Annotated in this window: 71 protein-coding genes, 1 tRNA gene and 2 pseudogenes; 25 read left to right on the top strand and 49 right to left on the bottom strand. The window is 68.0% G+C overall.

Annotation, left to right across the window (positions count from 1 at the left end; translation table 11 throughout):
- Positions 1-192: 192 nt before the first annotated feature.
- Together MFF54_RS11750 and MFF54_RS11745 are read right to left on the bottom strand one after the other, a co-directional pair.
- On the bottom strand, positions 193-1,092 hold the full coding sequence (locus MFF54_RS11750) for an SGNH/GDSL hydrolase family protein (RefSeq protein ID WP_238303013.1): 900 nt from the start codon (positions 1,090-1,092) through the stop codon (positions 193-195).
- A gap of 324 nt (positions 1,093-1,416) precedes the next feature.
- A complete protein-coding gene (locus tag MFF54_RS11745; protein ID WP_238303011.1) occupies positions 1,417-1,635 on the bottom strand; it encodes a hypothetical protein in 219 nt (72 codons plus the stop codon).
- Positions 1,636-3,085: 1,450 nt separating this feature from the next.
- On the opposite strand from MFF54_RS11745, the gene MFF54_RS11740 reads away from it, so the two are divergent.
- Both MFF54_RS11740 and MFF54_RS11735 read left to right on the top strand, forming a co-directional pair.
- Positions 3,086-3,463 (top strand): hypothetical protein, encoded by a 378-nt coding sequence (locus tag MFF54_RS11740; RefSeq protein ID WP_238303009.1) that lies wholly within the window; start codon positions 3,086-3,088, stop codon positions 3,461-3,463.
- Between the two features lie 40 nt (positions 3,464-3,503).
- On the top strand, positions 3,504-4,100 hold the full coding sequence (locus tag MFF54_RS11735) for a hypothetical protein (protein ID WP_238303007.1): 597 nt from the start codon (positions 3,504-3,506) through the stop codon (positions 4,098-4,100).
- 21 nt (positions 4,101-4,121) lie between these two features.
- Here the strand turns inward: MFF54_RS11735 and MFF54_RS11730 are convergent.
- Positions 4,122-4,475, bottom strand: a pseudogene (locus MFF54_RS11730) (MmcQ/YjbR family DNA-binding protein); the annotation flags it as partial.
- 58 nt (positions 4,476-4,533) lie between these two features.
- Complete coding sequence (locus tag MFF54_RS11725; RefSeq protein ID WP_238303005.1) at positions 4,534-5,190, bottom strand: SOS response-associated peptidase; 657 nt, start codon at positions 5,188-5,190, stop codon at positions 4,534-4,536.
- A 154-nt stretch (positions 5,191-5,344) separates the two neighbouring features.
- Between MFF54_RS11725 and MFF54_RS11720 the strand changes: the two genes are divergently transcribed.
- From MFF54_RS11720 to MFF54_RS11710, 3 genes are all read left to right on the top strand, one after another.
- Positions 5,345-5,590, top strand: coding sequence for a DUF6894 family protein (locus MFF54_RS11720; RefSeq protein ID WP_238303004.1), 246 nt, complete (start codon positions 5,345-5,347; stop codon positions 5,588-5,590).
- 63 nt (positions 5,591-5,653) lie between these two features.
- Complete coding sequence (locus MFF54_RS11715; protein ID WP_238303003.1) at positions 5,654-6,490, top strand: 2-keto-4-pentenoate hydratase; 837 nt, start codon at positions 5,654-5,656, stop codon at positions 6,488-6,490.
- 104 nt (positions 6,491-6,594) lie between these two features.
- Positions 6,595-6,831, top strand: a complete 237-nt coding sequence (locus MFF54_RS11710) for a hypothetical protein (protein ID WP_238303002.1) — start codon at positions 6,595-6,597, stop codon at positions 6,829-6,831.
- Between the two features lie 272 nt (positions 6,832-7,103).
- Here the strand turns inward: MFF54_RS11710 and MFF54_RS11705 are convergent, their stop codons facing one another.
- From MFF54_RS11705 to MFF54_RS11695, 3 genes are all read right to left on the bottom strand, one after another.
- Entirely contained in the window at positions 7,104-7,886 is a 783-nt protein-coding gene (locus MFF54_RS11705; protein WP_238303001.1) for a DJ-1/PfpI family protein, read from the bottom strand.
- Between the two features lie 11 nt (positions 7,887-7,897).
- Positions 7,898-9,016, bottom strand: a complete 1,119-nt coding sequence (locus MFF54_RS11700; protein WP_238303000.1) for an FAD-binding domain-containing protein — start codon at positions 9,014-9,016, stop codon at positions 7,898-7,900.
- A 156-nt stretch (positions 9,017-9,172) separates the two neighbouring features.
- Positions 9,173-9,625 (bottom strand): hypothetical protein, encoded by a 453-nt coding sequence (locus MFF54_RS11695; RefSeq protein WP_238302999.1) that lies wholly within the window; start codon positions 9,623-9,625, stop codon positions 9,173-9,175.
- Between the two features lie 270 nt (positions 9,626-9,895).
- Here MFF54_RS11695 and MFF54_RS11690 point away from each other — a divergent pair, with 270 nt between their 5' ends.
- Positions 9,896-10,528, top strand: coding sequence for a hypothetical protein (locus MFF54_RS11690; protein ID WP_238302998.1), 633 nt, complete (start codon positions 9,896-9,898; stop codon positions 10,526-10,528).
- Positions 10,529-10,639: 111 nt separating this feature from the next.
- Here MFF54_RS11690 and MFF54_RS11685 read toward each other — a convergent pair whose 3' ends face one another.
- Both MFF54_RS11685 and MFF54_RS11680 read right to left on the bottom strand, forming a co-directional pair.
- Entirely contained in the window at positions 10,640-11,257 is a 618-nt protein-coding gene (locus tag MFF54_RS11685; RefSeq protein ID WP_238302996.1) for an FUSC family protein, read from the bottom strand.
- Between the two features lie 419 nt (positions 11,258-11,676).
- On the bottom strand, positions 11,677-11,892 hold the full coding sequence (locus MFF54_RS11680; RefSeq protein WP_238302994.1) for a hypothetical protein: 216 nt from the start codon (positions 11,890-11,892) through the stop codon (positions 11,677-11,679).
- Positions 11,893-12,158: 266 nt separating this feature from the next.
- On the opposite strand from MFF54_RS11680, the gene MFF54_RS11675 reads away from it, so the two are divergent.
- Both MFF54_RS11675 and MFF54_RS11670 read left to right on the top strand, forming a co-directional pair.
- Complete coding sequence (locus MFF54_RS11675; protein WP_238302992.1) at positions 12,159-13,220, top strand: ion channel; 1,062 nt, start codon at positions 12,159-12,161, stop codon at positions 13,218-13,220.
- Positions 13,221-13,427: 207 nt separating this feature from the next.
- Positions 13,428-13,871, top strand: coding sequence for a hypothetical protein (locus MFF54_RS11670; protein ID WP_238302990.1), 444 nt, complete (start codon positions 13,428-13,430; stop codon positions 13,869-13,871).
- Positions 13,872-14,582: 711 nt separating this feature from the next.
- Here the strand turns inward: MFF54_RS11670 and MFF54_RS11665 are convergent.
- From MFF54_RS11665 to MFF54_RS11655, 3 genes are all read right to left on the bottom strand, one after another.
- Positions 14,583-14,933, bottom strand: a complete 351-nt coding sequence (locus MFF54_RS11665; protein ID WP_238302988.1) for a pentapeptide repeat-containing protein — start codon at positions 14,931-14,933, stop codon at positions 14,583-14,585.
- Between the two features lie 38 nt (positions 14,934-14,971).
- Positions 14,972-15,847 (bottom strand): Brp/Blh family beta-carotene 15,15'-dioxygenase, encoded by an 876-nt coding sequence (locus MFF54_RS11660; protein ID WP_238302987.1) that lies wholly within the window; start codon positions 15,845-15,847, stop codon positions 14,972-14,974.
- 95 nt (positions 15,848-15,942) lie between these two features.
- Complete coding sequence (locus tag MFF54_RS11655; RefSeq protein ID WP_238302985.1) at positions 15,943-16,695, bottom strand: bacteriorhodopsin; 753 nt, start codon at positions 16,693-16,695, stop codon at positions 15,943-15,945.
- A 434-nt stretch (positions 16,696-17,129) separates the two neighbouring features.
- Between MFF54_RS11655 and MFF54_RS11650 the strand changes: the two genes are divergently transcribed.
- Positions 17,130-17,447 (top strand): hypothetical protein, encoded by a 318-nt coding sequence (locus MFF54_RS11650; RefSeq protein ID WP_238302983.1) that lies wholly within the window; start codon positions 17,130-17,132, stop codon positions 17,445-17,447.
- 394 nt (positions 17,448-17,841) lie between these two features.
- Positions 17,842-18,597 (top strand): L,D-transpeptidase, encoded by a 756-nt coding sequence (locus MFF54_RS11645; protein WP_238302981.1) that lies wholly within the window; start codon positions 17,842-17,844, stop codon positions 18,595-18,597.
- A gap of 17 nt (positions 18,598-18,614) precedes the next feature.
- On the opposite strand, the gene MFF54_RS11640 is transcribed toward MFF54_RS11645, so the two are convergent.
- A complete protein-coding gene (locus tag MFF54_RS11640; RefSeq protein ID WP_238302979.1) occupies positions 18,615-18,986 on the bottom strand; it encodes an energy transducer TonB in 372 nt (123 codons plus the stop codon).
- A gap of 325 nt (positions 18,987-19,311) precedes the next feature.
- On the opposite strand from MFF54_RS11640, the gene MFF54_RS11635 reads away from it, so the two are divergent.
- Complete coding sequence (locus tag MFF54_RS11635; RefSeq protein ID WP_238302977.1) at positions 19,312-19,680, top strand: septal ring lytic transglycosylase RlpA family protein; 369 nt, start codon at positions 19,312-19,314, stop codon at positions 19,678-19,680.
- A gap of 228 nt (positions 19,681-19,908) precedes the next feature.
- Here the strand turns inward: MFF54_RS11635 and MFF54_RS11630 are convergent.
- The 5 genes and pseudogenes from MFF54_RS11630 to MFF54_RS11610 form a co-directional block, all read right to left on the bottom strand.
- Positions 19,909-20,261: pseudogene (locus tag MFF54_RS11630) on the bottom strand (metallophosphoesterase); the annotation flags it as partial.
- A gap of 134 nt (positions 20,262-20,395) precedes the next feature.
- Positions 20,396-21,355: a TIGR03885 family FMN-dependent LLM class oxidoreductase gene (locus MFF54_RS11625; RefSeq protein WP_238302975.1), complete on the bottom strand. Its 960-nt coding sequence runs from the start codon at positions 21,353-21,355 to the stop codon at positions 20,396-20,398.
- A 36-nt stretch (positions 21,356-21,391) separates the two neighbouring features.
- Positions 21,392-23,221, bottom strand: coding sequence for a glycoside hydrolase family 15 protein (locus MFF54_RS11620; protein ID WP_238302973.1), 1,830 nt, complete (start codon positions 23,219-23,221; stop codon positions 21,392-21,394).
- 69 nt (positions 23,222-23,290) lie between these two features.
- Entirely contained in the window at positions 23,291-24,181 is an 891-nt protein-coding gene (locus MFF54_RS11615; protein ID WP_238302971.1) for an SMP-30/gluconolactonase/LRE family protein, read from the bottom strand.
- 341 nt (positions 24,182-24,522) lie between these two features.
- The gene (locus MFF54_RS11610) at positions 24,523-27,309 is read right to left on the bottom strand and encodes a PAS domain S-box protein (protein ID WP_238302970.1); all 2,787 of its coding nucleotides are present in this window, start codon (positions 27,307-27,309) and stop codon (positions 24,523-24,525) included.
- A 703-nt stretch (positions 27,310-28,012) separates the two neighbouring features.
- On the opposite strand from MFF54_RS11610, the gene MFF54_RS11605 reads away from it, so the two are divergent.
- Positions 28,013-29,149, top strand: a complete 1,137-nt coding sequence (locus tag MFF54_RS11605; RefSeq protein WP_238302968.1) for an alpha/beta fold hydrolase — start codon at positions 28,013-28,015, stop codon at positions 29,147-29,149.
- 240 nt (positions 29,150-29,389) lie between these two features.
- Here the strand turns inward: MFF54_RS11605 and MFF54_RS11600 are convergent, their stop codons facing one another.
- The 9 genes from MFF54_RS11600 to MFF54_RS11560 all read right to left on the bottom strand — a co-directional run bounded on the left by MFF54_RS11600 (position 29,390) and on the right by MFF54_RS11560 (position 37,224).
- The gene (locus MFF54_RS11600; protein ID WP_238302966.1) at positions 29,390-29,635 is read right to left on the bottom strand and encodes a hypothetical protein; all 246 of its coding nucleotides are present in this window, start codon (positions 29,633-29,635) and stop codon (positions 29,390-29,392) included.
- Positions 29,636-30,145: 510 nt separating this feature from the next.
- Positions 30,146-30,222, bottom strand: a tRNA-Met gene (locus MFF54_RS11595).
- Between the two features lie 98 nt (positions 30,223-30,320).
- Positions 30,321-31,562: a tryptophan synthase subunit beta gene (gene trpB / locus MFF54_RS11590; RefSeq protein WP_238302964.1), complete on the bottom strand. Its 1,242-nt coding sequence runs from the start codon at positions 31,560-31,562 to the stop codon at positions 30,321-30,323.
- Positions 31,563-31,634: 72 nt separating this feature from the next.
- Positions 31,635-32,318: a phosphoribosylanthranilate isomerase gene (locus tag MFF54_RS11585; RefSeq protein ID WP_238302962.1), complete on the bottom strand. Its 684-nt coding sequence runs from the start codon at positions 32,316-32,318 to the stop codon at positions 31,635-31,637.
- A 19-nt stretch (positions 32,319-32,337) separates the two neighbouring features.
- On the bottom strand, positions 32,338-32,694 hold the full coding sequence (locus MFF54_RS11580; RefSeq protein ID WP_238302961.1) for a lipopolysaccharide assembly protein LapA domain-containing protein: 357 nt from the start codon (positions 32,692-32,694) through the stop codon (positions 32,338-32,340).
- 28 nt (positions 32,695-32,722) lie between these two features.
- Positions 32,723-33,034: an integration host factor subunit beta gene (locus MFF54_RS11575; RefSeq protein WP_066926124.1), complete on the bottom strand. Its 312-nt coding sequence runs from the start codon at positions 33,032-33,034 to the stop codon at positions 32,723-32,725.
- Between the two features lie 71 nt (positions 33,035-33,105).
- Positions 33,106-34,083 (bottom strand): signal peptide peptidase SppA, encoded by a 978-nt coding sequence (gene sppA / locus MFF54_RS11570; protein WP_238302959.1) that lies wholly within the window; start codon positions 34,081-34,083, stop codon positions 33,106-33,108.
- 413 nt (positions 34,084-34,496) lie between these two features.
- On the bottom strand, positions 34,497-36,209 hold the full coding sequence (rpsA, locus tag MFF54_RS11565) for a 30S ribosomal protein S1 (RefSeq protein ID WP_238302957.1): 1,713 nt from the start codon (positions 36,207-36,209) through the stop codon (positions 34,497-34,499).
- 301 nt (positions 36,210-36,510) lie between these two features.
- On the bottom strand, positions 36,511-37,224 hold the full coding sequence (locus MFF54_RS11560; RefSeq protein WP_238302955.1) for a DUF1013 domain-containing protein: 714 nt from the start codon (positions 37,222-37,224) through the stop codon (positions 36,511-36,513).
- Between the two features lie 352 nt (positions 37,225-37,576).
- Between MFF54_RS11560 and MFF54_RS11555 the strand changes: the two genes are divergently transcribed.
- Positions 37,577-38,365 (top strand): aldolase, encoded by a 789-nt coding sequence (locus tag MFF54_RS11555; RefSeq protein WP_370880125.1) that lies wholly within the window; start codon positions 37,577-37,579, stop codon positions 38,363-38,365.
- A gap of 20 nt (positions 38,366-38,385) precedes the next feature.
- Here the strand turns inward: MFF54_RS11555 and MFF54_RS11550 are convergent, their stop codons facing one another.
- Together MFF54_RS11550 and MFF54_RS11545 are read right to left on the bottom strand one after the other, a co-directional pair.
- Entirely contained in the window at positions 38,386-39,333 is a 948-nt protein-coding gene (locus MFF54_RS11550) for a ribose-phosphate pyrophosphokinase (protein WP_238302953.1), read from the bottom strand.
- Between the two features lie 200 nt (positions 39,334-39,533).
- Entirely contained in the window at positions 39,534-39,761 is a 228-nt protein-coding gene (locus MFF54_RS11545) for a DUF4170 domain-containing protein (RefSeq protein WP_238302952.1), read from the bottom strand.
- Positions 39,762-39,976: 215 nt separating this feature from the next.
- On the opposite strand from MFF54_RS11545, the gene MFF54_RS11540 reads away from it, so the two are divergent.
- Positions 39,977-40,726 carry a GNAT family N-acetyltransferase gene (locus tag MFF54_RS11540; protein WP_238302950.1) on the top strand — a complete coding sequence of 250 codons (750 nt, stop codon included), beginning with the start codon at positions 39,977-39,979 and terminating at the stop codon, positions 40,724-40,726.
- Between the two features lie 10 nt (positions 40,727-40,736).
- Here MFF54_RS11540 and MFF54_RS11535 read toward each other — a convergent pair whose 3' ends face one another.
- Complete coding sequence (locus MFF54_RS11535) at positions 40,737-40,925, bottom strand: hypothetical protein (protein ID WP_238302948.1); 189 nt, start codon at positions 40,923-40,925, stop codon at positions 40,737-40,739.
- A 44-nt stretch (positions 40,926-40,969) separates the two neighbouring features.
- Positions 40,970-42,685 (bottom strand): exodeoxyribonuclease VII large subunit, encoded by a 1,716-nt coding sequence (gene xseA / locus MFF54_RS11530; RefSeq protein WP_238302946.1) that lies wholly within the window; start codon positions 42,683-42,685, stop codon positions 40,970-40,972.
- Positions 42,686-42,845: 160 nt separating this feature from the next.
- Between xseA and MFF54_RS11525 the strand changes: the two genes are divergently transcribed.
- Positions 42,846-43,256 (top strand): hypothetical protein, encoded by a 411-nt coding sequence (locus tag MFF54_RS11525; protein ID WP_238302944.1) that lies wholly within the window; start codon positions 42,846-42,848, stop codon positions 43,254-43,256.
- A gap of 4 nt (positions 43,257-43,260) precedes the next feature.
- On the opposite strand, the gene MFF54_RS11520 is transcribed toward MFF54_RS11525, so the two are convergent.
- On the bottom strand, positions 43,261-43,710 hold the full coding sequence (locus MFF54_RS11520) for an Rrf2 family transcriptional regulator (RefSeq protein ID WP_238302942.1): 450 nt from the start codon (positions 43,708-43,710) through the stop codon (positions 43,261-43,263).
- 107 nt (positions 43,711-43,817) lie between these two features.
- Here MFF54_RS11520 and hmpA point away from each other — a divergent pair, with 107 nt between their 5' ends.
- Positions 43,818-45,047 carry an NO-inducible flavohemoprotein gene (gene hmpA / locus MFF54_RS11515; protein ID WP_238302940.1) on the top strand — a complete coding sequence of 410 codons (1,230 nt, stop codon included), beginning with the start codon at positions 43,818-43,820 and terminating at the stop codon, positions 45,045-45,047.
- A 159-nt stretch (positions 45,048-45,206) separates the two neighbouring features.
- On the opposite strand, the gene MFF54_RS11510 is transcribed toward hmpA, so the two are convergent.
- From MFF54_RS11510 to MFF54_RS11480, 7 genes are all read right to left on the bottom strand, one after another.
- Entirely contained in the window at positions 45,207-46,100 is an 894-nt protein-coding gene (locus tag MFF54_RS11510) for an alpha/beta fold hydrolase (RefSeq protein ID WP_238302939.1), read from the bottom strand.
- Complete coding sequence (locus tag MFF54_RS11505) at positions 46,101-47,129, bottom strand: SDR family oxidoreductase (protein ID WP_238302937.1); 1,029 nt, start codon at positions 47,127-47,129, stop codon at positions 46,101-46,103.
- Complete coding sequence (locus MFF54_RS11500; protein WP_238302935.1) at positions 47,126-47,635, bottom strand: ferritin-like domain-containing protein; 510 nt, start codon at positions 47,633-47,635, stop codon at positions 47,126-47,128. Before MFF54_RS11500 ends, MFF54_RS11505 begins: the two co-directional genes overlap by 4 nt.
- A gap of 111 nt (positions 47,636-47,746) precedes the next feature.
- Positions 47,747-48,670, bottom strand: a complete 924-nt coding sequence (locus MFF54_RS11495; protein WP_238302934.1) for an L-histidine N(alpha)-methyltransferase — start codon at positions 48,668-48,670, stop codon at positions 47,747-47,749.
- 3 nt (positions 48,671-48,673) lie between these two features.
- Positions 48,674-49,618, bottom strand: a complete 945-nt coding sequence (locus MFF54_RS11490) for a methyltransferase (RefSeq protein WP_238302932.1) — start codon at positions 49,616-49,618, stop codon at positions 48,674-48,676.
- Complete coding sequence (gene gntA / locus MFF54_RS11485) at positions 49,615-50,409, bottom strand: guanitoxin biosynthesis heme-dependent pre-guanitoxin N-hydroxylase GntA (protein ID WP_238303015.1); 795 nt, start codon at positions 50,407-50,409, stop codon at positions 49,615-49,617. Before gntA ends, MFF54_RS11490 begins: the two co-directional genes overlap by 4 nt.
- Before the next feature lie 391 nt (positions 50,410-50,800).
- Positions 50,801-52,333, bottom strand: a complete 1,533-nt coding sequence (locus tag MFF54_RS11480) for a HAMP domain-containing methyl-accepting chemotaxis protein (RefSeq protein WP_417568569.1) — start codon at positions 52,331-52,333, stop codon at positions 50,801-50,803.
- A gap of 887 nt (positions 52,334-53,220) precedes the next feature.
- On the opposite strand from MFF54_RS11480, the gene MFF54_RS11475 reads away from it, so the two are divergent.
- On the top strand, positions 53,221-53,658 hold the full coding sequence (locus tag MFF54_RS11475) for a hypothetical protein (protein ID WP_238302929.1): 438 nt from the start codon (positions 53,221-53,223) through the stop codon (positions 53,656-53,658).
- Between the two features lie 395 nt (positions 53,659-54,053).
- On the opposite strand, the gene proA is transcribed toward MFF54_RS11475, so the two are convergent.
- On the bottom strand, positions 54,054-60,032 hold the full coding sequence (gene proA / locus MFF54_RS11470; RefSeq protein WP_238302927.1) for an anti-phage protein ProA: 5,979 nt from the start codon (positions 60,030-60,032) through the stop codon (positions 54,054-54,056).
- On the bottom strand, positions 60,029-63,982 hold the full coding sequence (locus MFF54_RS11465; RefSeq protein WP_238302925.1) for a lysozyme inhibitor LprI family protein: 3,954 nt from the start codon (positions 63,980-63,982) through the stop codon (positions 60,029-60,031). Before MFF54_RS11465 ends, proA begins: the two co-directional genes overlap by 4 nt.
- A 626-nt stretch (positions 63,983-64,608) precedes the next feature.
- Between MFF54_RS11465 and MFF54_RS11460 the strand changes: the two genes are divergently transcribed.
- Positions 64,609-65,895: an RNA-guided endonuclease InsQ/TnpB family protein gene (locus MFF54_RS11460; protein WP_238302923.1), complete on the top strand. Its 1,287-nt coding sequence runs from the start codon at positions 64,609-64,611 to the stop codon at positions 65,893-65,895.
- Here MFF54_RS11460 and MFF54_RS11455 read toward each other — a convergent pair.
- The 3 genes from MFF54_RS11455 to MFF54_RS11445 all read right to left on the bottom strand — a co-directional run bounded on the left by MFF54_RS11455 (position 65,882) and on the right by MFF54_RS11445 (position 68,935).
- Entirely contained in the window at positions 65,882-66,457 is a 576-nt protein-coding gene (locus MFF54_RS11455) for an SH3 domain-containing protein (protein WP_238302921.1), read from the bottom strand. The two genes, MFF54_RS11460 and MFF54_RS11455, sit on opposite strands and share 14 nt — an antisense overlap.
- Before the next feature lie 329 nt (positions 66,458-66,786).
- Complete coding sequence (locus tag MFF54_RS11450) at positions 66,787-67,686, bottom strand: 3'-5' exonuclease (protein WP_238302919.1); 900 nt, start codon at positions 67,684-67,686, stop codon at positions 66,787-66,789.
- A gap of 358 nt (positions 67,687-68,044) precedes the next feature.
- On the bottom strand, positions 68,045-68,935 hold the full coding sequence (locus MFF54_RS11445; RefSeq protein ID WP_238302917.1) for a LysR family transcriptional regulator: 891 nt from the start codon (positions 68,933-68,935) through the stop codon (positions 68,045-68,047).
- Positions 68,936-69,040: 105 nt separating this feature from the next.
- On the opposite strand from MFF54_RS11445, the gene MFF54_RS11440 reads away from it, so the two are divergent.
- From MFF54_RS11440 to MFF54_RS11430, 3 genes are all read left to right on the top strand, one after another.
- Positions 69,041-69,922 (top strand): SDR family oxidoreductase, encoded by an 882-nt coding sequence (locus MFF54_RS11440; RefSeq protein WP_238302915.1) that lies wholly within the window; start codon positions 69,041-69,043, stop codon positions 69,920-69,922.
- A gap of 202 nt (positions 69,923-70,124) precedes the next feature.
- On the top strand, positions 70,125-71,249 hold the full coding sequence (locus MFF54_RS11435; protein ID WP_238302913.1) for an RNA-guided endonuclease InsQ/TnpB family protein: 1,125 nt from the start codon (positions 70,125-70,127) through the stop codon (positions 71,247-71,249).
- A gap of 767 nt (positions 71,250-72,016) precedes the next feature.
- Entirely contained in the window at positions 72,017-73,513 is a 1,497-nt protein-coding gene (locus MFF54_RS11430; protein WP_238302912.1) for a hypothetical protein, read from the top strand.
- A 30-nt stretch (positions 73,514-73,543) separates the two neighbouring features.
- Here MFF54_RS11430 and MFF54_RS11425 read toward each other — a convergent pair whose 3' ends face one another.
- The gene (locus MFF54_RS11425; protein ID WP_370880135.1) at positions 73,544-74,191 is read right to left on the bottom strand and encodes a DUF7002 family protein; all 648 of its coding nucleotides are present in this window, start codon (positions 74,189-74,191) and stop codon (positions 73,544-73,546) included.
- Between the two features lie 41 nt (positions 74,192-74,232).
- Complete coding sequence (locus MFF54_RS11420) at positions 74,233-75,843, bottom strand: adenylosuccinate synthetase (RefSeq protein WP_238302908.1); 1,611 nt, start codon at positions 75,841-75,843, stop codon at positions 74,233-74,235.
- A 212-nt stretch (positions 75,844-76,055) separates the two neighbouring features.
- Here MFF54_RS11420 and MFF54_RS11415 point away from each other — a divergent pair, with 212 nt between their 5' ends.
- Entirely contained in the window at positions 76,056-76,661 is a 606-nt protein-coding gene (locus MFF54_RS11415) for a hypothetical protein (RefSeq protein ID WP_238302905.1), read from the top strand.
- 12 nt (positions 76,662-76,673) lie between these two features.
- On the opposite strand, the gene MFF54_RS11410 is transcribed toward MFF54_RS11415, so the two are convergent.
- Genes MFF54_RS11410 through MFF54_RS11400 form a run of 3 tightly spaced genes read right to left on the bottom strand, consistent with a single transcriptional unit; the run spans position 76,674 to position 82,238 of the window.
- Positions 76,674-79,985, bottom strand: coding sequence for an error-prone DNA polymerase (locus tag MFF54_RS11410; protein ID WP_238302903.1), 3,312 nt, complete (start codon positions 79,983-79,985; stop codon positions 76,674-76,676).
- A 50-nt stretch (positions 79,986-80,035) separates the two neighbouring features.
- Positions 80,036-81,547 carry a DUF6504 family protein gene (locus tag MFF54_RS11405; protein ID WP_238302902.1) on the bottom strand — a complete coding sequence of 504 codons (1,512 nt, stop codon included), beginning with the start codon at positions 81,545-81,547 and terminating at the stop codon, positions 80,036-80,038.
- A complete protein-coding gene (locus MFF54_RS11400) occupies positions 81,462-82,238 on the bottom strand; it encodes an ImuA family protein (RefSeq protein ID WP_238302901.1) in 777 nt (258 codons plus the stop codon). The genes MFF54_RS11405 and MFF54_RS11400 overlap by 86 nt, the downstream gene beginning before the upstream one ends.
- A gap of 733 nt (positions 82,239-82,971) precedes the next feature.
- On the opposite strand from MFF54_RS11400, the gene MFF54_RS11395 reads away from it, so the two are divergent.
- From MFF54_RS11395 to MFF54_RS11385, 3 genes are all read left to right on the top strand, one after another.
- Positions 82,972-83,658 carry a DNA adenine methylase gene (locus tag MFF54_RS11395; RefSeq protein WP_238302899.1) on the top strand — a complete coding sequence of 229 codons (687 nt, stop codon included), beginning with the start codon at positions 82,972-82,974 and terminating at the stop codon, positions 83,656-83,658.
- A complete protein-coding gene (locus MFF54_RS11390) occupies positions 83,655-86,717 on the top strand; it encodes an N-6 DNA methylase (RefSeq protein ID WP_238302897.1) in 3,063 nt (1,020 codons plus the stop codon). Before MFF54_RS11395 ends, MFF54_RS11390 begins: the two co-directional genes overlap by 4 nt.
- A 137-nt stretch (positions 86,718-86,854) precedes the next feature.
- Positions 86,855-87,373 (top strand): hypothetical protein, encoded by a 519-nt coding sequence (locus MFF54_RS11385; protein WP_238302895.1) that lies wholly within the window; start codon positions 86,855-86,857, stop codon positions 87,371-87,373.
- The last annotated feature ends 83 nt before the right edge of the window (positions 87,374-87,456 follow it).

The raw sequence follows: 87,456 nt of genomic DNA, 5'->3' as shown, positions 1-87,456 counted from the left end.
TCAAACTGGCGGTGAAGGGTTAAAGCCCGAATCGTTGCCCCGCCGCAGTCTTTCCGCGGGAGATGCAGGTACAAAAAGCCCGCCGCGGCGAGGCCGGGCGGGCTGAGTCTCGGGAGGAAACGCCCGCCGAAGCGGGGCACACGAAGCGCTTAGCAGTTGGTATGCCAGAAGCCGAGTGCGCTTCGGCACCTGTCACCGGACCGTCATCAGCGCCGCCAACTCGGCGGCCACGCTGTCGTAGTCGCGCAGGTGCACGCCATCGGGCGGAGCAGCCTGCGTGGTCAAGCCGGGCTCGCCGTTGCGGAGGCCTGCGAACGGATCGAAGAATCGACAAGAGAACCGACGTCCGCGCTGCTCACAGAGGCTGCGCAAAGCCGCCGTGTAGGTGTCGACCGCAGCCGGATCGCGGATCGCTGCCGCCTCCGGGCCGAGTGGTGGCACGGCGGCGACCAGCACCCTGTCCGCGTGCGCGCAGAGCCAGTCGAGGATACGAACCGCAGCAGCCTCGAACCCGCTCCGGGTTGCCTCCGACAGCGGATCTGCCCGACGCAGGATGTCGTTGGTGCCGACGAACAGCACGGCGGTGCCGGCCCGAGCACCGAACACTAACGCGTCGAGCTGCGCTGCGTAGCCGCGGGCCGAGGTGCCACCGATCCCACCGTTGACCACGGGCATCCACCGGGCGAGGGCGGTTCCGACGATCTCCGCGTGTGAGTTGCCGGCCAGGAACACGAACCCGGACGTTGCCTCCGCCAGCGCGGCTCGGATCGCCGGCAGGCGCCGGTCGAGGTGCTCCCGGGCTAATCGTAGGTTTCGCTGCGCCTGATCTTCGGCGCTGACCGCCGTGGTGGCGGCACAGGCAGCGCTGGCAGCGCCCGCAAGAAAGCCTCGGCGCGTCCCCCGACGCGATAGAAGCCGAGCGCAGCGATCGCCGGAGCTGTTCATCTGCCTTCCCGAGTTGCCAAACGCAGGAATTGGGGGAGTGATGCGCAGGAAAGTGCGCGGCGTTGCCAAAAACGCATCATCCTGCTTGTGCGAAAAGGAAGGGGCGTCTACAAGCGCGGGCCCGGACAGAAAAAAGGCCACTCCCATACAGGAGCGGCCCGAAAGTCTAGGGAGGAAACGCCCAGAAAGGGCAGTCGTGCCCGCGACGCCATCGCGTGCTCGACGGGGATCAATGTATCCCGTGCAGCGCAGCAAACAAGGCCGCAAGGCTCTCGCGTCGCACAAATTCGCTCGCTCAAGAACGACTGCGTGTGCCTGCGCACATCAGCGTCGCCGCTCCCCGCCTGCCCCCGATCCCAGGCATGCCTTCAGCTGCCGGTAGATGGCACGGTAGCGATGGGCCGACGTTGCCGCCTGTGAGGCCCGCCGCTGTCCCTCAGCGGCGGGCCTTCTGCGTCGATCGACAGCCCATCAGCGGGCGGTGGCCTCGGCGACGATCCGCGCAGCGGCCGGAGCGGCGGGCACCAGGCGCGGCGTGGTGGTCAGCTCGGACGCCGGCCGTACGGCCGCCGTGGCGCGAGCCTGATCGCGGTAGAGCGTGGGCGTGAGGTCGATGCGCTCGTCGGCCATCGCGCCGCCCGCCATCGTGGCGGCACCGAGGGCGGCGAGGATGAAGGGGCGAAGGGTCATGGTGCTGATCTTTCTCGTTCGGCAGGGCCGACGCCCTGTGTCGAGAGATCATGTGCGCCGCACTGCACCATCATTCAAACAGATGCGGTCGATTGCACGTATCGATCTGGTCAATGATATGGTTCGACCTTCATCTCTGGGGTGTGGATTCTAAGCCGTAAAACAGCTCGACCACGGCGCGCGTGGCTACCGCAGGACCAGCGCTGCAGGGGGAAGAAGGACCGACTCGCGTGCGGCCAGCTCGGCGGACCGGCTTGCCGGTGCACCTGCTACGCTGGTTGTGGCTGTGGCCTAGGGGCCGAAGCGGAGCAGCACAAGCATAAAGGCGAAACTCCGATGCCATCTCTCGGCCGGCCGCAATCGGCCTGGCCACCACATGTTAATGCTTCATTTACTTAGAATTCGGTAAGAACTTTTAAGAACCCGTAAACCTGGTATGACTTGCCTTGGGTCGGAGCAAGTTATTCAGATGCAAAGCTTTTCCTTCCGATACGGGACCAAGCTCCGGATCGAGGTCGATACGTTCGGTGTGTACGTCGTAGCCGGCGGGCGAGAGTTTTTTTGGCAGGCTGGGCTCGGGCTGCGGAACTTGACCCTCTGCAGCGCACCAGATCGAGCGATGGTCGTGATCGGCGCCTGAAGCGGAGAGCGAGAGGGCGTGCATTCCGCGCGATCTCGCAGCCATGGACGACAAGCTCGCGATGACTGACGCAGCGTCCGAGATTCTGACCCTGGAGCCGGCCGCCATCGCGGAATACCAGCGAAGCGCTCGGCTCTTGGCGCGGTCCTGAACGCTCTTATCGGCGCAGGATCGGCCAGCCGGACGGCAGGCACGAAAGCCGAGGCTGACCTTTGCCTGCCCATCGAGACGGTGACGACTTTTTAGGATGGCCCCTCGCGGCCCGGTGCAGGTGAAGATCAGAGGCCGCTTGGATGAACCACTCGGCGATGCTGGTGGTCGCCGGCCCCTCAAGAGTGGGGGTGAGATGGTAGCGAGGGAGGGACCCGACGCCAACCGCCTGCAATCGAGCGAAATCAGACACTTACGGCTGCGCGATAGTTGCTGTTTGTACCACTATTTTGTACCGCTCAGCAACATCCGGCTTGACCAAATCACGTCAACCCTTACCGCGGCGGATCTAATCCTCTGTCTTCACAACGCTCTTCAATGGCGGCCTCCTGTACCGGAGGAAGGCGCAACGCCGAAGATGTCATAATAGGCGGGCCCGGCGCACCTGCATCCATGAGAGAACTGGCGGATGCCTCCGCCGATACGAGGTTATTGCTGAAAGCCGTTCTGAGCGGCTCCAGCACCCTCGTCGTCTCGGAGGGTGTTTGGGTGTCAGAGCGGCCGAGCGTATTCCACCTCCAAAATGCTGCTGCGATCAGAGGCGCTTCAATCGAAACCGGGCTCGATGCGCCATGTGCTGCGAGGTCCAGGGCCGTCAGCATGGACTCGATGAATCACTCATCGATGGATCTTCTGCAGGCGGTGCTCGATGCGGCGTTCGCAGGCGGCGCGCACCTCGCTTACACCGACGGCGCGCTTCGGCGCTTCACCGGTACGCACTGGGCTCCCCTGTCCGATGCAGAGCTTGGCGGCGTGGTCTTGCACCGCTTGTCGCTCGAAGCCAGCACAAACCGAGTCGGGCAGCGAAGCCGCACAATCATCCGCGAGGTGATCGAGCTTCTGAAAATGCATCGGGCGACTGGTGCTGATCGCTCTCGCCTCGACGAGCCGCGCCCCGTCATCAATGTCGCCAACGGCGAATTGTGGCGGTTACCGGGATTCAGCGCAGGCGGCGGAAGCTTTGCGTGGGCGAAGTGACGAGCAGTGGGGGACAGCGGGCTCAGCCTTTGTTCGCTCCATGCAGAAAAACGTTGCTGGCGACGAGCAACGCTTCCGGGCCCGCCTCGCACATGGGCTCGCCCACCACCGCGAGCAAATGAGCGGCTTGATCACTGAGCCTCGTGTGCAGAAGTGCTTCGCGCTCGTCGCGGTAGCGGGCCGGCTTGCACGGCGCTGGGGCGTCCTGCCGAAACGATGGGGGAGCCTCGTCGCAGCCGCCCAGGCGGTGGCTCGGGAAGCCTTGAGCGATGTGCCAATGCGACAGGACCCGCAAGCTGCGATCCGCGCCTATGTCGAGCAGCACCGCGCAAATCTCGTCGAGGTCGCCAGCCTATCCCACCGCCTAGGGCAAGCCGAATTTGAGTCCGCCTGCGGCTTCCTGAGACGCACGGGCGGCCGTCAGGAGTTGCTGATTCCGGCCGCACGTTTTCAGGCAGCCTTTCCCGATCACGAAGCGATGATGCGAGTGTTACGAGCCTCCGGTGCAGCGCAGACCGAGGCAGGACGCAAGCCGAAGCTGACGATCAAAACCCCAAGGGCGATCTGCGGTACGGGACGCGTCTACTGCATCCGCCTATCCGCGGAGCAAAGCGGAACTTCGACCGCGCCTGTGTGAGATCACCCGGCGACCCTGCTCCGGATCAAGCGCAAGCCCTTCGTAGCGGGCGACGAGGCTTGGCGGGGCGACCGTCCTCCACGCCGACAGCAAGGCATCGCGCAGCGTTTCCTCCTCCGCTGCATAGAGATCGAGGCTCGTCCAGCCGCGGCTGCCCCAGTTGCCCGGCACCGGCTCGAAGGCGTCTGGCTCTGCGTCGATCAACTCAGCCTGCACCTCGGGCGTCAGCTTGACCACGACGCGCTGCTCGTCCGTCCAGAGGGTTGCGTAGATTCGGCCGCCGACGCGGAAATCAGGGTGGCCCTGGTGCGCGCCCTCAACCGTCTCGGGCAGCATCAACGCCAGCGCGCGCACGTCTTCGGGGAGGCAGGGCATCGCCCCTGATAGCACGCACCTCGCGCTGCCGGACCGTCGGCTGCGCGGTCTGACGGCGTCAGCGAGCGGCCTCGTCCTTGCGCTCGCCGCGAGCAACCTCCTGCATCAGGTTGTCGGGCAGGGGGCGTTGTAGCCGCAGCGCCTCATCGGTCGGCGCCTCGAGCCATGTGGCGCACTCCTCAGGCGTCGTGAGCAGCACTGGCATCGCCTTCGGATGCACCGGCCCGACGACCCCGTTCGCCTCGGTGGTGAGAAACGAGAACAGGCGATGCTCCTCCTCGACCCGCTCGGGGTTCTCCGCCTTCGTGCCGCGTACGCCGGTCCAGGGGCGCCAGATGCCCGCGAAGGCGAACAGCGGCCGCGCCTCGCCGAGGGCGAACCACACCGGCGTCTTGCGCGGCCGGGTGTCGGCGTACTCGCTGAAGGCGGTCACCGGCACGAGGCAGCGGTGCTCAGGCTTGAGCCAGGGCCGCCAGTGCGGGCTCTTCACGTTGCGCACGTTGGTGACCGGGTGCTCGCCGAAGGCTTTCGGACCCGGGATGCCCCAGCGCATCAGTGTCAGCGGGCGCCCTTCAGCCTCCTGCCGCACAACCGGGGCGCGCTGGTCAGGGAAGATCGCGGGCAGCGCGGGCAGGTTGCCGGTCTCGTCGCGGGTGACCGCGAACCAACGACGGATCTCCTCGGGCGTCGCGGTCAGGCTGTAGAGATTGCACATCGCCGCTCAGTCCCCAGGCAGGTCGGTTGTTCAAACCTGGGTGTAACGCTCTGGCGCCGCAGCCCGCCGCTTGCAGTTTTCCACCGCCTGCCCCCAGATTGGAACGAAAGGCGAACTCGCGCCCTTGTCACTCGGCTCGGAGGATCGGCGTACCATGGCCCGCTACCGCTTCCACGCGACGAACGGTTTGGAGTGCGTGTTCGACGCGCGCGGCAAAGACATCCGCGTGCCGGAGCGGTTGGTGCGCCGGGCCGATGAGGTCGCCCAGGAGGTGATGCGCAGCCTCGATGATCGGGCGGACTGGTCGGATTGGCATGTCAGCGTGCACGATCTGAGCGGCCGGCGCGTTCTGGTGCAGCCGTTTGTGTCGGGTGCCGGAGACCACGCTCGCGTCGCGTGAGGCACGCCAGGGGGCTGCCCGAGGTTAGGTCATCGCCTGCGTGAGGCGTGGTAGGACGGCGGCATGAGCCTCGCCCCGCCCCAGACCATCGAACCCTTTGCCAGCGCCGCCGCGAACATCCTGGCGGCCTCGGATCAGCGGCAGCCTATTGCGCCGCTCACCGAGCAGAATGAGTCGTTCAGCCTCGGCGGCGCCTACCGAGTCACTGCCGAGATCCGACGCCTGCGCGAGGCGCGCGGCGAGCGGGTGGTCGGCCGCAAGATCGGCTTCACCAACACCACGATCTGGAACGCCTACAACGTCGCGGCGCCGATCTGGGGCTACGTCTACGACACGACCCTGCACCAGCTCGCGGACTTCGCCGGTCCGGCCTCGCTCGCGTCCTTCGTCGAGCCGCGCATCGAGCCCGAGATCGTGTTCGGGCTGGCCCGAGCCCCGGAGCTGGGCATGGACGAGCGGGCACTGCTCGCCTGCCTCGCTTGGGTCGCACCGGGCTTCGAGGTCGTGCAGTCGCTCTTCCCCGGCTGGCGCTTCCGCGCACCCGACACGGTCGCGGCGTTCGGCCTGCACGGCGCGCTCTTTCTCGGCGAGCCCGTAGCGGTGACGCGCGACAGCGAGGCCGTGTGGCTTGAGGCGCTGGGACGCTTCGAGATCCAGGTTCGGCGCGAGGGTGCCGTCGTCGAGACCGGGCGCGCCGCGAACGTGCTGCGCGGCGGTCCCCTGGCGGCGCTGCGGCACTTGGTCGAGGTGTTGGCCGGCGATCCGGCTAGCCCGGTGCTCGCCGTGGGCGAGGTCGTGACGACCGGCACCCTCACGGACGCCTACCCGATCCGGGTCGGGGAGACGTGGGATACCCGAATCGCCGGACTGCCGCTCACCGACATCCGTCTCGCGTTCTGACCCACCTGGGCGCCGCGGATCTAGGGCTAGGCGCTACTCGTCGGAGCACCGGTCTCGTCACGTAAAGGCTCCTTGGTGGAACCCCACCATCGAAGGAGCTGACCATGACCAGACTGCAGCAATATCGTATCCGCCGCGCCAGACAGCGCACGTCGCAGGAACGACTGGAAGCGGCTTTGGATGCTGTCATCCCGAGCCTGGAGCTCCCGCCTTCCGAGGCTTTCCAGGCAGTGCTCGCCTACGCCATCGACGGCCTCGTGGCGCAAGGCACGGTGTACCAGAAGCAGCAGGCGCTCCGGCTGGTGTCGGACGCACTCACCAAGCGAGGCATCATCGGGTGAGAAGCGTGCCCCGGACGCCGACCGGCGTCCGGGGCTGCATGGACGATTGGTGGGCTACCAAGACACGATGAGTCGCCCGAGCCGGTCGGCGATCCACCGGCACCGCCCCAGGCAGCCGGGGGCGATCCACCCCCTAAGCTGGCGACACCGCCCGTGAAAGTTGGTCGCTCGGACGCGCTGACGAAGGAGGGCGACGCGGGCGACAAGCTCGGCGACTTCACCTGACGCGACGGCACCACTGCTCGGCAGGACCGATCGCCCGGAGCAAGCGGCTAACGGGGGCGACTCGCCGTTGCTGCTGCTCGCGCCCCAGCGACAAGATCGCCAAGGATTGCAAGGGCCTCGCGGGTGATCGCCGGTCCCGCCATGGCTGGGCTGCCCGCCGCGAAGGGCGGCTGCAACGCGTACTCTGCGACGAGCTGGGCGGTTCGCGCATAATCGTCACCTCGCAGGCGGGCGGCGAGCGCGAGGGCGAAGTCGAGCCCGGCCGAGATGCCCGACGCGGTGACACGGTTGCGGTCGAACACCACACGCTCATCGACCGGGATCGCGCCGAGGAGGGGCAGCACGGTGTCGCGCACGCACCAGTGCGAGGTCGCGCGGTATCCATCGAGCAGTCCGGCGGCGCCGAGGATCAGCGAGCCGGTGCAGACGCTCGTGATCCAACGCGCCCGGCCCGCGCGGTCCCGCAGGAAGGCGAGCATAGCGGCGTCGCGCATCTGGGCAGGGGTGCCGTCGCCGCCGGGCACGAACAGCACATCGAGATCGGTAGGGCAGTCGGCAAAGCTCGTCGTGGCGAGCAGGCTGAGGCCGGTGTCGCTCGGCACGGGGCCGGGCGCCCGAGCGACGAGACGGAGGCTGCCGGGCGCGAGGCCCGCGAGCAAGCCTTGCGGGCCGACCACGTCGAGGGCCGTCATGCCCGGATAGAGCAGCATGGCGATGCGTACCGGCCGCGCTGTCGCTGTCAGAGTCGGCGCTTCGCGGGCTTGGGCATAACGAGGCAGAAGGCTCGCGGCCACCAGGGCGGCCGCACCGACCTCGCGACGGCTCACCATGACCGGTCTCCCTAGGCCGCGACGGCGTCGAGGATGCGCGGGATAGCCGTGCGCAGCTTGAAGAATCCGCGCGTCGCGCGCGGCCAGCTCGCCTCGTCCCAGCTTCGCCGCAGCCGCAGGATTCCGGCCGGCAGGGCCGCGGCGCTCGGCCCGACCGGCGCCCAGGCGCTGACCACCGGCAGGTCGCCCGACCAGCCGGCGTATGCCGGTCCGGCGGGGCAGGAGAAGTGCGCCCCCGCTCGGGCCAGGGCGTCCGCCATCGCCGCCGCATCGGCTGCCTGCACCGCGCCGCTCGCGCCCGGTGCAGGGGCGAGCAGGCCGCCGACCCGCCTCACGCAAGCGGGGTCGAGCGGCAGACTTTCCGGGTGCAGATCGTCGAGATGGAGCAGCAGGGCGACCGGGCGGGCGGGCACGGGATCGGCGGGCGCCAGCGGCACCGCGGGGGCGATCTCGGCCTCGCTCAGCGGCATGGCCCGCTCATCGAGTCCGGTCGGATCGAAGCGGCCGTCGGTGTAGCGCCGGATGTTCTCGGCCCGGGCGAGGTAGTGCTTGCCGCGCGTGTGCAGCCCGGCCACCCAGCGCCAGGACAGCGTGTTCGAGGCCGGGTCGCCGTCGAGCAGGTGGCGCAGGAAGAAGGCCGCACCGAGCGCCCAGGGCAGGTGCAGGGTGAAGATCCAGATCGAGGCGAACCACATCCGCGCGTGGTTGTGCAGCCAGCCGGTCTCGACGAGTTCGCGCGCCCAGTCGTCGAAGCCCTCGATGCCAGTCTGTCCCTCGACGGCTCGCTCGTAGGTGCGGCGCAACCCGGACGCGGCGGCGAGCTGCTGCTCGCCCTCGGCGACGAGGCGGAGGTAGTCGGACCAGATCGCCGGGTGGGTCTCGAGGTAGCCCTTGAAGTAGGCCCGCCAGAACATCTCCGATACGAACTTGTCCGCGCCCGCGCCGTGCGTGTCGCGGGCCGCGGCGACGACCTCCTGCTCCGTGATCAATCGGCGGCGCAGGTAGGGTGAGAGCGCCGAGGTCGTCGTTTCCGTATACGGACCGGGTGCGGTGTTGCGCTCCGCCGCGTAGCGTTGCCCGAGCCGGTCGATGACGGCGGCGAGGCGGGCGAGTCCGGCCTCTCGGGTCATGATGAAAGTACGATCCATGGCGCTCAGGTAGAGCGACACCGGCCCGCGCTCACGCCCTGCGACCCCGCGGCCGTCCGAAAGAGGCGCGGCGATGCACGGGCCAGAACGGCCTCTGACGCGACCGTAAGTCTGCGGGCTTGTAACGAAGCCTCGAAATCAGGATTTGGAAGACGGCTTCTTGAGGGGCTCGGCGGCTTTGATGCTGCCTGTCTCGGTGATGCGATCACGCGCGGCCTGCTCCAGACGTTTTTTGGAGACACCGAGCTCCTTTTGTGCGGCTGCAAGCTGTGCCTTGACGGCTTCACGCGCCGAAAAGGTCTGACGTAGCTCCTCACGAAGCGCGCCGAGCTTGCCCTCCGTGGTGGTCAGAAGCTCGGCATTGACTTGCTCCGCGCGCTGGATCCGCGCCTCTAAGCCGTCGCGTTCGCTGCGAGCGACACGCATCTGCTCGGTCAGACCGCGCGTCTCAGCGGACTTGCCGATGTACGCGCCCCATCCTGAGAGGGCACAGGCGCCCAGGATCAACGGCAGCACGGCGGCCCGACGCGGTCTCCAGGCCATAACGGCCCGGTGGTCCCAGCGTTGCCCCGTAAGCAGGGAATGCATCATCGCTCTCGCCTTCGCTGCTTCAGAGCCGGTCAGCTGGCCTCAACGGCTCGTGCCCCGCGCATCGAGTAAGAGGGTTATAGAGTTAACATCGACTTACGAGGGCTCGAACACGACCCACGTCTTCTGGCGAGCGCAACCGCGCTTGATCTATTGGCGGACGTCTTTTCGCCGGCGGTGAATGGCATGGGCCTTTCGCCCAGGTGACGCGTTTCTGCCATGCGGGGACCAAACTCGACCCCTAGGGGCGGCACCGGTTCATCGAGGGTCCGTATGCTCGTCAGAAGCCTTATAGCCGCTGCCCTGCTCGCGGCGCCCGCGGTCGCGCAGGACTACAATCGGGCGGACCTCGTTCGCGGCCTATGCCAGCCGAATGGCTGCGATGAGTTCAGGATCGTCGCCATCGAGCCGGTGCGCGCAGGTGCAGAGGGCAGTCTCAAGCGCCTGCGCGTCCAAACCTTCCATGCCAGCTACAGCGGTCGCGAGGCACGTGGCGAGGAGACCAGCTACGTCTACTGCTCGCCCACCAAGCCCGCCGTCGTGGCTCAGAAGGGTGAGCGGACGGTCGGCATCCTTCTGGCGCCTTTCGCCACCGAGGACAGCCGTGAGACCATGCGCGGCTTCACGACTTTCGGGGCGATCTACTTCGCAGGCTGCCACGGTTTGGAGGCCAGCCGCAGGGCGGCACGCGATCTGCGCGCCACGGCACAATCGCTCGGGTACCGCGTCGCGGCCACGCGCTCGCAGGTGGTGAATCTCAAGCGCGCCGAGGACCTCCTTGGACCTGCTGCGGCCGCCCCTGCGCCGGGCGCCACGAGCCCGGCGCAGAAGCCCCCGCCCAGCCCTTCCGAGAAGCGCGAAGTCGAGCCCGAACTGCTACCGCCCGGGGAACTGCCAGAGGGCTGAGTGGGAATCTCCGGCCGTCACGCTGCGGCCAAGTCTGTCGGTGACCACGCGGTTGCTCAGCGCCTCGGCCTCGCGACGCAGCACGGAATGGTTGGTCTGCCGTCCGACCGGTTAGACCTTGATACCCAGCCTCTTGTTGATCCGGGTGACCACCCACACGGTGCTGATGGCGGCGCAGACACCCCAACTGACCTCGAACACGCGCGAGGCTAGCATCTGCTGGGCGGTGCCCACGTGGGGTACCAAGAGGATGATCGTAGCCGTGATGGCCGAGAGGCGCGCCGCACTGGCGACACGCGCGAGCCAGCAGGCGACGATCGAGAGCAGCACGGCGCCCGCGTAGCTCGGAAGATTCTGCCCGACGGCAAGGTAGACGCAGAGCCCGATCACGCCACCGATGGCGGCCCCGACGAACTGATCGCGTGCCACCGAGCGTGCGGCAGCAAACTCGGTTTGTGCGACCGCCAGGGCCGTAATGGCGGCCCAGAAGCCCTCTCGCAATCCGAGAGCCTGCGTGGGCAGGTAGGCGACGATGGCGGCGATGGCGGACATCACACCATGCGCTGAACCGCGAGCAAGCCGGCGTCCGAAGGGCAGTTGCTTCTGCAAGCGGGCAAGCTGGTCCCTGAGACGTTCGATCCGTGAGCGGTTCCGTTCGAGGCGCTGCTGTTCCCCTGCCACCTCACGCTGAGAGGCGGCCTGCGTGTCGCTCGATGCATCCTGTTCCACCTGTGCTCCCGCAACGCTGCTCAAATGCCTGATGGGCGATAGAGCGGTGCCAGATCTCCGCCCACGATGCCCGAAACCTTGGGCGAGTAGATCGCTCCCTGGCTGGCGCTCGCTGGAGCGTGTGCTGTATCCGCGGGCCGTCAGCGCGCCCGCTATGACCGCGAAGGTAGCAGCCTCCCTGAGCTTGGCTGATCCGTATCGATCTGCGCCCTGCAAGCCCGGCCGTACTGGTTTGGCCGCCGCGCACCGAGCGGGTGCTGATACCGGCAGGTCTGGGTCAGCTGGACGTAGACCTCGTAGACGCAGGCGTGCTGCCCGAAGCGGTGCCGCAGGCGGTCGAGGTCGTAGTGGCCACGTCGTCCGCAGGGCGTACACTCGATGATGAGGCGACGCCCCCGGAGATCGCACAGACGCTCCATCTAGCGACCGCCGCCGTCATGGCGACCACGAACGTACCCGTATGAGATCAGCCGGTCACGGCGCAGCGAGCGCCGCTCGGCCTCGGCCAGATCCGTGAGCGCATCCTCGACGGCGCGCACGAGCGCGGCCCAGGCGTTGCCGCCGCTTGCAACCCGATACGCGTGAGCGATGCGCTCTGCCTCCGTCGGCTCAGTTTCGGTCGCACGGTCCAACATCCTCAGCCTCAGCGGATCGAACAAAACATGAACATGCTGCTCCGGCGGCTCGGGTCAACGCTGGGGATGGAGGCTGTGGAAACGGTGGATAACACGCATCGGCCACTTGGCGGCGCGCATCCAATGGCGGGCCTAGTTCATGTGGCAGACGAACGATTAGGGCCGGCTAAGGCCCCGGCTTAGCTGTTCGCGGAGAAGGTGACCTCACCTTGATGGCGCGCACACGGCGATCCCGAATGCGACCGCTGCGGTTTCGCCGGAGCGTGGTGCGCGACCTGCGCAATCGCATTCGCTTCGCGCTTGTCGGGCTGTTGATCCTGATCGGCCTGCACGTCGTCTCGATGGTCGCCTTCGAGCATCTCAGCCTCGGCGAGGCGATCTGGCTGACCTTCACCACCATCACCACGACCGGCTACGGCGACTTCTCGGCCAAGACGACGGCAGGGCGCGCCGCCACCATCGTGCTGATCTACCTCTCGGGCATCTTCCTGTTGACGCAGGCAGGCAGCGCCTTCTTCGAGTTCAGGATCCTGCGGCGCGAGCGCAAGCGGCGGGGCGAGTGGAGGTGGGATATGCGCGACCACATCGTCTTCGTGAACGCCCCCGCGGACGAGCCCGGCGACTACCTTCGGCGGCTCCTCGACCAGTTGCACCGCTCGCACGCCAACTACGCCAGCGTACCCTCCCTCATCCTGACGGAAGCCTTCCCTGACGGGCTGCCGCCGGATCTCGAGGACGACCCGCTCATCGTTCAGCTAAAGGGCCGCTTCGACGACCCCGCGGCGCTCGAGGCGGCAGGTGTCGATCAGGCTCGTGTGCTGGTCATCCTGGCCGAGCAGGAAGGCGACCGGCTCTCCGACAGCCGCACCTTCGACATCATCCACCGCCTACGGGAGCGCGGCATCACTGCCCGCATCGTCGCGGAATGCGTGGACGACCTCAACCGCGAGCGCCTGAAGCGTGCGGGCGCGTCCGCCATCGTGCGCCCACTGCGCGGCTACCCCGAGATGATTGTTCGCGCCATCGTCGCGCCCGGGACCGAATGGATCATCGAGCGGCTGTTCTCCAGTGAGGGCGACGAGTGCCTCCGCTTCGACGTGAAGGTGGATGGCCTGACGTGGTCCCGGATCGTGCTGGCCGTGCTCGAGGCGAACTTCGGAACCCCTGTCGGCTATGCGGATGCCCAGGGCCAGCCGCACAGCAATCCTCCGCCAGACACCACGATCTCGGCCGAGGCGCTCTTCATTCTCGTGGACGAGACACAGAAGCCGACTGCAGCGGCATTGCAAAAACTGCTTAGCGGTTTGGTAGCGCCGCACGCGGGATAGGCACCCCCTACTTGCAGACCAGACCTAGTACTCAAGCCCTGTTGCTGTGCCATCTGTTGCCCAGCGCAACGGTTTCCTTTTGACCCCGAACAGCCCTAGCCCATCGGACTGATCTGGGCATTCAAGGGTTGAATGCTACGTTTGCGCTATGGCCACTGACATCCTCGCGGCCTGTGCCGAGTGCACTGGCCTCCGGGATCAGCGAGGATGCGCGGAACCGGCCGCGAGTACCGGCGTGCGTCGAACGGGATGTTCAGGAGAGGTGAGACGTGGCCCTGCCCCCGGGGCTCGCGCGACGAGTCAAGCGGCTACTGCGGGTTGACGCCCGTAACGGCGCGCGGTCTGTGGGGCCACCCCGCGCTTGCCGCTGAGTATGAGAGCACCGTGACTCAGTTCCTGACGATCAAGGTCTACTGCACGAACATCGGCGATGCGGGCGTGCCCGACATACCTCATCCCAGCGAGGATTTGGACGGAGCCATACAGGCCACGGGTAGCCGCTTAGCGTACAACTTCAAGTCCAAAAAGGGCCCCAAGGGGAAGCCCACGCAGTCGATCCTCGTCAACGACAAGAACCGGATCTTGGCGCGATTCCGCATGACGCCGCAGGGGTTGGAGCGCGTAGAGATCGGAACGGAGTATGCCGACTAGTTGGTAAAACCCGACGCTTAATACAATCAGCGAGGGGATTGTTAATACCCTTCGCTAGCTTTCAAAAGGTTCTCTTTCCGGCTGTTTAGCGAACGACATTCTATAGCTGGAATGACTGAATATCAGCCAGCCCAATTTCGATCGGAGAGTGCTCAGAGAGAGCGTTCCAGCTTATCGGGCGTTTTGATCCAAACTCGCTGTGACCCGAACAGAAGGCTCAAGGCGGTCATTCTCAGTGCGAGCGTCCTGATCAAGCATCGCTTGGACGCTGTCTGAGTGTCTGGGCACTCCAAGCATCCGGGCCAGACCGTCTGCTACCCCTCGACGTACCGCGTCTTCTAGCTCGTGATCGTCTCCCCCGTTCACAACCGTAAAGCTCATACGAACGGCCCTGCGCATTCCTCACCCAGGTTAAACTCGCCAACTGTCGGCGGTTCCAATCTGGCTGGTGCCAATGGTTCGTGAATGAGCCGGTGGCATGATCACTCAGGGTAGATCCTTGCCGGCCCGCTACCGACCCATAGCAGGCCCTGCGAAGGTCCGCTTGCAGCCCACTTTGTCCGGCATAAGATATGACCGGGTGAAGTGGTTTAGTTTGACGCTTGGGTGATCGCTCGGTCGACGTTCACGCGGGCCGACCAATCCTTAGCGCTGTCCTGGCCCTTGCGTTCGATGAGCCGAGCTTCGGTCGGCGCCGCCGAGATTGGCGTCTCAAGCAGTGATGCCGAACATATTGGCACCGACGAGCTTCGCACCAAAGAGGTCGGCCCTGATGAACCAAGCCTGCTCCAGGTTTGCCCCAGTCAGGTCGGCCCCGCTCAGGTTGGTCTTGTCGAGCCGAGCGATACGCAAGTTCGCGCTCTTCAGGTTCAGGCCGGACAGGTCGACACCGGCGAGTGCCTCATCGGAGAGGTCGATGGGTTGGCCATCTGCCTTGGCAATCAGAACCTCGACAGCGGCCCCGGTCATCTCAGCCTTGATCATAGCAGCCGAGCCCATATCACCCCCGAGCAGCAAATCCTGTTCAGCAACGGCCGGGCCGGCAATGAAAGCAGTCAGCATGAAGATTCAAGGCAAGGCGCCGCATCAGTTGGCTCCCATCAAGTGCCGTGCAGGCCAGCGCCCGTGCGGTGTTCGTTGTGCCGGGTCGCGAGGCGGTCGAGAAGGACATGCGGCACCGTCAGAGCCGAGAGGCCCTGCAGGGTGAGCGTCAGGAGTGCGCCGGCTTTGTTGGGCGAGCCGGCGGCATAGAGCGGCCACAGGGCTGCACCGAGGAGCAGCGTCAGAGCAAAGACCGGCAGCGCAGCAACGACGGCCCGCCCCAACGTGTTGATGCCGGGAGCCCGAACCGGGTCGCGGATCAGGGCCCGCATATGGCGCGGGGCGTGGAGGCCGATGAAGTAGAGCGCGAAGGCCGTGAGCGGCGGCAAAAGCCGAAAGGCGGCCACTAAGATCAGGACCTCGGCCAGCACCTCCCACCGGCGCAGGTGCCCGAGGAGCCAGACGACCGCGAGGGCGAGCCAGAGCCAGGCCGCAACGGTCCACCACGCAGGGAGCAGCGGCATCGGCACCCGCGCCACGAGGGCGAACACCTCCGCCGTCTCTTCAGGTCGCAGCAATGCCGGCAAGGCGATCGGGGCTCCACCTCGCACGAGAAGCTCGAAGGGGCGGCCTGGGCCGGCATCCTCTTCGCCAAAATGGAGGATGGAGAGGGCGAGGAAGCCCACCAGGGTCGTCATGGGTGCGGCCTGCCAAGCCAGGAGCACCAGAGCCGAGAGCCCGAGATAGGGCACGGCGAACACCCCGAACCAGGCCCGCCCGTAGCGAGGACGCAACAGAGGCGCTGCCACCGCCCCGTCCAGAGCGCCGTGCGGTACACCCAGCACGATCACCGCCGCCAGGGCTGCGAGCCAGGACGCTTCGCGCGGCAGGGTCGCGGACGCGACGAGGGCGAGCGCTACGAGAGCGCCTGCCACGGGAAGGCGCTTCGCTCCCACCAAGACCGAACGTCGGCGGCTCGCCTCGCTTGATACCCCGAGGGTGGGACCGGATGCGCGAGCCGCCATCCCGGTCAGGCCGCCCGGCGCAGGGGTGCGGCTGGGGTGCGGCCCTCGGCCAGATCACGGTCGACCGCTCGCGTCGTCTCTCGGGTCGCCACGACGCCGTAGGCAACCTTGGCGGTCAGGTCCGAGAGCGCGACCACGCCCAGAGCCATCGCTGGTGACAGGATGCCAAGGCCGTCCTGGCCGACGAGCAGCACGACGGGATAGATGCACCAGACGACGGTGAGGAACACGGCGTTGCGCCGGAAGGCGGACTGCACGTCGGCGCGCTCGGCGGCGTTCTCCTCGCGCAACTGCACGAAGATCCCGTAGAACACGGCCAGGAACGCGCCGCAGGAGATGGCGAACCAAGTCCACTTGATCCAGGCGACCGTCGACAGGCCGAAGGCGAGTGCGGTCACGATCATGATCAGATCGGACCCGATCAGGCCCCAGACGATGGCCGGCCGACGCATTCCCGAATGCATCGCCGTCCGCGAGAGGCCGAGGAGCAGCAGGGGCGTGGTGAAGGTCCAGTCGATGTAGCGGGCGAAGTAGAACTGACGCGCGGCCTCGGCTGCGTCAGGACCCGCGGGCAGGACGATGCTTCCCTGTCCAGTTGCCATGGCGAAGTAGGAGCAGGCCGCGATGATCGGCACGATCCCGTGGATGATCGTATCCGCCTCCTCGGCAGGCGTCCGCCGTTTTCCCATAAACAGGATCGCGGCGGCGCCCGCCGCCATGCCGGCGAAGCCAAGCCAGAGCCAGAGTTGAGGCGTCATCGAAAACTCATCGATCCAGGGGGATGAAAAGCGCGCCTCGATCGTGGCGGCCCCCTGCCCAATCGTTCGTGCTGGCGATCGTTGCTGGGACAGAATTCACGCTTGAGTGATGCAGCCCTGTCGACGCAGTCCGGGCTGAAGCCCCACGCCTGGGCCTCGGGCCGGCGTACCCTGCTGGGCCCGTGTTTGGTGATTTGAGAACTTCCAATCAGAAGCACCAGAAAAGGTCGCTGAACAAAGAGGGGGGCTGAAGGCCAAACGTCCGGTATCAGCCGCAGGGTCAAAGCCCGCTCGCCACCCCATCCGGACCCCGCGGGTGGGTACCGGGCGTCGTACTTCGACCACTAGAACATACCCGCAACTGATCCCAGCTAGAGAGTCACTCAAACATCGGGCGCTGCCGCCTGCCATCGGGTCAGCAGGAGGAGAACGACATGATCACGCAGATCAAGGCGCGCGTAGTGGCGATCACGCTGGTCGCCGGCATGTCGGCACCCGTCCCGGTTCTGGCATGGGGAGTACCGGGATGCGTCAATCTCCCTGAATATGAACGGGCTCTGAGCACGCTTCGTGGCATGACTACCGCCTGCGGCATGAGCGTCGAGGAGGCCAACCGGATCGTAGCTGCTCAGGGCAATCGGCCCGGAGGGCTGTTGGGTCGGCTGCTCGGTGCTCTACCCGAACCCGCAATTGAAGCGGCTCCGGTCTCACCCAGCCTTGGGAGCCGGACGGGGCAGAGCCGCAGCCGCTAATCATCGTCAGCACACGTTGCGGCCTGGGCAGGTGCGCCTTCGCAGCGGCCTTGTACCCGCCGTCGAGTGCGTGCCGCCGCAGATCACCGACCCGACAGGGCGGCATCTTCACGACCTCGACCCCGTACAGGTGCAGGCCTGCCCGCTGATGCCCCCCAGATCGTTTGTAGCGGCCCAGGAGCGGCTTCCAGCGTCATCTGGTGCCTTTTTTGGCGAGATTTACCGCACCCGGCCCCACGTCGCACCGGAGAGCTTCCTATAAGCCAACTTGCGATCACCTGCGCCTGACAGCGTCTCCGGGTCCAGCGCCGGCACGGGATCGCCACCATGTTGGCGCTTGAAGACGCGTATGGTCAAGGTAACCTGGGCCGCAGGTGCGGTCCCGGGGAGATCCATGCGGCTTCTGATGCTTCCCTGCCTTCCGGCCATGCTGACGGCGTTCGTAGCCCACCCAGCCTCGTCAGACGTCCTGATCGGCATCGACAAGGCCAGCCAGCGGATGGTGGTCTCCGTGAATGGGCAGCCGCGCTACACATGGCCGGTCTCGACGGGTGCTGCGGGCTATGACACCCCCAGCGGATCGTTCCGGCCGCTTCGCATGGCGCGTACCCACTTTTCTCGGGAGTGGGACAACGCCCCAATGCCCTACGCGATCTTCTTCACGCCGGACGGGCACGCGATTCATGGGACCAACCACGGACGTCAGCTTGGGCGCCCAGCGTCGCACGGATGTGTGCGGCTCGCGCCGCGACATGCAGCGGCCCTGTTCGCCCTGGTTCAGGTGGAAGGTGTCGCCAGCACGCAGGTGGTCGTGGAGGGCCCAGATGAATCAACGCTGGCCTATCGGGGATCAGGCCCTGGTGTGAATCCCCTGGAGGTACTCCAGCGCTCTGCTCCTGCTCGCTCGAAATGGCGCGTTGAGCCGGCAGCGCTGTCGGGTCAAACCACTCCTCCGTTGCCCATAAGCCCCGCCGGACCGAGCCGCACCGCGTCCGGCGCGTTTGGCAGCGATGTACCAGCGCTCTCGGCCGGACAGGGTGGCGTCGGAACGCCCGAAGCGGCGGCTTCGTCCATCAACAAGGATGCTGTTCTGTCGCGTCTGATGAGCGATGGCACACGAGCCTCCAAGCCGATCTGTTCCGGCTGCTAGAAGCTTGCTCCTGAGGCTCAGCGTTGTCCGGGTAGGGTGAGCGGGAAGCTCAACTCGGTGGTGCCATTGGGCATCAGCGTCTGCGCAGGCGGCGGCGCGAATGGGCCTGCGGCTTTGATAGCAGCAACAGCACGCTCATCAAGGCTGGACGTTCCAGAACCCTTCTCCACCTCTACCGCCAGCACGGAGCCATCCTCGCCGACGCGAACCCGAACCCCGACCACAGCGGAGCGGCCTCCATTCTGCCCCGCTGCACGGGAGCGGTCGGCTGCCTCAATCTTGGCGAGCACGGACGATAGCCAGCGCTTGACCCCAATCGGCGCTGCGGCTTCGCCCGCGCCAACAGAGCCGACTAGGCCAAGGCAGAGGCAGCCCATGAGGAAATCCATGCGAAGGGACATTGAAACCCATCACTGAGATCGTCGGCTCGGCCACTTTTCACCCCTGGGAGCCGAAGGGCCATGGGTCTGAAGGACGATTTCTTCGTGGCACCGAACAACCCTGCCGCAGACTAGGACGGGCAGCAAGGCATAGTGGCAGGACCCTCTCAGCAGGCCAAACGGGCAAGGCCGAGTATCCGCCGATCAGATTGGGTATATCATCCTTCAAGATCGAGGCTAACGCATAGCCGCTCTGCTATATCGCACCGCACCATAGTGCGGTCACATTCCGAGGCATTTTGCCGGCCCATCGAATAACAACGGGAATGCAGGCATGATCTCGGGTGCTCGACTTGCTCTATTCGCTCTTGCCGCAGCCGCCTGTGTGACAGCGTCCGGTGTCGAGGCGCGTTCGGCAGTGCGGGCTCAAGCTGGCGTCGCCTCGTGGTACGGTCCCGGCTTCCACGGCCGGACGACCGCTAATGGCGAGCGCTTCAACACTCATGCGCTCACCGCGGCCCACCGCACGCTGCCCTTCGGCACGAAGGTGCGCGTGACGAACAACAGCAACGGCCGTTCCGTTGTGGTGCGGATCAACGACCGTGGACCGTATGCCGGCGGGCGCGTGATCGACCTTTCCAACGCTTCGGCCCGATCCATCGGCCTCTCCGGTCTCGCGAAGGTCAGCCTAGCGCGCATGTAAGGTGAAGCCTTTCACCCTCGTTGCATGCGGCACGAGCGCCGGAGCGATATGACAGGAACCACCCACCTCCGACTCACGTTCTCCGCTCAATCCAAACAGCCAAGGTGGGGCGGCATGAGCAGCGCTGAAGATTCACGCGTGAGTGGCAACGGACCGAGCCTGATTCAGGCGGGCCTCGGCTTCACGCTCTCGCTGGTCGCGCTGGTCGGCTGTGTCGTCGGCCTCGGGTTGGTCGCGTAGCGGTGACACGAGCAGGGCCACCAGAGCCGCTGCGCACCGCCACGCGGTCGATACCACCCATCCGCCCCCGGGCATGACCCGGGACGTCCACGCCACCGTGTCCAGCGCGAGCTGCATGTAGGCGAGCAGCACGGTCGCGCCGAGCGCTCCGTTGAACAGGATCACCAGCGCACGGGGGAACTCGGGCGCGAAGATCGACCCGGAGGAGAGGCGGCTCCACAGATGGAACTGGGACGCCGCCAACAGGCAGACGGCGGCGCCAAGCTTGAGTGCGACGGGCAAGGGCCCTTCACCCGTGCGACGACGTACAGGGCGGGCAGGCCGAAGACGAGATGGATCATGGGTGGCTACATGGCCCACTCCGCTCGAGCTAGCCATCGTTCGTTCCGGCACGCGATCGCACGGTCCCCGTAGCTGCCGGCCATCGGATTCGACCTGCGCCGCGCCCGAGAGGCGATGTCCATCTCGGCAACCCCTATCCCAGCTGCGGAAGTACATGGCGGCCGAAGGCCTCGGCAAACCGGCTCTGATCACCCGCGACCTGATGGACGATGATCTCGGCCGGCCCGAGGCCAGCCAGTTCGGCGAGCCAGGCAGCGTGCCGCCCGAGGTCGGAGGAGACGCGTACGTAGCCAGGCACATCCTCTGAGCGCACGAAGCGCGCTGCGGTCTCGAAATTCTCGGGGCTGCGCAGCTCCCAGTTGACGTCCCCTTCCAGCATGTTGCTCGCCCATTGCGTGTGAGCCTCAGCGAGCGCGCGGGCCGGATCGGGGTCCCAACACACCTTGGTCTGGAGGAAGACCGGCTTACCCTGGCCCCCGCCTTCCCAGAACGCTTCGAACACCGGGCGCAGCTTGTCCGGCTCGATCCCCACCGTGACGAGGCCGTCGGCCCATTCCGCCACCCGGCGCGCCGTGTCCGGTGTCACCGCCGCACCGATCAGCATCGGCCTATGCGCGGGACGAGAGTACAGCTTGGCCTCCACGACGGTGACGCGGCCGCGGTGGGTCACGGTCTCCCCCTCGAACAGCGCCCGGATCACCTGTGCGCATTCGGCAAGCCGCGCCGTGCGCTCGGCCTTCTCCGGCCAGGGCAGCCCGGTCACGTCCTCGTTAAGGCGCTGGCCCGAACCCAGCGCCAGCCACAGGCGCCGGGGAAACATCTCCGACAGGGTGGCGGCGGACTGGGCCAGCACCGCCGGATGGTGACGGTAGCCCGGTGCCGTGATGATCCCGAAAGGTAGCTGGGTGCGCGCGAGCGCGGCGCCGAGCCAAGACCAAGCGTTCCCCGAGTGCCCTTGCGCGTTGCTCCAGGGCTTGAAGTGCTCGGAGGACATGGCGCAGACGAACCCTGCGGCCTCCGCCACTCCGACGTAGCGCAGCAGCGACGAGGGAGCATGCTGCTCGTGCGAGACGTGATAACCGATGCGTGCCATGGGGGCGTCTCCTGATCGGACTGTGCGCTCGGAAGGTCAGGCCGCATTGGCGATGTCGGGGGCCCGGCGCGTGTTGGTTTCGCGCAACGTTCGATCGGCGTAGGTGCCTTGGACGGCGTCGCGCCCCCCATGCTCGTACAGGTCGAGCACCAGGGCCGAGTGGATCAGACCGAGATGGCTGAACGCCTGCGGGAAGTTCCCAAGGAAGGCACCGTCCTCGGCGGTCTGCTCGGCCATCAGGCCGACGTCGTTCTGCAGCACGCGCAAGGCGGCGAAGCGGGAGCGCGCCTCCACCTCACGCCCGAGCCAGAGCAGGGCGTCGACCATCCAGAAGGCGCAGAGCAGGAAGGTGCCCTCGTGGCCAGGCAGACCGTCGTCGTTCTTGTAGCGGTAGACGAGATGGCCGTGGCCCAGGCGCTCGTCGATCACCGCGACGGTCCGAGCGAACACAGCCTCTTCGACGGGAAAGCCCACCATCGGTGCGATGAGCAGAGCGGCGTCGACCTCGTCGCTGCCGAGGTATTGCGGGTAGTACCCATCGGCATGCACGCCCGCTCCGTTGACGAAATCCACGATGCGGTCGCGCTCGGTGCTCCAAGGCTCCCGCTCGCCGAACAGGCGGATCGCGCGGTCGAGGGCGACCCAGTTCATGATCGCGGCGTGCAGGTAGCGCTGCTCGGGCTTCCTCGGCTCCCACAGGCCAGCATCGGGCTCGTGCCAGCGCGCAGCCGAGATGTCGGCCAGCCGCGCCCCATGCCGGCGCAGATCCTCCGACAGGGTGCCGCCCAGGCACTCGTAGAGGTAGAACAGGTCGAGTACCTGCCCGTAGGCGTCAGCCTGATGCTGGTCGGCCGCCCCGTTGCCGTGATGCACCGGACCCGAGCCGCGCCAGCCCTCGAAATGGCCGATCTCTGTCTCCTCGAGATCGGCCTCACCCGCGATGCTGTAGAGCGGCTTGAGCTGCCCGTCCCCGCGCTCGCACAGGGCGCTGACGAACGCGAAGAACCCTTCCGCCTCGCGGGACATGCCGAACTTCTTGAGCACGTAGAAGGAGAGGCAGGCGTCACGGATCCAGCAGAAGCGGTAGTCCCAGTTACGGATCCCGCCAACCTCTTCGGGCAGCGAGGTCGTGGCCGCGGCAACGATCGCCCCCGTCGGCTCGTAGGTCAGCATCTTGAGCACGAGCGCCGAGCGCATCAGCTCGTCGGCCAGCGGCCCGACATAGGCGGAATCTTGCGTCCACCGCGCCCAGGTCCGGCGCACGGCCTCCATCAGCGCGTGCGCGTCCGGCGGCGCTTGCGGCGGCTCGCCGAGATACAGGGCGAAGTACCGGCTCTCGTCGCGGCCGAGAGTGAAGCGGGCGACTGCCACCTCCTCCTCCAACGCGAAGGGCGCATCGGACGCAAGCCCGGGGCACCCCTCGGCGGTGACGCGCCCGCCCGACACGCTCAACGGCGCGAAGGTCTCGGCGAACCCCGCTAGCGGGCGGTACAAGGCCACCATCGGGACCCGCCCAGACAAGCCGGAGACGAGGCGGACGAGGCGCGGCCGATCCTCGCCGCCCTCGGGGCCGACCATGAAGTCGTAGAGGTGGATGAAGCCCTCGGCGGTCGTGAATGTGGTCTGGAGGATGTTGGTGCGGCTGAGATATTGCCGCGTCGTCTCGTAGGTGCCCTCGGGCCGCAGCACGAAGTAGCCGCCGCGCCGCCGGTCGAGAAGGCGAGAGAAGATAGGATCGGCATCGAAGCGCTCCAGGCAGGCCCAGTCGAGGGAGCCGTCGCGGGCGACGAGCGCGCATCCCTCGCAATTGCCCAGCAGGGCGTAGGCTTCGATCGGCTGGTAGTCGCGCTCGTCAGAGGTCGGCATGGAATCTCCTCGCAGGTGCCGCGCGGCGGCCCTTCGGCGGTGCTGTCGGGATTGGACGGGGAAGTGCCGTCAGGCGACGAGACGGAAGGCCGGCTCGATCAGGCCGCGAACGCCGACATCGACGAGGAGCGTGCGCCCGTGTTCCGGGTCGTCGGCCCTCTCGGCCGCGCTCATTCCTTCGTAGGCGGTCGTCACGAGGAGGCGGTCGAGGTCGCGCCCGACGAAGGTCGGGCATGTGGGCTGCCGGGCCGGGATGGGGATAGTGCGGACGCGCTCCCCCGCGGGGCTGTAGGCATCGAGGCAGCCGGCGCCGAAGCGAGCCGTCCAGATCAGGCCGTCTCTGTCGACCGCCGCTCCATCGATACCGCCCTCACCGCCGCTGTGGTCATAATGGGTCTCGGGCTCTCCCGCGGGGAGACCGGTGGCGGGGTCGAGGGCGACGCGCCGGAGCACGCCCTCATCGGTATCGACGAAATAGCCTGTCGCCCCGTTTGGGGAGAAAGCGATTCCGTTGGGCGTGGTCAGCCCGGCGTAGAGGCGTGTGATGCGTGTCCCCGCGACGTGGTAGATCGCACCGCGCCCAGTTTGCGCATCGCGCCCCATGGTTCCGATCCAGAGGGCGCCGCTGGGATGCACGCGCCCGTCGTTGGACCGTGTGCCGGGATCGTCCGCTTCGAGCGCGGCGTAGAGAGAGAGTTGCCCGTCCGCGATAGTCCTGACGTAGAGCCCGTCATCAACCGAGAGCAGTTGGCGGCCCGGATCGATCGAGGCGACGTCGCTGGCCATGAACGGCAGCGTGTGGATACGAGCGGGCTCCGCGTCCTCGCGCAGCGACCGCTCGAACAGGCGCTTCTCCAGGATATCGACCCACCACACGGTGTCGGTCCCGAGATCGTAGCTCGGTCCTTCGCCAAGGTGGCATCGAGAAGGGTCAAGAACGATCGATGGCTCGAGGAGCAAGGTTTTACTTCCTGCAGACAGTCGCCTGCAGACGCGTTGTATCGAGCGAAGTTCCAGACCCCCTCGTGCAAAAAATATCTGAGTCCAAATTGCCGCGCTACGCTTGATCGGGCGGCTTAATCCCGAGGAATGAAGCTTGGCTTCTGCGCTGACTGTTTTCTAATCGAGAATGTGCGTCGCCCAACCAAATACCGGCGGCCTCAATAGGGCGTGTTGCGGCGATCCTTCCAGCTAAGCTCGCGCGGCCGCCAAGCGAACAGTCCGGCGTCAGTCTGCCTCCGGGCGAGAGGCTCGGGACTGCTATCCACGCGTTGCGGACCCTGTGAACGTCTGCTCTCGGGCTATGCGGCTGCTGTCAGCTTTGCCACCGCGCCAATGATCTGCCGAAGCTGAAGCGGCTTCTCCAACCGCTCGACGCCCTCAAACTCCACCGGGATCACCTCCGCGTCGTAGCCGGTCGTGAACACGAACGGGATGCCGTGGTCCTTCAGCGTCTCGGCCAGCTTGAAGGACGGGCCCGGACCAAGGTTGATGTCGACCACCACCGCGTCGGGATGCGCCTCCTCTAGTTCCGCCCGCGCGTCCGCCTCGGTCGCGCACGGACCCAGGACTTCCGCCCCTGCCCCGCGAAGCGCTCGGGCGGTGTCGGTCGCGAGGTAGTAGTCGTCCTCCACCACCAGCACGCGGCGGCCTGTCAGGTCCGGTTCGCCCGTCATGTCGATCGCTCCTCCGAACACTGTGGCCCGCTGCGGGGCGCTCGTCTCCAGGATACTGGCACCCCCTTGAAGCGGGAATTCCAAATGGCAGCCGGCGCCGCCCGGCTCGATGGTGAGCTGCCCGCGGCCTCGCAGCTCATAGGGGATGCGTCCCTCGATCAGCTCCGAGCCGAAGCCGCGACGGCGCGGCGTGCTGGGTGTGGGCTGCGAGCGCGCGGGGGCGCCTTCCTCGGTCCAGTCGAAGCCGAGCCAGGGGCCGCCGCGCTTCTCGAAGATCGACCAGCGCACGGCGATCCGGCCCGTCGGCACAGAGAGAGCGCCGTACTTCGCGGCGTTGGTGGCCAACTCATGGATCGCCAGCGTCAGCACCTCAGCTGCCTTCGGCGAGAGCGTCACGTCGGGGCCGTCGAGGATGTACTGGCCTTCGTGCTGGGCCTGGACGCTAACCTCGTCATGCACGATCGAACGGATGCCGACGCTGACATTGGCCGTGCGGGTGAGCAGCGCCTGGACGCGCGCGAAGGCAAGGAGGCGGCCCATCATGAGGTCCCGGTAATCCGCAACGCTCTCAGCGCGCTCACCTGTCCGGCTCGTGATCGAGCGCAAGAGCGCCATGATGTTACGCACGCGGTGCTGAAGCTCGGCCAGAAGGACGGCCGAGTGCTCGGCCGCGAGCTTGGCCTCGGTAAAATCCTCGGCCAGGCCGCCGATCCGCTGAACTCTGCCGCGGCTATCAAAGAGGGGGAAGTCGATGCTTCTGATCCAGCGAAAGGCACCGTCGGAGGGGCGCTGAATGCGGAACTCGTACGCCACGACCTCGCCGCCACGAGCGTCCTCCAGGTGCGCTAAAGCGACGCCGCGATCCTCGGGCACGATCAAACCGGCCCAATGCTGCACCCCATCGAGAAGAGTCTGCGGCTCCACGCCGTAAATCCGACTGGCGGCAGGGCTGACGTATTCCATGTCGAGGGTCTCGGCATCCCTGATCCAAGCCCCCTCGGCAGCGGCATGCGCGAACTGCCTGAAGCGCTCTTCGCTCTCGCGCAACGCCGCCTCGGCGCGGGCGCGCTCTGCTGCCGCCCAAGTACGTTCGCCGACCTCGCGCACCAGCGAGACCTCGGCGCTTGACCATATGCGCGGCCTCTCGGAGTGCACGCCGAGTTCGGCCACCAATCGATCGCCCTTGACCAGCGGCGCCACGATCGCCGCCTGAACACCGACCCTGGCCCATGCCGCGCGCTCGCTCGCGTCGAATCCCGGATCGGCATTCACGTCTGCGACGACGAGGCCTTCGCCGCCATAGCGTCTCGCCATTACGTCAGCGCCGAACGTCTCGTAAGTGAAGCGATCCGGGAACGGGGCCGGTGATGGTCGGTCCGGAGCCGCCGGCCGGATGAACTGGCCACGGATCACTCCTGTCTCCGCGCCGGGTTCGCCCGTCACCTCCCCATACATCGCGCGGTCGACACCCAGATGCACGCCAAGCAGCCGGGCCGCGGTGGCTTGTATCTCACTCGCGTCGGCGAGTGGTCGGAGCGCATCGCTCAGCGCAAGCAGGAACGCCTGCCGCTCTTCGCTCTCGCGAAGCTCGCGCTCGGTCTGCTTGCGCTTGGCAACGTCGTTGAAGAGGATCGCAACGCGCCGCTGCTCGGGATCGCCGATCCGAAACGCGTACACGTCATACCAGCGGCCAAGTGCCTCCGCCGGCTGTTCGAACCGCTGCGGCTCGCCCGACATCGCGATTCGCCCATAGATCTCGAACCAGTGTCGCTCAAGGTCGGGCGCAAGCTCGCGCATTCGCTTGCCAGTAGCGCCGGCAAGGCCTGTCTGACGTTCGAAGGCGGCATTGGTCTCGAGAAATGCGTAATCATTGGGGTTACCGGCGTCATCGAACAGTACCTCGATGAGGCAAAAGCCTTCATCTATCGAATCAAACAGCGTTCGATACTTCTCCTCGCTCGTGCGGAGGGCTTGCTCCGCCAGATTCTGTGCTGTCGTCTCCTTCAGCGTCCAGAGGACGCCAGCGACGGTCCCAGCCTCGTCGCGGATCGGCGCGTAGTCCACATCGAACCAAGCCTCTTCCAAACGACCCTGCCGGAGCACGGGGTAGCGTTGCGCCACCAACCGCGCTGACCTCCCGGCCATGCCGGCCGCGGTGTCGGCCTCGAAGACGTCGCGCGACTGGGCGAAGGTCTCGTAGGCGGACCGGCCCAGGGCCAGGATGCGATGCTCACGAAGCAGATCCGTGAAGCGGTCATTGTAGAGATGGATCGCCTCCGGCCCCCAGACGAGGCTCATCATGCTCGGCGACCCAAGCATCAGGTCGACGATCGTCTTCAGGCTCTGCGGCCAGCGCGCGATCGGCCCGAGCGGCGTCGATGCCCAGTCGAACGAGCGGATACGCCCGGCCATCTCGCCGGGTCCTTGAGGCCATTCGGACATGTACACGCTGCCCTTGGATCTTGCCTTCCACGATGTCCGCTCGTGGATAAAACGACAACGGCGGAACCCGCTTGGTGTCTCGGGCGCCGACGTGCTCCAATGCGCTGCCCGGGGAGGACACGATGGCCGAACCGCTGCCGACGACCATCCACGAGTTGTACGCGTTGGTGGCTGCTTTGGACGCGATCTCACCCAGACGCGCACTTTGCTGGCGAACGTACCGCTTGATCCCTGACCCGAAACGATCGTCGAACTTCGTCGCAGGACGACGGAGATGGAGAAGCTCGCGCGGGTGATTGGCCTGACCTCGTGCGTCGATCTCACGGTCCAGCCGACGCCGGAGTAATGTCTGCTTCCTGGCATGAAGCCGGTGACCGCTCCCCACCCATTGTGGCCTTTGCCTTGGTCGCGGCGAGTATCCTGTTCTAGCCCCGGGGCGGCCGCCAGCCGGCTGCCTTCGCCTCCTTCCCCGAGCTGCACAGCTTGGTGATGCTGCGGGGGCGGACGCACTTCCCGTCCCGCGCCCGCCAACCCGAACCGCCCCCGCAGCCGCAGTAGTTGCAGAAGCAGCCGCCCCCACCTCCGCGCCCGCCGCGGGGGTCGGAGGTTCCGGGCGTGGCCCGGGATTAGCAATCCCGAGGGTCGCATCGCTCGGGCATCCCGCGAGGTCGCCGTGTTTCCATTCACCCCGTCCCGCCGCACCCAGCGTCTCGTGCGCCGCAGCCTCACCCGCACGACGCGGCAGATCGCCCGGTCCGTCGAAGTGGCGACCCAGGCCGCGACGAAGGCCGCCACCGAAGCGGTGACCCGGTCAGCCGAGCAGGCGATTCGCGACACGCGCAAGCAGGCGGCCCGCTCCGTAAAGCGGACGGTGCGGCAAGCCGAGATCGCAATGCGGGCCGCGCAGGGCCCGCGCGGGCCGGAGGTGGTCCGGCGCCCGTCGGGCCGGTTCGTGACGGTCGACGGCCTGCCCGTCCACGTCGTCGTGCGCGGCCGCGGGCGGCCCGTCGTGCTGGTGCACGGCAACGGGACCATGGCCGAGGACTTCGCGATCTGCGGGCTGATCGACCGGCTGGCCACGCGCTACCGCGTCATCGCCCTCGACCGGCCCGGCTTCGGCTACACGGCCCGGCCGCGCCACCGGGTCTGGACGGCCGCGGCCCAGGCGGCACTCCTCGACCGGATCCTCGACGAACTCAAGGCCGAGCGCCCGCTCGTCGTCGGGCATTCGTGGGGCACGATCGTCACTCTCGCGCTCGCTGCGGAGGTGCGGCGCGAGCTGCGCGGCCTCGTCCTGCTGTCGGGCTATTTCTTCCCGCAGCAGCGCGCGGACGCCGTCCTGGCCGCGCCGCTCGCCGTGCCGGGGCTCGGCGACGCGGCGCGCGCGCTGGTGCCCGCCGCGGTCAACCGGGCGCTCGCGGGGCAGGCCTACCGGAAGGTGTTCCGGCCCCAGCCGGTGCCGGCCCGCTTCACGGCGCGCTTCCCCGTCGAGATCGCGTCGGCGGCGACGCAGCTGCGCGCGGTCTCGGAGGATGCAGCCTCGATGAACGCCACTGTCGCCCGGCTCCAGGCCCGCTATGCTGGCCTGACCCTGCCGGTCACGATTCTGACCGGCGACGCGGACGCCGTCGTGGACGCGACCGTGCACTCCGTGCGGCTGCACACGACGATCCCCGGCAGCACTCTCAGGCTGCTGCCCGGCATCGGCCATATGACGCATTACAGCGCCCGCGCGAAGGTCGAGCGGGCGATCGACGCAGCGATGGCGGGCGGATCTGTGTCGTCGATGAGCCGCAGGTCCTGCCCGTGAGCCAGCGGTGCGGGCGGCAGGAGAGCGGATCCGTTATCGGCCGGTGCTCCTCTCGGGCCGCTCGAGGCAGCGCAAGCCCCGGCTCCGGCAGGTCTCAGCGCCGGCAGCACGCGGGCGCAGATGATCGCGATCGCCTCTCGGAGCGCCTGGGCGCGGATCTCGCGGACCGCGGCCTCAATTCACGCTGGGCCTATGAGCACATGGCAGAGCTCCCGGCCGCCGGCAAACAAGCCGGATGGCTCAGTGCCGTCGGGACGAGCTGGTGCTCTCGGCATGGCGCCTCCCGCGATCGGCTTCGCGGTACACGCGCTCGACCGCCGCCGCGCTATCCTGCGGGCGCGTGTTGAAGGCGATGGCGGTTGTCGGCGCCGCCTCCCGGGCCGCGTTGAGGATGGCCTCGAACACCGGCAGGTGGCGCGGCCAGGAGCGGATGCCTGCGCCGATCACGAGGCAGTCGTACGGGGCGGCGGCGAGCTTTTCCCGCACGGCTTGGCCGGCCTAATCATCGGGCCGGATCAGGCATTGCTCGGCCGTCCAGCCACAGCCGCGCATGTCCTACAAAGCTACTCGGATCCCGTGATGGATCTTCTCGGCGTCGAGGCCGGGCGGCAACGCCGGGTTGGAGAAGTCGACCACCTCCGGTTCGTAGCCCACGAGCAGAACGCGCATCCGATACCCTCCGTGCGAGGTGCTTAGATCGATGGATGCCGTCTGCGAGTTCTGTCCATCAGGATCGGCCTCAAGGCATCCTGCCAAGGAAGCAGGAGGCATGTCGATGGGGCGAAGGCACTGAGCCTACGCGGAGCTCGCATCCAGCCTGAGGTGCGCTTGGCGACAGAGCCAAACGTGTTCCATCCGTGTTGCGCGGAGCCGCCAGCCAGAAACTGTAACCCATTGGAAAATCACGCACCGTGTTGCAGCGTGTTGCAGGCCAGCAGGGCAAGGGAGCAGGCATCAAAAAACCCGCCAAGTCATTGACCGGGCGGGCTGAAATGATGGTAGCGAGGGAGGGATTTGAACCCCCGACACAAGGATTATGATTCCTCTGCTCTAACCAGCTGAGCTACCCCGCCCCATGCCGTCGGCGGCCTTGAGAGGCCACCGCGTCGGTGGCTGGGTATAGGGAGAGGGACGCTGCGGTGTCAACGCCCTCGTTCCCTTCGCCGCCGTCTCAGAGCTTGGTTCCGAAGATCTCCGCCACCTGCGGTATGTCCTTGTCACCCCGGCCCGAGAGGTTCAGCACCATCAAGTGCTCGGCCGGGCGCTGGGGCGCCAGTTCGAGGATCTTGGCCAGGGCGTGGGCGGGCTCGAGCGCGGGAATGATGCCCTCCAGCATCGAGCAGAGCTTGAACGCCTCCAGCGTCTCCGCATCGGTCGCCGACAGGTAGGTCACGCGGCCCATCTCGTGCAGCCAGGCGTGTTCGGGGCCGATGCCCGGATAGTCGAGGCCCGCCGAGATCGAGTGCGCATCGGCGATCTGGCCGTCGCCGTCCATCAGCAGGTAGGTGCGGTTGCCGTGCAGAACGCCGGGCTTGCCGCCGGTGAGCGAGGCCGCGTGCAGGCCGCTTCCGACGCCGTGGCCGGCCGCCTCCACCCCGAAGATCTCGACCTCGCGGTCGTCGAGGAAGGGATGGAACAGGCCCATGGCGTTCGAGCCGCCGCCGATGCAGGCGACGAGCGAGTCGGGCAGACGCCCCTCCAGCGCCAGCATCTGCTGCTTGGTCTCGATGCCGATCACCGACTGGAAGTCGCGCACCATCGCCGGATAGGGGTGCGGGCCCGCCACCGTGCCGATGCAGTAGAACGTGTCGGCGACGTTGGTGACCCAGTCGCGGAGCGCCTCGTTCATCGCGTCCTTGAGGGTCTTGGTGCCGGACTCGACCGGCACCACCTCGGCGCCCAGCATCTTCATGCGGAAGACGTTCGGGGCCTGCCGGGCCACGTCGACAGCGCCCATGTAGACCACGCATTTGAGGCCGAAGCGCGCGCACAGGGTTGCGGTGGCCACGCCGTGCTGGCCTGCCCCCGTCTCGGCAATGATGCGCGGCTTGCCCATCCGGCGGGCCAGCAGGATCTGGCCCAGCACGTTGTTCACCTTGTGCGAGCCGGTGTGGTTCAGCTCCTCGCGCTTGAAGTAGATCTTCGCGCCCTGGCCGGCGGGCGCCTTGGCCCGCAGGTGCTCGGTCAGGCGCTCGGCATAGTAGAGCGGGCTCGGCCGGCCGATATAATGCGTGCCGTAGCTCTCCATGTCGGCCTGGAACTGCGGATCGGCCTTGGCCTCGGTGTAGGCTTTCTCGAGGTCGAGGATCAGCGGCATCAAGGTCTCGGCCACGAAGCGGCCGCCGAAGATGCCGAAGCGCCCGCGCTCGTCGGGGCCGGTGCGGAAGGAGTTCGGGGCGGGTGCGACGGTCACGGAGCAGTCCTCGGGCGCGGGTCGGGCGGCGGTCGGGCAAGGGCCCGGTCGAAGGGCCCGTTTGCGCCTGCTTTAGACCTCTCGGGGCGCGGACGCCAAGCCGGGCGCCGCGTCCTCGGGCGCGGCACCCGCCCGCACCGCCGCCACGAAGGCCGCGATCAGGGCCGGATCCTTCACACCGGGCGCCGTCTCGACGCCGGAGGAGACGTCGACGGCCATCGCCCCCGTGCGGGCGAGCGCCTCGGCCACCGTGCCGGGCCGAAGCCCGCCGGAGAGCATCCAGCCCCGGGGCAGGGCGGTACCCGCGAGGAGCGACCAGTCGAAGGCGAGCCCGTTGCCGCCGGGGAGCGCGGCGCCGCGCGGCGGCTTGGCGTCGAGGAGCAGGCGGTCGGCCGCCGCGTAGTCGGCCACGCGCGCGAGGTCGGCCGATTCCGCGATGCCCAGCGCCTTCATCACCGGGCGCCCGGTGAAGCGCCGGATCGCGGCGACGCGCTCCGGGCTCTCGCGCCCGTGGAGTTGGATCAGATCGGGCGCGACGCTCTCGAGCGCCGCCGCGAGCGTGGCGTCGTCGGGGTCGACCAGCAGCACCACGCGCTCGGCCCGGCCACGGACCTCGGCGGCGAGCGCGCGCGCCTCGGCCCAGCCGAGATGGCGCGGGCTCTTCGGGAAATGCACGAAGCCCACGAGGTCGGCGCCCGCGTCGAGCGCCGCCGCCAGCGTGTCGCCGGTGGAGAGCCCGCAGATCTTGACGCGCACGCCCACCGCGGAACCGCGTTCAGCGCGGGGCGGGGAGGGCGGTGCGGGCCGGAAGTCCTCCCGCGGGGGCGACGGGCTCGGGCGCGTAGGTGCGCAACCGGGCGGTCTCGCCCTCCAGGCGGCGCACCTCGCGCCCGCGCTGCCGGGCCGTGCGGCGGACATTGCCCTGGCCGAGCCAGGCGAAGATGCCACCGACCACGATGCCGACCGCGACCGCCGCGAACAGCACCGCGTAGAGCGGCAGGCTCGCGCTGAAGGCCGGCACCTGCGAGAACGGATCGAGGGAGAGCCGCACCGGCTCACGGTTGGCCACCGCGAACAGGATCACCACCACGGCGACGGGCAGCAGCACCAGACCTTTCAGGAAACGGATCATCGTCTTCTCCAGACCTGAGGAATGCAGCTCACTCGGCCTCGGCCGGGCCGTCGCCGATGCCGGCGGCGTTGAGGCGCTGGCGCATCTCCTTGCCGGTCTTGAACACGGGGATGGCCTTCTCGGACACGGCAACGGCCGCGCCCGTGCGCGGGTTGCGCCCCTTGCGTGCCTCGCGCCGCTTCACCGAGAAGGCGCCGAAGCCGCGCAACTCCACCCGGTCCCCGCGGGCCAGCGCGTCGGCGATCGTGTCGAGGATCGCGTTGACCAGGATCTCGACGTCCCGCTGGTAGAGATGGGGATTGCGCTCGGCGATTCTGAGGACGAGCTCCGACTTGATCATCGTGCGGCGGTCTTCTCGAAGGATCGGAGGGCGTGGGCGGCGGGCCGGGCTCGGACTCAGGACGTATCGGCTCAGGGCGTGCCGGCGGGGCGCCAGAGGACGAGCAGGCCGCCCTCGGTCAGCGCCCGCGTCTCGCTCTCCAGCCCGCGCAGGCGCGCGGCGAGGCCGTCGAGCCCGAGGAGGCCGGCGCCCGTGCCCAGTGCCGACCACAGGCCGAAATCCGATTCGGAGCGCGGCTTCCAGTCCGTCACCGGCAGGTTCTTGGCGACCTTGCGCTCGCTCTCCAGCCACGCCACCGCCTGCCGCTCGCTGCCGAGCTCGTCCACGAGCTTCAACGGGATGCTCTGGCGCCCGCTGAACACGCGCCCGTCCGAGACGGCGGCGAGTTGCTGGTCGCTCATCTGCCGGCGCTCGGCCACCAGCCCCTTGAACCACGCGTAGGTGTCGCCGACGACGGAAGCCAGCGCCGCGCGGGCCTCCGGCGAGGTCGGCGCGAAGCCGGAGGGCTCGGCCTTCAGTGGCGAGGACTTGATGGCCTCGACCTTCACGCCGACCTTGTCGAGCAGCCCCGACACCTCGGGATACTGGAACAGCACGCCGATCGAGCCGACGAGCGAAGTCTCGCGCGCCACGATATGGTCGGCGGCGAGCGCCGTGATGTAGGCGCCCGATGCCGCGGTGCCGTCCACGAAGGCCACGACCGGCTTCTTCTCGGCGAGTTGGCGCAGGTTGCGGTAGAGCTCCTCCGAGCCCGTGGTCGAGCCGCCCGGCGAGTTGATCGAGACCACCACGCCCTGCACGGCCGAGGCCTCGCCCACCCGCTTCAGGAGCTTGGCGGTGGCCTCGCTGCCGGCGATGAAGCCCGAGACCGAGACCCGGGCGATCTGCGGGCGCACGGCGCCGAAGCCGAGCCCGTCCGTGCCGGAACGGGCGCGCAGGCCGACGGCGCCGACCGCGACCACGAGGCCGCCGATGCCCAGCACCCGCCAGAGCGAGAGCTTGCGGCGCAGGCGCCGGCGGTCGATCAGGAGTTCGGCGTCGGCGGCCATGCGATGGTGCTCTCCCTCGCGCGTCCGGCCCCGGGGCCGGCTTCCGTTTCTTGCTTGGGGACCGCCCGAGCCCGGCCGCACACGGTCGGGGCCGACGATTCCAAGCTGTCACAAGCGGCGCCGGTTTGCACCCAAACTTCGGTTGGGTCCAGAGGGTTGACCGAGATTGACCGACCGCCCCGGGAGGCGAGAGCGGGGTGGGCGCTGCCGTCCTGCGCCAAATCCGAGTGATCCTTTCGGGCCTCGCGGATCTCCCTCTCCCCAGGCGGAGAAGGGGATCCGGGGCCTCCGAAGGGACAACCGCAGCTGGTACGCTCCCCCCGAAAACAGCGAAGCCCGCCCGGGACGGATCCCGGGCGGGCTTCGCGTACGCGTTGCCGCCGCCCGTCAGGGCGGCGGCGGAGCCTCTCGGCTCACTCGTCGTCGGAGCGCTTCTTGTTGAAGGCGGCGCCCAGGATGTCGCCGAGCGAGGCGCCCGAATCGGCCGAGCCGAACTGGGCCATCGCCTCCTTCTCCTCGGCCATCTCCAGGGCCTTGATCGAGACCTGCACGCGGCGGGCCTTGCGGTCGAACTGCACGACGCGGGCGTCGAACTTCTCGCCGGGGGCGAAACGCTCGGGACGCTGGTCGCCGCGGTCGCGGGCGAGCTCGGCGCGGCGGACGAAGGTCTGCATGTCGGTGTCGGCGATCTTCACCTCGACGCCCGAATCCTTCACCTCGACCACCTCACAGGTGACGATCTGACCCTTCTTGATCTCGCCGGCCTCGGCGAAGGGGTCGCCGCCGAGCTGCTTCACGCCCAGCGAGATGCGCTCCTTCTCGACGTCGACGTCGAGAACCTGGGCGCGCACCACGTCGCCCTTCTTGTACTCCTCGATGACCTGCTCGCCGGGACGGTTCCAGTCGAGATCCGACAGGTGGACCATGCCGTCGACGTCGCCCTCGAGGCCGATGAACAGGCCGAACTCGGTCTTGTTCTTGACCTCGCCCTCGACCTCGGAACCGACCGGGTGCTTCTCCGCGAAGGCGTCCCAGGGGTTCTGCAAGGTCTGCTTGAGACCGAGCGAGATGCGGCGCTTGACCGGATCGACCTCGAGGATCTGCACCTCGACCTCCTGGGAGGTGGAGACGATCTTGCCCGGATGGACGTTCTTCTTGGTCCAGCTCATCTCGGAGACGTGGATCAGGCCCTCGATCCCCGGCTCCAGCTCCACGAAGGCGCCGTAATCGGTGATGTTGGTGACGCGGCCCTTGAGCTTGGCGTCTACGGGATAGCGGGCCTGGATGCCCTCCCACGGATCGGCGAGCAGCTGCTTGATGCCGAGCGAGATGCGGTGCGTCTCGTGGTTGATCTTGATGATCTTGACCTTCACCGTCTGGCCGATCTGCACGACCTCGGACGGGTGGTTCACGCGGCGCCACGCCATGTCGGTGACGTGCAGCAGGCCGTCGATGCCGCCGAGATCAACGAAGGCGCCGTACTCGGTGATGTTCTTGACGACGCCGTCGATGACCTGACCTTCCTCAAGGTTGGCCACCAGCTCCGAGCGCTGCTCGGCGCGGCTCTCCTCGAGCACGGTACGGCGCGACACGACGATGTTGCCGCGGCGGCGATCCATCTTGAGGATCTGGAAGGGCTGGGGCGTGCCGAGCAGCGGCGTGACGTCGCGCACCGGGCGGATATCGACCTGGGAGCGCGGCAGGAACGCCACGGCGCCGTCGAGATCGACGGTGTAGCCGCCCTTGACCTGGTTGAAGATCGTGCCGGTGACGCGCTCGTTGGCCTCGAAGGCCTTCTCGAGCTTGACCCACGACTCCTCGCGGCGCGCCTTGTCGCGCGAGATGACGGCCTCGCCGAGCGCGTTCTCGATGCGGTCGACGTAGACCTCGACCTCGTCGCCGACGCTGAGTTCACCCTCACGGCCGGGGCCGGTGAACTCCTTCAGGGCGACGCGGCCCTCCGTCTTGGCGCCGATGTCGATGACGGCCACGTCCTTCTCGATCGCGACGACGCGACCCTTGACGACGGACCCCTCGGTGATCTCGTGTTGGAGGAAGCTCTCCTCGAGCAGCGCCGCGAAGTCGTCGCGATAGGCGTTCTGCTGCAGGGCGGTACCAGCGGTCATTCTGTCTCCTAGGGCCTCTGGCGAGGCCCGGCATCGGCGGCTCGTGTTGCGTTGCGTCCCCGTCCACCGCGGCCGCTCCCGGGATTGACGGGAGGGGCGACCGATCCTTGCCGGAGCGGCTTGCCGATGCAGTGATGCGGCTGTCCGAGGACGATCCTGCCGGCTGTTGGCGGAGGGCACGCAGAAAAGACGAAGCGCGCGATCCTACCGAGAGGACGCGCGCTCCTTACAGCAAAAGGGTTTTGGAGACAATCGCACCGTACAATCCCCTCCCCGCAGCGAGAGGGGAGAACGGCCCCTATCAGTACGCCTCGTCGTCCTCGTCCTCGCTGCGCCGGCCCTTGAGCTTGGCGAAGACCGAATCGGCGTCGAGGCGCTCGTCGCCGCGGCCGGACCGATGGTCGTCCTCCGCCTCGTAGCCCGGCGCGGTCGAGACCTCGGCCGGCAGCAGCGAGGCGCCGGCATCGGCCTGGACATGGGCCGGGCGGTCGGCGGCGGCGCGCTGCACCTCGAAGTCGAGGTCGATCTGGGTGCAGAGGCCGAGCGTCACCGGGTCCATCGGCTGGAGCGAGGCCGAGTTCCAGTGGGTGCGCTCGCGGATCTGCTGGATGGTGGACTTCGTCGTGCCGACCAGCCGGATGATCTGCGCGTCCTTCAGCTCGGGGTGGTTGCGCACCAGCCACAGGATGGCGTTCGGGCGGTCCTGGCGGCGCGACAGGGGGGTGTAGCGCGGCCCCTTGGTGGTGCGCTTCACCTCCGGCAGCTTCACCTTCGAGACCGCCTGCTTGAGCTTGTAGTGCGGCGCCTTCTGCGCCTTCTCGATCTCGTCGCGGGTGAGTTGGCCCGTGGTGATCGGGTCGAGCCCCTTGATGCCGGCCGCGACCTCGCCGTCGGCGATGCCCTTCACCTCCAGCGGGTGGAGCTTGCAGAAATCGGCGATCTGCTCGAAGGCGAGGGAGGTGTTCTCCACCAGCCAGACGGCGGTGGCCTTGGGCATCAGCGGACCCTGGGACATCGGGCAGCTCCACGTTCACGGGCGCGGGAACGGCCCGAGACGGGGGGCACCGGTCCGCGGGCTCCGGCTCGACTTGTCCGGACGTCCCGTCTCACGCCACAAATTGGGGAATGCACGCAGTATAGGCGCGGAGCCGGGCTGGCGCAATCGCCGCGCGCGGGCGGCGCGCCGGGAAAGCGCCCCTCCGGGCGGTGTCGCGGGCGATGGCCTAAGGGGCGACGCGCCGGGCCTTTTGCCGGCGGACTTGCCAGCCGACTTGCCAGCCGACTTGTATGGCACGCCGAAGGGCTGTTTCCTGCGCCCGTCGCAAACGCTTTCCCAGACGCCCCGACGATCCCAGGAGACAGAAGCCGTGGCCCATGAACTGCGCGCGGTCGGCGCCTCCGCCCGCCCCGACCTCGCCGGCATCGACCGGGCCGCGCTGGCGCGGACCCGGACCGACCTCGCCGCCTGCTTCCGGATGGCGGCCCGCTACGGGCTGGAGGAGGGGATCTGCAACCACTTCTCGGCCGTGGTGCCGGGGCGCGACGACCTGTTCGTGGTCAATCCCTACGGCCTCGCCTTCGCGGAGATCCGTGCCTCGGACCTGCTCGTCTGCTCCCTCGACGGGCACGTGCTGGAGGGCGAGGGGCAGCCGGAGGCGACCGCCTTCTTCATCCACGCCCGGCTGCACGCCCGCCTGCCGCGGGCGCGCGCCGCCTTCCACACCCACATGCCGAATGCCACCGCGCTCAGCATGATCGCGGGCCAACCCCTGGCCTTCGCCGGCCAGACCGCGCTGAAGTTCTACGGCCGGGTCGCGGTGGACGACGCCTATAACGGCCTCGCCCTCGACTATGACGAGGGCGACCGCATCGCCGCGACGCTCGGGACGGCCGACGTGGTGTTCCTGCGCAACCACGGGGTGATCGTCACCGGCCCGACGGTCGCCGAGGCTTGGGACGACCTGTACTACCTGGAGCGCGCCGCCGAGGTGCAGCTGAAGGCCATGGGCAGCGGGCGCCCGCTGGTGCCGGTGCCCGAGGCGATCGCCGCCCGCACCGCCGCGCAGATGCGCGAGGGGGACCCCGAGAGCGCGCGCCTGCACCTGGAGAGCATCCGGCGGCGCCTCGCCCGCGAGGAGCCGGATTTCTCGGGGTAGGGCGGCCCCGCGCAGGGCCCTCAGTCGAACAGGCTGGAGACGCTGGACTCGGTCGCCGTGCGCCCGATCGCCTCGCCGAGGAGCGGGGCGATGGTTACCACGCGGATGTTGCGGGCGAGCTTGACCGCCTGGGTCGGCTGGATCGAGTCGGTGATGACGAGCTCCTTCATCCGCGAGGCAGCGATGCGCGAGACCGCGCCGCCCGAGAGCACCCCGTGCGTGATGTAGGCAGAGACGTCCTTGGCGCCCGCGTTGAGCAGCGCCTCCGCCGCGTTGACCAGCGTGCCGCCCGAATCGACGATGTCGTCGACGAGGATGCAGGAGCGGCCCTCGACGTCGCCGATGATGTTCATCACCTCCGACTCGCCCGGGCGCTCGCGGCGCTTGTCCACGATGGCGAGCGGCGCGTCGATGCGCTTGGCGATGGCGCGCGCCCGCACCACGCCGCCGACGTCGGGCGAGACCACCATGCGGTCCTGGGTCGAGCCCGCCCGCTCCTTGATGTCGCGCACCATCACGGGGGCGGCGAACAGGTTGTCGGTCGGGATGTCGAAGAAGCCCTGGATCTGGCCGGCGTGGAGATCGAGGGTCAGCACGCGGTCGGCGCCGGCCCGGGTGATCAGGTTGGCCACGAGCTTGGCAGAGATCGGCGTGCGGCCTGAGGTGCGCCGGTCCTGCCGGGCGTAGCCGAAATAGGGGATCACCGCCGTGATGCGCCGCGCCGAGGACCGGCGCGCGGCGTCGATCATGATCAGCAGTTCCATCAGGTGGTCGTTGGCCGGGAAGGCGGTCGACTGGACGATGAATACGTCCTCGCCGCGCACGTTCTCCTGCAGCTCGACGAAGATCTCCATGTCGGCGAAGCGCCGGACCATGCACTTGGCCAAAGGCAGTTCGAGATAGGCGGCGATCGCCTCGGCCAAGGGCCGGCTCGCGTTGCCGGCGATGATCTTGATCGAGGACTTCATGTCCGTAGCCTCACTTGCCCCCACCGCGCATCCCTCCGGGACGCCTTCGCGAATACATGACGCGACGCCTGACGCGACATCACCAGACGGACGCGAGCCCCAGCCGGAACGGCTGGGCTCTTACCAGCGGCGTGCTGCCGTCACAATGTTCTCGTGCACTCCATGCGCCGAGCGCATGGATGTGGCGCATGGAAGATGCCTCACGGCTCCAGCAGCCGGTGCAGATGGACGACGACGTAGCGTGTCTGCGCGCTGTCGACCGTGGCCTGGGCCTTGGCCTTCCAGGCAGCCTGGGCGGAGGCGTAGTCGGGGAAGATGCCGACGATGTCGAGGTTCTTCGGATCCTTGAAATGAACCCCTTCGAGGTCCGACAGCTCGCCGCCGAAGACGAGGTGAAGCTTCTGGTCGCTGTCGATCGTGGTGGTCATGGGAGCTCCTGCTCGGGGCGCCTGCCCGGGGCCGCGCCGGATGCACCCGCCGCGCGAGACGTGAGGCATGAGGCGTGCCGCGGCAGGCGGTCGCAAACCGCGGCACGCGCGTCAACCCCGGGCGCCGGAAAGGGCCTACGGCGGGCCCGCCCGGCTGCGGATTTGGGCAACGAGGCGTGCACGCCGGGCAGGAACCACGGGATGGGGAAGGCGCGATGGACGGGACGGATCTGGCTTGGCGGGCCGAGGAGGCCTGCCGCAACGCCTGGCCGGCGCCGCGCGAGGCGCATCTCGACGGCTGGCTGCTGCGCGCGGCCGGCGGTCCCACGCGGCGGACGAATTCGGTGAACCCGTTGCGCGGCCCCCGCGCGGCCCCGGAGGCGGCGATCACGACCTGCGAGGCGGTCTTCCGCGGCCTCGGACAGCCGGCCCTGTTCCGGGTCGTCTCGCTCGCGCCGGAGTTCGACCCGGTGCTGGACCGCCGGGGCTACACGGCGGAGGGCGCCTCCCTGACGCTCGTGGCCGACCTCGCCGGGTGCGGCCAAGCCCAGGTCCCGGTGTCCCTCGCCGACGCGCCGGACGCGGACTGGCTCGCCTTCCGCGCGACGATCAACGGGGCCGATTCGGAGGCGGAGCGCGCCTACCGGGCGATGCACGCGGCGATCCTGCTGCCGCGGGCCTGCGCGGCCCTGCGGGTGGACGGAGCGATCGCCGCGCAGGCCTACGGGGTGCTCGACGGGTCCCTCGTGGTGATGGAGTCGGTGGCGACCGCGCAGGCGCATCGCGGGCGGGGGCTCGCCCGGGCCGTCGTGGCGGCGCTGATGCGCTGGGGCCGCGGGCGGGGCGCGAGCGCCGCCTGCCTTCAGGTGGTGGCCGACAACGCGCCGGCCCGGGCGCTCTACGCCGGGCTCGGCTTCGACCGGGAGGTGTCGCGCTACCATTACCGGCGGGCGCCGGGGCGCTGAGGCCAGCGGCCTACACGCGCGTGTCGATGATCCGGCCCTGGCCGGGCGGGACGGGCGGCGCGGCGGGCTGGATCGCGCCGGCGACCAGCTCGGCCACCGCGCGCTCCGCCGCGATCTGCTGGCGCGCCACCGCCACCCCCATCTGCTGGGAGAAGGACGCGGCGAGCGTCTGGACAGCCTGTGCGGCGAGACTCGTCATGCCGCCAGCCTGACAGGCGCCGGTGAATCCGCCGTTGACGGCGCTCACGCCTCGAACAGCGAGGCCTGCTGCGCCTCCGGCTCGGCCGGCTTGCGGGCGGCCCGGCGCGGGGCGCGGCGGGGGGGCTTGTCGGGCACCGACAGGGACGTGGGCAGGGAAGAGGACGGGGCAGGGGGCTCGGCCTCCGCGCCCTCGGGCCGCGCCCGCACGCTGCCGTCGGCGAATTGCAGGCTGAGGCCGGGCGCGCGGGCGGCGTCCCCGGCGCGGCGCACCGGCGTGCCGTCCGCGTCGCGCACCAGCACGTAGCCGCGCTCCAGCACCGCCCGGTAGCTCAGCGAGCCGAGAAGCCCACCCAGCGCCCCCAGCCGGTCGCGGCGGCGCTCGACCGTGCGGGCGCCGGCCTGATGCAGGCGCGCCAGCACCGCCGCGAGCCGGTCCGCCCGCCGCGCCTCAAGCGCCTTCGCCCGCTCGATCGTGGCCTCGCGCGCCACGACGAGGCGGCGGCCGAGCTGGCCGAGATGCTCGCCCTTGCGCAGCAGGTCGTTGCGCACGGCCGTCCGGGGCCGGTGGTCGATGCGGGCCAGCCGGGCCCGGGCATTGGCCAGCGCCACGTCGGGAGAGCGGCGCGCCAGCCGGTCGAGCAGCGCCTGCAGGCGCTGGCGGTGGCCGCGCGCGCCGGCCGCCAGCGCCGGGGCGAGCCGGGCCTCGGCGAGGTCGAGGCGCTGGCGCTTGCCCGCCAGGAAGGCGTCGGCGGGGGGAATCGCCCGCGCCGCCGCCCGCAGGTCCGCGCGGTCGCGGTCGAGCCGGCGCAGCACCGCGCCGTGGTTGCGCCCGCCGAGATCGTGCACGGTGGCGACGAGCTCGGCGCGGACCGGCACCGCCATCTCGGCGGCGCCCGTGGGCGTCGGCGCGCGGCGGTCGGAGACATAGTCGATCAGCGTGGTGTCGGTCTCGTGGCCCACCGCCGAGATCAGCGGGATCCGGCTTTCGTGGGCGGCCCGGACCACGCATTCCTCGTTGAAGGACCAGAGATCCTCGATCGAGCCGCCGCCGCGGGCGACGATCAGCACGTCGGGCCGCGGGATGCGCCCGCCGGGCTCCAGCGCGTTGAAGCCCCGGATCGCGGCCGCGACTTCTTCCGCCGCGCCCTCGCCCTGCACCCGCACCGGCCAGACCAGGACGGGGCGGGGAAAGCGGTCCTCCAGCCGGTGCAGGATGTCGCGGATCACCGCGCCGGTCGGCGAGGTGACGACGCCGACGACGCGGGGCAGGTAGGGGATCGGTTTCTTGTGCGCGGGGTCGAACAGGCCCTCGGCCGCCAGCACCCGCTTGCGCTCCTCCAAGAGCGCCATCCAGGCACCGAGGCCCGCGGGCTCCAGGCTCTCGACGACGATCTGGTACGAGGACTTGCCGGCAAAGGTGGTGATGCGCCCGGTGGCGACGACCTCCAGCCCCTCCTGCGGCCGCTGGCGCAGGCGCCCGAACACGCCCTTCCAGACCACCGCGTCGATGCGGGCCTGCCCGTCCTTCAGGGAGAAGTAGGCGTGGCCCGAGCCGTGCTGGCCGCGATAACCCGAGATCTCGCCGCGCAGGCGCACGTGGCCGAAGGCGTCCTCCAGGGTGCGCTTGAGCGCCGCCGCGAGGTCGCCGACCGACCATTCGGGCTGGTTGGCGGCGAGCACCCGGGCGGAGGGCACGTCGGTCGCCGGGCTGTCCGGCGGGCGCGGGGCGGCGCGCGGGGGCGGGGGCACGAGGGGCATGGGGCCGGAGGCTAGTCCCTGGCGGCGAACGGGTCGAGCCCGGGCCGGGGACGGGCCACCGCTTTCCGGGCGGGGCGGGGCGCCGGGGCCACGCTGCCGCTCCGCGCCTTGCCGATGGCGGCGCGCTCGCCGAGGATCGCGGGACACGGGGAGGATCACGATGAAGCGCGCCGCTCTCGCCGCCACGCGGCTCGCCTTGGCGCTCGCCATGGGTGCGGGCCTCGGCCCGCCCGCGACCGCCCGCGCCCAGACCGTCGCGGACGGCTCCGGGGCCGGGATCGGGCCCGCGGACACCCGCGCGGTGCTGGATCTGGTCGGCCGGAACCTGAACAGCCCGGAAGCGCGGGTGACGGAGCTGCGCCGGGCCGCGGGCGGGGTCATCTGCGGCTCGGTGGACGTCCGGAACCGGCAGGGGCTCTACAGCGGGCCGCGCGGCTTCGTGGTCGATCTCGCCCGCGCCGAATTCGGCCGGGTGCCGGACGGGCCGGAGCTCCTGAGCCCGGCCCGGGGCGAGGACCGGGAGGCCATGGAGCGGGTGCGCCAGCTCTACTTCCGGCTCTGCCTGGACTAGCGCCTCACACCGGCTCCGGCGGCGCCAGCCCCAGCAGCAGCGCCACCGCGGCTCCGTCGCCGTCCCCAATGAGGTCGGCGAGCGTGTAGCCGTCGAGCACGGCGAGGAAGGCCGACAGCGCCTCGCCGAGCGCCCGCCGCAGCCGGCAGGACGGCGTGATCGCGCAGGCGCCGCCTGAGAAGCACTCCACCAGCGCCAGATCCTCCTCGGTCCGCCGCACCACCGCGCCGACCACGATCTCGGCCGGGTCCAGCGCCAGCCGCAGTCCCCCGCCCCGGCCCCGGATGGTGCGGACCAGCCCGAGCCGGCCGAGCTGATGCACCACCTTGGTCAGGTGGTTCTCCGAAATGCCGTAGGCGCGCGCGATCTCGCCGATCGAGCTCTGCCGCGGCTCGTTCAGCCCGAGATAGATCAGGGTGCGCAGGGCGTAGTCGGTGTAGCGGGTCAGGCGCATGCGGGGATCCGGGCACCGAAAAGATACATCTTTGATACACCTTTGTCTTGCGGGGTCCCGGCGCGGGCACTAAAAGATGCATCTTTGATGCACCTTATGAGGCGACCATGCCCGAACCGCTCCAACCCGCCACCGTCGCGCTGATCAAGGCCACCGTGCCGGCGCTGGAGGCCCACGGCCTCGCCATCACCCGCCGCATGTACGAGCGCCTGTTCGAGAATCACGAGATCCGCGACCTGTTCAACCCGTCGCATCACGGGGAGACCGGCTCGCAGCCGAAGGCGCTCGCCCAGGCGGTGCTGGCCTACGCGCGCCACATCGACGACCTCGGCGCGCTCGGCGGCGCGGTCGAGCGCATCGCCCAGAAGCACGTCGCGCTCAACATCCTGCCCGAGCACTACCCCCACGTCGCCGACGCGCTGCTGGCGGCGATCCGCGACGTGCTGGGCGCGGCCGCGACGCCCGAGATCTGCGCCGCCTGGGGCGAGGCCTACTGGTTCCTGGCCGAGATCCTGATCGGGCGCGAGGCGGCGCTCTACCGGGCGCATGCGGCGACGCCGGGCGGCTGGACCGGCTGGCGCACCTTCCGGGTGGAGTCGGTGCGCGACGAGAGCGAGGCCGTGCGCTCGTTCTGGCTGGTGCCGGCGGATGGCGGGCCGGTGATGCCGCACCGGCCGGGGCAGTATCTGGGCTTTCGCGTCGCCTTGTCCGGCGGGCCGACCCTGAAGCGGAACTACTCGATCTCCTGCGCGCCGAACGCGCGCGCCTACCGGATCAGCGTGAAGCGCGAGAGCCGGCCCGGCCTGCCCGAGGGGCTCGTCTCGAACTGGCTGCACGCCCATGCGGAGCCCGGCACGGTGCTGGAGGTGGCGGCGCCCGCGGGCGCGTTCATGCTGGACGGGGAGGGCCCGGTGGTGCTGGCCAGCGGCGGCGTCGGGCTGACCCCGCTGCTCAGCATGGCCGGGACGCTGGCCGCCGAGAGCCCGGCGCGACCGGTCCTCTGGGCGCACGGCACCCAGGACCGCCGGGCCCACGCCTTCGCGGCGGAGTTGCGGGCGCTGGCCGAGCGGGCGCCGGGCCTCACGCTCGCGACCTTCTACGAGGATCTGGCGGCCGACGCGCCGCTCGGGCCGGACGAGCACCGGGGGCGGATCACGGCCGGCTGGCTCGTGCAGGCCGCACCCGCGGGGGCGACCTTCTACCTGTGCGGGCCGAAGCCGTTCCTGGCCGCCCTGACGCACGGGCTCACCGCCCGCGGCGTGCCGGTGGAGCGGATCCGCTACGAGTTCTTCGGCCCGGCCGACGAACTGGCGGTGCCGGAGCTGGAAGCGGCGTGAAGTCCCGGTTTCGAAAGGCCTGAGGCCTTTCGCGGGTGCAGGGCAGAGCCCTGCATTTGGCCCTTCCGTCCCGGCTCTGCCGGGTCGGAAGGGCCAACCCGGGGCTGCGCGCCCCGGGACCCCGCCAAAGGGTGTCACACCCTTTGGAAACCCGGGACCTTACGCGGCAACCGCCAGCGCGGCCTCGACCACCGCGTCCTGCCGGGCATGGTGCAGCATGTGGCCCTCGCCCCGCAGCCAGTGCAGGCGCGCGCCCGGGATCAGCAGGGCGGCGCCGCGCCCGTGCAGGGTCTGGTTGGTGACGATGTCGCCGCTGCCGGCGAGGATGTGCACCGGCGACCGGCAGGCGGGATAGAGCGCCGCGCTTCGGGCGAGGTCGGTCCAGAGCAGGTTGGCGTTCGCGCCGTCCGCGACGAGCCGGTCCGGCCGCCCGGCGAGAGCGAACGGAAAGCGCCGCGCGAAGGCCTCCGGCATCGTGCGGGGCAGGAACATCGCCCGCCACAGGAGCGGCAGCAGCAGCGCGTCCGTCGGGGCGAGCCCCCGCGAGAGCGGCGGCCCGACGAAGGGCACGGCGCGGGGGCCGAACAGCACCTGCTCCAGCCGGGGCTCCGGAAAGGCGATCGGCGAGATCGCCACGACGCCGCGGATCCGCTCCGGCGCCGCGAGCCCGCAGGCGATCGCCACCGCCGCGCCGAAGGAGTGGCCGGCCACGACCGGACGCTCCAGCCCGAGCGCGTCGGCGAGCGCCAGGACGAGGTCGGCCTGCCGCCAGAGCGAGGCGTCCGCGAGCCGCCCGTGCCCGCTCTCGCCGTGGCCGGGCCGGTCGATCGCGACGACACGGAAATGGCGGGCGAGTGCCGCCATCGGCCCGAGCCACATGTCGTCGAGCGTCACCAGGGCGCCGTGGACCAGGATGAGGGGCGGCCCGGACCCGGCCTCCGCCCAGGCGATGCGCGGGAAGCCCGGCAGGTCGATGAAGCGCCGCGGGGCGGGCCCCGCGAAGGTCCCGTCGAACGCGTGGGGCGCCGGGTCCGGCGCGGGATCGGCCGCCATTCAGCGGCGCCGGGGGCGGGGCCCGAGCAGCGTCGCGGCCCCGAGCGCGAGCCCGGCGGCTGCGAGGCCGGTGAGCGCCAGCGGGTGCAGGCTCGCCCGGGTGTAGGCGCTGGAGTTCAGGACGAGGGCGCCCTGGCCGCCGCGCACCGCGCCGGCCTGCACGGGGGCGTGCAGGGCTCCCTCCGGGTGCTCGGGCGGCCTCGACCGCTTCTGGAAGGCGGTGATCGCCGGGGCGAGGTAGTCGAAGGCGCCGGGCGCAAACTCCTTGGTGGCCACCATCAGCTTGGCGGCGCCGCCGATATAGATGTCCCGCTGCGGATGCACCGCCGCGTGCAGGATGGCGCGGGCCACCACCTCCGGCGCGTAGACCGGCGGCGGCAGGGTCGGCTCGCGCTCCATGTAGTTGCGGGCGCGCTGGGGCAGGGGGGTGTCGACGGAGGCCGGCTTCACCAGGGTGACGGCGACCGGCAGGCCCTCCTGCAGCAGTTCCATGCGGAGCGCGTCGGTGAAGCCCTTCACCGCGTGCTTGCTCGCCACGTACATGCCCTGGAACGGGAAGGGCAGGTCGGAGGCCACGCTCCCGAGATTGATCAGCCCGCCCCCGCCGCGGGTGCGGAAATGCTCCACCGCCACCAGCGAGCCCAGCACCGTGCCCCAGAGATTGGTCCGGAGCAGGCGCTCGTGGTCGGCGTCGCTGACCTTGGCCAGCGGACCGTAGATGGTGAGCCCCGCGACGTTGACCCAGGTGTCGAAGCCGCCGAAGGCCTCGACGGCGCGGGCCGCCACCCGCTCCACGTCCTCCCGCTTCCCGACATCGGCCGGGACGTCGATGGCCTGCCCCCCGGCGGCCTCGATCCCGGCACGGATCTCGGCGAGCGCGTCGGCGCTGCGGGCGGCGAGCACCACCCGCGCGCCCCGCGCCGCCGCCATCCGGGCGGTGGCGAGCCCGATGCCGCTCGACGCGCCCGTGACGACGACGACCTGTCGCGCCAGCGGCGGGCGGCGCCCCCCCGCTCCGAGCACGCTCACCGATCGGCCTTCTCGCCCGCGGTGGTCAGCTCGATGTAGCGCAGCGTCGTCGGCTTGATCAGTTCGTTGACCCGCTGAGCCATCGCCTGCTCCTCGCGCAGCGACTGCTGGAAGCCGGTATTGTGCGCCCCCTGGCCGGCGGCGTCCGCGATGGTGAGCAGCGAGGTGTAGGCCGCGATCTCGAAATTCTCGAAGGCGTGGTTGGCGTAGGTGTTCTTCAGGATCTCGTCCTGGGCCGGGGTATGCCCCAGCGCCATCATGTTGCCGACGAAGCCGAGGATGCCCTCCTTGATGGTCGAGGGGCTCTCGGAGAGGCTCGACAGTGCCTCCTCCAGCCGCTGGCGCTGGCCGTGGGTCTCCTCGACGTGGCGGCGCAGCGCGTCGGCCATCTCGGGGTAGCGCTCCAGCCGCTCGATCTGCCGCTCCATGATCTGAAGCGCCTGCATCTCCAGGGCGTGGGTGTTCTTGAGCGCCGTGATGTAGATCGCGCGGGTGTCGAGAGCCATCGCTCGTGTCTCCTCGGGGTGGCGTGCCGGGTGCCGGCACGAAGGGATCGTCCGGAAGTCAGCGCTCCGCGGTGCGGCCAAGTTTCCGCGCCGACACACGGAGAGGTTGCGTCACACTGTCCGCAGCAGGTGCAGGCTGAACAGCCCGTCCGGGTCGAGCCAGACGCGCTCCGGCAGCCAGCCGGCCCGCTCGGCGAGCGCCCGGAAGGCGTCGGGGGGGTATTTGTGCGAGGTGTCGGTGCGGACGCTCTCGCCGTCGGCGAACGTGAACGTGTCTGCGTCGAGCCGGATCGCCTGCGCCCCGCGGGCGACGAGATGCGCCTCGACCCGGAACGGCTCGGGCTCGATCCGAACCGCGTGGGCGAAGCCGTCCGGGTGGAGTTCGACGTCGAGCTCGCGCCGCATCCGCACCAGGATGTTGCGGTGGAATTCCGCCATCAGCGGGCCGCCGTAGCTCCGCCGCAGGCGGTCCTCGTCCTGGGTCGGATCGACGCCGACGAGCAGGCGGGAGGGGCCGAGCGTGTCCCGGATGCGGGCGAGGAGGCCCTGGGCCGCCTCGGGAGGGAAGTTGCCGATGCTGGTGCCCGGGAAGAAGCCGAGGACCGGGCCGTCGTCGAGCCGGACAGGCAGCCGCACCGGGCCGCCGTAATCGGCGCAGACCGCCGTCATGGCGACCGCCGGATAGTCCGGTGCCAGCCGGGCGACGGAAGACTCGAGGTAGTCGCGGGAGATGTCGAGGGCGAGGTAGCGGGCAGGGCGGTCGAGGGCGTCGAGCAGGGTACGGACCTTGCGGCTCGCGCCGCTGCCGTACTCGACCACGCTGGCACCGGGACCGACGAGCCCTGCCACCGCTTCGGCCACCGCCGGCAGCAAGGCGGTCTCGCGGCCGGTCGGGTGGTAGTCGGGGCTGTCGCAGATCCGGTCGAACAGGACCGAGCCGGCCTCGTCCCACAGGAAGGTGCCGGGCAGGGTGCGGGGCCGGGCCGCGAGCCCCGCGCGCACCGCCTCGGCGAAGGCCTCGTGCGCCCCCGCCATCCCTCAGGCCTCCCGGGTCGCGACGAGGACGGCGAGCGCGATCCGGTCTGCCCGCGCGTAGATCGGGTCCGCCAGCTCCTCGCCGTAGGCGTCCGGGTCGTATTCCCGGTACTGGGCGGAGAGGCCGGCGCGGGCGCAGGCGGTGAGCGCCGCCTCGCGGAACGGGTCCTCGCCCTCGACGATGACCGAGCCGGTGAACAGCACCAGGGCGCCGCGCGGGTTCAGGCGCTCGGCCGCGGCCTCGACCACGGCGAGCGACAGGCCCTCGCCGAACTCGCCGCCGCCGTGCCGGTAGGTGCGCCCCTGCGCGTCGAGCATGAAGGGCGGGTTCGAGACCACGAGGTCGAAGGCGCCGTCCGTGCCAGCGAGCAGGTCGCTCGTCACCGGCACCGTGCCGGTGACGCCGGCGAGCCGAGCGTTCAGCGTCGCCGCGCGCAGCGCGTTCGGGTTGATGTCGACGAGGAGCACCTCGGCACCGGGCGCGCGCTTGGCGACCGCGATACCCGCCGCACCGCTGCCGCAGCCGATATCGACCGCCCGGCGCACCGGCGCCTCGCGGCCGGCAAGGTACTGGGTCACGCAGGCGACGAAGCGCATCGTGTCGGGCCCGAAGAACACGGCGTCCTGCGCGGTCGGCGGGTAGGCCGCGTGCACGAAGAGCTCCCCGTCGAGGCTCGAGAGGCGGATCGTGGCGCGCCAGAGCGCGCCCGCCGACACCAGGATCCCGGCCTCGCGCATCAGCCCGAAGATGTCCGGCGGCAGGAGGTCCTCGGCGAAGGGCCGGCTCCAGCCGAGTACGTCGCGCAGCGAGCGGGCGGGCGCGTCGCCCATGCGCCGGGCGACGTGGGCGTGGGTCGCGGGCGTCACCGTGGTGAAGGCGTAGTTCCGGGCGCGCAGGGCGTCCACCAGGGCCGCGAGGGCGTCGTCTGAGGTCCAGAGCGTGCTCACGGCGCCTCTCCCTCCGTCTTGCCGCCCGTGTTCCCGGCCCCGGCGAAGCGGCGCGCGTCGAAGGCGCCGGCGCGCAGATCGTGGGCCACCGCCGCCCAGTCTGCGCCGGGCTCGGGGGCGCCGCGCCGGAACGGGCAGGCCCAGTCGGCCGGGACCGCGCGGCCGCTGTACTGCACCGCCTCGGAGCGCTCGCCGTGGCGGGCGAGCATCGGGTTGACGGAGCCCGCCCAGTCGGCGTCGCGGGCCAGGATCGTCTCGCGCAGGCGCTCGTAGCGGCCTTCCGTACGCAGGCGCTCGAACTGGTCGTGCAGGTTGAAGACCAAGACCGGCGCCTCGAAGCGGCGCGCCAGCCGACTCGCGCGCGGGTGAAGGCCCACGATGAAGAAAGCCTCGCCCGCCAGACTCAGGGAGAAGTGTGGGTCGTCCGGATCATCGGCGACGCGGGGGTCGGCAGCGTGGCCGATGCGGCAATCCTGGTCGGCGAGCGCCTGGGCCCGGGCCCAGAGCGCGCCCTCGAACGCCTCCTCCGAGAGGTCGTGCGGGCCTTCGAACACCACGGCGAAGCTCTGGAACAGATCGGGTTGTGCCTTGTAGCGGCCCACGAAGGCGAGGAGCGCCGCGTAGAGGCGCCCGTCATCCTGGCCGCCCGTGATGTCGCGCCCGACCGCGATGCGCAGGCGCCCGCGGGTGAGGGCGGATTTGGCCCCGACGCAGGGGAAGGGCGGGTTGCGGATGAACGCGCGGAAGCGTTCGGCCAGGGGATGGGCCGCACCGTCCCCGGGAAGGGTCAGCGGTGCCTGCGGGAGGCCGGTCGGCTGAGGAACCTGTCGCGGGTGGGCTACCTGTTGCATGGGCACCTGTCGCTGTCGCACGGGCGTGTTCGCGCCAGGCGGCTGCGGCAACGTCCTGCAGTTACGGCTCCGTCCGGATTGGACACGAGGAAGTCGAACGGCCGCGCTTGCGCCGTCGATCTGGGCGGAGAACCGGAGCGGTGCTCAATGGTTCCGCAGTTTGCGTCCGGAACGATGCGACATATGCTTGTCGCGCTGACAGCAATACGCTGATGGGCTTGACCTATGTTGGCCTACCCTAATCCAAGTTAAGACATCGGCGGTGGATAACTGTTCGCCCATCCACCGATGGGGACGCCGCCGCTCGCGAGCGGCGGCGCGGAGGCGGGCCTCAGGCGGCGCGCACGGTTGCGAGGAAGCGGCCGACCTCGGCCGAGAGGTGCTCGGACTGGCGCGACAGCTCGGACGCCGCGCCGAGCACCTGGGAGGCGGCCGCACCCGTCTCCTCGACCGCGCCCGCCACGCCCGCGATGTTGCGCGTCACCTCGCCCGTGCCGGCCGAGGCCTGCGAGACGTTGCGCACGATCTCCTGCGTCGCCGCGCCCTGCTCCTCCACCGCCGCCGCGATCGAGGCCGCCACGCCCGCGATCTCCCGGATCCGCGTGCCGATCCCGCCGATCGCGCCGACCGCCTGATCCGTCGAGCCCTGGATCCGGCCGATCTGCGTCGTGATCTCCTCCGTCGCCCGCGCCGTCTGGGCGGCCAGCTCCTTCACCTCGGCCGCCACCACCGCAAAGCCCCGCCCCGCCTCGCCGGCGCGCGCCGCCTCGATCGTGGCGTTGAGCGCCAGCAGGTTCGTCTGACCGGCGATCTGCGAGATCAGCGCCACCACGTCGCCGATGCGGCTGGCCGCCTGCGCCAGATCCTGCACCAGGCCCGCCGTGGCGTTGGCCTCCGCCACCGCCGCCTGCGCCAGATCGGCCGAGCCCGAGACCTGCCGGCCGATCTCCTGGACCGACGAGCCGAGCTCCTCGGCCGCGGCCGCCACCGTGTTGACGTTGGCCGCCGCCTGGGCGGCGGCGGCCGCCACGCTGGTGGACTGGCCCGCCGTCTGGCCGGCGGTGGCGCTCATGCTCTGGGCGGTGGCCTGCAGCTCGCTGGCTGCCGAGGAGACCATGCCGACGATGCCGCCGACCGCCTGCTCGAAGCCGTCGGCCATCTGCCGCATGCCGGCCTTGCGCTGCTCCTCCGCCGAGGCCCGCGCCAGCGCCGTCTCCGCCTCGAGCTGGCGGGTGCGCACGAGGTTCTCGCGGAACACCTGCACGGCGCCGGACATCGCGCCGATCTCGTCCCGTCGCCCGCCATAGGGGATCTCCGCCTCCGTATCCCCGCCGGCGAGCCGGCGCATCGCGCTGGTCATGCGCGCGATCGGCTGCGACACGCCGAGGAAGCAGAAGACCATCGCGCCGAGCGCGATCAGGACGGCAACGCCGAGCATCAGCAGCGTCGTGCGGATGGCCGAGGCCTGCTCGGCGCGGACCTCCGCGTCGGCGGTCTTGGCGGCGGCGAGATTGACGTCGACGAGGGCGCGCGCCGCGCCGGAGACCGCGAGATAGCTGGCGTTCATCGGGCCCCGGAAGAAGGCCATGGCCTCCGCGTGGCGCTCGGCCGGGAAGGCACGCAGCCGGTCCCAGTCCGGCTTCATCAGGGCGAGCTTGGTCTGGAGGTCGCTGTAGATCTTCTGCTCCGCCGCCGAGCTGACGCGCGCCCGGTAGGCCTCGATCTGGGCATCCCGATCGGTCGCGAACTCGGTGACCTTGGCCAAGCTCTCGGCCCGTCCGGTCTCGTTCTCGGCCGTGACGTAGCGGAACTGCCAGAGCCGCGTGCGGATGATGGTGGCGTTGATGCCGTGCGCGGCGTTCACCGGTGTAACGCGAACCAAACCATAGGCCCACGGACGCATAGCGTCGCTCAATCCGAACCATAGGCTGCCTGGATCCCGATTTGCAGGCTTGCCGGGCTATGCCCTTACCCACGCGCAACCGGACATAACCGTGCGGGACGGACGGGAGCGAACTTGCCGAAGGCTCATGCCCGACGGCGTCGCAGCGGTCGTCTCGCGCGCGGAGGAATGTTGGGGCGCAGATCGGACTGATGTACGTCTGGGCGAGGTCGAGGTCACGGGCTCGGTCGTCACTGTGCATCGCCACGGTTGGGATTTGGCAAGCGCTCTTGAGTTCGATCCGAACCGGCAGCGATGCCGATCTGAGAGGCCGTCGCGCCCTCAACCACTCCCGACGAGCAGGCCGTTCGCTCGCAGCAGGATCTCGGCAGACTCGCAGCGGCGATCGTGCCGTTATGCGAGAAGATCGGCACTCTTCGATCTGGTCAGGATACCAGTCCGGCTAGAGACGAACTGTTGGCCGTTGCGCCTCCTGTAGGGAGCTCTGAACCAGCTTGTCAGCGCATCTGGAACCGCACGAGGGCGACCTCCTTTCGACTTGCAATCCCCCAGTTCTTACAATCTCTGAAATCCCTACAAATTTAGACATTTTCGGCATCCTCGTGAAAACGATACGGGGGTAAGCTGCAAAAACCGAACGCGCTCAAATCGAAACTGGGCAATGAAGACGTTCTGAAACAATCCCATGAGAACGATCGCAACAGAAAAAGGTCAAACTGATAGAGTCACGGTCATGCGATCCTGCCTGAGCTCGGCTCGCACAAAGCACACCGCTCAATCCCTGAGAGCTTTCAACGAAGCTCTTTATGTCACTTCGCATGAAGACCTGTTTTCGCTGGAGCTGCCCAATGACGGATGTTGAAAAGTCCTGCGTGTATATGGTCCATGGCCATCTTCCTGATGGGCAAATCGAAATGGGCTGGATCTCGGCCCATAAGTGTCACTCTGAACTCGGAGAGCCTTCTCCAAGCACACGGCAAGGGGTCGAACTTGTCGTCGAGGAACCGAAGCACACGTATACGCGGATAGACATCCTCAGCATAAAGCACTGGCATACGCTGGAAGTCACTTACGACATCAGCCCCGTTTTGAGGTATCTCGGCTTGTGGGACGACAAGGCCGCTGCCGCGTACTCGCACTACGGACGAGGTCACGAGAATATCGACGGACAAGCTGTAACGACTTCCGTTTACGGGGTAACGCTGCGCGAGCGCTATCGTGTTTATCTGTTTCGACGAAAGCGTGACTACGAAGCCTGCGCCAGACAGCTTGCAAAGGCAGCTTGATGCAGCCTGAAGGGCTGCCGAAGAAAGAGATCAACTCGCGTTGCACAGTCGCAACCAGACGGCGGTCTCATCAAGCTCGCACCCTGACCCGCCAGCCTGCAAAATCGATATCGGCGGCGCATCAGTCGAGATCCTTGCCGTGCCGCGTGGCGGCGCGAGCGTGTAGCCTCGCGCCGCGTTGATCCCAACTTGGGCATTACCGCCCCGGTTGCGCTCGACCAGGATGTCGAGATTCGGGATAGGCACGACTAGAGATGATCTCTCAAGCGAGCTCGACTTCAGCAGAGATCGTTTTGCGCCATAACTAACCCTGACCAATACCTCAGACTGAGCCACGCGAGAGGCTACTGCAGTCCGCGTCGCGAGTCTGAGTAGCGTCTTCGATCGGCGGCACCTCACGTCGCGTTGTTCCGGGCATGGACACTGGCGCGCTCGAACCGCGCCCGCGCTGCCGCCTCAATCCGGGAAAGGCCCATCTTCTGCGCCATCAGACGGACGCGCTCGGTTTCCGAAGCATCGGAGCGCAGTGTCCGCGCGAGACCGACGAGCTCAGGCATCGGCGTGTCAGCATGACTGCGGACGCTGGAGTCGGCCGCCCGGTGAGCACAACTCACCTGCGGCCGCGTGTCAGGCGGCCACAGGACTGTCCGGCCGTCATCCTCGCTTCGCGCGATAGCAGGGCCAATCTGGTCCAGGACGGCTTCGCGAATGAGCGGGCCGACGCGCTGCAATCCGTGAGCGCGTGCGATGCGTCGGAGCAGGACATCCTCGTAGATGGGGCCCTCCACAGTGGCCACATGCTCCACTAAGGCCCGCAGCACGGTGCGGTAGGAGGCGTCGTAGAAGCGGGCAGGTTCGATCGGTAGGCCGAGGTCCGCAAGATCGGCGGTCCTATAACCCTGCGCATCCTGAGGGGTCTCGACCGCGGGAGTAGGGTTCTCCTGAAGCGTGACCTGATCCGCGTAGAGGCGCTGCAAGGCTGGCTCCTCAGGAGCCTGGGGATCGTTCGCTGGCTCCGGTGGAGCTTCCGCAACGGGTACGGCAGACGGCGTCTCGTCGGCAGGTTCGGGGTTGTTCGGCTCTGGGGTAGCAGGCGTAGTGGACGCATCGGCTTGGGCCGCTTCGGCGGCCCGCGTGCGATCCTGCTCCAGATCCTCGCGCAGACGCTGGTCGAGCTTGGCGAGCGCGCCCTCTGCGTCCATCCACCACTCGGTGCTCCAGACCCGCCGGATGCGCCAGCCGAGATCGGTCAGAACGTGCTCGCGCAGGCGATCGCGGTCACGTGCCGTGGCCGAGCTGTGATAAGTCGCGCCATCGCACTCGACCCCAGCAAGGTAGCGGCCAGGGGCGTCCGGATGCACGACCCCAAGGTCGACCCGGAAGCCCGACACGCCGATCTGCGTGTGCACGGTCCAGCCCTTCGCCTGAAGCGCAGCCAGCACGGCCGCCTCGAAAGGTGATTCGACGTCGCCGCCGGTGGGCGCGAAGGCCTCGGCGAGCGCCCGCGCGCCGCGGTCAGCGAATTCAAGGAAGTGCTTAAAGTCGCGCACGCCGCGCGCCCGCGTGCGGCCGAGGTCGATCTGCTCGGGCCGGAGCGAGGCGAACACCACGAGCTCGCGCCGGGCACGGGTGATGGCCACGTTCAGGCGGCGGTAGCCGCCGTCCTTGTTGAGCGAGGACACGGTGCTGACCGGCCGCCCCGTCTGATCCGGGCCGACGGCGACCGAGAAGATGATCGTGTCGCGCTCGTCGCCCTGCACATTCTCCAGGTTCTTCACGAAGACCGGCTCGTGCCAGCGGTCCCTGTCGAAGAATGGCTCCAGTTCCGGGTACGATCGCCGCTGCTCGTCGAGCAGGTTCTCGATCAGGCGCTGCTGCTCGCCGTTGAAGGTGACGATGCCAAGCGAGCGGCGCTCCTGCGCGAAGCCTGGCTCGCGAAGGCGACGCACGATCTCGGCGACGACGGCCCTAGCCTCGGGCCGGTTCACGCGCCCCGAGCCGCGCTCGTAGACGCCGTCGGGCACGAGGGTCAGCCGCACGGCTCGGTCGTCGGTCACCGGCGACGGGAAGGTGACGAGCCGGCCGCCGTAGTAGTGCGCGTTCGAGAAGGCGATCAGGCTCTCGTGCCGGCTGCGGTAGTGCCAGTCGAGATTCCGCCGCGGGATGTTGGCCGCGAGGCACTCGTCGAGGATGGACTCCTGGTCCGAGACGTCGCTGCCGTCCTCGATGTCATCGACGCCGCGGTCGCCGACATTGGTCGGCGGCAACTGCTCGGGGTCGCCTACGATCACCACCTGCTTGCCCCGCGCAATCGCCCCGACAGCGTCCCAGGGCGAGATTTGCGAGGCCTCGTCGAAGATGACGACGTCGAACGGCTCCTTCTCGGGCGGCAGGTACTGCGCGATCGAGAGCGGGCTCATCATCACGCAGGGGGTGAGCTTGGTCAGCGCCGTCGGCATCCGGCCGAAGAGCTTGCGCAGCGGCATGTGCTGCGTCTTCTTCGTCAGCTCGTGCGAGAGCGTACCCCATTCCGGATCGGCCCCGAAGGCGGTCGGCCCGGGGATGCCGCCGCCGAGGCGCGAGCGCACGACCTGCTTCGAGAGCTCGGTGACGCGCCGGTCCGCCGCGCGGAAGCGGGCGATCGTGTCCTCGTGGCGCTCCGGCAGGAAGCGGCGCAGCACCGGGTCGTGGCTGACGACGCGATCGATCCACCAGCGCGCATAGGCGGTCTCGAACGCCGCCTCCGCCCGGTCGGGAGCGACGCGCCCCCCCTCCAATGCCTCGATCAGCGGGGTGAGGCCGCTACCCCGCGCATTCTGCGCGACCGCCTGCCACGCGCACCAGCCCTGGGCCCGGGTGAGCCCAGAGGACCAACGTTGCGCCAGCGCGATGCTGCGCTCGATCCAGTCGGCCTCTGCCGCCAATGGCTCCTCAGGGTCAGCGCGCCCAGCGAGCTGGCCGAGTGCCTTCATCGCCTCAGTGGCGCGCGCACGATCCTGCGCGAAGGCGGCGTAGGCCTGCGCGATGCGACCGCCCTCAGCCAGCGCCCGCGCCTGTCGCTCGACGAGTTGCACAAGGTGGTCGCGTAGGCCGTCGATGCCAAGCGAGAGCGGTCCGAGGATGTCGAGGAGTTGTTCGACCTTCTCGGCCCAGGTGATGGCCGGCTGGAACTCGGCCGCCGGCATCTCCGGGTTGCTCCAGGGCAGCCCCAGCCGAGCAAGGACGAGTTCCTCCAGGCAGCCCGCCTTCACGTGCCGGGCGACTTCGATCAGACCGGTCAGATCTGGCCCGATATCCTCCGGCAGTGTGCCCTCGGCGTAAGGCTGGACCTGCAGCAGCACGCGCTTGAGCCGGCCGCCGCGAACCAGGAAATTGGATCCTTGGGCGGCGACCCACTCCGCGAGGAGACCGGCAAGGTTCTGGTCGAGGATGCCTGGCCGGTACCGGCCAGAGAGGCGACCGAGGAGTTCGGCCTGCGTCGCCTGGAAGCGCTCGCGCGCGGCCACGGCCCGGCGCAGGTCGCCGGAGCCATCGGCCAGGAAGGCGGCACCGCAGCGGGCATCGGGCCGGACGAGATAGTTGCCGAGCACCGTGAGCCCGCGTGTGCCGGCGTAGGTCGCGAGCAGGGTGGGCAGGCCGATCGCGTCGGCGAAGGCTTGGCCGCTGACGCGGAGCGCCGACAGGGCGTCGGTGCCGGCTCGGATCGCGGCTCCCATGTCGTCGCGCCAGACCGGCGACCACTGGGTGGCCTCGACACCCTGCAGCGGATGGTCGACGAGGGAGCCCACCGAGGAAAGAACCGGGCGCAGTTCCCGGCAACCCGCACGGAGCGTCGCGAGCGTCTCCGCGCCGTGCGCGAGATGGTCCGGCCAAGCGAGCACGAGCCCGGGGTCGCCGCCACCGGCCGCGATCACGCGTCCGAAGGCTTCGTATGCGGACAGACCGTTCTCACGCCGTCGATGCAGCGCGTTCACGAGGCCGTTCAGTTCCTCGCGGAGGCTCGCGAGCTCGCTCGTCGCCGCGTCCCAGGTGCCCTGCGAGGGCGTGGTGCGCTCGTGCCAAGCCTTGCGCAGCTGGCCGAGCACGGCCGATTTTTGCGCTTTGGTCGAGTGCACTTCCAGGCAGTAGTCGCCGAGGCCGATCTCCTGCAGCCGGCGCTGCACCACCTCGAGCGCGGCCGTCTTCTGCGAGACGAACAGCACCGTGCGGCCCTGCGCGAGGCACTGTGCGATCATGTTGCCGATCGTCTGGCTCTTGCCGGTACCGGGCGGCCCAAACAGCACGAAGTCCTTGCCCTGGGCGGCGGCCAGCACGGCGGAAAGCTGGGACGAATCGGCTGAGAGCGGCGCGAACACGGTCTTGGGCGGATACTCGCGATCGAGGCGCGCGGGCTCGGGGAAGGGCGTCCCGTCGCCGTAGGAATGCTTCGGCGTGTCGATGAGGTGGCGCACCACCGGGTTGCGCTTGAGCACCTCAGCGCGGTCGACCAAGTCCTTCCACATCAGGTACTTGGTGAAGGAGAAGGCCGAAAGCACGACATCCGGCACCACCTCCCAGCCGCGAAGGTCGCGCACGTGCGCGCGCACGATCTTGAAGATGGCGTCGACGTCGATGCCGGAGGCGTCCCGCGGCAGATCCCCCTCGAACTCCGGCATGCGCAGCCGAAAGTCCTCGCGCAGCATCTCCAGCAGGGTCGGGTTGATCCGCACCTCGTCGTCGTGCAGCGCCAGGCGGAAGCCCGCGCGCACGCTGGAGCGCTTCAACGAGACTGGCACCAGCAGGAGCGGGGCGCGATAGGCGGCCTCGCCCTCCTTGCGGGTCCACGAGAGGAAGCCGATCGCGAGGTAGAGGATGTTGGCTCCACCTTCCTCGAAGCCGTTGCGGGCGAGGCGAAAGAGATCGAGCAGGCGGCGGTCGAGCTCGGCCTCGGTCGAGGTCGTGTAGATCTCCCGCCGGGCGAGCGCCGCCTCGAGATAGCTGCGCCGACCGTCGTCGTGATGCCGGCGGGCGTAGAGGTCGGCGCTGCGCTCGTCGGCCCCGCTCAGCACGTCGGAGACGGGCTTCAATCGGAATTCCTGTCCCGCCGCGAGCCCGTCCTCCAGGGCCCCAGGCGAGACGCATTCGAGCACGACCGAGCCCTTGCCGGGCTTGAAGTTCAAGAGCTTGTTGCGGAGCGTCAGGTCGAGAAGCTTGCGCTTCCAGCGCTCCATTCGACCGACCGGAGTCTCTGGGGCCTCATCGGCGGGCGGTCGCGCCTCCTCGTCGAAGCTGGGCGGCGCGGAGAGCGCTTGGTTGAGCGGTGCCGTCGGCGCGGGGGCGAGGTCTGCCGGCCTGCCCTCACCAAGATCCATGGGGCGGATGCCGCGCCGCCGGCAGCGCCGAACATCGATTGCGACTTCGAGTGGGGCGGGCGCGCTGTCCTCGACCTGGGCACTGCCCTGTGTCGTCGCGACCTTGAACGCCGCCGGCGGGTTGTGGGTCAGCAATGTCGTCTCGACGAGGACAAAGTCCTGCAGGTCCCGGCGCTTGCGCAGGAGCTGCATGTCGTCGACGGCGGCGCTCGCGAAATCCTCGTCCTGCAGCCACAGACCGACGAAGGCGTGGCCCTGCGTCAGCACCAGGACCGGGTTCAAGCCCGCTTGCTCCAGGCAGGCGGCGTAGAGAAGCGAGAGGTCGAGGCAGGTGCCGACCTTGCGCTCCAAGACCTCGCTCGGACCGCGCACCTTTTGGCCGGTCTGTTCGAAGCTCGCCGGAGGCAAGACGTAGGCGATGCGCCGGTCGGCGACGGCCGCCCAGATCGCCTCGGCGAGTTCCCAGGTGCGGGCCTTCTTCCGCGCGCTGTAGCCGTTCAGGCCGGTCTCGCGTCCGGCCTCACCGAGCTTCGTCGCAGCATCCCGCAGCACGATGTCGACGGCTGGATCGTTCGGCCGGACGAAGGCGGCAAGCAGTTCCGGGGCGCTCCGGCCGCCGCCCCATTGCGATGGCGGCAGCAGGCGGATCTCCGCCACGCTCCGGGCGCGTTCGCCGCCCGCATCCTCCAGGATGCTCGTCAGTTCGAGGCGGCTCGCCTCGGTGAAGCCGGAGAGTAGCGCCGCATCAAGCCGGATATCGGGCGTCTCGATGTGATGGTTTGAGCCGGCCGGGACACGGTCGATGCGCAGGGTCAGCGGGTGGACGACGGCCGGCCGGCTCTCGATCCGCACCCGGAGATCGACGAGGTCGTCGTCGGACGGGTTCGCGACCACAATCTCGCGGATCACCGGGATCGCGTTCTCGTAGTAGGCGAGGCTGACATGCTCCGTCGCCGTGCACGCGACCCGCACGGCATCCTGGGCGTCGATCTCAGCGACGGGCTCGATCGTCTCGCTGCTCACTGTGCGATCCACCGGCTCGAGAAGCGCTCGCCCTGCTTGTAGCGGGCGAGCTTGGGTCCGACCTCGTCGCAGGTCTCCCCGAAAGGATCCCGGATGACACCGAACTCAGCGTCGTTGACGTAGCCGGTCACGTAGCAAACGTCCTGATACTCGCCCCTGATGCGGTTGCGCATCTTGATCCGTGTGGTCGCCAGGGCCGTCTCGAGCGGGCGCTCCTTGTAGAGGGCGGTGCCGTAGTCGAGGATCTGCGTTTCGGCCGACATGAACTCCCAGCGGTCGTCGCGCTGAGCCTGATAGTGACGGGCGGGTCCCGGGTAGCGATCCGTGAACCCGACCGGGCGGTCGCCGGTGGCAAAGGCTTGCACCTCCTCGCCGAGCGCCTGCTCGAAGAAGCGCGCCCGCTCGCCCCACTGGGCGCGCAAGGCTCGCTCGCGCGTCTCGCGCCGGGCGCTCTCCTCCTTCTCCTTCTCACGGTCGAGCTTACTGCGCTCCTCCAGCTCGCGCTGACGCTTGAACTGCTCCTCGACGCTGCGGGTCTTGCTCGCGTCGATCTCGGTCTGCGTGGTCGCGACTTCGGCGGGCTCGATCCATAGGGGGAGGTAGCGGTGGTTGATGCCGTCCCGGGTCATGGCCTCGGTGATCGTGGCGAGATCGGCGGACGCCGCGTAGACCGCGCCGCACTCGCCGCGCTTGACCGCGATGAAGGCCCCATCCGCCGAGGTCGGCGCGACGACAGGTTGGCCCGGCAGCTCGTCGCCGAGCCGATCCGAGAGCCGAGCGAGGATGGACGCGTGCGCCTCGGTCTTATCGGGCGCGACCCGGCAGAGCACGCTCGATGCGTTCGGCACCACGATGACACCGAAGCCCTCACCCTTGCGCTCACGCACCAGCGCCTCGACCTCGTTGGCCTTGGCCGCCTCAGCCTGCCGCGCGGAGGCCAGGGCGGCCGCATCGACGACGGCGAGCCGAGCGAACAGGCTGCCGTTGACCGCCTCCACCAAGGTGATCACCCGGTCGACCGGCTCGCGCAGCAGGCGCTCGCGCTCGGCGAAGATCAGGTCCTGCTTGGCGAGATTGTTCGGCCCGCAGGCTGCGAGCGGCAGATCGAGCTTGGCTCCGAGCGCCGCGCTCCGGTCGCGGATCTGCCGGTTCAGGAACACGTCCGACAGAGGCGCGTGGTACAGGCAGGCGGCCCCACGACCATCCTCGAATACCAGCTCGCCGCGCAGATTGCGCACGACGGAGGGAGCCTTGCCGCTGTCGTTGTAGAGCACGATCAGGTCGCCGCGCCCACCCTCAATCAGGAAGCGGCTCTTGGCCGTGACAGCCCGGGCGAGCCGCGCCGCCGCATCGATGCGGGCGCGCTTGCTGGCGTAGGCGTCGGCGAGCTCCTTCAGGCGCTCATCAGAGGTGTCCGGCGCGATCCCGGTCACATCGGCGACGAAGCCGGATAGGAAGGTCTGGAGATCCTGCGGGATGCCGCCCTTCAGGGTGGTCTCGGCCTCGGCCGCGTCGCGCTTCAGGCGCTCGACGAGAGCCGCGCGCCGGTTCTCCGCCTGGTCGCGCTCGCGCTGGCGCTCCTCTGCTTCGCGCGCGCGGCGCTTGGCGTCGCCCTGCTCCGCCAGCGTTGCCTGCGCCTTGGCGGCGATCTCGGGCGCGATCCAGATCGGCAAATAGCGGAAGCTGACGCCGTCGCGGGTCAGCCCCTTCACCAGGGGCGCGAGATCCTTGGCACTGCCGTAGACAGCCCCGCACTGACCGCGCTTGACCGACAGAAAGGCTCCGTCGGCACTCGCCGCCACCACGGTGGTCGCGCCGCCGAGTTCCGCCTTCAGCAGGGCCTCGTAGGGCTCCAAGAGACGGTCGTGCAGCGCCTTGTCCCCAGCCGCCACTCGGCAGACCGTGCGCGAGCCGGTGCCGAAGGCGAGCACGGCCAAGCCCTCCGAGGTCCCGCGCGAGACCTCGCTCTCGGCTTCCGCCGCGCGGATGCCCTCTTGCTGGCGCGCGGCCTCGATGTCGGACTTCAGCACCGTCCCGGCGAGCGCGTAAACGCCTGTATCGACCGCCGAGGCGATGGTGCCGAACAGCCCGGACTGCGCACGTAGCGCGCCGCGCTCGAGGGCTAGCAGGTCGGCGTTCAGCTGCTGTGCGCTGGTGCAGCGGGGCAGCGTCTCCCGGACCGGGGCACCGAGGCTACGCAGCCTAGCGACGAGCTGTTCGAGGGCGATCCGGTCGGCCGGCGCGTCCGGCAGGGCGCAGGCCAGCGTGCGTTCAGGATCGAAGACGAGGTTGCCGTCGAGGCCGCGAACGACCGCGCCCGCCCGCGGCGAGCTGTTGTAGAGGAGCAGGATGTCGCTGGGATCGCCCTCTACGAGGAAGCGGTTCTTGTCGGTGACGGCGCGCTGCACCGCCTCGGCCTCGCGCACGCGTGGTTCGATCTGCGCAAAGCGCCGCTCGATGGTCTCCACGACACGCGGCAGTTCCTGCGGCGAAGCCCCTTCCGACTGTTTGAGCAGCGGAGCCAGTTCGGTTCGCAGGTCCTCCGGTACCGGGCCGGCCAGCAGGGCCTCGATACGCTTGCGTTGTTCGTCGAGCCGGCGCTGCGCCTGGAGGCGGGAGCTGCGGTCCCGTTCTTCGCCCCCGAGGTCACCGAGATAGGCCTCGTAGCGCCGCGCGACGGCCTCGATGCGGGCGGGCAGGCCGGCATCCGTCACCACGGCGAGGCTCGGGCCAACACTCTGACCGCGCCCGAGCCGGTCGGCGAGGCCGGTTCCGAGAAAGCCATCGCCGGCGAAGCCCTGGGCATCCGCGAAGCTCGTGATCGCCCGCCGCGTCACGCCGCCGTAGACGCCATCGGCGATCGCATCAGCCGCAAGATAGCCACCTGTGCGTAGGGCCTCTTGCAGGCGGACATGGTCCTCGATCGGCCGCCCGATCTCCTGGCGTGCCGCAGGGGGACCATCGCGTCCGACGCGCGCTGCCCAAGCTTCCTTCTGGCGCTGGTAGGCCGCAGCGATGCAGGGGACGGCGCGGGCGCGCAGAGCCGCCGTGACCTTGCCGGTCTCCGGGATGCGGCAGGTCTTGAGCGTGCGCTCGACCAAGTCGTTCGACTCCGCCTTCAGCTCCGCGCCAGCATCGGGCTTGAGGTGGCGCAGTGCGTAGAAGGGCCGGGCCATCTCGAGATCAATGCGGCGCAGACCGGCATCCTCGCAGATCAGGATCGGCAGCGGGGTGTTGGCCTTCTCGCAGTCGAAGGACGGCCCGAGATCGCGGGTCGACGCCAACGGCTTCGGCAGCGAGGCGGTGCGCGGGGGCTCGGACACGGCGGCGGCCTCCCTGCGCAGGTCGGCGAGCCGCTTCTTCAGCCCCTCCGAAGTCTCGGTCTTGGTGCGCGCCTCGGCCTGCGCGCGCAGGCTACCCATCCGATCGAGCGCGGACAGACGCGCGGCCTCGGTCTGAGACAACGCACCGAGCCCACCGACCTCCCGGCTGATCGTGTCCGTATCGGGCGCGGATGGGCCGGTACGGGCGGCGAGTTGCTGCTCGATCCGGCTCTGGATCCGCGCAGCCTCCGAACGCACGACGGGCGAGGCGTCGCGCTGGTAGTTGGCGAGCGTGGTCTTGAGTACCTGAAGCTGCTCGGCTCGGCCCTGAGCCTCGGCCCGCGCCTGACGCAGCTCTCGTGCCTCGCCGGTCTCGACGTCGGCGACGATGATGCGGGTGCCCGAGAAGTGCAGCTCGATCGCCTCGCGTGGCTCGACCGCCAGGATGCGGTTGCTCGCGTCGCGGTAGGCGAAGGACTGATTGCAGGTGGTCGAGACCGACCAGCCGTTCTCATCGGACGTGGTGCAGCTGAAGCCCTGCCGCAGGTTCGGTTCGGTGAAGCGCCGGCACTCGGCGAAGAAGCTGCCGAGACGCCCGTCATCCGGGCCGATGCCACGCTGGATCATGCCGGCGATGTCGGCGTTTCGGCGCGCAAGGGCGCGATCCAGGCAGAACCGGTCCCTACTGGAGAGCCGAGCCCAGGCATCACGGGCGGCCTGCGCCTGGGCAGCACCAAGAAGCCCCCCGAATATGTCGAGCGGCGTAACCTGGGCGGAGGCCGGCCCGATCGATGCTGTGACCGCCGCGACCAGAAGAAAACCGCGCGCTCCACCCCGGGCCATTGTCGTACCCCGTACCTTTGTTCTGCACGGTTTGCCGGGTTGCCGAGACCCATTCAAGGTTGAATCGGCCACAATTCGGAAATTGCTGCGTCTGGATGCCGATGCAGCTGTCCAGACGGGGCAAAGCCAGGACCCAACCGCCGCCCAACCGCGAGGTTCTCGGCAGGGCTGCCCGTCAGTGGGCTGCCCGGTACTCAGCAACCATCGCCGGTGTGATGTCCTTGGCGTAGCACAGCGGTGCATAGCCGCCTGGCCGAGAGTAGGCCGCACGCCGCCCGCAGGAGGATCCGTTCCGTGCGCTCTGGTATGGGCATGCACAAGGGCCGGGATAGTCTGGTCATTCGTCATTTCGGGTTGATGATGGGTACGACGGCTTGACGGGTTCACGCTTCGTTCCGTAGCGTAAACCCGTGATTTTGACCTTCCGCCAGAAGCTGCGCCCGACTCGGGCACAGCACCGCCTGCTCGACGAGCGGCTGGAGCGGCAACGCCTTCTCTACAACGCTGCGCTCCAAGAGCGCCGCGACGCTTACCGGCTCCAGCGTAAGACGATCACGCGTCTCGATCAGCAGAAGTCGCTGACCGTCATCCGCGCCGATGACCCGGAGGGTCATGGAGCCGATCCGGTCACGATGGGTCGGTGGACCCTGGCGCGCGTCGAGGATGCGTTCACCGGCTTCTTCGGCCGGGTGAAGCGCAGGGCCGGCAAGGCCGGCTTCCCCCGCTTCAAGGCCAAGAGCCGCTGGCGGAGCTTCGGGCTCTACGAGATGACAGGCCTACGGCTCGAGCTCGGGCATCAGCGCATCCGCCTGAAAGGCATGGATCGCCCGATCCGGCTCTGTCCGGATCGGGCGCTGCCCGAAGATGCGCGCCTGCTCGGCGCGACCTTCACAAAGGTCGGACGCGGCTGGTTCCTGGCGCTGACCATCGACAGCGCCAGCATCGTCGCTCCCGAGCATGCGCACCCCGGCTCCGCTGTCGGCTGCGACCTTGGCATCGAGGCGCTCCTGACGCTTTCCACTGGCGAGCGGATCGCTAATCGTCGCCCGGTCTCCCGTCGGGAACGCGAGATCCGCCACTCGCGCCGGGCGCTTGCCCGATGCAGGCGCGGGTCCAACTGCCGCCGGAAGGTCAAGGCAACGCTGGCGGGTCAGCTGCGCCGCGTCGCAGACCAACGCAACGACCACCTGCACAAGGTCAGCGCGAGCCTCGCGCGAAGCTTTGCTCTGATCGTCTTCGAGGACCTGCGGATCCGCAACTTAACGCGCTCTGCCACCGGAACGGTGGACGAGCCAGGCGTCAACGTCGCGCAGAAGCGCGGGCTGAACCGCGAGATCCTGGACGCCGCGTGGCGGCGTCTCATCGACTATACACGCTACAAGGCTGCGAGAGCCGGTGGCGTCGTGAAGACCCGGGACGCGCGCCGATCGTCTGGCACGTGCTCGGGCTGCGGTGTGTATGCGGCGAAGCCGCTCTCGCTCCGCTGGCATGCCTGTGCCTGTGGGGCGAGCCTGCACCGCGACGAGAATGCCGCGCGCGTGATGCTCTGCGGGAGTTCGCGGCGATCGCCGCGACGGGGGAGGCCGTGCCCCTGGGGACGCCAACGTGGGCCTTCGGGCCGTGCGTCGTCCCAGAACTCTCCTCGCCGTAAGGTGCTGGAGACGAGACGTCAGATGGGGATCATCAATCCCAAATGACGAAGAACCGATAGTCGGCGATCGAAGCCGCGATCAGCAGCTTCGCAATGGCAGCGACGCTCAATGCGGTGGAGACCGAGGGCGGCTTGGCGACGTTCTCCTCGGGTTCGGTATCACGCAGGCGCTTGGCCTGAACCCACCCCTTGCGCTGGGTCAGGTTGTGCCGGATCTCGACCCAGTCGGCGCGACGCTCCAAGACGGTCACCGCCTGCTTCGGCCCGAGCCGATCGACAATCTGCCCCCCGGCCTTCGGCTGAGCTCGCAGAGGAACCTTGTGGCCGGAGATGTAGGCCGCAGGTCCTGTTCGCTTCTCCGGCTCGGCAGTGCGCGGGGGTTCGACAGCGGATTGAGGCGATGTCGTGTCCCCGAGCGTCGCCGAGTTTCCCGACCATGAGGGCGTGGCTGGCTCGGCTGGTAACAAGGCGTAAGTTACCGGTGGCGCGCTCGACGTTTGAGGAGGAGGCGCAGGAGGCTTGCTACTGTTTCCGAAGATGAGACCGATCAAGGCGATCGGCACCAGAAGCAAGGCTCCTCCCGATGCTGATCCCCGGCGACGTGCCATGATGCGCCTCTCCTGGCCGACTTTTTTGAAAAGTGGCAGGGCAGACATAGGGCATCGATACGAGGCCGCATACTGGGCGACGACTAACATTTTCCAGTTAGCCTGGGGATCACACTATGGATTGCTTCAGCCTGAGCTTTTCGGTGCTCGGTGAAGGCCGTAGCGACGTCCTTATAGGATCAATCCGCACAGGTGCACAACATGCCAACGCTTGAGTATGTCAATGCAAATTCACGACACGATTCAATCAAATTTTCGTCGCCAAAATTTGGAACGGGACACCGAGAATAATGTGCGGCGGCATGATCGGGGACGATTTCTATCTCGGCTCAGACCGCGGCAATCTCTGGGTTGGTCCGCATCGAGAAGCGGTCGCGGGCCGTGAAGCGGTCGGCGGGCAGATCACTGACAGGGCGTCCGTAGATCTGCTGGCCGAGAAACGTCCGCTCGACCTCCAGTTGGTCCTCGTCGAGGTCGATGTACCAGCAGCGCCGACGACCGCTCCAACGGTAGCTGCGCGCCTTCAGGAGGTCCTTCGTCTCGATCGGTGATCCCTTCGCCCACAGGCGCACGGTCGGCTTGCGAGCCGTTTCCAGCAGGCAGGCGAGCGCGAGACGGCCCGAGCTTCGCAGCGGCTGGCTCAGCAGGACTAGGAGGGCATGGCAATCATCGATGGCGCGATGCCCAGCGTGGAAGCAGCCGAAGTCGTTCAGGAGGTAGCCGAGCTTCTGCCCCTCGTGTCCCTCGACCCGCCATGGCACCTGATGGCAGGAACACGCCCAGTTACGCTCCGCGAAGATGGGCCAACGTCGCTCGCACATCTGCCTGTCAAACAGGGCATTGTGCGCGATGACGACGGCGGCATCGGCCGCCAGAGCCTCGACCGCCGTGTCGTCGATCGTCCGACCGGCGACATCCGCATCCGTGATCCCGGTCAGCCGTGTGACCTCCGGCGGGATCGGGCGGCTCGGCTGTTGCAGCTGATTGAAGGTGTCGAGCACCCGGTAGATGCGGCCGCTCGCACCGTACTCGAACTTGACGATGCCGAGTTCGATCACCTCGTCGACCATGGGATCGAGGCCGGTGGTCTCGGTATCAAGTGCCAAGCCGATGAAGGTCGGCTCATCGGGGGCATCGCCGCACCCCGTGATCGGCGAGAGGCGACGCAGAACGCGGTACTCGCCGGTGCCCTCGAGCACGGCAGCGATGCTGTCAAGGGGCTGGCTCACGCGGCGATCCGTTGACCTTGATCCTTGCCATGGCCTTCGGAAGCGGCCGGGCGCGATCCTACGTTCGCGTGCCATCCGACGGCAGCGTCGAGTTGGTCTCGTCCACATCCTTTCGGGTTCCAAAGCCCCCCGCATGGCTTAAGCTCGGAGGCCGACTGTCCGTCGTCCAAAATCGCGGTCAAGAAGCATAGCCAGACAACTGCGATCACCGAGCGGCGGCTGTGAAGCTCTCCGCACAAACCTTGGGCCCTGTACCGCCGCCGAGGACGTCGTCTCGGTGTTCCGGAAGCAGGCGTCGCAGCGGTCACGGGCGGGCTGGACGACCTCCGCATTAATCCATGCGCGCTCCGGAGCAGCATCATCCTACGACGTAGGAAGCCAGTTCGTCCGGCGTCCCTTTCGGAAACGCCTCTTTCAGGTGGTCGAGAAAGGCCGAGACGCGCGCGCTGAGAAGCCGGCGAGTGGGATAGAGCGTCCACAGTGCGATGTCCGGCGCGTCGACATCGCCCCAGTGGACCAGTGTCCCATCAGCAAGATCGTGGCTCACGAGCGAAACGGGCAAGCGCGCCGCGCCGACGCCTGCGCGCACCGCGTCACGCACCATGATGAGCGATGCTAGGGAAAGAACCGGCTCGACCGCGATCGTGGCGGGGCCGGCCAGCGTCCTAACGCGCCATGCCGTGCGCTCGCTACCGCCCCGCACGACGGCCGGAACGGAGATGCCTTCGGTTTGCTGGGCAAGGCCGGGGCTCGCCACGACCACCATGCGGTCGCGCAAGAAGGCGCGGCCGACGAGGCTCTCGTCCGGGTCGGGGTTGACCCGGATCACCAGATCGAAGCCCTCCTCGATCATGTCGACGGCCCGGTCCTCTGTCGTGACCTCAAGCCGGACCTCGGGGTACTTGAGGGCGAAGCCCGCTGCGAGCTTTCCCATCGCGGTCTGAGAGAACAGCAAGGGGGCGCTGATCCGCAGGCGGCCCCGAGGCCGCTCACCGCCTGAGGCGATCGTCGCAGCCGTTTCTTCCAGTTCGGTGAGCAGCACACCGGCTCGCTCAAACAGCGCCCGCCCCTCCTCCGTCAGCTTCAGGTCGCGCGCGCCCCGCTCGAACAGGCGCAAGTTCAGGCTCGCTTCCAAATCCGCCACGCGCCGGGACAATGTTGCCTTCGGTCGTCCTGCGGCTCGAGCAGCCTTCCCGAACCCGCCGTAGCGAGCAACGAGGGTGAAGTCGGAGAGGGCGAGCAGGTCCATCGTTCCACCAGCGAGACGGCACGTCCTGATCTAGCAGCTATTTGATCGAAGACGGATCGCTCATTTGGGTCTCAGCCAAACGGCTCAACCCCAGGAGCAATTCCTATGACCATCCTCGTCACCGGAGCCACCGGCCGCGTCGGCCGCCATGTCGTCGAACAGCTCGCCAAGCGGGGTGCCGGTGTGCGCGTGCTGACCCGCGATCCCGCCAAGGCCCGCTTTTCCGAGGGCGTCGAGATTGCGAAGGGCAATCTCCTCGATATCGATTCGGTGCGCGCCGCATTCTCCGGCGTCAGCACGCTGTTTCTGCTGAATGCAGTCACGGGTGATGAGTTCACCCAGGCGCTCATCACGCTGAACGTCGCTCGCGAAGCGGGCGTCGATCGGGTCGTCTACCTGTCGGTGTTCGGAGCCGACCGGGCTGTCAACGTGCCACACTTCGCGGTCAAGTTCGGTGCCGAGCGCATGCTCGATGCGATGGGTTTCAGCGCCACGATCCTGCGCCCGACCTACTTCATCGACAACGAGGTCATGATCAAGGACGTGATCGTGAATCACGACGTTTACCCGATGCCGATCGGCAGTAAGGGCTTGGCGATGGTCGATGCACGCGACATCGCCGAGGTCGCGGCGATCGAACTGATCCGCCGCGAGCAGGCACCGGGCAAGCTGCCGATCGAGACCATCAATCTCGTTGGCCCCGACACGCTCACAGGCGCGGACGCAGCTGCGATCTGGACTGACGTACTGGGCCGGCCGGTCGCCTACGGTGGCGATGATCCGAGCGGGTTCGAAGCGAACATGGCGGGCTTCATGCCCCGGTGGATGGCCTACGAGATGCGCCTGATGGCCGAGCGTTACGTCAGCGACGGCATGATCCCGGAACTTGGTGACCGCGAGCGCCTGACCGGCATCCTCGGACGCCCGTTGCACGCCTACCGCGACTTCGCAGCCACGCTCGTACGTCCGGGCGCTGCAACTGCCTGAGCGAGTGCCTCGTCGCAGCGGCCGTCTCGCGAGGAGCAAGGCACTGGCCTCGCTCCAAGCGCTCGTGCTCTCTTTCCGGGGCGTTGTCGCTGCGCCCGATGACGGCTCCCATAAATGGTTTAGCAGGGGACCGTCGCCTTTAGGCGACGGGGGAATGCGGCTCGGCGATTGCTCCTGAGAACAGATCGGGTACGATCTCCCTGTGGCACTACGATCCTACAAATACCGGCTCCGGCCCAATCGCGAGCAGAGCGCGGCGCTCAACGCCATGCTGCGGGACTTCTGTGGCTTGTACAACGCCGGTCTCCAGCAACGCATCGAAGCGTATCGCCGTCGGCGGATCAGCCTGGGCTACGCGCATCAGGCAAACGAGCTTAAAGCCTGTCGCGCGGCCGATCCCGACGGGCTCGGGCGCTGGTCGTTCACCGCTCTCCAGCAGGTGCTGCGCCGTCTCAGCCAAGCCTACGCCGCGTTCTTCAAGCGCGGGCGCGGCTTCCCGCGCTTCCGCGCCACGGCCCGGTATCACGCCGCAACATTCCGGTTCGGCGATGGCCTCACCATAAAGAAGGACCGCCGCCTCGGCATCGTCGGCGTGCCAGGCGCGATCAAGGCCGTCTGGCACCGAGACATTCCGGAAGACGCGAAGCTCGCCACCGCGATCGTCACCCGTCAGCAGGGCAAGTGGTACGCCGTGTTCTCGGTCGAGGCCGCCTTCGCCGAGACTTGCGGGACCGGAACCGTCGGTATCGATCTCGGGCTGAACAGCCTCATCGCCACCAGCGACGGCGCAACCATCTCAGCCCCAAGATACGCCCGACGGGCACAGTCCGCGCGACGTCGACGGCAACGCGCGCTGGCAAGATGCCGGATCGGATCAAAGCGCCGGCTGAGAGCCAAGGCCCGCCTCACGGCTGCCTCGGCGAAGATCGCGCGCCAGCGCCGCGATCACCTGCACAAGCTCGCCCGCGCCCTGGTCTCGCGATACCAGGGCATCGCATTCGAAGATCTCAACCTCGCCGGGCTCAAGCGCGGGATGCTCGCCCGGTCTATCCATGACGCCGCGTGGGCGTTGCTCGTCCAATTCACAACGTACAAGGCTGCAAGCGCCAGTGCCGAGGTGAAATTGGTCGATCCGCGCGGCACCTCGCAGACCTGCCCGGCCTGCGGCACGATCAAGGCCAAGACCCTCCGAGAGCGCCTGCACCGCTGCACCTGCGGCTGCACGCTCGACCGGGACGTCTCAGCCGCACAGATCGTGCACCAGCGGGCATTCGGCTCAGGCCGGGATATCGGCCTTCAGGACATAAGCCAGCGGGTTGCCGCATAGCTGTCCCGAGAAGCCGCCCGCTTCAGCGGGCGGAGTTATCACGACGCAGCTCGCGAGGCCGCTGCAGGCCGCATGAGCGTCGCTGAATTGGCAGGAGCGTTTGGCGCGATCGGCGTGGAGCGCTTCCACGTCGATCTCGTGCGCGGCGAGACTACGGTCTACCAGGGCGACTACACCGCGGTTCTACCAGCGGATGCCCCAGCGAAGAGACCTGCCCCTCGGTTCTGGGCATCCGGTATCGAGGGGGCGCTCATCGGCACAGACGCTGGATCGTATACGTGGCCAGCGTTCTGCGGGCTGGTCTTGGAGGCCAGGTGCGCCGGCTTCATCGTGTCGCTCTTCGGGCGGCGCGCACTTTTCTACGGAGAAGCCGGAGAGGTTCTAACGAAGGATGGCCCGTTTTCCTCGTCATCACCCGCTGACGGATAGGGCGTAGCCCGTCATTGGCAGGACAAGCGGCGGCTCGCCTTGTCAGGGGAGGGATCGGGCAGATCTACGACCATGGTCCGCCTCTACATCGGCATCACCGATCAGCCGTACTTCCCCTGGCTGTCGCACCCTCTGTTCGCTCTGTGGGTGCGCTCTGTCCAGACACGCCCTATCGTCGTACCATTCGTGCAACCCGAGCCGGCCTAGGCACCGGTCGCGTCTGGACCGCTAGACGCAGAGTCCAGGCCTCTGGGAGCGCGGCTTGAAATGTTAAGCTTCGGCCGGCAACGTCGCGGCGATTCAAAGCGCTGCCTGCCGTTACAAACTGGACCTCATCCATGGACACCCTGCCTCAGCACCCGCGCGAGCCGCTCTCCAAGGAGTGGGAACACGTTGTTGTGGCCTGTGCGCAGGCGTCGGAGGAAAGCATCTTGATGGAGACCTCCAAGTCACCTCCGGCAGTAGATGGCCTGCGTAAGGATAAGGCTCTCGTCGCGCTGGCCGACCGAGGCAACAATGTCGCCCAGTTTGTGAGCTTCGTGCCGACTCGCGAAGGTACATTGCACGTCGCGTATTCCCGCATCGCAGGCTTTGCCGCCGATTACCCATTCCCAGATGTGGCGAACGCGCTGATGTGCTTGCTCCAGCGCAGCCCCGCTCGAAGCATCAATTTGCGGAGCTACACACCCGACAGCCCGCGCAGTCGAACCTTTCTCTATGGCCTAACTGATGTCAAAGCAGCACTCGCCGCTGCCGAAGATCTCGCCCGCGAAGGCCTCTACGTCATCGCTAATGAGACGATCGATATCCACGATGGCGGGGTATCCGGTGTCGTCCTCGGCGACATGATCGAATTCGCACCTGATGATACGCCGCGATGTGTTGAGAAACCAAGTGTCGCCTCGCTCCCCCTCGCGTGGGGACGCTCCCTTCTGCAAACCGTCTACGGTTTCGAGCCGGCCCTCGACGCGGGATCGGGAAGGCTTGAGTTCAGCATTCACCCGGAGCGCCGAGGCTGGCGGCAAGACCATACGCTCGTTTGGGAATACGAAGACGCCGACGCAAGTGCGGCAAAGCCGACGCTGCATTGGCCGAATCGCTTCAGCCGGCTGATCGGCGACAAGGCCTTCGGCTTGCTCGTTGCACATCAAGCCGGTCTCGCTGTGCCGTGGACGACCGTGATTGGTCGCCGTGTGTCTCCGTTTTCCTTCGGCACGCGGACCGGTGAGACCGAGGTGTGGATCCGGACTTGTCCCACCGAGCCAGAGCCGGGGCGCTACTCAACATTCAAGGGATGGCGCGATCCGTTCCGGCTCCTCGCAGATGAAGATCCGGACGGAGACCGCATCATGTCGGTCCTACGCCAGGATGCGGTACCAGCCCAATACTCTGGAGCCGCCATCGTCGGAGGCGATGGTGCTCTCGTCATCGAAGGCCTCGCAGGCGAGGGCGATCGGCTCATGCTCGGCGAACGGCTTCCCGAGCTTTTACCCCAGGCTGTTCGAGATGCCGTCACGGCAGCCTTTGAAATCGCGGTTCATTCTCTCGGTCCAGTGCGTTTCGAGTGGGTGTTCGACGGCACGCGGCTCTGGATCGTGCAACTGCATGTTGGCGCGACGGTCTCTCTTTCGGATGCCATCGTCCCTGGGGAGGCGCAGGATTGGGTCGAATTAGATGCTCAGACCCCGTTGGCCGAACTCCGTCGAACCCTTGCCACGCTTGCGCCGAATACCGGGCTACGCCTCGTCGGCGTCGTCAACGCCACGAGCCATATCGCCGATCTTTTGCGCAAAGCAGGAGTTCCGACCCAAATCGTGAAAGCGCCAGCGGGCTAGCGTTCCCCTGAGCCGGCCCCAGAGGCCGGCTCAGGGCCCGTCGTCCTGAAGCGCACGTGGGCTCCGCCAGAGCTCCTCAAGCACCTCCGATGCCCTCACGCGATGGACGGCGAGCACATGGTCCTTGATGGAAACGACCCTGTCCGGGATCACGACCTCCGCGATAATTTGGCGATGACCACGCCGCCGCCGATAGGGCTCAAGCGGAAACTCAAGGATTGGCGCGAACGTCTGACGTCCTCTCCTTGCTACGCTCATGATCGTTGCCCCGCTGTTGATCGGGCTCAACTGAATGACGTCCGCATAGGCATCGACGATGCTGCGCGTGTCGAGAGTGAGTACAGTCTGGACGTCTTTTCGATAAGCGCGGGCGTTCAGTAAGCCGCGCAGCCGCTTACGGCTTGGCCAGAAAAACACGCGTTGATTCAGTGTCAGGTACCAGTCCGCTGGCGTGAGACCATCGTCAAGACATTCCCGCAGCGATCCCTCACGCATGGGCTTCTGATCCCGAACGACAGCTCCAGGCAAACCCGATCGAGCGATAGCCACGGACTGAGGACGATGGCGGCGCTCTAGAGCTTCCCTTCGTTCTCCGGTGACCCTGTAGAGATCGAGGAGAGCGCTGGTGCTGAGCAGCCCATGCTCGGCGATCGATGGCCAACTCCCATCCTGTGCCATGTGCCAGAGGCGAGGATGCTTTCGGATTAGCTCTTCAGGGCTCACAGCGTCTCGTTCCGCGTGATCAGATCGGGCCCAAAGCCCACAGAAAGTAGCGTAACAGGGGCGTTCGCTACTGCCTCGACCTGTTTGACAAACTCATGTGTGGCGGAGGTTAGATCCTCATACCGTTTTGCGGTCGCGTTGGCTGCATCGAGGTAGTCGACGAAGGTCAGGGCAATGTCGGTTGCGCCGTTCAGCACAGCTGCCCGACGCAGTTGCTCCCAATCGAACTCGCCAATGCGGCGGGCTTTGCCCGAGACTGTTCCGACTTCGGTTTTTTGGATCTGCTCGATCGGGAGCTTCGATCGCTGCGCGATCGTCTGCGCATCGATCTCCTTCATCATAGGACCAGACGTCCCGCCGACCCGGATCGGGTAGGTGCGAGTCACCATGATGACCTTACGGACCCGGTTGGGGGCAATGCCGGCATCCGCAAGGCACCCAGACGCTGTGGTATCGCGAGAGGTCACGTGTGGGTAGGGCCCATGATGGATGCTCAGATCCGTACCCTGGGTACCTTCGAGCATGATCGGGTGGCCGGCTGCGTAAGCCTTCTCCAACTCTCGTTTGGTGCAGCGAACAAAGTCCTTGAGCTCTTTGACTTGGCGAGCAAGCCGCGTTGGCGCACCGTATTGCCCACCGCCGCCGCGACCCAGGATCTTGCGCGCGGTCGCTACGCCAACGCCTTGCTTGGTCGAGCCGATAACCTCAAGACTCTGCTCCTCCATCTCTCGGTCAAGCGTCTCTATGATCATGGCCTGGGGATCGATCGAGAGACGCTCGGGCGTAAGTTTGCAATCCTCGATCTCCTCAAGCACCTGAGGAAGCCACAAGGTTGCACCCGCCCCGACCAAGATTTTTGCCGCTTTATTGCTCTGGGTTCCTGAGGGCAGTTGCACATACTTATAGAGCGGTTCAGCCACCATGTGCCCAGCGTTCGGGCCACCGACACGCATCAGGACTTGATAATCATTTGCCAAGTGAGCGCAGATGTTGCCTTTGCCCTCGCTGCCGTACTGCGCTCCCACAATCACGTCGACCAATGGTGTTGGCGACGAGGGGTGCAATCCAAGCCCGGCAATTGCAAGGGCGAGGACACTCGGAGCATCGATCGCGTTCGTGCTGACCACCACGTCCGCGATCGGCTCGAGCTTCGGAACTTCCACTTCCACAGGATGTTCCGCAGCCTGCTCGAACGGGGTTTCCTCAAAGGTTGCTTCGCGGCGAGCGTTGTAGCGCCGCAAGCGAAGGAAGCGCGCAGCCTTGAGGTGCACGTGACGGACTTTGCCGGGGAACGCAGCCTTAAGTGCGGCAACTTGGTCAACCGTCCGTGCGCTATCGAGGGCGACGACCGCTTCATCCGCAAGATGCTCCATTGCCTCTTTCAGAGCTTCGACAACCCATTTCCCATGTGTTGCAGTATCAAGCTGATCGCCCGCCTCCTGTAAAGCGGCCCGAGACCAATCACGTTGCGGATTATCTCTCTTGATTTTTGCTTCCAAAATACTCCGAGTTCGCAAAATCTCCGCACCAAAGCGCGATGCAAGCTGGGAGCAGAGTTCCGACTTGCCAGATGCAATCTGGCCGCTGAGTACGATAAGCTGGCGCATGTAACCTGCGGTAATTCGACTCCCATGCAAAGGCAATAGGCTCAGCGCCAATGCTGCAGCGCACACTGCGATTTAGAGGCGTTACAAGGTGAGGTGTTTCGGCTGGTCGAGTGGGTGGCGCGTTTGGTCGAAATGCCTGAGGGGAGCCCTCATAATCCCCGAATCGCACAACCTAAAAGTCCGATTTTGCCAAGGGGCAGACGAATGATAAGGTGATTTCTGACGAGATTAGGATTGTTGATATGGCGTGGACGGCCGTGACAGCAGCTCAAGAGCCAAAGATAATGCTCCATAGCGGAGCCGAGCTTGACTTTACCGATCCGACGGCAAGCCCCTTCACGATTGGGGATATTGCTCATGGTCTGTCGATGCTGTGCCGCTACGCGGGTCAATGTCGGCAATTCTACTCTGTGGCGGAGCATTGTCTGCTCGTCAGCGAGGTCGTGCCGGAACATGCTTTCGCCGCTCTCATGCACGATGCAGCTGAAGCGTTTGTGGGTGATATTACGAGACCTCTCAAACAGATGCTGCCACAATTCAAGGTCATCGAACGGCAAGTCGAAGAGGCGATCGCGCTCCGCTTTGGAGTCCCACGACCGATACCAGCAGCCGTCAAGCGAGCAGATTTGGCCGTTCTGGCTGCGGAGCAAGCGCAGTTGATGCCTGCCAATACCAATCTTTGGGCTATCGAAGCGGGTGTCCGACCTGCTTCGATACAAGTCCGCGGTCTTTCGCCCGAGGAAGCCAAAGTGGCCTTTTTGGAACGCTTCGCAGATTTAGAGAGACGGCCGTCACGGCCCCGAATCGCTGTGGTCTGAGCACGAACAATCTCAGCAGACATTTTTTGAGCGCATACGAATGGGCGGACCGTCGGTACCCGCACGCAGCCCGTCGAAATGCAGGTCCGGAATGAGGATGTCGCGCGGACGCGCGAGCGGCGGCTCGCCGGGTGACACCTCGCGGTGCGGAGCGGCCCGTAGATCAGGAGAACCGCCGTGCCGGGCCTCGTCGCCGCGGCCCGTCGCCAGCGCGAACCCCTCGTCGCCCCCCACACGCCCCAGCCACGACGACAGATCGACGAGGTGCTCGGCGATCAGGTGCAGGACCTTGCCCTGCCGCTGCACGCGACCGCGGCAGCCGAGCAACCCGGCCCGCAACACCAGCGCCCGCTGCCGCTCGAAAAGGCCCGGCCAGACGATCAGGTTGGCGATGCCGGTCTCGTCCTCCAGCGTGATGAACATGACGCCTTTCGCCGACCCCGGCCTCTGCCGGATCAACACCAGGCCCGCGACCATGACCCGCCCACCGTCCCGCGTCCGTTCGAGGTCCGAGCAGCGGACGTAGCGCTCCGCGGCAAGGTCGCCGCGCAGGAAGGCCAGCGGGTGCCCGCGCAGGGACAAGCTGGCGGCGCGGTAGTCCTCGGCGACCTCGCGGCCTGGCGTCATCGGCCGCAACCGCACCGGCTCCTCCGCCAGTTCGCCCTGTGTCGTACCCAAGACGGCGTCGGCGGCTGCGAACAGCGGCAGCGGGGCCTCGCGCAAGGCCCGGATCGCCCAGAGCGCCTCGCGCCGCGCCAGCCCGAAGGCTGGTCCGAACGCGTCGGCCGCGGCCAGGCGGCGCAAGGCTGCAACCGGTACGCCGGCCCTGCGCCACACGTCCTCGACCGATGCGTAGGGCCCGAGATCCCGCACCAGCACGAGGCGCGCGCCGTCGTCGTTGCGAAGGCCCCGCACCGTGCGCAGGCCGAGCCGGACCGCTTGCCGGTCCGCTCGGCCGGTCGGCTCCAGGGTGCAGTCCCAGGCCGAGGCGTTCGCGCAGACCGGGCGCACCTCCACACCGTGGTCGCGCGCGTCGCGCACGAGCTGGGCCGGCGCGTAGAAGCCCATGGGCTGCGCGTTCAGGATGGCGCAGCAGAACACGTCCGGGTGGTGGCACTTCAGCCAGGACGAGGCGTAGGCGATCAGGGCGAACGAGGCCGCGTGGCTCTCCGGGAAGCCGTAGCTGCCGAAGCCCTCCAGTTGCTTGAAGGTGCGCTCGGCGAAGTCCGCGGCGTAGCCGTTGCCGACCATGCCGGCGATCAGCTTGTCGCGGAACTTCGACACGCCGGCCGTGAACTTGAACGTCGCCATGGCGCGGCGCAGTTGGTCGGCCTCCGAGGGCGTGAAGCCCGCTGCCACGATCGCCACCTGCATCGCCTGCTCCTGAAACAGGGGCACGCCGAGCGTCTTGCCGAGCACCCGCCGCAGCGCCTCGGTCGGGTAGGTCACGGCCTCGCGCCCCTCGCGGCGGCGCAGGTACGGGTGGACCATGTCGCCCTGGATCGGGCCCGGGCGCACCACGGCCACCTCGATGACGAGGTCGTAGAAGGTCCGGGGGGCCATGCGCGGCAGCATCGCCATCTGCGCCCGGCTCTCGATCTGGAACACGCCGAGCGTGTCGGCGCGCCGGATCATCGCGTAGGTGTCCGGGTCCTCGGCCGGGATCGTCGCGAGGTCGAGCCGCACGCTCTTGTGCTTGGCCAGCAGGTCGAAGGCGCGGCGCATGCAGCCGAGCATGCCGAGGCCGAGCACATCGACCTTCATGAACTTCAGCGCCTCGATGTCGTCCTTGTCCCACTCGATCACCTGCCGGTCGGCCATGCTGGCGGGCTCGACCGGGACAAGTTCGTCGAGGCGGTCGTTGGTCAGCACGAAGCCGCCGGGATGCTGCGACAGGTGGCGTGGCGTGCCGATCAGCTGCCGGGCGAGATCGAGGGTCAGGCGCAGCCGCCGGTCGGCGAGGTTGAGATTGAGCTCGGCCGCGTGCTTCTCCTCGACGCCATCGGCCGACCAGCCCCAGACCAAGCCGGCGAGCGCGCCGGTGACGTCCTCGGGCACGCCGAGCGCTTTGCCGACCTCGCGCACCGCGCCGCGCGCCCGGTAGCGGATCACGGTGGCGCAGAGGGCGGCGCGGTCGCGGCCGTAGGTCTCGTAGACCCACTGGATCACTTCCTCGCGCCGCTCGTGCTCGAAGTCGACGTCGATGTCGGGGGGCTCCCGCCGTTCCTCGGAGATGAAGCGCTCGAAGAGCAGGCCCTGCCGGACGGGGTCGATGCTGGTGATGCCGAGCACGTAGCAGACGGCCGAATTCGCGGCCGAGCCGCGGCCCTGGCAGAGGATGCCCCGCGAGCGGGCGAACCGCACGATGCTGTTCACGGTGAGGAAGTACGGCGCGTAGCTGAAGCGCTTGATCAAGGTGAGCTCGTGGCGCAGCTGCAGGGCGACCGCATCGGGCAGGCCGTCCGGGTAGCGCGCCCGCGCGCCGGCCCAGGTCAGCTCCTCCAGCGTCTCCTGCGGGGTCTTAGCTGGATCCTCGCGCTCGTCCGGGTACTGGTAAGTTAGCTCGTCGAGGGAGAAGCGGCAGCGCTCAGCAATCTCGAGGCTGCGTGCCACCGCGCCGCGATGGGCGGCGAATAAGCGCGCGACCTCGGCCGGGTCCTTCAAGTGCCGGTCGGCATGGGCGTCGAGGCGGAAGCCCGCGGCGTCGATGGTGCAGCCCTCGCGGATGCAGGTGACGATGTCCTGTAGGATGCGCCGCGCCTCGGCGTGGTAGAGCACGTCGCCGCTGGCGACCGTCGGCACCCTGGCCGCGCGAGCAAGGCCGGCCAGGGCTTCCAGCCGGGCGTGATCGTCCTGGACGAAGCGGCGGGTGAGCCCGCAGTAGAGCCGGTCGGCGAACACGGCGCGCAGCCGGCGCAGGTCGGCCGCGACCGTTGCACCGTCCCGGCCCTCCGCGAGGGCGACCGCGACGAGGCCGCCGCTCCAGGCAAACACGTCCTCGAGCGTGAGCGTGCAGCTGCCCTTGCCGGCCGCGCGTTTGCCGATGGTGAGCAGGCGGCAGAGCCGGGCGTAAGCCGCGCGATCGGTCGGGTAGACCAGCAGCGGCAGCCCGTCGGTCGGATCGAGGCGGCAGCCGACGATCAGGGGCAGGCCGGTGGTGCGAGAGGCCGCGTGGGCGCGCACGATGCCGGCGAGCGAGCCACGGTCGGTCACGGCCATCGCTCGCAGGCCGAGCAGACGGCCGGCTGCGAACAGCTCCTCGGGCGAGGACGCGCCGCGCAGGAAGGAAAAGTGGCTGGTGACTTGGAGTTCGGCGTAGGACATGGCCGGCCCGGCCGCTCAGGGCACGGGGTCGGCGGCCGGAGGCAGCCGGCTCACCCGAACACCCCCTGCAGCCACCAGCGCGGCCCCTCCGCCATCGGCGCATCGCGGTAGATCCAGTAGCGCGCGCCGTCCTCGGTCTCGACGCGGTAGTAGTCGCGCAGGCTGGCGAGCTCGCCCTCAGCGGCCCACCACTCGCCGCGGACGCGCTCGGGGCCGTCCGCGCGCACGACGCGGTGGCGAACGCCGCGCCAGACGAACAGGGCAGGGGGCGCGTCCGGCAGGAGCGCGGTCGCCTGCACCGGCTCGGGCGGCTCGAACAGGCGGGCCGGCCGCGCAAGATTGGTGGGCCAGGAGCGGCCGTCCGTCGGCGCGAGCGGCGGAGCCCGGCGCTGGCTGCGCTCCGGCACCCGGCTCTCCACGGGCACCACCCGGAACACCCGGCGCGCCCCGGCCCGCGCCGCGAGGCGATCGACGAGCACGGCGAGGTCGACCTGCGCCGTCTCGCCGGTATCGAGACCCTCCCCCTGCACGGCTGCCAGCGGCTCGGTCCGGCCGGCAGCCAGGGTCGCCTCGTCGAGGCCGAAGCCCGGATCGACCTCCGCGAGGCGGGCGCAGAGCAGTCGGGCGAGATGCGCAGCATCGCGCGTGGCGGTGGCCGTGCCGACGCAGATCGCGTGGACGCCGCCGTCGACCCGGCGGAAGCTCAGGTCGATGCGGCGCGCACCGAGGCCGCGGCGGGCGAGGAGCGCGACGAGATCGCCTATCAGGTCCGTGGCCACTCGCTCCAGTGTACTGGGTGCCGAGATCGGCTCCGGGAACGCGCGGCGCACCAGCACGGCCTCGGCCGGCATCGCCCAGGCGATCGGCTCCGGGGCGTGCCCGAGGACTTGGTCGAGGCGCTGCAGCACGGCGCGACCGACGCGCAGGCTCAGGGGTCCGCGCGGCAGGGCCGCGAGTTGGGCCACCCGCTCGATGCCGAGCTCAGCCAGCTCAGCGACGGTCTCAGGAGCGAGCCGGAGGGCGCGCACGGGCAGGCTAGCGACCGCGGCCGCCATCTGGCCCGGTCCGACCAGGGGCGAGATCTCGCGCGGCGCGAAGCGTGCCACGGCCCAGGCCGCTCCCGGCGTGTCGGCAACGGCCAAACGGACCGTGCAGCCGCCGCCGCGCAGGCGGGCCAGCAGGGTGCGCAGCATCGCCGCCTCGCCGCCGAACAGGTGCGCCGAGCCCGCGATCTCGATCCAGAGGCCGTCCGGCGGATCGGGGGCGGTGAGCGGCGCGCACCAGAGGCACCACGCGGCCAGTCGCGCGAGCGCATCCGCATCGGCATCCGGGGTCGCCTCGCGCACGGTGATGTCGGGCACCATCGCCTGGACCTGCGCGATGGCCATGCCGGCACGCAGGCCCAGCGCCTGCGCGGCTCGGCAGGCGCTGGCCACGACCCGCGCCCCGTTGGCCGCAGTGGCGGTGACCAGCGGCTTATCCCGCGGCGGCGCGGCTGGGTCGCGCCTGCGGATACGATCGCTCGGCCAGGTCGGCAGGTAGAGTGAGACGACCCGCCTCATCGCAGGCCTCGACGAGCCAGGAGGCCGGCTCCGAGCTGAGCGCTGCGCCGCGGCAGCGCTGCAGCCCGACCCGCCAACGCCCTCGCCCGAAGCCCGCCGCACTGGGCGATGCCGGCACCGCCTCGACCGACCAGCGGCTCGTCGCCGCGCTCGCCGTCGTACCCCCACCATCTGAGGCAACGGGCGCGCGACGGACGAGCAGAACGGTGACGCCGCTCTCCTCGGCGCAGAGCTGGAGCCGGCGCGAGGCGGTTAGGCCTGTCCGTGCAACCTCCCCGACGACGCCGGCCAGTCCGCGGAAGCGCGCGCCTTCCTCCACCAGCGGCAGGAGTTCGGCCTCGCGGTAGGTCTCGACGTAGATGACCCGGTCGGGATGCAGGCCAACTCGGGCGAGCGCGGGCGCGAACAGATCGCGCGCGGCCAGGCACCAGAGGATGGGTCCCCGCGTCCGTGCCAGGATACCGGCGGCGAACAGGGTGCAGGCCGCCGCGTGGCTGATGGCCGCCTGGGCGGGTGTGACCTCGTGCAGGGCTCCGAGCTGCAACCCGCGGCCGGGCAGCAGGCTGTCGATCGCGGAGAGGCCGAAGGGCAGGTAGGAGGCCGGTGACGGTGCTGTCGCCGATCCCCGTTCCAGGGTTGCGATGCGCGCGCGGAGCGTGCCGAGGACCGATCGAGGATCGCTGGACGTCATGCACGGGACACCCTCCCAATCGACCTTATGTTCATATTTTGTTCTATCTGCTTTGGCCCGTGACGACCGCAACCCGGTCGCCAGGATCGTCCTCGTTATCCACATGCGGCGAGACGTGCAGCCCTGGCACCGCAAGTTCAGCTTGATCGGTGCGAAGAAGGCACAGCAACGACGCGGCTCACCCACACAGGCAGAGGAGCCTCGGCATCGAACCACGCATTGTGAAGGCAGCGATTTCTGGCTAGACCACTGGGGATCAAATCGGGAACGTGCCTGCCGTGCAGATCCTCACGGTGCCCTGCAAACTCGATCCCACGCCCAAGGACCGGGCGGCTCTCGCGGCGACTGTCGAAGCGTTCGGGGCAGCCTGCCGGTCCGCAGTTCGCGAGACGCCCGCAAGGTTGACCAATGAAGCGCGTCTGCGCGCCCAGGTCTACGGGGCGGTGCGCACCCACCATGGCCTCTCGGCGAACCTCGCCCAGGGGCAATTGCTCGCGTCGCGACCAAATCAAGGCGGCTCGCGCCTCCTGCGGTGTTGTCCCGACCTACCGCGACGCCTCGATCCGAGTGATGAGCGCACCTCTCGGTTGTTCGGCGAGGTCGCCAACTTGACGCGCAACGGAGGACGCCGACGGATTGCACTTGCGTCGGGTGTCACAGCTATCTGGCCGGCACCGGCCTGGAACCATGGACACCTGGTTGACTGCATCGCAAGAACCAGCGATGCATCGTCATGCGCTATCCAGGCGGTAAGGGCCGCTGCTACCGGCAGATCATCGCCCAAATGCCCGCTCACACAACCTACATCGAGACGCACTTGGGCGGTGGCGCAGTTCTGCGAGCCAAGCGACCGGCTGCGCGGACGATCGGCCTTGATGTCGACGCCACCGTGTTCGCCGCCTGGCGGGATCGCACGGATGTCGAACTGCTACAGATCGATGCCTGCACTTACCTACGGACGTTCCCGTTCACGGGGCAGGAGCTCGTCTACGCGGACCCACCCTACTTGGCCTCGACACGCCGCCGTTCACGCGTGTACCGGCATGACTACACCGATGCCCAACACGTCGAACTGCTCGCCCTGCTCACAGCCCTTCCCTGCGCCGCCATGATCAGCGGCTACCCCTCAAGTCTGTACGATGACATGCTGGCGCACTGGCGGCGGATTGAGTTCGTTGGCGACAGCCACGTCGGCCCGCGCACCGAGGTTTTATGGCTGAATTTTCCCGCGCCGGCGACACTGCATGATCACAGCTTTCTAGGACGCAATTTCCGGGAGCGCGAAGCCGTTCGCCGTCGTCGTAGCACCATTCTCAACCGGATCGACGGGCTGGATGGGCAAGAGCGCCAAGCCGTTTTCGAACACCTGGCGATTGCCCATGGTGATGCCCTTCGGCGCGCGCTGAGGCGCGAGCCATGAGCGTCAGCGCCTACCACGATGCTCTCGCCCGGACAGGATATCTGCGCAAGTCCGAATTGACGTGGGAGCCGGTCAAGGGGCTTGTCACCGGCTACAATGCCGAAAGCCTGCAGTTGGAACCCGCGTTCTCCGATCGTGCCGGCCTCGCCGTTGATGCTGTCTATGAGACGGTCGACGGCCCGATGCTGCTGATCAAGGACGCAGGGTCCACGATGCCTACCCAGGAAACGCTTGACCAGTGGGTTGAGCGCGCCTGGAACCTCGGCATCGCACCGCTTCTCTGGATCGTCACGCCAACTGATGTCCGCGTCTACGACAGCTTCCGTGGCATAGGCCCTCAATCCGCGAAGGGTCCCGTCGGAACCTTCGCGCTCGCCATCGAGGAGCAGATGCGCCAGCTCGATGAAGCATGCGGACGCCTATCTTTGGACACAGGCGCATTCTGGCGATCTTCACTCGCTGAGAACATCGACCGCAGCCAGCGTATCGACAAGGTACTGCTGCGCGAAATCGCTGAGCTTGAACGTCAGCTTGTTCTTGCCGGGCCGAAACACGACGACGACGCCGATGCGCAGAAGCGCGAGCGCGATCTGTGCCAGGAACTCGTGCTGTGCACGCTGTTCGCCTCCTATCTACTCGCTCGCGGCATCGCCCAGCCGCTCTTGCCGGACAACCTTCCCGCCGACCTGTCACGCATCTATGAGGACACGACGCAAGCCAGACATTTGTTCGATTGGCTCCACGAAACCTTCAATGGCGACGTCTTTCCGAGGAACGTCGGCCAAGATGCACGGCTGGAACACTTAGTCCTTTTGCGAGACTTCGTCCAAGATATCAGTCTTCTGAAAGGCCAGCGGGGGCAGTTCCGGCTATTCAAATTTCGATTCGACACGATACCAATCGAGCTAATCAGTTCCGTTTACGAAGAATTCGCTCAGCGCACTGCGGGCGCGTTATCGCGGCAGCAAAGCCTACACTATACACCGGTCGAACTTGTGCATATGGCGCTCGACCCGGTTTTCGACGGTCTCGATGCGCGGGCGCGGGTCCTTGATCCGACCTGTGGATCCGGCCTGTTCCTTGTTCAAGCCCTACGCCGGCTCGTCTGGAAGCGGTGTGGCAACGGCCCGAGGCCACGTCGGATCGTACGCGAGATCCTGTACAAGCAAGTGTTTGGCGTCGATGTCAATCGCGCCGCGCTCCGCATCGCCGCGTTCAGTCTCTACCTCGCTGCTCTCGAGATTGAGACCACAGAATCAGGCGAATTATACGATAGAACACAGTTCGAGCGCTTGATCGGCAAGACGCTATTCTGTGACAGCTTTCTCGAAAAGACGATGCAGGACCGGTGTCGCAAGCTCGGCGTGAAGGCCATCGTCGGAAACGTTCCTTGGACATATGTCCGAGGTAACACGTCTACAGCAACTGCTAACGCCAAGCCTCGCCGCAGTCCGGATCACGCCTTCCTGTCCGCCGCCATCGATGTCGTCGGCGCTGACGGCCGTTTGGCGATCTACGTCAAGGCGACACCCTTCTTCTCACGGGACGCATCCGCCATTGCGTCGCGCAACAGCGTCATTCAGCGCCTCAACCGGCTGGCCCTGATCAACCTATCGAACTTGCGCAGCGAGGACCTATTCCCCGGGGTGCGCGGGCCAGCCCTGCTAGTCTGCGCGAATTGCGGCCACCTTCCCGATCAGGATTACCTACTGGCAGGCAGGCTACCCTGGACCGGCGACTTCAAGCGGAGTGGCCGCATCACGCTGACCTCGGCCGACTTCAAGACCGTCCCGAAGGCCGCTGTGCTCGCGGCTCCGTCCTATCTCAAAGCAATCATGCTCGGGACCGCGCGAGATGCGCTCCTGATGCAACGGATCGAAGCGCATGACCTCACGCTGGGCAGCCTGCTCGAACGTATCGGCATCTATGACTGGTCATTTAAGAAACACGCCGGGCCTTTGAAGTCTCAGATCATCACACGATGTGGCCAGGGCTTCCAAGTCAAGGGCGAGAACGTCAAGCCGGTATCCGATACGATCGCAAATCTACCAGCAGTTTTTGCGGAGGATTACCGCGCGGTTCAGTTCGACCCGACGACTATCCGCAGTTTAGAAAAACGCGGCATCACACGAGTGCTGTTTGAACGCGCACGCTCAATTTACGACGCACCGTTGCTTCTCTGCCCGAAGTCGGCACATCAACTCGCGCTCAAGAAGGGCCGATACAGCGCGGCCATCGTAAACGTCGATGCCGCCTATTCCGAGAGCTTTTACGGAATTTCTTTCAAAAATAGAGACGTTCGGCTGGCCCAAATTCTGTGTGCGATCCTCAACTCTGCCGTAGCGGGCTTCCAGTTCCTATTCGGTGCGGGTGGCGTCGGGATCGAGCGGCCTGCAGTTGAACCTAACGACTTGCGGCAGCTTCGACTGCCGGAGTTCGACGTGACTGATGAACTTGCACGGCGTGCGCAAGATGCGCTCGATCAGTCAGAACACGATGGCGGCGAAGCGTTGGACACGCTCGCCGACGAACTTTACAAGTTGAACCCGAGCGAAGGCGCTCTCGTGCGCGATAGTATCGGGCGCGCGCGCTCATCGTTCCTCGACACGCCGGAAGCGCGCCAGGAGGATGTCAGAGCGCCCGACTACGATGAACTCACCGCCTATGCTTCGGCGACCTGCCAAACTGTCAACGCAATCCTGCGCGTTGACGGCTCCGAGCACCTCATGGCTTCCATCGCGCAGCCCCTTCGAAGTGACCACGATCCGACTGCAGCGTTCTCGGTTGTACGGTTCGCAATGGCTTCCGGGCGAGCCAAGCGCGAGGTTGTTGTCAAAGCAATGGCAGCCGTGGAGGCTCAAGCCGTTTACGACAGTGTTCGCCACAGCTTGGTGAAGGAAACCTACACTTACCTGCGCGAGCGCCGCGCCATGCGGATCTACGGTGAGCGTGATGTCACAATCGTGAAACCGGCGCAGCGCCGTTACTGGAGCGTCGCCGCAGGATTTGAAGATGGCGACATCATCTTGACCGATCACTGGACCCAGGCTGGCTCGTGACGTTCGGATCCTCAAGTGGTCGGGTTGGAACGCCAAGCCTCGGCCTATCAGAACCTCAGCTTCGGACGATTTTGAGGATTGTCGTTCTGGCCGCCCGACTGGCTCGCCCCTACGTCGTCAGGTCGCGGAAGGCGAACTTGCGGGTCGACGAGAACTTCATCTCAATGGCCATCATGCAATGGCTCGAGGAAATCCAGCACCGGCGCGATATCACAAGCTTCATGTTTATCCATGAAGCTGTAAAAGTCAGTCCCTTGGGACAACGACCGAAAATTTTGGGTCGAATAGATTATAAAGTCCTGTTCCCGCAGCACTTCGGGCGCTACAATGCATATCTCGGCGTCGAGAGCAAACGGATCGCGTCGGATCGATCGGCGTTGGCGCGGTACTATGTTGCGACAGGGGTCGGCAAATTCGCGAGCGGTGTGTACGGCGAAGGCCACCCAGCAGGCATCCTCGTTGGGTACGTTGTACGCGCGTCAAGTCAAACGCTCTCCCAGGATCTGTCGGATCGTGTTGTGAAGGCTTTCCCAGGAGCTGCTGCTTTCAAGCCGTACCCGAGACAGTACGGGAGCGCAGCGATCGTGGAGGGTACCGTACCCCGCCAAGGCCATCCTCCTGTCCGATTGATCCACGCCCTCGTACCGATGCACTGAGGCTGATGGTTGGTCGGACGTTGCCTTGTTCCGTCGATTGGCGCTCGCGGCAATCTCTCTGGCCTCAGCGGATTAGAAGGATC

Source organism: Methylobacterium gregans (assembly GCF_022179245.1).
In the GTDB taxonomy this organism is placed as follows: domain Bacteria; phylum Pseudomonadota; class Alphaproteobacteria; order Rhizobiales; family Beijerinckiaceae; genus Methylobacterium; species Methylobacterium gregans.
The sequence above is the reverse complement of the archived record's forward strand: the minus strand, read 5'-3'. Positions and strand labels throughout refer to the sequence as shown.

Excerpts from the sequence above, each read along its gene's own strand:
- MFF54_RS11475 (WP_238302929.1), top strand. The coding sequence starts at position 53,221 with ATGACGGATGTTGAAAAGTCCTGCGTGTATATGGTCCATGGCCATCTT.
- MFF54_RS11545 (WP_238302952.1), bottom strand. The coding sequence starts at position 39,761 with ATGACCACCACGATCGACAGCGACCAGAAGCTTCACCTCGTCTTCGGC.
- MFF54_RS11420 (WP_238302908.1), bottom strand. The coding sequence starts at position 75,843 with ATGCGCCAGCTTATCGTACTCAGCGGCCAGATTGCATCTGGCAAGTCG.
- MFF54_RS11455 (WP_238302921.1), bottom strand. The coding sequence starts at position 66,457 with ATGGCACGTCGCCGGGGATCAGCATCGGGAGGAGCCTTGCTTCTGGTG.
- MFF54_RS11465 (WP_238302925.1), bottom strand. The coding sequence starts at position 63,982 with ATGATCCAGCGTGGCATCGGCCCGGATGACGGGCGTCTCGGCAGCTTC.
- MFF54_RS11500 (WP_238302935.1), bottom strand. The coding sequence starts at position 47,635 with ATGGCTCTCGACACCCGCGCGATCTACATCACGGCGCTCAAGAACACC.
- MFF54_RS11720 (WP_238303004.1), top strand. The coding sequence starts at position 5,345 with ATGGCCCGCTACCGCTTCCACGCGACGAACGGTTTGGAGTGCGTGTTC.
- MFF54_RS11735 (WP_238303007.1), top strand. The coding sequence starts at position 3,504 with ATGCAGAAAAACGTTGCTGGCGACGAGCAACGCTTCCGGGCCCGCCTC.
- MFF54_RS11640 (WP_238302979.1), bottom strand. The coding sequence starts at position 18,986 with ATGGATTTCCTCATGGGCTGCCTCTGCCTTGGCCTAGTCGGCTCTGTT.
- MFF54_RS11390 (WP_238302897.1), top strand. The coding sequence starts at position 83,655 with ATGAGCGTCAGCGCCTACCACGATGCTCTCGCCCGGACAGGATATCTG.
- MFF54_RS11445 (WP_238302917.1), bottom strand. The coding sequence starts at position 68,935 with ATGGACCTGCTCGCCCTCTCCGACTTCACCCTCGTTGCTCGCTACGGC.
- MFF54_RS11670 (WP_238302990.1), top strand. The coding sequence starts at position 13,428 with ATGCGCGGAACCGGCCGCGAGTACCGGCGTGCGTCGAACGGGATGTTC.
- MFF54_RS11635 (WP_238302977.1), top strand. The coding sequence starts at position 19,312 with ATGATCTCGGGTGCTCGACTTGCTCTATTCGCTCTTGCCGCAGCCGCC.
- hmpA (WP_238302940.1), top strand. The coding sequence starts at position 43,818 with ATGCCCGAACCGCTCCAACCCGCCACCGTCGCGCTGATCAAGGCCACC.
- MFF54_RS11710 (WP_238303002.1), top strand. The coding sequence starts at position 6,595 with ATGACCAGACTGCAGCAATATCGTATCCGCCGCGCCAGACAGCGCACG.
- MFF54_RS11405 (WP_238302902.1), bottom strand. The coding sequence starts at position 81,547 with ATGAGGCGGGTCGTCTCACTCTACCTGCCGACCTGGCCGAGCGATCGT.
- MFF54_RS11550 (WP_238302953.1), bottom strand. The coding sequence starts at position 39,333 with ATGAAGTCCTCGATCAAGATCATCGCCGGCAACGCGAGCCGGCCCTTG.
- MFF54_RS11575 (WP_066926124.1), bottom strand. The coding sequence starts at position 33,034 with ATGATCAAGTCGGAGCTCGTCCTCAGAATCGCCGAGCGCAATCCCCAT.
- MFF54_RS11520 (WP_238302942.1), bottom strand. The coding sequence starts at position 43,710 with ATGCGCCTGACCCGCTACACCGACTACGCCCTGCGCACCCTGATCTAT.
- MFF54_RS11560 (WP_238302955.1), bottom strand. The coding sequence starts at position 37,224 with ATGTCCCAGGGTCCGCTGATGCCCAAGGCCACCGCCGTCTGGCTGGTG.
- MFF54_RS11535 (WP_238302948.1), bottom strand. The coding sequence starts at position 40,925 with ATGACGAGTCTCGCCGCACAGGCTGTCCAGACGCTCGCCGCGTCCTTC.
- MFF54_RS11580 (WP_238302961.1), bottom strand. The coding sequence starts at position 32,694 with ATGATCCGTTTCCTGAAAGGTCTGGTGCTGCTGCCCGTCGCCGTGGTG.
- MFF54_RS11510 (WP_238302939.1), bottom strand. The coding sequence starts at position 46,100 with ATGGCGGCCGATCCCGCGCCGGACCCGGCGCCCCACGCGTTCGACGGG.
- MFF54_RS11540 (WP_238302950.1), top strand. The coding sequence starts at position 39,977 with ATGGACGGGACGGATCTGGCTTGGCGGGCCGAGGAGGCCTGCCGCAAC.
- MFF54_RS11440 (WP_238302915.1), top strand. The coding sequence starts at position 69,041 with ATGACCATCCTCGTCACCGGAGCCACCGGCCGCGTCGGCCGCCATGTC.
- MFF54_RS11690 (WP_238302998.1), top strand. The coding sequence starts at position 9,896 with ATGCTCGTCAGAAGCCTTATAGCCGCTGCCCTGCTCGCGGCGCCCGCG.
- rpsA (WP_238302957.1), bottom strand. The coding sequence starts at position 36,209 with ATGACCGCTGGTACCGCCCTGCAGCAGAACGCCTATCGCGACGACTTC.
- MFF54_RS11725 (WP_238303005.1), bottom strand. The coding sequence starts at position 5,190 with ATGTGCAATCTCTACAGCCTGACCGCGACGCCCGAGGAGATCCGTCGT.
- MFF54_RS11525 (WP_238302944.1), top strand. The coding sequence starts at position 42,846 with ATGAAGCGCGCCGCTCTCGCCGCCACGCGGCTCGCCTTGGCGCTCGCC.
- MFF54_RS11410 (WP_238302903.1), bottom strand. The coding sequence starts at position 79,985 with ATGTCCTACGCCGAACTCCAAGTCACCAGCCACTTTTCCTTCCTGCGC.
- MFF54_RS11625 (WP_238302975.1), bottom strand. The coding sequence starts at position 21,355 with ATGGCACGCATCGGTTATCACGTCTCGCACGAGCAGCATGCTCCCTCG.
- MFF54_RS11655 (WP_238302985.1), bottom strand. The coding sequence starts at position 16,695 with ATGACGCCTCAACTCTGGCTCTGGCTTGGCTTCGCCGGCATGGCGGCG.
- MFF54_RS11610 (WP_238302970.1), bottom strand. The coding sequence starts at position 27,309 with ATGGCCGGGCGTATCCGCTCGTTCGACTGGGCATCGACGCCGCTCGGG.
- MFF54_RS11715 (WP_238303003.1), top strand. The coding sequence starts at position 5,654 with ATGAGCCTCGCCCCGCCCCAGACCATCGAACCCTTTGCCAGCGCCGCC.
- MFF54_RS11695 (WP_238302999.1), bottom strand. The coding sequence starts at position 9,625 with ATGATGCATTCCCTGCTTACGGGGCAACGCTGGGACCACCGGGCCGTT.
- MFF54_RS11665 (WP_238302988.1), bottom strand. The coding sequence starts at position 14,933 with ATGCTGACTGCTTTCATTGCCGGCCCGGCCGTTGCTGAACAGGATTTG.
- MFF54_RS11750 (WP_238303013.1), bottom strand. The coding sequence starts at position 1,092 with ATGGGAGTGGCCTTTTTTCTGTCCGGGCCCGCGCTTGTAGACGCCCCT.
- MFF54_RS11740 (WP_238303009.1), top strand. The coding sequence starts at position 3,086 with ATGGACTCGATGAATCACTCATCGATGGATCTTCTGCAGGCGGTGCTC.
- MFF54_RS11680 (WP_238302994.1), bottom strand. The coding sequence starts at position 11,892 with ATGTTGGACCGTGCGACCGAAACTGAGCCGACGGAGGCAGAGCGCATC.
- xseA (WP_238302946.1), bottom strand. The coding sequence starts at position 42,685 with ATGCCCCTCGTGCCCCCGCCCCCGCGCGCCGCCCCGCGCCCGCCGGAC.
- MFF54_RS11700 (WP_238303000.1), bottom strand. The coding sequence starts at position 9,016 with ATGACCCGAGAGGCCGGACTCGCCCGCCTCGCCGCCGTCATCGACCGG.
- MFF54_RS11745 (WP_238303011.1), bottom strand. The coding sequence starts at position 1,635 with ATGACCCTTCGCCCCTTCATCCTCGCCGCCCTCGGTGCCGCCACGATG.
- MFF54_RS11705 (WP_238303001.1), bottom strand. The coding sequence starts at position 7,886 with ATGGTGAGCCGTCGCGAGGTCGGTGCGGCCGCCCTGGTGGCCGCGAGC.
- MFF54_RS11620 (WP_238302973.1), bottom strand. The coding sequence starts at position 23,221 with ATGCCGACCTCTGACGAGCGCGACTACCAGCCGATCGAAGCCTACGCC.
- MFF54_RS11430 (WP_238302912.1), top strand. The coding sequence starts at position 72,017 with ATGGACACCCTGCCTCAGCACCCGCGCGAGCCGCTCTCCAAGGAGTGG.
- MFF54_RS11645 (WP_238302981.1), top strand. The coding sequence starts at position 17,842 with ATGCGGCTTCTGATGCTTCCCTGCCTTCCGGCCATGCTGACGGCGTTC.
- MFF54_RS11425 (WP_370880135.1), bottom strand. The coding sequence starts at position 74,191 with ATGGCACAGGATGGGAGTTGGCCATCGATCGCCGAGCATGGGCTGCTC.
- sppA (WP_238302959.1), bottom strand. The coding sequence starts at position 34,083 with ATGGCCGCCGACGCCGAACTCCTGATCGACCGCCGGCGCCTGCGCCGC.
- MFF54_RS11650 (WP_238302983.1), top strand. The coding sequence starts at position 17,130 with ATGATCACGCAGATCAAGGCGCGCGTAGTGGCGATCACGCTGGTCGCC.
- MFF54_RS11400 (WP_238302901.1), bottom strand. The coding sequence starts at position 82,238 with ATGACGTCCAGCGATCCTCGATCGGTCCTCGGCACGCTCCGCGCGCGC.
- MFF54_RS11395 (WP_238302899.1), top strand. The coding sequence starts at position 82,972 with ATGCGCTATCCAGGCGGTAAGGGCCGCTGCTACCGGCAGATCATCGCC.
- MFF54_RS11495 (WP_238302934.1), bottom strand. The coding sequence starts at position 48,670 with ATGGCGGGGGCGCACGAGGCCTTCGCCGAGGCGGTGCGCGCGGGGCTC.